At 71.6% G+C, this 111,684-nt stretch carries 104 protein-coding genes, 1 other RNA gene and 10 pseudogenes (2 of these 115 only partly in view); 61 read left to right on the top strand and 54 right to left on the bottom strand.

What is annotated here, in order from left to right; all coding sequences use genetic code 11:
• Positions 1-615, top strand: the 3' portion of a protein-coding gene (locus tag OHS82_RS30335; RefSeq protein ID WP_057583250.1) for a hypothetical protein. It extends 408 nt beyond the left edge of the window; only the last 615 of its 1,023 coding nucleotides appear in the window; the start codon falls outside the window, past its left edge; it ends in the stop codon at positions 613-615.
• Positions 616-684: 69 nt separating this feature from the next.
• Here OHS82_RS30335 and OHS82_RS30330 read toward each other — a convergent pair whose 3' ends face one another.
• The 3 genes from OHS82_RS30330 to OHS82_RS30320 form a co-directional block, all read right to left on the bottom strand.
• A complete protein-coding gene (locus OHS82_RS30330; protein ID WP_057583249.1) occupies positions 685-1,422 on the bottom strand; it encodes a bifunctional DNA primase/polymerase in 738 nt (245 codons plus the stop codon).
• 130 nt (positions 1,423-1,552) lie between these two features.
• Positions 1,553-2,185, bottom strand: coding sequence for a TetR/AcrR family transcriptional regulator (locus OHS82_RS30325; protein ID WP_057583246.1), 633 nt, complete (start codon positions 2,183-2,185; stop codon positions 1,553-1,555).
• A 65-nt stretch (positions 2,186-2,250) separates the two neighbouring features.
• Entirely contained in the window at positions 2,251-3,252 is a 1,002-nt protein-coding gene (locus tag OHS82_RS30320; protein WP_057583244.1) for a Gfo/Idh/MocA family protein, read from the bottom strand.
• A gap of 87 nt (positions 3,253-3,339) precedes the next feature.
• Here OHS82_RS30320 and OHS82_RS30315 point away from each other — a divergent pair, with 87 nt between their 5' ends.
• The 4 genes from OHS82_RS30315 (at position 3,340) to OHS82_RS30300 (ending at position 7,780) form a co-directional block, all read left to right on the top strand.
• Positions 3,340-4,614, top strand: coding sequence for a multidrug effflux MFS transporter (locus tag OHS82_RS30315; RefSeq protein WP_328434985.1), 1,275 nt, complete (start codon positions 3,340-3,342; stop codon positions 4,612-4,614).
• Positions 4,575-5,735: a serine hydrolase domain-containing protein gene (locus OHS82_RS30310; protein WP_057583240.1), complete on the top strand. Its 1,161-nt coding sequence runs from the start codon at positions 4,575-4,577 to the stop codon at positions 5,733-5,735. Before OHS82_RS30315 ends, OHS82_RS30310 begins: the two co-directional genes overlap by 40 nt.
• Positions 5,736-5,879: 144 nt before the next feature.
• Positions 5,880-6,869, top strand: coding sequence for a small ribosomal subunit Rsm22 family protein (locus tag OHS82_RS30305; RefSeq protein WP_328434984.1), 990 nt, complete (start codon positions 5,880-5,882; stop codon positions 6,867-6,869).
• A 149-nt stretch (positions 6,870-7,018) separates the two neighbouring features.
• The gene (locus OHS82_RS30300; protein WP_328434983.1) at positions 7,019-7,780 is read left to right on the top strand and encodes an SDR family oxidoreductase; all 762 of its coding nucleotides are present in this window, start codon (positions 7,019-7,021) and stop codon (positions 7,778-7,780) included.
• A gap of 264 nt (positions 7,781-8,044) precedes the next feature.
• On the opposite strand, the gene OHS82_RS30295 is transcribed toward OHS82_RS30300, so the two are convergent.
• Positions 8,045-9,301, bottom strand: a complete 1,257-nt coding sequence (locus OHS82_RS30295) for a D-alanyl-D-alanine carboxypeptidase family protein (RefSeq protein WP_443061811.1) — start codon at positions 9,299-9,301, stop codon at positions 8,045-8,047.
• A 245-nt stretch (positions 9,302-9,546) separates the two neighbouring features.
• Between OHS82_RS30295 and OHS82_RS30290 the strand changes: the two genes are divergently transcribed.
• The 5 genes from OHS82_RS30290 to OHS82_RS30270 all read left to right on the top strand — a co-directional run bounded on the left by OHS82_RS30290 (position 9,547) and on the right by OHS82_RS30270 (position 16,500).
• Entirely contained in the window at positions 9,547-10,092 is a 546-nt protein-coding gene (locus OHS82_RS30290; RefSeq protein WP_328434982.1) for a DoxX family membrane protein, read from the top strand.
• A 150-nt stretch (positions 10,093-10,242) separates the two neighbouring features.
• Complete coding sequence (locus OHS82_RS30285; RefSeq protein ID WP_328436128.1) at positions 10,243-10,614, top strand: MazG-like family protein; 372 nt, start codon at positions 10,243-10,245, stop codon at positions 10,612-10,614.
• Positions 10,615-10,958: 344 nt separating this feature from the next.
• Positions 10,959-11,819: a hypothetical protein gene (locus OHS82_RS30280; RefSeq protein WP_328434981.1), complete on the top strand. Its 861-nt coding sequence runs from the start codon at positions 10,959-10,961 to the stop codon at positions 11,817-11,819.
• The gene (locus OHS82_RS30275; protein WP_328434980.1) at positions 11,819-14,296 is read left to right on the top strand and encodes a bifunctional serine/threonine-protein kinase/ABC transporter substrate-binding protein; all 2,478 of its coding nucleotides are present in this window, start codon (positions 11,819-11,821) and stop codon (positions 14,294-14,296) included. Before OHS82_RS30280 ends, OHS82_RS30275 begins: the two co-directional genes overlap by 1 nt.
• Entirely contained in the window at positions 14,296-16,500 is a 2,205-nt protein-coding gene (locus tag OHS82_RS30270; RefSeq protein WP_328434979.1) for a bifunctional serine/threonine-protein kinase/ABC transporter substrate-binding protein, read from the top strand. Before OHS82_RS30275 ends, OHS82_RS30270 begins: the two co-directional genes overlap by 1 nt.
• A 67-nt stretch (positions 16,501-16,567) precedes the next feature.
• On the opposite strand, the gene OHS82_RS30265 is transcribed toward OHS82_RS30270, so the two are convergent.
• Positions 16,568-18,040 carry an APC family permease gene (locus OHS82_RS30265; protein ID WP_328434978.1) on the bottom strand — a complete coding sequence of 491 codons (1,473 nt, stop codon included), beginning with the start codon at positions 18,038-18,040 and terminating at the stop codon, positions 16,568-16,570.
• 110 nt (positions 18,041-18,150) lie between these two features.
• Positions 18,151-18,921, bottom strand: coding sequence for a FadR/GntR family transcriptional regulator (locus OHS82_RS30260; protein WP_242433400.1), 771 nt, complete (start codon positions 18,919-18,921; stop codon positions 18,151-18,153).
• Between the two features lie 198 nt (positions 18,922-19,119).
• Between OHS82_RS30260 and OHS82_RS30255 the strand changes: the two genes are divergently transcribed.
• From OHS82_RS30255 to OHS82_RS30230, 6 genes are all read left to right on the top strand, one after another.
• Complete coding sequence (locus tag OHS82_RS30255) at positions 19,120-20,586, top strand: amino acid permease (protein ID WP_328434977.1); 1,467 nt, start codon at positions 19,120-19,122, stop codon at positions 20,584-20,586.
• A 230-nt stretch (positions 20,587-20,816) separates the two neighbouring features.
• Positions 20,817-21,278: a hypothetical protein gene (locus tag OHS82_RS30250; protein ID WP_242433399.1), complete on the top strand. Its 462-nt coding sequence runs from the start codon at positions 20,817-20,819 to the stop codon at positions 21,276-21,278.
• Complete coding sequence (locus tag OHS82_RS30245) at positions 21,275-22,669, top strand: hypothetical protein (RefSeq protein ID WP_328434976.1); 1,395 nt, start codon at positions 21,275-21,277, stop codon at positions 22,667-22,669. Before OHS82_RS30250 ends, OHS82_RS30245 begins: the two co-directional genes overlap by 4 nt.
• Entirely contained in the window at positions 22,669-22,980 is a 312-nt protein-coding gene (locus OHS82_RS30240) for a hypothetical protein (RefSeq protein ID WP_328434975.1), read from the top strand. The genes OHS82_RS30245 and OHS82_RS30240 overlap by 1 nt, the downstream gene beginning before the upstream one ends.
• 219 nt (positions 22,981-23,199) lie before the next feature.
• Positions 23,200-23,550: a type II toxin-antitoxin system Phd/YefM family antitoxin gene (locus tag OHS82_RS30235; protein ID WP_319169663.1), complete on the top strand. Its 351-nt coding sequence runs from the start codon at positions 23,200-23,202 to the stop codon at positions 23,548-23,550.
• A complete protein-coding gene (locus OHS82_RS30230; protein ID WP_328434974.1) occupies positions 23,547-24,116 on the top strand; it encodes a Fic/DOC family protein in 570 nt (189 codons plus the stop codon). The genes OHS82_RS30235 and OHS82_RS30230 overlap by 4 nt, the downstream gene beginning before the upstream one ends.
• 98 nt (positions 24,117-24,214) lie before the next feature.
• On the opposite strand, the gene rnpB is transcribed toward OHS82_RS30230, so the two are convergent.
• From rnpB to OHS82_RS30200, 6 genes and pseudogenes are all read right to left on the bottom strand, one after another.
• An RNA gene (gene rnpB, locus OHS82_RS30225) (RNase P RNA component class A) lies at positions 24,215-24,617 on the bottom strand.
• 187 nt (positions 24,618-24,804) lie between these two features.
• A pseudogene (locus OHS82_RS43585) lies at positions 24,805-25,551 on the bottom strand (DMT family transporter); the annotation flags it as partial.
• A gap of 58 nt (positions 25,552-25,609) precedes the next feature.
• Positions 25,610-26,431: a helix-turn-helix domain-containing protein gene (locus OHS82_RS30215; protein WP_057583175.1), complete on the bottom strand. Its 822-nt coding sequence runs from the start codon at positions 26,429-26,431 to the stop codon at positions 25,610-25,612.
• A 91-nt stretch (positions 26,432-26,522) separates the two neighbouring features.
• Entirely contained in the window at positions 26,523-27,044 is a 522-nt protein-coding gene (locus OHS82_RS30210) for a TetR/AcrR family transcriptional regulator (RefSeq protein WP_057583173.1), read from the bottom strand.
• The gene (locus tag OHS82_RS30205) at positions 27,037-27,486 is read right to left on the bottom strand and encodes a DUF4260 family protein (protein ID WP_057583171.1); all 450 of its coding nucleotides are present in this window, start codon (positions 27,484-27,486) and stop codon (positions 27,037-27,039) included. Before OHS82_RS30205 ends, OHS82_RS30210 begins: the two co-directional genes overlap by 8 nt.
• Before the next feature lie 236 nt (positions 27,487-27,722).
• Positions 27,723-29,165 (bottom strand): RNB domain-containing ribonuclease, encoded by a 1,443-nt coding sequence (locus OHS82_RS30200; protein WP_057583169.1) that lies wholly within the window; start codon positions 29,163-29,165, stop codon positions 27,723-27,725.
• Between the two features lie 135 nt (positions 29,166-29,300).
• On the opposite strand from OHS82_RS30200, the gene yaaA reads away from it, so the two are divergent.
• Both yaaA and eda read left to right on the top strand, forming a co-directional pair.
• Complete coding sequence (gene yaaA, locus OHS82_RS30195; RefSeq protein WP_057583167.1) at positions 29,301-30,083, top strand: peroxide stress protein YaaA; 783 nt, start codon at positions 29,301-29,303, stop codon at positions 30,081-30,083.
• A 296-nt stretch (positions 30,084-30,379) separates the two neighbouring features.
• On the top strand, positions 30,380-31,054 hold the full coding sequence (gene eda, locus OHS82_RS30190; RefSeq protein ID WP_057583166.1) for a bifunctional 4-hydroxy-2-oxoglutarate aldolase/2-dehydro-3-deoxy-phosphogluconate aldolase: 675 nt from the start codon (positions 30,380-30,382) through the stop codon (positions 31,052-31,054).
• Between the two features lie 81 nt (positions 31,055-31,135).
• Here eda and OHS82_RS30185 read toward each other — a convergent pair whose 3' ends face one another.
• Genes OHS82_RS30185 through OHS82_RS30175 form a run of 3 tightly spaced genes read right to left on the bottom strand, consistent with a single transcriptional unit; the run spans position 31,136 to position 34,462 of the window.
• Positions 31,136-32,845: a bifunctional RNase H/acid phosphatase gene (locus OHS82_RS30185; protein ID WP_057583164.1), complete on the bottom strand. Its 1,710-nt coding sequence runs from the start codon at positions 32,843-32,845 to the stop codon at positions 31,136-31,138.
• 19 nt (positions 32,846-32,864) lie between these two features.
• On the bottom strand, positions 32,865-33,608 hold the full coding sequence (locus OHS82_RS30180) for a zinc ribbon domain-containing protein (protein ID WP_079041566.1): 744 nt from the start codon (positions 33,606-33,608) through the stop codon (positions 32,865-32,867).
• On the bottom strand, positions 33,605-34,462 hold the full coding sequence (locus OHS82_RS30175; RefSeq protein ID WP_057583160.1) for a Nif3-like dinuclear metal center hexameric protein: 858 nt from the start codon (positions 34,460-34,462) through the stop codon (positions 33,605-33,607). Before OHS82_RS30175 ends, OHS82_RS30180 begins: the two co-directional genes overlap by 4 nt.
• Before the next feature lie 653 nt (positions 34,463-35,115).
• On the opposite strand from OHS82_RS30175, the gene OHS82_RS30170 reads away from it, so the two are divergent.
• Entirely contained in the window at positions 35,116-36,303 is a 1,188-nt protein-coding gene (locus OHS82_RS30170; RefSeq protein WP_328436126.1) for a hypothetical protein, read from the top strand.
• Between the two features lie 97 nt (positions 36,304-36,400).
• Positions 36,401-36,571 (top strand): hypothetical protein, encoded by a 171-nt coding sequence (locus tag OHS82_RS30165; protein WP_328434973.1) that lies wholly within the window; start codon positions 36,401-36,403, stop codon positions 36,569-36,571.
• 106 nt (positions 36,572-36,677) lie between these two features.
• Here OHS82_RS30165 and OHS82_RS30160 read toward each other — a convergent pair whose 3' ends face one another.
• The 3 genes from OHS82_RS30160 to OHS82_RS30150 all read right to left on the bottom strand — a co-directional run bounded on the left by OHS82_RS30160 (position 36,678) and on the right by OHS82_RS30150 (position 39,708).
• Entirely contained in the window at positions 36,678-37,634 is a 957-nt protein-coding gene (locus OHS82_RS30160; RefSeq protein WP_057583158.1) for a 3-oxoacyl-ACP reductase, read from the bottom strand.
• A gap of 15 nt (positions 37,635-37,649) precedes the next feature.
• The gene (locus tag OHS82_RS30155) at positions 37,650-38,726 is read right to left on the bottom strand and encodes a Zn-dependent alcohol dehydrogenase (protein ID WP_328434972.1); all 1,077 of its coding nucleotides are present in this window, start codon (positions 38,724-38,726) and stop codon (positions 37,650-37,652) included.
• Between the two features lie 124 nt (positions 38,727-38,850).
• A complete protein-coding gene (locus OHS82_RS30150) occupies positions 38,851-39,708 on the bottom strand; it encodes a MaoC/PaaZ C-terminal domain-containing protein (RefSeq protein ID WP_057583155.1) in 858 nt (285 codons plus the stop codon).
• A gap of 486 nt (positions 39,709-40,194) precedes the next feature.
• Between OHS82_RS30150 and OHS82_RS30145 the strand changes: the two are divergent.
• The 3 genes and pseudogenes from OHS82_RS30145 to OHS82_RS30135 form a co-directional block, all read left to right on the top strand.
• Positions 40,195-41,466, top strand: a pseudogene (locus tag OHS82_RS30145) (sensor histidine kinase); the annotation flags it as partial.
• A 374-nt stretch (positions 41,467-41,840) separates the two neighbouring features.
• On the top strand, positions 41,841-42,473 hold the full coding sequence (locus OHS82_RS30140; RefSeq protein WP_057583440.1) for a response regulator transcription factor: 633 nt from the start codon (positions 41,841-41,843) through the stop codon (positions 42,471-42,473).
• A 31-nt stretch (positions 42,474-42,504) separates the two neighbouring features.
• Positions 42,505-44,055, top strand: a complete 1,551-nt coding sequence (locus OHS82_RS30135) for a hypothetical protein (protein WP_328434971.1) — start codon at positions 42,505-42,507, stop codon at positions 44,053-44,055.
• 47 nt (positions 44,056-44,102) lie between these two features.
• Here OHS82_RS30135 and OHS82_RS30130 read toward each other — a convergent pair whose 3' ends face one another.
• Both OHS82_RS30130 and OHS82_RS30125 read right to left on the bottom strand, forming a co-directional pair.
• Entirely contained in the window at positions 44,103-44,762 is a 660-nt protein-coding gene (locus tag OHS82_RS30130; protein ID WP_057583153.1) for a class I SAM-dependent methyltransferase, read from the bottom strand.
• Between the two features lie 342 nt (positions 44,763-45,104).
• Entirely contained in the window at positions 45,105-46,847 is a 1,743-nt protein-coding gene (locus OHS82_RS30125) for an MFS transporter (RefSeq protein ID WP_328434970.1), read from the bottom strand.
• A gap of 241 nt (positions 46,848-47,088) precedes the next feature.
• Here OHS82_RS30125 and OHS82_RS30120 point away from each other — a divergent pair, with 241 nt between their 5' ends.
• The 7 genes from OHS82_RS30120 to OHS82_RS30090 all read left to right on the top strand — a co-directional run bounded on the left by OHS82_RS30120 (position 47,089) and on the right by OHS82_RS30090 (position 53,484).
• A complete protein-coding gene (locus OHS82_RS30120) occupies positions 47,089-48,522 on the top strand; it encodes an MFS transporter (protein ID WP_443061810.1) in 1,434 nt (477 codons plus the stop codon).
• A 51-nt stretch (positions 48,523-48,573) separates the two neighbouring features.
• Entirely contained in the window at positions 48,574-49,116 is a 543-nt protein-coding gene (locus OHS82_RS30115; RefSeq protein ID WP_328434968.1) for a SigE family RNA polymerase sigma factor, read from the top strand.
• Positions 49,116-49,940 carry a hypothetical protein gene (locus OHS82_RS30110; protein ID WP_328434967.1) on the top strand — a complete coding sequence of 275 codons (825 nt, stop codon included), beginning with the start codon at positions 49,116-49,118 and terminating at the stop codon, positions 49,938-49,940. The genes OHS82_RS30115 and OHS82_RS30110 overlap by 1 nt, the downstream gene beginning before the upstream one ends.
• Positions 49,941-50,029: 89 nt before the next feature.
• Positions 50,030-51,010: an N-acetylmuramoyl-L-alanine amidase gene (locus tag OHS82_RS30105; protein ID WP_443061809.1), complete on the top strand. Its 981-nt coding sequence runs from the start codon at positions 50,030-50,032 to the stop codon at positions 51,008-51,010.
• A gap of 178 nt (positions 51,011-51,188) precedes the next feature.
• A complete protein-coding gene (locus OHS82_RS30100) occupies positions 51,189-52,016 on the top strand; it encodes a DUF5336 domain-containing protein (RefSeq protein WP_328434966.1) in 828 nt (275 codons plus the stop codon).
• 102 nt (positions 52,017-52,118) lie between these two features.
• Positions 52,119-53,129 carry an LLM class F420-dependent oxidoreductase gene (locus OHS82_RS30095; protein ID WP_328434965.1) on the top strand — a complete coding sequence of 337 codons (1,011 nt, stop codon included), beginning with the start codon at positions 52,119-52,121 and terminating at the stop codon, positions 53,127-53,129.
• Between the two features lie 64 nt (positions 53,130-53,193).
• The gene (locus tag OHS82_RS30090; RefSeq protein ID WP_057583141.1) at positions 53,194-53,484 is read left to right on the top strand and encodes a hypothetical protein; all 291 of its coding nucleotides are present in this window, start codon (positions 53,194-53,196) and stop codon (positions 53,482-53,484) included.
• Between the two features lie 97 nt (positions 53,485-53,581).
• On the opposite strand, the gene OHS82_RS30085 is transcribed toward OHS82_RS30090, so the two are convergent.
• From OHS82_RS30085 to OHS82_RS30075, 3 genes are read right to left on the bottom strand one after another with little or no spacing between them, the layout of a single operon-like run.
• Complete coding sequence (locus tag OHS82_RS30085; RefSeq protein WP_328434964.1) at positions 53,582-54,652, bottom strand: prenyltransferase/squalene oxidase repeat-containing protein; 1,071 nt, start codon at positions 54,650-54,652, stop codon at positions 53,582-53,584.
• Positions 54,649-55,383 (bottom strand): class I SAM-dependent methyltransferase, encoded by a 735-nt coding sequence (locus OHS82_RS30080; protein WP_266728385.1) that lies wholly within the window; start codon positions 55,381-55,383, stop codon positions 54,649-54,651. The genes OHS82_RS30085 and OHS82_RS30080 overlap by 4 nt, the downstream gene beginning before the upstream one ends.
• Complete coding sequence (locus OHS82_RS30075; protein ID WP_328434963.1) at positions 55,377-56,861, bottom strand: glycosyltransferase family 4 protein; 1,485 nt, start codon at positions 56,859-56,861, stop codon at positions 55,377-55,379. The genes OHS82_RS30080 and OHS82_RS30075 overlap by 7 nt, the downstream gene beginning before the upstream one ends.
• Before the next feature lie 242 nt (positions 56,862-57,103).
• Here OHS82_RS30075 and OHS82_RS30070 point away from each other — a divergent pair, with 242 nt between their 5' ends.
• The gene (locus OHS82_RS30070; RefSeq protein WP_057583434.1) at positions 57,104-57,733 is read left to right on the top strand and encodes a TetR family transcriptional regulator; all 630 of its coding nucleotides are present in this window, start codon (positions 57,104-57,106) and stop codon (positions 57,731-57,733) included.
• Between the two features lie 255 nt (positions 57,734-57,988).
• On the opposite strand, the gene OHS82_RS30065 is transcribed toward OHS82_RS30070, so the two are convergent.
• The 4 genes and pseudogenes from OHS82_RS30065 to OHS82_RS43575 all read right to left on the bottom strand — a co-directional run.
• Positions 57,989-58,222: a ferredoxin gene (locus tag OHS82_RS30065; protein ID WP_057583134.1), complete on the bottom strand. Its 234-nt coding sequence runs from the start codon at positions 58,220-58,222 to the stop codon at positions 57,989-57,991.
• Positions 58,223-58,228: 6 nt separating this feature from the next.
• The gene (locus OHS82_RS30060; RefSeq protein WP_328434962.1) at positions 58,229-59,686 is read right to left on the bottom strand and encodes an aldehyde dehydrogenase; all 1,458 of its coding nucleotides are present in this window, start codon (positions 59,684-59,686) and stop codon (positions 58,229-58,231) included.
• Positions 59,687-60,035: 349 nt separating this feature from the next.
• Positions 60,036-60,608 carry a tyrosine-type recombinase/integrase gene (locus OHS82_RS43580; protein WP_443061845.1) on the bottom strand — a complete coding sequence of 191 codons (573 nt, stop codon included), beginning with the start codon at positions 60,606-60,608 and terminating at the stop codon, positions 60,036-60,038.
• Between the two features lie 219 nt (positions 60,609-60,827).
• A pseudogene (locus tag OHS82_RS43575) lies at positions 60,828-61,259 on the bottom strand (phage integrase central domain-containing protein); the annotation flags it as partial.
• 297 nt (positions 61,260-61,556) lie between these two features.
• On the opposite strand from OHS82_RS43575, the gene OHS82_RS30050 reads away from it, so the two are divergent.
• From OHS82_RS30050 to OHS82_RS30035, 4 genes are all read left to right on the top strand, one after another.
• Positions 61,557-62,771 (top strand): IS110 family transposase, encoded by a 1,215-nt coding sequence (locus OHS82_RS30050; protein ID WP_328434960.1) that lies wholly within the window; start codon positions 61,557-61,559, stop codon positions 62,769-62,771.
• Between the two features lie 17 nt (positions 62,772-62,788).
• Positions 62,789-64,039 (top strand): DUF4231 domain-containing protein, encoded by a 1,251-nt coding sequence (locus OHS82_RS30045; RefSeq protein ID WP_328434959.1) that lies wholly within the window; start codon positions 62,789-62,791, stop codon positions 64,037-64,039.
• Positions 64,036-64,659 (top strand): TIR domain-containing protein, encoded by a 624-nt coding sequence (locus OHS82_RS30040; RefSeq protein WP_328434958.1) that lies wholly within the window; start codon positions 64,036-64,038, stop codon positions 64,657-64,659. Before OHS82_RS30045 ends, OHS82_RS30040 begins: the two co-directional genes overlap by 4 nt.
• 131 nt (positions 64,660-64,790) lie before the next feature.
• On the top strand, positions 64,791-65,537 hold the full coding sequence (locus OHS82_RS30035; RefSeq protein ID WP_328434957.1) for a hypothetical protein: 747 nt from the start codon (positions 64,791-64,793) through the stop codon (positions 65,535-65,537).
• 48 nt (positions 65,538-65,585) lie between these two features.
• Here the strand turns inward: OHS82_RS30035 and OHS82_RS30030 are convergent.
• Together OHS82_RS30030 and OHS82_RS30025 are read right to left on the bottom strand one after the other, a co-directional pair.
• A pseudogene (locus tag OHS82_RS30030) lies at positions 65,586-66,363 on the bottom strand (transposase family protein).
• Between the two features lie 96 nt (positions 66,364-66,459).
• A pseudogene (locus OHS82_RS30025) lies at positions 66,460-66,953 on the bottom strand (transposase family protein); the annotation flags it as partial.
• 204 nt (positions 66,954-67,157) lie between these two features.
• Here OHS82_RS30025 and OHS82_RS30020 point away from each other — a divergent pair.
• A complete protein-coding gene (locus OHS82_RS30020; RefSeq protein ID WP_328434956.1) occupies positions 67,158-68,393 on the top strand; it encodes a hypothetical protein in 1,236 nt (411 codons plus the stop codon).
• Positions 68,394-68,780: 387 nt separating this feature from the next.
• On the opposite strand, the pseudogene OHS82_RS30015 reads toward OHS82_RS30020, so the two are convergent.
• Positions 68,781-69,558, bottom strand: a pseudogene (locus OHS82_RS30015) (transposase family protein).
• A 485-nt stretch (positions 69,559-70,043) separates the two neighbouring features.
• Positions 70,044-70,628: a hypothetical protein gene (locus OHS82_RS30010; protein WP_328434955.1), complete on the bottom strand. Its 585-nt coding sequence runs from the start codon at positions 70,626-70,628 to the stop codon at positions 70,044-70,046.
• A gap of 361 nt (positions 70,629-70,989) precedes the next feature.
• On the opposite strand from OHS82_RS30010, the gene OHS82_RS30005 reads away from it, so the two are divergent.
• Together OHS82_RS30005 and OHS82_RS30000 are read left to right on the top strand one after the other, a co-directional pair.
• Positions 70,990-72,039, top strand: a complete 1,050-nt coding sequence (locus tag OHS82_RS30005; RefSeq protein ID WP_328434954.1) for an MBL fold metallo-hydrolase — start codon at positions 70,990-70,992, stop codon at positions 72,037-72,039.
• Positions 72,040-72,120: 81 nt separating this feature from the next.
• On the top strand, positions 72,121-72,579 hold the full coding sequence (locus tag OHS82_RS30000; protein WP_057583128.1) for a nuclear transport factor 2 family protein: 459 nt from the start codon (positions 72,121-72,123) through the stop codon (positions 72,577-72,579).
• Here the strand turns inward: OHS82_RS30000 and OHS82_RS29995 are convergent.
• Positions 72,560-73,249, bottom strand: coding sequence for a phosphotransferase (locus tag OHS82_RS29995; protein ID WP_328434953.1), 690 nt, complete (start codon positions 73,247-73,249; stop codon positions 72,560-72,562). The genes OHS82_RS30000 and OHS82_RS29995 overlap by 20 nt on opposite strands.
• Before the next feature lie 301 nt (positions 73,250-73,550).
• On the opposite strand from OHS82_RS29995, the gene OHS82_RS29990 reads away from it, so the two are divergent.
• From OHS82_RS29990 to OHS82_RS29960, 7 genes are all read left to right on the top strand, one after another.
• Complete coding sequence (locus OHS82_RS29990) at positions 73,551-74,795, top strand: prenyltransferase/squalene oxidase repeat-containing protein (protein ID WP_328434952.1); 1,245 nt, start codon at positions 73,551-73,553, stop codon at positions 74,793-74,795.
• The gene (locus OHS82_RS29985) at positions 74,792-75,517 is read left to right on the top strand and encodes an SCO2322 family protein (protein WP_443061808.1); all 726 of its coding nucleotides are present in this window, start codon (positions 74,792-74,794) and stop codon (positions 75,515-75,517) included. The genes OHS82_RS29990 and OHS82_RS29985 overlap by 4 nt, the downstream gene beginning before the upstream one ends.
• The gene (locus OHS82_RS29980; protein WP_057583119.1) at positions 75,510-76,583 is read left to right on the top strand and encodes an energy-coupling factor transporter transmembrane component T; all 1,074 of its coding nucleotides are present in this window, start codon (positions 75,510-75,512) and stop codon (positions 76,581-76,583) included. The genes OHS82_RS29985 and OHS82_RS29980 overlap by 8 nt, the downstream gene beginning before the upstream one ends.
• The gene (locus OHS82_RS29975; protein WP_328434951.1) at positions 76,580-78,421 is read left to right on the top strand and encodes an ABC transporter ATP-binding protein; all 1,842 of its coding nucleotides are present in this window, start codon (positions 76,580-76,582) and stop codon (positions 78,419-78,421) included. Before OHS82_RS29980 ends, OHS82_RS29975 begins: the two co-directional genes overlap by 4 nt.
• On the top strand, positions 78,418-79,263 hold the full coding sequence (locus OHS82_RS29970; RefSeq protein ID WP_328434950.1) for an ECF transporter S component: 846 nt from the start codon (positions 78,418-78,420) through the stop codon (positions 79,261-79,263). The genes OHS82_RS29975 and OHS82_RS29970 overlap by 4 nt, the downstream gene beginning before the upstream one ends.
• Before the next feature lie 336 nt (positions 79,264-79,599).
• Positions 79,600-80,022 (top strand): transglycosylase SLT domain-containing protein, encoded by a 423-nt coding sequence (locus OHS82_RS29965; protein WP_328434949.1) that lies wholly within the window; start codon positions 79,600-79,602, stop codon positions 80,020-80,022.
• A gap of 188 nt (positions 80,023-80,210) precedes the next feature.
• The gene (locus OHS82_RS29960; protein ID WP_328434948.1) at positions 80,211-80,987 is read left to right on the top strand and encodes a YoaK family protein; all 777 of its coding nucleotides are present in this window, start codon (positions 80,211-80,213) and stop codon (positions 80,985-80,987) included.
• 31 nt (positions 80,988-81,018) lie between these two features.
• Here OHS82_RS29960 and OHS82_RS29955 read toward each other — a convergent pair whose 3' ends face one another.
• Positions 81,019-82,257: a cytochrome P450 gene (locus tag OHS82_RS29955; RefSeq protein WP_328434947.1), complete on the bottom strand. Its 1,239-nt coding sequence runs from the start codon at positions 82,255-82,257 to the stop codon at positions 81,019-81,021.
• Between the two features lie 193 nt (positions 82,258-82,450).
• Here OHS82_RS29955 and OHS82_RS29950 point away from each other — a divergent pair, with 193 nt between their 5' ends.
• Positions 82,451-83,620, top strand: a complete 1,170-nt coding sequence (locus OHS82_RS29950) for a steroid 3-ketoacyl-CoA thiolase (RefSeq protein ID WP_328434946.1) — start codon at positions 82,451-82,453, stop codon at positions 83,618-83,620.
• Here OHS82_RS29950 and OHS82_RS29945 read toward each other — a convergent pair.
• Together OHS82_RS29945 and OHS82_RS29940 are read right to left on the bottom strand one after the other, a co-directional pair.
• Positions 83,604-83,798, bottom strand: a complete 195-nt coding sequence (locus OHS82_RS29945; protein WP_328434945.1) for a DUF397 domain-containing protein — start codon at positions 83,796-83,798, stop codon at positions 83,604-83,606. The genes OHS82_RS29950 and OHS82_RS29945 overlap by 17 nt on opposite strands.
• A complete protein-coding gene (locus tag OHS82_RS29940) occupies positions 83,776-84,606 on the bottom strand; it encodes a helix-turn-helix domain-containing protein (protein WP_328434944.1) in 831 nt (276 codons plus the stop codon). Before OHS82_RS29940 ends, OHS82_RS29945 begins: the two co-directional genes overlap by 23 nt.
• A 133-nt stretch (positions 84,607-84,739) precedes the next feature.
• On the opposite strand from OHS82_RS29940, the gene OHS82_RS29935 reads away from it, so the two are divergent.
• Entirely contained in the window at positions 84,740-85,102 is a 363-nt protein-coding gene (locus tag OHS82_RS29935) for an ATP-binding protein (protein ID WP_079041579.1), read from the top strand.
• On the opposite strand, the gene OHS82_RS29930 is transcribed toward OHS82_RS29935, so the two are convergent.
• From OHS82_RS29930 to OHS82_RS29915, 4 genes and pseudogenes are all read right to left on the bottom strand, one after another.
• Entirely contained in the window at positions 85,001-85,234 is a 234-nt protein-coding gene (locus OHS82_RS29930) for a hypothetical protein (protein ID WP_063894330.1), read from the bottom strand. The two genes, OHS82_RS29935 and OHS82_RS29930, sit on opposite strands and share 102 nt — an antisense overlap.
• Before the next feature lie 460 nt (positions 85,235-85,694).
• Positions 85,695-85,910, bottom strand: a pseudogene (locus OHS82_RS29925) (helix-turn-helix domain-containing protein); the annotation flags it as partial.
• A gap of 35 nt (positions 85,911-85,945) precedes the next feature.
• Positions 85,946-86,284 carry a helix-turn-helix domain-containing protein gene (locus OHS82_RS29920; protein ID WP_328434943.1) on the bottom strand — a complete coding sequence of 113 codons (339 nt, stop codon included), beginning with the start codon at positions 86,282-86,284 and terminating at the stop codon, positions 85,946-85,948.
• A pseudogene (locus OHS82_RS29915) lies at positions 86,281-86,481 on the bottom strand (type II toxin-antitoxin system RelE/ParE family toxin); the annotation flags it as partial. The pseudogene OHS82_RS29915 and the gene OHS82_RS29920, both read right to left, overlap by 4 nt.
• Positions 86,482-86,569: 88 nt before the next feature.
• Between OHS82_RS29915 and OHS82_RS29910 the strand changes: the two are divergent.
• Positions 86,570-86,815: pseudogene (locus OHS82_RS29910) on the top strand (tyrosine-type recombinase/integrase); the annotation flags it as partial.
• A gap of 201 nt (positions 86,816-87,016) precedes the next feature.
• Here the strand turns inward: OHS82_RS29910 and OHS82_RS29905 are convergent.
• From OHS82_RS29905 to OHS82_RS43565, 5 genes and pseudogenes are all read right to left on the bottom strand, one after another.
• Positions 87,017-87,466, bottom strand: coding sequence for a hypothetical protein (locus tag OHS82_RS29905; RefSeq protein ID WP_157876445.1), 450 nt, complete (start codon positions 87,464-87,466; stop codon positions 87,017-87,019).
• Between the two features lie 11 nt (positions 87,467-87,477).
• Entirely contained in the window at positions 87,478-87,720 is a 243-nt protein-coding gene (locus OHS82_RS29900; RefSeq protein ID WP_328434942.1) for a hypothetical protein, read from the bottom strand.
• A gap of 145 nt (positions 87,721-87,865) precedes the next feature.
• A complete protein-coding gene (locus OHS82_RS29895; RefSeq protein WP_328434941.1) occupies positions 87,866-88,153 on the bottom strand; it encodes a DUF3027 domain-containing protein in 288 nt (95 codons plus the stop codon).
• A 2-nt stretch (positions 88,154-88,155) separates the two neighbouring features.
• Entirely contained in the window at positions 88,156-88,458 is a 303-nt protein-coding gene (locus OHS82_RS43570; protein WP_443061837.1) for a DUF5615 family PIN-like protein, read from the bottom strand.
• Positions 88,459-88,488: 30 nt separating this feature from the next.
• Positions 88,489-88,581: pseudogene (locus tag OHS82_RS43565) on the bottom strand (hypothetical protein); the annotation flags it as partial.
• Between the two features lie 494 nt (positions 88,582-89,075).
• On the opposite strand from OHS82_RS43565, the gene OHS82_RS29885 reads away from it, so the two are divergent.
• Entirely contained in the window at positions 89,076-90,248 is a 1,173-nt protein-coding gene (locus OHS82_RS29885; protein ID WP_328434939.1) for an acyltransferase family protein, read from the top strand.
• A gap of 6 nt (positions 90,249-90,254) precedes the next feature.
• Here the strand turns inward: OHS82_RS29885 and OHS82_RS29880 are convergent, their stop codons facing one another.
• Positions 90,255-90,689, bottom strand: a complete 435-nt coding sequence (locus OHS82_RS29880) for a hypothetical protein (protein ID WP_328434938.1) — start codon at positions 90,687-90,689, stop codon at positions 90,255-90,257.
• 118 nt (positions 90,690-90,807) lie between these two features.
• Between OHS82_RS29880 and OHS82_RS29875 the strand changes: the two genes are divergently transcribed.
• Positions 90,808-91,263 carry a hypothetical protein gene (locus OHS82_RS29875; RefSeq protein ID WP_328434937.1) on the top strand — a complete coding sequence of 152 codons (456 nt, stop codon included), beginning with the start codon at positions 90,808-90,810 and terminating at the stop codon, positions 91,261-91,263.
• Positions 91,260-93,416 (top strand): hypothetical protein, encoded by a 2,157-nt coding sequence (locus tag OHS82_RS29870; RefSeq protein ID WP_328434936.1) that lies wholly within the window; start codon positions 91,260-91,262, stop codon positions 93,414-93,416. Before OHS82_RS29875 ends, OHS82_RS29870 begins: the two co-directional genes overlap by 4 nt.
• On the opposite strand, the gene OHS82_RS29865 is transcribed toward OHS82_RS29870, so the two are convergent.
• Entirely contained in the window at positions 93,417-95,627 is a 2,211-nt protein-coding gene (locus tag OHS82_RS29865) for a bifunctional glycosyltransferase 87/phosphatase PAP2 family protein (RefSeq protein ID WP_328434935.1), read from the bottom strand.
• Between the two features lie 582 nt (positions 95,628-96,209).
• On the opposite strand from OHS82_RS29865, the gene OHS82_RS29860 reads away from it, so the two are divergent.
• Positions 96,210-96,881, top strand: coding sequence for an O-methyltransferase (locus tag OHS82_RS29860; protein ID WP_328434934.1), 672 nt, complete (start codon positions 96,210-96,212; stop codon positions 96,879-96,881).
• 49 nt (positions 96,882-96,930) lie between these two features.
• On the opposite strand, the gene OHS82_RS29855 is transcribed toward OHS82_RS29860, so the two are convergent.
• A complete protein-coding gene (locus OHS82_RS29855; RefSeq protein WP_057583091.1) occupies positions 96,931-97,323 on the bottom strand; it encodes a hypothetical protein in 393 nt (130 codons plus the stop codon).
• A gap of 117 nt (positions 97,324-97,440) precedes the next feature.
• On the opposite strand from OHS82_RS29855, the gene OHS82_RS29850 reads away from it, so the two are divergent.
• Positions 97,441-97,866: a J-domain-containing protein gene (locus OHS82_RS29850; RefSeq protein ID WP_328434933.1), complete on the top strand. Its 426-nt coding sequence runs from the start codon at positions 97,441-97,443 to the stop codon at positions 97,864-97,866.
• A gap of 30 nt (positions 97,867-97,896) precedes the next feature.
• Here OHS82_RS29850 and OHS82_RS29845 read toward each other — a convergent pair whose 3' ends face one another.
• Together OHS82_RS29845 and OHS82_RS29840 are read right to left on the bottom strand one after the other, a co-directional pair.
• On the bottom strand, positions 97,897-98,769 hold the full coding sequence (locus OHS82_RS29845; protein WP_328434932.1) for a hypothetical protein: 873 nt from the start codon (positions 98,767-98,769) through the stop codon (positions 97,897-97,899).
• Between the two features lie 5 nt (positions 98,770-98,774).
• Positions 98,775-99,485 (bottom strand): hypothetical protein, encoded by a 711-nt coding sequence (locus OHS82_RS29840; protein WP_328434931.1) that lies wholly within the window; start codon positions 99,483-99,485, stop codon positions 98,775-98,777.
• A gap of 219 nt (positions 99,486-99,704) precedes the next feature.
• Between OHS82_RS29840 and OHS82_RS29835 the strand changes: the two genes are divergently transcribed.
• Complete coding sequence (locus OHS82_RS29835; RefSeq protein ID WP_328434930.1) at positions 99,705-100,310, top strand: GNAT family N-acetyltransferase; 606 nt, start codon at positions 99,705-99,707, stop codon at positions 100,308-100,310.
• On the opposite strand, the gene OHS82_RS29830 is transcribed toward OHS82_RS29835, so the two are convergent.
• Positions 100,303-102,342, bottom strand: coding sequence for an MDR family MFS transporter (locus tag OHS82_RS29830; RefSeq protein WP_328434929.1), 2,040 nt, complete (start codon positions 102,340-102,342; stop codon positions 100,303-100,305). The genes OHS82_RS29835 and OHS82_RS29830 overlap by 8 nt on opposite strands.
• 170 nt (positions 102,343-102,512) lie before the next feature.
• Between OHS82_RS29830 and OHS82_RS29825 the strand changes: the two genes are divergently transcribed.
• A complete protein-coding gene (locus tag OHS82_RS29825; protein ID WP_328434928.1) occupies positions 102,513-103,619 on the top strand; it encodes a peptidoglycan-binding domain-containing protein in 1,107 nt (368 codons plus the stop codon).
• 40 nt (positions 103,620-103,659) lie between these two features.
• Here OHS82_RS29825 and OHS82_RS29820 read toward each other — a convergent pair whose 3' ends face one another.
• Both OHS82_RS29820 and OHS82_RS29815 read right to left on the bottom strand, forming a co-directional pair.
• A complete protein-coding gene (locus OHS82_RS29820; RefSeq protein WP_266718327.1) occupies positions 103,660-104,334 on the bottom strand; it encodes an HAD-IA family hydrolase in 675 nt (224 codons plus the stop codon).
• 171 nt (positions 104,335-104,505) lie between these two features.
• Positions 104,506-105,087, bottom strand: a complete 582-nt coding sequence (locus OHS82_RS29815) for a TMEM165/GDT1 family protein (RefSeq protein ID WP_266717176.1) — start codon at positions 105,085-105,087, stop codon at positions 104,506-104,508.
• 384 nt (positions 105,088-105,471) lie between these two features.
• Between OHS82_RS29815 and OHS82_RS29810 the strand changes: the two genes are divergently transcribed.
• The 4 genes from OHS82_RS29810 (at position 105,472) to OHS82_RS29795 (ending at position 109,450) form a co-directional block, all read left to right on the top strand.
• Positions 105,472-106,116 (top strand): HNH endonuclease family protein, encoded by a 645-nt coding sequence (locus tag OHS82_RS29810; RefSeq protein WP_057583078.1) that lies wholly within the window; start codon positions 105,472-105,474, stop codon positions 106,114-106,116.
• A 78-nt stretch (positions 106,117-106,194) separates the two neighbouring features.
• Positions 106,195-107,892: an alkaline phosphatase D family protein gene (locus OHS82_RS29805; RefSeq protein WP_057583075.1), complete on the top strand. Its 1,698-nt coding sequence runs from the start codon at positions 106,195-106,197 to the stop codon at positions 107,890-107,892.
• A 256-nt stretch (positions 107,893-108,148) separates the two neighbouring features.
• Positions 108,149-108,598: a DoxX family protein gene (locus tag OHS82_RS29800; protein ID WP_057583073.1), complete on the top strand. Its 450-nt coding sequence runs from the start codon at positions 108,149-108,151 to the stop codon at positions 108,596-108,598.
• Positions 108,599-108,838: 240 nt separating this feature from the next.
• Positions 108,839-109,450, top strand: coding sequence for a DedA family protein (locus OHS82_RS29795; protein ID WP_057583071.1), 612 nt, complete (start codon positions 108,839-108,841; stop codon positions 109,448-109,450).
• A 132-nt stretch (positions 109,451-109,582) separates the two neighbouring features.
• Here OHS82_RS29795 and OHS82_RS29790 read toward each other — a convergent pair whose 3' ends face one another.
• Complete coding sequence (locus OHS82_RS29790; protein ID WP_057583068.1) at positions 109,583-109,822, bottom strand: DUF2277 domain-containing protein; 240 nt, start codon at positions 109,820-109,822, stop codon at positions 109,583-109,585.
• A 97-nt stretch (positions 109,823-109,919) separates the two neighbouring features.
• Here OHS82_RS29790 and OHS82_RS29785 point away from each other — a divergent pair, with 97 nt between their 5' ends.
• Positions 109,920-110,870, top strand: coding sequence for a ketopantoate reductase family protein (locus tag OHS82_RS29785; RefSeq protein ID WP_328434927.1), 951 nt, complete (start codon positions 109,920-109,922; stop codon positions 110,868-110,870).
• On the opposite strand, the gene OHS82_RS29780 is transcribed toward OHS82_RS29785, so the two are convergent.
• Positions 110,845-111,387: a GNAT family N-acetyltransferase gene (locus tag OHS82_RS29780; protein WP_057583066.1), complete on the bottom strand. Its 543-nt coding sequence runs from the start codon at positions 111,385-111,387 to the stop codon at positions 110,845-110,847. The genes OHS82_RS29785 and OHS82_RS29780 overlap by 26 nt on opposite strands.
• 125 nt (positions 111,388-111,512) lie before the next feature.
• On the opposite strand from OHS82_RS29780, the gene OHS82_RS29775 reads away from it, so the two are divergent.
• Positions 111,513-111,684, top strand: partial view of a serine hydrolase domain-containing protein gene (locus OHS82_RS29775; protein ID WP_328434926.1) — the start only. 716 nt of this gene lie beyond the right edge of the window; the window shows 172 of its 888 coding nt (coding positions 1-172); it begins with the start codon at positions 111,513-111,515; its stop codon lies beyond the right edge, outside the window.

Here is a 111,684-nt window from a genome sequence, read left to right as displayed (position 1 = left end):
GCCAAGGGCAACAAGGGCGGCGACGCGCGCTGGCTGCTGGTGTTCACCCGCGACGCGCTGTCGCAGCCGTGGCAGGCGACGTACCTGACGCTGGTGGCGCCGGGCTCGCTGCCGAAGTTCGCGAAGGACGAGGACGGCTGGGCGCAGGCGGTGCCGGCCGACACCTCCCGGCTGGCGCTCGCGCCCGGGGAACTGAGCCAGGACTACACGGCGTTCCTGCAGAACGGCGGGGGCCCGTTCGCGGACGGCGCGTACACCAGCGCGCTGCGCGCCACCCGCGCGAAGAACGCCAGCCGACCCGGGCTCGCGACGCAGTACATCGACGAGCAGCTCACCGAGGGCGACTACGCGCCGCTGGCGCTGCGCACCACGGACGGCGGGGCGGTGGTGTTCTTCACCACGCACCACTACGTGAAGCAGACGGCCGCGGCGGGCGCCGCCGTGCCCACTCCGAACCAGAGCGTGCGGGCGCTGACGACGGGTGAGATCAAGCAGTCGCTGACGATGGAGTTCGTCGCCAACGAGGTCGCGCTGGCTCCCGCGAAGGGCTCCGCCGGGGGAAAGGTGTCGCTGCTCAGCCGGCTCGAGGGGCTGACGGCCGCGAAGGGCGAGTGACGCGCCGACGCGCGGCGCGGACGGGTGGGACAGGACGCCGGCCCGGCGACGGGCCCGGGGCCCGGGCGGTCAGCGGTGGACGGGCCAGGCGCCGGCGCTGTGGTCCGGGGTCTCGCCGCCGTGACGGGCGCACGCGTCGGTGAGGATCTCCAGAAGCGTCAGCGGGTCGGGCAGCGGGTGCTCGGGGCCGCGCAGCCAGTGCACGCTCAGGCCGTCGTCGCCGGGGAGCCGGGCGGGCGGCACGAGGACGTAGGAGCCCCGGCAGTGCCAGCGCAGGCCGGGGTGCTCGTCCATGGTCTCGGGGTGGCAGTCGAGCTCGCAGGGCCACCACTCGTCCTCGTCCTCGGGGGTGCCGCGGGTGAGGGTGAAGAAGAGCAGCCGTCCGTCGTCGCTGACGGCGACCGGGCCGACGTCGACGCCGGCGGCCAGCAGCCGCTCGAGGGCCGCACGGCCGGCGTCCAGGGGCACGTCGAGGACGTCGTGCGTCATGCCGGTGGCGGTGATGAAGTTGGCCTGCGGCTGGTGCCGGGCCCAGCGCTCGATCTGGGCGCGGTCGGTGGTGGACTGCGTCTGCCAGGCGAACGACACCGGGTGCCGGGCGGGGGTCGGACAGCCGACCCGGTCGCAGGAGCAGCCGTAGCCGGGGGCCGGATGCGCGGCGGGCGCGAGCGGGAGACCCGCTCCGGCGGCGGCCAGCAGCAGGGCCTCACGGCCGCCTTCTCCTGCGGCTTCCGTCGGGCCGCTGGTGCGCAGCCACTCCGACAGTTTGCCCCACAGGCCGGTCCGGCCGCCGAACTCCGCGCTCATCTGTCCCCTCGCCTCGCTGTGGTGCGGACAGCATGCCTCATGGTCCCACCATCCTGCGCATCGGGGGGCCGGAGCCGTGAATCGGGGCAGGTGGGACGGGTGGGGCCAGAGTGACCCATGTGGTGCTCGCTCACCGTGGAGCGAGGCCGTGCAGGGCGTAGTCGACGAGGGTGTCGGTGTACTCGTAGGAGATCGGGCCGGTGTACTGCAGCCAGCGCTGGGCGAGCGGCGAGACGAAGAACTCGAGGGCGATGCGCAGGTCGAGGTCGGCACGGACCTGACCGGCCTCCTGGGCGGCGCGCAGCCGGTCCGCGTAGAGCTGGAGGGACGGCTCCAGGAGCTTCGCCGTGAACTCGCGGCCGACCTGTTCGTCGACCACTCCCTCGGCGGCCAGGGCCCGGGAGGGCGCCTCGAACCTGGGGTCCGTGAGCTGGTCGACGGTGGCCCGCAGCACGGCCTTGAGGTCGGCGGCGAGGTCGCCGGTGTCGGGGATGGCGTACGGCTCGTGCTCCGCCGCCCCCGCGTCCCGCGCGGCCTGTTCGCCGAGGTCGAGGAACGCCTCCAGCAGGACGTCGGCCTTCGATCCCCACCAGCGGTAGATGGTCTGCTTGCCGACGCCGGCCCGGGCGGCGATGCCCTCGATGGTGGTCTTCGGATAGCCGGTCTCCACGACGAGGGCGAGGGCGGCTTCGTAGATCGCGCGCCGTGACCGTTCGCTGCGGCGGGCGGTGTCGGGGGCCGGCTTTCCGGGTTGGGTGACCATGCTCCGACGGTACCAAGCGGGTGAGACGGTCCGTCTCGGGAGCGGGCGGGCGGGTTCGGGAGCCGTCAGGCGTCCTCGCCGGGGTAGCGCACCCCGATCTGCTCCCGGACGGCGTCCAGGGTCCGCATGACGGCGAGGCTGCCGTCGAGCGGGACGAGCGGGGACTCGGTCTCGCCGGCCCGCAGGGCGCGCATGACCTCGCGGGCCTCGTGCCGGAACGTGGTGCGGGGCCCGTCGGCCGGGTCGGCGGCGAACTCCTCGGGGTCGTGCCCGGCGCGGTGCAGGACGATCCGGTCGGGGTGGAAGAAACCGGCCGGGACGTCGATACGGCCGCGCGAGCCCGTCACGGAGGCGGTGGTGCCGGTGCCGCCGGAGACGGAACAGTGCAGTGCGGCGAGCGCACCGGAGTCCCAGGACAGGGCCAGCGCCGTCTGGAGGTCGACGCCCTCCGCGGACAGGACGGCCCGGGCGGCGATGCCCGACGGCTCGCCGAGCAGCAGGTGGGCGAAGGAGACCGGGTAGACGCCGAGGTCGAGGAGCGCGCCGCCGCCCTGGGCGGGGTCGCGCAGCCGGTGCGCGGGCGGGAAGGGCCCCTCGAGGCCGAAGTCTGCCTGCACGGTGCGGACGTCGCCGATCGCGCCGTCGTCCACAAGGGCCTTGAGGCGGCGGATGACCGGGTTGCAGTACATCCACATGGCCTCCATGAGGAAGCGGCCGCCCGAGCGGGCAAGCCCCACGAGTTCCTCGGCCTCGCGCACGTTCAGCGTGAACGCCTTCTCGCACAGCACGTTCCGCCCCGCCTCGAGGCAGAGCCCGGCGGCGACGCGGTGGGCGGCGTGCGGGGTGGCGACGTACACGACGTCGATGTCCTCGTCGGCTGCGAGGGCGGACCAGTCGCCGTAGGCGCGCGGGATGCCGAAGCGGTCGGCGAACGCCTTCGCGGAGGTCTCGGTGCGTGAGGCGACGGCCACGACCTCGGCGTCGGGCAGGTCGATCAGGTCCGCCGTGAACGCGGCGGCGATCCCGCCGGTCGCCAGGATGCCCCACCGCACCGTGTCCGTCGTCATACCCCGCCCCGCCCTCGTGCCGTCCCAGCAGTGTGTTCGAGCTGAGAGCATAGGTGGCCGAGACGTCGGAGAGGGAGGGGCGACCGTATGCCGGAGGGTGGGGCCTTGCACCGGGCGCCGGACACGGCCGTCGCGCCGTCGGTGCGGGAGCGACGCCGGACCGGACTGCTCGTCACTCTCGTCCTCGGCGGTCTGACGGCCACTCCGCCGCTGTCGATGGACATGTACCTCCCGGCACTGCCGGGGGTCACCCGCTCGCTGCACGCGTCCGCCTCGACCGTGCAGCTCACGCTGACGGCGTGCCTGGCCGGCATGGCGCTGGGGCAGCTGGTGGTGGGGCCGATGAGCGACCGGTGGGGGCGCCGGCGTCCGCTGCTCGCCGGGCTCGCGGTGTACGTCGTGGCGACCGTGCTGTGCGCGCTGGCGCCGACGGTGGAGGCCCTGGTCGGCTTCCGGCTGGTGCAGGGGCTCGCGGGCGCGGCCGGGATCGTGATCGCGCGGGCCGTGGTGCGCGATCTGTACGACGGCGTGGCGATGGCCCGCTTCTTCTCCACCCTGATGCTGATCTCCGGGGTCGCCCCGGTGGTGGCGCCGCTGATCGGCGCGCAGATCCTGCGGGGCACGGACTGGCGTGGAGTGTTCGTGCTGCTCGCGGCGGTGGGGCTGCTGCTGGCCACGCTGGTGTGGACCAGGCTGCCGGAGACGCTGCCCGCCGCCGAGCGGCACGTGGGCGGGGTCGGCGAGGCGCTGCGCTCGATGCGCCGGCTGCTGTCCGACCCACCCTTCACGGGCTACCTGCTCACCGGCGGTTTCACCTTCGCCGCGCTGTTCGCGTACATCTCCGCCTCGCCGTTCGTGATCCAGGAGATCTACGGCGCCTCCCCGCAGACGTTCGGTCTGCTGTTCGGCGTGAACTCGGTAGGGCTGGTGCTGATCGGCCAGGTCAACGGCAAGGTGCTGGTGGGCCGGGTGCGGCTGGACCGGGTGCTGGCCGCCGGGCTGGCGACGGTGACGGTGGCCGCGACCGCCCTGCTGCTCCTGACGACCGGTGTCTTCGGCGAGGTCGGGCTGGCCCCGGTGGCCGTCGCACTGTTCGTGCTGATGTCCGCGATGGGCGTCACCCTGCCCAACGCCCAGACGCTCGCCCTGATGCGCGTGCGGCACTCCGCCGGTTCCGCGTCGGCGCTGCTGGGCACGTCGTCCTTCCTCATCGGCGCGATCGCGTCCCCGCTCGTCGGCATCGCCGGCGAGCACACCGCCGTCCCGATGGCCGTCGTCCAGCTGACGGCCGTGCTGGTGGCGGCGGCCTGTTTCGTGCTGATGTGCCGCCCCTGGCATGCACGAGCGGAGGAGGAGAACTGAGCACACCGAGACTGCGCGTCGACACACCGGAACGGGCCGGGCTCGACCCCGAGGAGACACGGCTGCTCGTCCGCGACGTCGTGGACCTCACCGCCGGGGACCACCCGTGGGCGGCCGGCGCCGTGGTGGTCGCCGGGCGCGGCCCGGTGGTCGCGGTACGGGAGGCCGTGGGCTGGGCGGTGCGGTACTCGGCGTACGATCCGGCCGCCGACACGGGCGTGGAACTGCCCGCCGGGGAGCGGGTGCCGATGACCGTGGACACGCCCTTCGACCTCGCGTCCCTCACCAAACTGTTCACGGCGGTCGCGGCGGTACAGCAGATCGAGCGCGGCACCCTCGGCATCGACGCCCTCGTCGGCGCCTATCTGCCGGACTTCCGCGGGGCCGCCGAGCACGGTGTCACCGTCCGCCGGCTGCTCACCCACACCTCCGGGCTGCGGCCCGAACTGCCCCTGTACGACTGCGCGGGCGACGCGGAGCGGATGGCGATGCTGCGCGCGGAGGCCCCGGCCGGCGAACCGGGCGAGTACCTGTACTCCGACCTGAACATGCTGGTGCTCCAGCAGCTCCTGGAGCGGCTGACCGGCCGCACGCTCGACGTCCTCGTGCACGAGGGGATCACCCGTCCGCTGGGGATGACGGCCACCGGGTTCGGCCCCCGCCCCGGCGCGGCGGCCACCGAGGACCAGCGACGGCCGTGGGCGAAGGCGGACCGGGGGATGCTGCGGGGCGTGGTGCACGACGAGAACGCGTGGGCGCTGGGCGGGGTGGCCGGTCACGCGGGGCTGTTCTCCACCGGCGACGACCTGGCGGTGTTCTGCCGGACGCTGCTCGCGGGCGGCTCGTACGGCACCGCCCGCATCCTCGGCCCCGACTTCGTGGAGCTGCTGCTGACGCCGCCGGGGCTGGGGTTCGCGGTGGACCAGCCGTGGTTCATGGGGGAACTGGCGGGCGAGGGCGCGGCCGGGCACACCGGGTTCACGGGGACGTCGCTGGTGCTGGACCCGGCGACGGACACGTTCGTGGTGCTGCTGGCGAACACGGTGCACCCGGTGCGCCGGACGCCGGACAGCTCGCCGCGCGCGCTGGCGGGGACGCGGATGGCGATGGCGGTGCGGTAGGAGCGCCTGCGGACATGGGCGGCGCCGGGCGAGGTAAGCCCGTCCGGCGTTTGAGGACGAGGCCCCTTCAGGGCCGAAGCGGGGGTCCGGGGGCGGCAGCCCCAGGGAGGGCGGCGCTGACACCGGGTGCCTCATAATCGCCGGGTGAACGTCTCCGTATCCGCCGCCGAAGCCCTCCGCACCGCCCTCGGGGAACTCCTCGACGGGCTGCCGCCCCGGCAGGCCGCGCAGGCCGTCGAGCGGCTCATCGCCAGCTACCGGGGCGCCACCCCCACCGACGCGCCCATCCTGCGCGACCGCGCGGACGTGGCGGCCTACGCCGCGTACCGGATGCCGGCGACCTTCGAGGCGGTGCGCTCGGCGCTGGAGGCGTTCGCGGACGCGGTCCCCCGGTGGACGCCGGGCAGCCAGGTGGACGTCGGCGGCGGCACCGGCGCCGCGACGTGGGCGGCGAGCGCGGTCTGGGAGGGCACGCGCCCGGTGACCGTCCTCGACTGGGCGGAGCCTGCGCTCGCCCTCGGCCGTGAGATCGCCGCCGCCAACCCGGCGCTGTCGGAAACCCGTTGGCAGCGCGCCCGGATCGGCTCGGCGCTCGCCCTGGACCCGGCGGACCTGGTCACCGTCTCCTACGTCCTCAACGAGCTGCCCGCCGCCGACCGCGCCGCGCTCGTGGACGCCGCCGCGTCGGCCGCGCAGGCCGTGGTGATCGTCGAACCCGGCACCCCCGACGGATACGCCCGGGTGATCGAGGCCCGTGACCGGCTGATCGCCGCCGGTCTCCGGGTGGCGGCGCCGTGCCCGCACAGCGCGTCCTGCCCGATCGTCCCCGGCACGGACTGGTGCCACTTCTCGGCGCGGGTCAGCCGCTCCTCCCTGCACCGCCAGGTCAAGGGCGGCTCACTGCCGTACGAGGACGAGAAGTTCAGCTATGTGGCGGCCGCGCGCTTCCCCGTCTCGCCGGTCCCCTCCCGCGTCGTCCGCCGTCCTCAGATCCGCAAGGGCCAGGTACTCCTCGACCTGTGCGAGACCGAGGAACGGCTGAGCCGCACGACGGTGACGAAGAGGCACGGGGACCTCTACCGGGCGGCCCGGGACGCCGACTGGGGGGACGCCTGGCCGCCGGCCGGCGAGTGAGTCCGGGTCGGCCGGCGTCCGGAAGCCCCGGACGCCGGGGTGTCGGGGTGTCGGGGTGTCGGACGTCGGGGCGCCGGGGCGCCGGGGCGCCGGGGCCGCCTCTCGGCGTCGCGGGGCGGTTCCGGGCGTCTCCCGTACGCTGCGGGGCCATGGACGGGAAGAACACGAGGATCGCGGTGGTGACCGGCGCCGGCTCCGGCATCGGGCGGGCGGTGGCCGGCGAACTGCTGCGGGCGGGCTGGTCGGTGGCGCTGGCGGGACGGCGGGCCGAAGCCCTGGAGGAGACGGCCGCGCTGACGCCGCCGCAGGGCACGAGTCTCGCCGTACGGACGGACGTCTCGCGCCCGCAGGACGTGACCGACCTCTTCGCCGCCGTGCGCGAGCGGTTCGGGCGGCTGGACCTGCTGTTCAACAACGCGGGCACGTTCGGCCCGGGCGGTGTGCCGTTCGAGGACCTGCCCTACGAGGCCTGGCGGCACGTCGTGGACACCAACCTCAACGGGGCGTTCCTGTGCGCGCAGGCGGCGTACCGGCAGATGAAGGAGCAGCGTCCGCAGGGCGGCCGGATCATCAACAACGGCTCGGTCTCGGCGCACACGCCGCGTCCGCTGTCCGCGCCCTACACGGCGACCAAGCACGCCCTGACCGGCCTGACGAAGTCCCTCTCGCTGGACGGCCGGGCGTACGGCATCGCCGTCGGGCAGATCGACATCGGCAACGCGGCGACGGAGATGACGGCGCGGATGGGGACGGGCGCGTTGCAGGCGAACGGCGAGATCGCGCCTGAGCCGGTGATGGACGTCGCCGACGTGGCCCGCACGGTGCGGCACATGGCGGAGCTGCCGCTGGAGGCCAACGTGCAGTTCGCGACGGTGCTCGCGACGGCGATGCCCTACGTGGGACGAGGCTGAGCGGCGCCGGACGCCGCCCCACGGATCGTCAACTCCTCAACCTGCACAATCGGAATTCCTCGGTCCGCACCATTGCGGCCGGTGGCGGACCTATGCTCAACTCTTCTGCACGGAAACTTCACACTTGGTGCACCAGAGTTCCGCACCGCAGGACCGAAGAGCCATCCCGAGGGGGGAGGGCAGCCGTCCCATGGCACCGGGTGGGGGTGGACCTCGCCGGGACCGCGAGGTGCGCACCGGCGCCGTGGGACGGCTGCCGCACCGTCAACTGTCCTGCGCGGCCTGCCGGGTGCGGCGTCTGCGCAGCGCGTAGGCCCCGCCCACCGCGAGCGTCACCACTCCCCCGGCCCCGCCGAGCATCTCCCAGCCGTCCGGCCCACCGCCCGCAGACGAGGCCTGCCGCACCCCCGGATAAGGCGGCGCCGCCGCGGCCGGCGCCTTCTTCCCGCCCTCGCTCGAACCGTCGGCCAGCCTCCCCACGGACCGCGCCGAACTCCCCTGCGCTAAGCCCCAGTCGAGCAGCGCGGCCGTCTCCTCGTAGACGGCGTTGTGGCCGCTCCTCGGATGCAGCACGGTGACGATCAGCGTGCGGCCGGCCCGGGTCGCGGCGCCGGCGAAAGTGTTGCCCGCGTTGCTGGTGAAGCCGTTCTTGACACCGATCAGACCCGGGTACGGCGTCACCCCCGAGGCCCCCGACAGCAGCCGGTCGGTGTTCTCGATCACGCGGGTCCGCCCGTCGCCGGCCGGGAAGCGGGCGCTCCGGGTGGCGCAGTAGGCGCGGAAGTCGGCGTCGCGCAGGCCGTGCCGGGCGAACAGGGCGAGGTCGTGGGCGGAGGACAGCTGGCCCGCGTGGTCGTACCCGTCGGGGCTGACGACGTGGGTGTCCAGCGCCTGGAGGTCGGCCGCCCTCGCCTGCATCTCGGCGACCGTCTTCGCGACCCCGCCGTTCATCCGGGCGAGCACCTGCACGGCGTCGTTGCCCGAGCGCAGGAAGACGCCCAGCCACAGCTGTTCGACGGTGTACGTGACGCCGGCCCGGAGGCCGACGAGGCTGGAGCCGGACGGGACGCCGGCCAGGTCCGCGTCGGTCACGGTGCTCCGCTCGGTGCGCGGGAACCGGTCCAGCAGGGTGTCCGCGAACAGCATCTTCAGCGTGGACGCGGGCGCGAGAGGCAGGTGCGCGCGGTACGCGGCGAGCACCTCGCCGCTGTCGTGGTCGGCGACCAGCCAGGCGCGGGCGGTCAGCTTCCTCGGCAGTGCGGCGGCGCCCGCGCCGACCAGGACGCCGTCGGCGGTCGGCCGGGCCCCGGCGGCGACTCCGCGCGTCGCCGCGGCGGCGGGCGCGGCGGAGAGCGATGCGGCGGCGAGGGGTGCAGCGGCGGCGACCGCCAGCAGGGAGCGCCGGGAGACGGGCGCGGCCGACGGCGAGGCTGACGGCTGGTGCGCAAGCTTGTGCGGGGACCGCTGCGAAGGCTGGTGCTGCGGAGGCTGGTGCGGGGAGGGGCCCGAGAATGCGTGCACTGCGGGACCGTACACGCATTCTCGGGCCGTGTTCGTCCTTCGGGTCCTTCGGGTCCTTCGCCCGGAGTGACGCGAGGACTTCCGCGTCCTACGCCTGGCCGTTCTCCGGGCCAGCCTCACACCGCGGCCCGGGCCCCGCCACCCGAACGGCGTGCAGGACGGGCCGGACGGGTGTGAGAGGTGCGACGGTGGAAACGCGTGTGGGTGTTCCTGTCGTTGTTCCCGCTTCCCTTCAGGGAGTCACCGTGACCTGTTACGACCGACGTGACCTCGGCCTGCTGCTGCTCCGGCTGGGCACCGGCGGAGTCCTGGCGGCGCACGGCGCGCAGAAGCTGTTCGGCTGGTTCGGCGGACACGGCCTGGAAGGGACCGGCCAGTTCATGGAGTCCGTCGGCTACGCGCCCGGCAAGGCGAGCGCCACCGCGGCGGGCCTCGCGGAGGCCGGCGGCGGCACGCTGCTGGCGCTGGGCCTCGCCACCCCGGCGGCGGGCGCCGCGGCCGCGGGCGCTATGGCGGGCGCGTCCGCCGTCCACACGCCCAACGGCTTCTTCGCGGCGAGCGGCGGCTACGAGCACGCCGCCTCCCTGGGCCTGGCCGCCGCGGGCCTCGCCGTCGCCGGCCCGGGCCGCCTCTCCCTCGACCACGCCCTCGGGCACACCGTCGACCGCAGCTGGATGGTCCCGGCCGCGCTCGGCGTGACGGCGGCGGTCACGGCGGTGGTCGTGGGCCTGCGCAACCAGCGGCTGCGCAAGCGGGAGGAGGGTGAGCAGGAGGCGCTGTTCGAGGATTAGGGCGCCCCGGCCCGGGCGGCGGCCGCAGCTTGAGAAGCTGCGCCCATGAGCACCGATCCGCTGCCCCGGACCCAGCCCGGTTCCACGTCCCCGCTCACCCCCGCCTCCCCGCCCGACCCCGGGTCCTCGTCCCCGACCGATCCCGCCTCCCTGCCCGAACCCGGTTCCTCGTCCCCGCCGACCGGTGACCCCGCCGAGCTCTGGGCCACCGTCGACGCCCTCCGTGACTGGCTCGACGCCGGGCGCGTACACGACGGCCTCGACGGACTGCTGCTGCGCGTGCTGAAGCTGTCGGAGGAGGTCGGCGAGGTCGCCCAGGCGGTCATCGGCGCGACGGGGCAGAACCCGCGCAAGGGCGTCACCCACACCTGGGACGACGTCCAGAGCGAGCTGTGCGATGTGATCATCACGGCGCTGGTCGCGCTGCGCACCCTGACACCTCACGCGCAGGAGGTGTTCGCGGCACATCTGGCGCGGGTGGCGGAGCGGTCCCTCGGCGGCGCGGGCGGTCGGTCGGCGTGACCGACGCGACGACCGCGCGCAGACCGACGACGTCCCGGCCTCCGCGACGCTGACGACGCGTCTGACGGTCCTCGGGCCACGCCCCCCACACAATGCAACGGCAACGGCCGGGGCGACGGCCACGGCGGGAGTCACGCCGAACGCGTCGTCGTTCTGCTCCCTGTTGTTCTCCGTCGAAACCGGCCGACCGAGGCGTCACGCCGCATGGCGGCTGTCCCACCGCCGTCACAGGCGAGTACCGGAACGAAGGCCGAACTCCGTTCACGGAACCGACCGCCCGCAGATCGCGTACCTCTGTACGATCACCGCACGCGAAGCGGGGGCGCTGAGGCGGAGGGGCGGGCATGGACGACAACACAGGCAGACACAGGTCGACTTGGCTGAGAGCCACGGCGTCGGCGGCCGCGGCGGCCGCGTTGCTCGGCGGCTGCGGCGCCGGGGACGACAACAAGGCGGCCGAGCCGAGCCCTTCGGCGTCCGCCGGGTCCACGGCGCCGACCGCGTCCGGCTCGCCCACTCCCACCGCGTCCGCCGCCTCGACGGGCGGCGGCACGGCCGCCGCGCTGACGCCGTTCGAGGCGGACCCCGCCGAGGTGCCCCGGACGAGGCGTCAGGCCGAGCGACTGGCGCAGGCGGTCGTGTTGCAGCCGCAGGCCTGGGGCGACGGCTTCCGGGCCCAGCAGCCCGCCGCGAGCACCCCCCGCACGGTCGCCGTGCTGGACACGCAGTGCCGCTGGCAGCGTCGGCCTCTCCCGAAGACCGTCCTGGCCTCGCTGTCCCGCTACAGCGAACTGCCGGGCGCCGGCGGCAAGGGAACGTTGAAGGTGACCGCGGCGATCACCGTGCACGCCACGGTCCGCGACGCCGACCAGCAGTTGTCCACCACCCTGGAAGAGCCGTTGCGCTGCCCGGTGCAACAGGTCCGCACCGACGAGCAGATATCCGGGCTCCTGTCGAACGCCAGCCCCTACGGCCAGGGCAACAACACCTACTCCGACGACCAGGTGGTCGAAATCGGCTCCTACGTCACGGGAGCGAGCGCGCAGACGTACCGCTGGTTCGTCACCCGGCTCGGCACGGTCACCGTGGCTGTGTCGGTGATGGGCGCCACGGGATACAAGCCCGACGAGTTGGTGCAGTACGCGTCGCACGGCACCACCACGATGCTCAGCCGCGTGGAGTCCGAGCTCGGAGGAAAGAGCTGATGGAACCGCTGCGTTCTTCCGACCCCGCGCACGTCGCGGACCACCGTCTGCTCGGCCGGCTCGGCGCCGGCGGCATGGGCGTGGTGTACCTGGCGCGCACGCCGGGCGGCGCGCTGGTCGCGCTGAAGGTCCTGCTCGCCGAGTACGCCGAGGAGCCGGGCTTCAAGGAGCGGTTCCGCCGCGAGGTGGAGGTCGCCCGGCGGGTCGACAGTCCCTGGGCGGTGCCGCTGGTGGACGCCGACGCGGACGCCGAGGCGCCCTGGCTGGCGACGGCGTTCGTGCCGGGTCCGTCGCTGGGCGAGGCGGTGGCCGGGTACGGGCCGCTGCCGGAGCACGGGGTGCGGCTGCTCGGCGCGCGGCTGGCCGAGGCGCTGGGCGAGGTGCACCGGGCCGGACTGGTCCACCGGGACCTGAAGCCGGGCAATGTGCTGATCGCCCACGACGGGCCCCGGCTCATCGACTTCGGCATCGCCCGCGCCCCGGAGGACACGGCGCTCACCGCGACCGGCATGGTGGTCGGCACCCCCGGCTATCTCTCGCCCGAGCAGGCCACGGGCCCCGGTGGCGATGCCATCGGTCCGGCGAGCGACGTGTTCTCCCTCGGCTGCGTCCTGGTGTTCGCGGCGACCGGCCGTGCGCCGTTCGGCAGCGGAGCGGTGGACGCGCTGCTGTACCGGGCGGCGCACGATCCGGCGGACCTGGACGGGATCCCGGCGGCGCTGCGCGAAGTGGTGGAAGCCTGCCTGGAGAAGGACCCGGCCCGGCGTCCGGACGCCGCGGAGCTGGTGCGGCGGTTGACGGCCGAGGGCGAGCCGCAGACCGGGCCTCAGAGCGAGCCGCAGGACGAATCCGCCGACGATCCGCGGGACGAATCGGACGGCGACCCGCAGGACCGACCCCCGGGCGACCCTCGGATCGCCCTACAGGGAGCATCGCAGGGAGAACAGCGGAGCGAGCCGCAGACTGAGCGGCAGAGCGAACCGCAGGATGGACAGCGTAGCGAGCCGCAGGACGAGCGGGCGTCCGGATGGCTGCCCGAGCCGGTCACCCGGCTGATCGCCGAGCGGTCGGCCGCCGCGCTCGCCCTGCCGGACATCGAGCACACCCAGGTCACCGCGTCCTCCCCGGCACGGTCCGGCGCGGGATCGGAAACCCCGCCGGACACCGCTTCCGACGTGCAGGACACACCCCCGGACCAGGCCTCCGACGGGCAGGCGGCCGGGCAGCCCGACCCGCAGGACGCCCGCCCGCCCGGCCGACGCCGCTTCCTGCTGCTCGCCGGCACTGCCGCGGCGGTCGCGGCGGGCGCCGGCGGCACGGCCTGGTGGGCGGCCACCCGGGACGACGACGCGAAGAGCGCCACGCCCGCCGCCGCACGGCGGCCCGTGCACACCCTCGCGCTGCACGGCGACCTCAGCGGCCCGCAGCAGGCGACAGGCCGGGCGCAGGAGCGCGGACTGCGGCTGGCCGTCGCGGAGTTCAACGCGCGCGGCGACGCCCCGTTCACCGTGAAGGTCAGGGCCGTCGACGACAAGGGCGACCCGGCGACCTCGACCCGGCTCGCCGCGGAACTCGCGGCCGACCCGTCGGTCCTCGCCGTGGTCGGTCCCACCACCGACGCCACGGCGCAGGCGGCGCTCGGGAAGTACGCCGCCCGGGGGCTGCCTGCCGTCGCCGTGTCCCCCGGCAGCATGAGCCTGCTCGTCCAGGGTTTCAGCTCGTTCCTGCTCGGTCGGCTGCCCGACTCGGTGCTCGCCCTGTACATGAGCAACTACCTCCGCGGCACCGGTCGTTCGCGCAAGGTCGGCCTCGTCGTCGACCGTCCGGCCGGTGACTACGGGACGACCCTCGCCACGTCCCTCAGCACGCAGCTCAACAACGCGCGGCAGCCCGCCGTGCCGGAGGTGGTCAGCGCGATGCGCGACGACTTCGGCAACGTGGTGGACGCGGTGCTCTCGGCCGGCGCCGACTCCGTGTTCTTCGCCGGACTGCCCGACAGGGGGGCACTGATCGCCGCGGCTTTGCGGCAACGGTCCTTCCAGGGTGCGCGGGTGTCCGGCCCGGCGCTGCTCGACGCCCGGTTCCTGACCGCGGCTCAGCAGGACGCCGAGGGCTGGGCGATGGTGGCTCCGGTCATCGACGCGACCCGCAAGCCCGAGGCGGCGAAGTTCGCGGCCGCCTACCGCACGCGCTTCAAGGAGGCGCCGCCCCGGTACGCGGCGGAGTCCTACGACGTGACCGGGATGCTGCTGAAGGCCCTGTCCGGGCTGCCGGCGAAGAGCCGCACCCGGGAGAACCTCCATGAAGCCGTGCTGACGGGGAAGTACCAGGGCATCACCAAGCAGTTCGGCTTCGATCTGTCCACCCCCCAGTTGGCCAGGTCCGGCCTGATGGCCGTCGACGGCACCGGCGGCTTCCTCTGGCGGGTCGAGAAGGGCGGCTTCGTGTACGACGGCCCCGCGCCGCTCACCGTCTGATGGAGCCGCTGCGCGCCGGCGACCCGTCCCGGCTCGGCCGCTACCGGCTGCTGCGGCGGCTGGGCGTCGGCGGCATGGGCGTCGTCTTCCTGGCCCGCGCACCGGGCGGGGCGGTCGCCGCGGTCAAGACGGTGCGTGCCGCGTACGCGGAGGAGCCCGGCTTCCGGGCCCGGTTCCGCCGCGAGGCGCAGGCCGCCCGGCAGGTCCACAGCCCCTGGGTGGTGCCGCTGCTGGACGCCGACGCCGACGCGGAGACGCCGTGGCTGGCGACGTCGTACGTGCCGGGCCCGTCGCTCTCCGAGACGGTGGAGGTCTTCGGGCCGCTGTCCGTCACCTCCGTGCGGGTCCTGGGGATCCGGCTCGCCGAAGCCCTCGAAGCGGTCCACGCGGCGGGGCTCGTGCACCGTGACGTGAAGCCGGGCAACGTCCTGCTGGCCCCGGACGGGCCACGGCTCATCGACTTCGGCATCGCCCGCGCCCCGGAGGCCACGGCGCTCACCTCCAGCGGCGTCATCGTCGGCTCGCCCGGCTTCCTCTCACCCGAGCAGGCGCGGGCGCGCGGCGGGGAGATCGGGCCGCCCAGCGACGTGTTCTCGCTGGCTTGCGTGCTCGCGTTCGCCGCGACCGGGGTACGGCCCTTCGGCGACGGCGGGGCTGCGGGCGTCCTGCTGCGCACGGTCTACGAGGAGCCGGACCCGGCCGCGTTCCCGGACGCCCTGGCGCCTCTGCTGACATCCTGCCTGCACAAGGACCCGGCCGACCGCCCCGACCTCGCCCGCCTGCGAGCGGAACTCGAGGCGGGCGTCGGACCCGGCCCGGGCGGGAAGGCGGGGTGGCTGCCCGAGCCGGTCGCCCGTCTGATCAGCGACCGGTCCGCCGCCGTGCTCGCCCTCGACGCCGTCGAGCCGACCCAGGTGTCCGCGCCGGCGAGCACGGTGTCCCCGGACGCCGCGACGATGACAGCCGTCAGGACAGCACCGTCCGTCGCGCCCGGAATCCGCCGTCGCAGCTTCCTGCGCCTCGGATCGACGGCCGGGGTCCTCGCGGCCGGTGGCGGCGGAGCCTGGTGGTGGAGCACCCGCCGCGGTACGCCGACGCCGCCTGTGGCGAGCCCGCGTCCCGAACTGGTCGTCGCGTTCCAGGGCGACCTGACCGGACCCGCGAAGGACAGCGGGAACGCCCAGCTCAACGGGGCCCGGCTGGCCGTCGAGCAGGTCAACGCCCAGAGCGCCCGTCCCCTTCGCCTGAAGCTGGTCCCGTACGACGACGGCGGCGACCCGGCCCGGGCCGCGAGCCTGGCCGGGCGGCTGGTGAAGGACACCGGCGTCCTCGCGGTTCTGGGGCCCACCAGTGACGCGTGCTTCCTGAGCACCGAGGCCGCGTACACCAAGGCGACGATGCCGGTGGTCACCGTCTCGGTGGACGTCGGTCTCGACGGCAGGTCGATCGGCTACAGCCAGTTCCGCTCCCACGCGGCGCTGCACGTCGAAAGGACGCTCCTCGCCGCCCCCTGCGTCCGCTACCTCAGCAACCACGTCGACGCGCGCAAGGTGTTCCTGGTGGACGACCGGGCGCAGGGCGACACCGCCTGGAAGTTGTGCGACCTGACCCAGAAGGGACTGCGGAGCGCGCGCCGGCAGGCGACGCTGACCAGCGTCCCCGCCGGGAGGATCGACTACAAGGCGCTGGCCGCGTCGGTGCTGGCCGCGGGGGCGGACGCGGTCGTGTGCACGGGCGACGCGGCGCGGACCGCGGGACTGGCCTCCGCCCTGAAGGCGGCCGGGTTCACCGGCGCCCGCATGGCGACGGAACAGGCCTTCGGCCCCGGATTCCTCGCCGCCGCCGGGGCGGCCGCGGCCGGCTGGGTCTTCGCGACCTCGTTCACCGACCCCACCGTCCGCCCGTCCGCCCGCGCCTTCTCCGCCGCCTACCGCACCCGGTTCGGCGCCGCCCCGGGCTGGTACGCGGCCGAGGCCTACGACGCCGTGATGTTCCTGGCGGCGTCCTGCGCGCAGGACGGCGCAGCCCTGCGGGAGCGTGTCGCGATCGCCCACCGCCTGCAAGAGGTCAAGCACACCGGGATCACCCGTACCGTCGCGTACCGCCCGTCGCACGGCTACAACGACGACGCGATGTTCCTCTACGAGGTCGCCGACGGCGCGTTCCACTACCTCGGGCAGTACAAGGAGGCGGCGGTGTCGTGAACGGGGGCGCCCCTCACCCTCCCGCCGGACCGGACGAGGGGACAGGGGGCGGCCGTGGACGGGCCGGTCACTCCGCGTCGGCGACGACCGAGCCGACCCGGTCGGCCAGGCCCGGGTCGCGTCGGACCAGGAGCGTCGCGTAGCAGACGGCCGCGACGAGGGTGGCCAGGGCCGCGTACGGGAACCAGCTGTACGGGGCGGGCTGTCCCGGCTTGGCGAGGTAGTACAGCGGGACCAGCACGGCGAGGGCTCCTGCCGCGGGCAGCACCACGTGCCGCACGATCCGGAACTCCTGCGGACGGTACCTGCGGTAGTACAGCGGCAGCGCGATGTTGGACGCGAGGTAGACCAGCAGGATCAGGATGGCGCCCAGGCTCGACGACTCGGCGAAGAACACCACCGGGTTCATCTGACCGCCGTCCGCTCCGAGCACATGCCCCAGACCCCAGCCGACGATGATCAGCAGCGCGGTCGCGGCGAAGGTGACGATCGCGTTGTTCGGCGTGCGGCGCGTGGGGTGCACATAGCCGAAGAAGGACGGCAGCAGCCCCTCGCGTCCGGCGTTGAACACCAGCCTGGCCTGGGAGTTGATGCCCGCGATCAGCACGCCGAGGGTGGAGGTCAAACCGCCGACGTAGGCGAGGAGGGCGAGCGCCCCCAGCGTGTGCTGGGCGACGTCGATGAAGGGGATGCGGGAGTCTCCGAGCCGCTGCACGTCGTAGCCGAAGCCGGTGACCGTGGCGTAGGAGAAGAGGATGTAGCTCACCGTCATGATCGCGACGGACGAGAACACGGCGCGGCCGACGTTGCGCCGCGGGTTCTCCGTCTCCTCGGCCAGCGCCGCCGAGTTCTCCCAGCCGATGAACAGGTACACCGCCAGCGGGAAGCCCGCCGCGAGCCCCTTGACGCCGTGGGTGAGGTGGGAGGGCAGGAACGGGGCGGCGGAGAGGTCGCCGCGGTGCTCGACGAGCGCGGCGACCGAGACGACGACCAGGACGAGCATCTCGACGACGAAGAAGTAGCCGGCCCACTTGGTGGAGACCACGATCCCGCGCAGCATCAGCACCACCGACAGGCCGGTCAGCAGCACCGTCCAGATGATCCACGGCAGGTCGACGCCGGTGTAGTGGTTCAGGGTGATCTGCATGAACCCGCCGGAGATCGCGATGACGGAGGCCATCGCGATGATGTAGCCGAGTCCGGCGAGCAGCGCCGTGGTCACGGCGCTGACCGGCCCGAAGGTCTTGCCCACGAAGGTGGTGAAGCTGCCCGCCGAGGGGTGCGCCCGGGAGAACTCGGCCAGCGTGTTGCCGAACAGCGCGACCGCCGCGCCCGCCGCCATGATGGTCAGCGGGGAGGCCACGCCCGCCGTGGTGGCGAGGAAGGCGAAGCCGAAGAAGAAGCTCATGGCCGGGCCGACGTTGGCCATCGTGGCCGCGGCGATGTCCGCCATGCCGAGGACGCCGCCGCGCAGCCGCTGGGGCGTGCCGTCGGCGGGGCCCGACGTCGGCGACGGCCCGGCTGATCCGGACTCGGTCATGGCGGCAACTCCCTTCCGAGAGGTCGGTTCGGTTCGGCTCTGCGGGGCCGGTTCAGCTCGGTTCGGCTCTGCGGGGCCGGTTCAGCTCGGTTCGGCCCGGCGGAGTCGGTTCAGCTCGGTTCGGCCGGGCGGAGTCGGTTCGGTTCGGCGCTGCGGGGCGGGGTCGGTTCGGCTGGGGGAGGCGGGTCCGGTTCGGCGTGCCGATGTGCCTTCACGGCTCGCACCGCGAGGTCCATCGCGCCGCGGCCGAGTTCGTCGAGCAGGTCGAGGTGGCAGCGGTTGCGGGCCCGTACGACCGCGGGGTCCGGCGCGGGCCCCAGCAGGCACTGTTTGCCCAGCAGGTCGGCGGCGAACTCCCTGATCCCGGCGCCGCCGAGGGTCTCCGCGAGGTCGAGGTGGAAGCGGGTCTCCAGCTCGAGCAGCCGGGCCGGGTCGCCGGGCGCGTCCATCTCCTCGACCAACGCCTGCAGCCCGTCGAGCCGGCCGTCGGGCAGCTCGCCCGCGGTGTGCGCGACGAGCCCGCACTCGAGCAGCAGATGGAAGGAGTCCAGCGCGGCCGCCTCGTCGGCGTCGTACATCACGGCGACGACCGCGTCCCACTCGGCCGCGACGAAGGTGCCGCCGGCCCGGCCACGACGGCGGTCGAGCAGGCCGTCCTGGCACATGACCTCCAGCGCGCGGCGCACGGTGATCTCACTGATCCCGAGCTCCTCGGCGAGGACACCCGCGTCCGGCAGCCGGTCCCCCGGAGAGACGGACCGCAGCCGCACCCGCAGGGCGATCCGGGACCGGACGAGCTCCGCTCCTGTGGGGCCCCGGCCGGCCAGGACGCGTGTGTCCCAGCCGCTGTAGGGGCCGAACTTGCCCGGTGCATTCACCACGGCGCCACCTTAACGGCCTGGCGAGCGGGGTCACGGTGTGGTCCACAGAGGGCTCCCGGAAGAGAGGGTTCCGCGCTGCACGAAAAATAGAGCAAGGTGAACAGTTAAACAAGTCTTGTTTTTTTCGATCGTACTGAACTAATTTCCAGACGCTCCTGGTCCGTCCTCCCTGTCCGTACTCCCTCCATGGATGTCGAGATGACCACAACCGTCCCCAAAACCCCTCCCACCGAGTCCGGCGAGCCCGGCGGCTCCGGCGGCTCCGGCGGCCTTCAGGCCGGTCTCAAGAACCGCCATCTGTCGATGATCGCGATCGGCGGCGTCATCGGCGCCGGTCTGTTCGTCGGCTCCGGCTCCGGCATCGCCGCCGCCGGCCCCGGCATCCTCGTCTCGTACGCGCTCGTCGGCGTCCTCGTCGTCCTCGTGATGCGCATGCTCGGCGAGATGGCCGCGGCCAACCCCACCTCGGGTTCGTTCTCCGCCTACGCGGACCGCGCGCTGGGCCGCTGGGCCGGCTTCACCATCGGCTGGCTGTACTGGTTCTTCTGGGTCGTGGTGCTCGCCGTCGAGGCGACGGCGGGGGCGAAGATCCTGGCCGGCTGGGTGCCCGCGGTGCCGCAGTGGGGCTGGGCCCTGATCGTCATGATCGTCCTGACGGCCACCAACCTGGTCTCGGTCAGCTCCTACGGCGAGTTCGAGTTCTGGTTCGCCGGCATCAAGGTCGTCGCCATCGCCGCGTTCATCGTGCTCGGCGGCCTGGCGATCTTCGGACTGCTGCCCGGCTCCGACCACCCGGCGAGCGGCTTCTCCAACCTCACCGCACACGGCGGCTTCCTCCCCAACGGCCCCGGCGCGATCCTCACCGGCGTCCTGATGGTCGTCTTCTCCTTCATGGGCAGCGAGATCGTCACCCTGGCCGCGGGCGAGACCGCCGACCCGCGGGCCGCCGTCACCAAGGCCACCAACAGCGTGATCTGGCGGATCGCGGTGTTCTACCTGGGCTCGATCCTGATCGTGGTGTCGCTGCTGCGCTGGAACGACCCGGCCATCCTCAAGGACGGCTCGTACGTCGCCGCCCTCAGCTCCATCGGCATCCCGCACGCCGCGCAGATCATGAACACCATCGTGCTGACCTCGGTGCTGTCCTGCCTCAACTCGGGCCTGTACACCGCCTCGCGCATGGCCTTCTCGCTCGGTCGCCGAAGCGACGCGCCGGCCGCCTTCGGACGGACCACGGACCGCGGCGTGCCCCGTGCGGCCATCCTCGCCTCGGTGGTCTTCGGCTTCGTCGCCGTCGCCTTCAACTACCTCTGGCCCGACACGGTCTTCCAGTTCCTGCTCAACGCCTCCGGCGCGATCGCCCTGTTCGTCTGGCTGGTGATCTGCTTCTCCCAGCTGCGGATGCGGAAGATCATCGAGCGGGAGTCCCCGGAGAAGCTGGTCGTCCGGATGTGGCTCTACCCCTACCTCACCTGGGCGACCATCGCCCTGATCACCTTCGTCCTCGGCTACATGCTCACCGACACGGCCGACGGCGGCGGCCGCGACCAGGTGGTCCTGTCCACGGCGGTGGCCGCGGGCGTGGTGCTCTTCGCGGTGGTACGCGCACGCCTGTCGGGAACGACCAAGACCCGGGACACCGCTGACACGGCCCCCCTGTCCTGACTCACCGGACACCGAACACCAGACACCAGACACCAGACGCCAGACACCGGACAGGGGGACTCCTCCCGTCCGGTTCAGGCCCCCGGCCGGACTGCCGTCCCGCCGGGGGCCTGCTCCGTCTGCGGCCGTGTGTGAACCGGCCCACGGGAGGAGCGGCGAGGTTTCGACGCCCGGCCCACCAGTGGCATGATCGACTGGCTGTTCGAGATGACGGACCGAGGGGGAACAGGTTGTCTTTCGAAGAGGAATGGGCCCAGTTGAAGGCCGACGCCCTGGCACGCCGGCAGACGGAAGCGCACACGGGCATGCAGATAGACCAGGTGCCGGCGGACGGTGGCGGCGGAGTCACCGCCCCGACCACCGGCTCCCTGGTCGCCAAGGCCGAGTCGATCAACGGCAACGCGAATCTGCTGATCGAGATCGCCGGCTTTCTCCACGAGGGCCGGCCCGACGCCGAACTGACCACCATGGCCCGGCAACCCCGGACGCCCGAGGACGTGGCCGCGCAGGTGGCACGGTTCGCGGGATTCGCCGACGACCAGTATCTCGACGCGGTCGCCCTGTTCGCGGCGCTGTCCACGCGCCTGAGGACGACCGGCAGCGGCTTCGTGAAGATCGAGGACGACACGGCCCGGCACTTCCTCGACAGCGTCCTCGAATACGGGCAGTACGTCGCCCCGGAGGCGCGATGAGCGGCGGCAGCGGCATCAGTCACCGCAAGGACGTCGAGTTCCTGGAGGACTGCAACCCGCCCCTCGTCGAACGGAACGCGGACGAATTCAAGCGCCTCCACGACATGCTGGTGGCGGTCGACCCTTCCGCCGAGCGCGCCGAGAAGCACACCCGGTGGAAGAGCGAGGGCAGTCAGCACTACGAAGCCCGGCTCACCGAGGGACGCAAGCTGATCGCGCAGCTCGCGGAGGGCTACGACAAGGCCGCCGGCGCTCTGCGCAGTTACGCGTTCGCGCTCCAGGTCGCCAAGGCCCACTACTCCAACGGCAAGGCGAACGAGCAGTCCCTCGCCGACCTGATCCACACCAAGGGCACGGCGATCACCCGGGACGCCCAGGAGGCGGAGCCGATGCGCCAGTGGGAGGACATGCGGGCCACCACCGGCGTCATGGACTTCTTCGCCGAGCTGACCATGGACGTCGACGACATCCGCGACGACGCGAACCGGCTGCACGACGCCGCGGGCGGGGACTTCCACCTGGCGAAGACCACGGAGCACGAGGCGCGGGAGATCTGCGTGCACGAGCTCAAGCAGGCCTACGACCTGCTGCCGGACTTCCGGATGGGTTTCGTCCAACGCGTCGACGTCGCCTCGGCGATCTCGGAGCTGCGACGGGAGGCGGCCGAGGCGAGCGCCAACCCGCTGACGCGGCTGCCCGGCAGCGGACCCAAGCAGGACTTCTACCCCCTCGCCGGCGACGACATCGTCTCGCCGGCCCTGCGGGACATCCGCCTCCAGGTCGCCAACCTCCCCGGTGCGACCGACAGTTACTGGAGTCCGCCGTCCACGGCGCAGGATCGGACCGACTGGATCGCGGCGAACAAGGAGATCATCAAGGCGGCGGCACGGAATTCGGGGCTGCCGCCGGACATGGTCGCCGGTATCGCATGGCAGGAGATCGGCGGACAGCCCGGCATCCTGGACGACATCACCGACACCCTCCGGGAGCAGGCGGACTCCCCCCTGAGCCCGATCGCTCCCGAGAGCCTGCCGTGGCGGCTCGGCGGTGACCCCGACAACACGTCCATGGGGCCCATCGCCATCCAGGTGCGACGCGGTGCCGAGGTCCTCGGCTACGACCCCGAGCACCTGACCGACCAGCAACGCGGCATGGTGGAAGCGGCTCTGCAGGACCCCGGGCAGAACATCTTCATCGCCTCGGAGTACCTGGCCCAGCTCAAGGCGGAGAGCGAGTTCGCCGACGTGCCGGCCGAGGAGATGACACCGGCCCATTACCAGGAACTCGCCGCGCGGTACAACGGCGGACCGTACTGGCAGACCGAGGACGCCCAGGCCTACGGGCGCGGATTCGCGAACGACCTGACCGACGCAAGGAACGCACTGCGCTGATGACCACCCCTCCCCCCGTGGACGACGACCGCGGCTGCCTCCGTCCGGTCCTCGCCGTCCCCCTCACCCTGCTCACCCTCGTCGCCGCCTACTTCTGCTGGACGGCGCTGACCATCACCCCGTCCGGCCCCTGGGACGACGACGCCTACGCCGGAATCGTCCTGTCGTGCGTCCTCACCCTCACGGCAGCCGGCTCCGCGGCAGCCCTGTGGCTGATCCCGTCGATCCGAAGAGCCACGCCATGGTGGTGGCTGCTCCCGGCCCTCCTCCTGGGCGTGGTCGCGGGGGCGCGGTGGGCGGTGGGCGGCTAGGGGCCGCTTGCGGGTCGGCAGCGAGGTCAGCTTGTGGCTGGTGGCCGTCCGGCCGAGGCACGGTGGGGAGCTGCCGGCGGGTCGAACGAGCGGCCGAGCACCGATTCCGGAACGGCAACCGTGAGCCGGCCGAGCCGGGGTCGCCCAGGGCGGGACACTCCCTGGATTCCGTACTAGAATCTGTACAGAATCAAGACTTCATACGGGTACGGAGACAGCATGGAGATCCCTGAGGTCGTGACCGTCAGCGACGCGCGCGCACAGCTTTCGAGGATCCTGACCGACCTGTCGGAGTCCGGCGCGGCTGCCGACCCGGTCCTGATCGGAGCCCACCGCAAACCCCAGGGCGTCCTCCTCTCCGTCGAGGCGTTCGAGGCGCTGACCGGCCGTGCGGCACGACGTGCGGCCGTCGCCTCGGCCACCGGCTCCATCGAGGCGGAGGGGCTCCACGCCTCTGAGGCGTCCGACCGCGACACCGAGGCGTACGTGAAGGGCGACCTCGACGCGGACACCCTTGTCGCCCGCGCGATCGCCCGCCACCGACAGACCGCGGAGCGCCGGGCAGGGTGAACGATCCGTACACCATGCCGAACGGCGTGCTGCGCAACGAGCTCGGCATCACCGACCACCAGCAGCTCGCGGCAGCGGAGGCCGACATCACCCGGGCGCGCCTGGTCATGCTCACCGAACGCCCCCTACCCGGCGCGTACGACCTCGGCCATCTCCAGGCGTTCCACGCCGCGGTCTTCGGGGACATATATGCGTGGGCAGGCGAGTTACGCACCGTGAACATCGCCAAGCGCACCCCGTTCTGCCCCGCGAGGAACCTCGTGCCCTACGCCGGCGAGATCTTCGACCGTCTCGCCGTCTCCGGCCGACTGCGCAATCTCCCCCGGCGGGAATTCGTCGTCCGACTGGCCGAGCTGTACGGCGACATGAACGTCCTCCACCCGTTTCGCGAGGGCAACGGCCGTGCCCAACGGGCGTTCCTGACCCAGCTCAGCGCCGACGCGGGATACGCCCTGAACTGGTCGGGCACGGACGCACAACGCAACGAGGACGCCTCGGTGAAGAGCTTCCTCGGCGACAACACCCTGTTGGAGCAGCTGCTCGACGAGCTGGTCGCGACGAGCTGACTCCCCGCATGCCGAGTCACGACGAACACACCGGCGCGCGCCTTCCAAGGCAAAGCCGCAGGCAGCGGCAGGCAGGCAGGCAGGCAGGCAGGCAGCGGCAGACGAGTCGGGCTGTACGCCGGGTTCTGTGCCGAGGGGTCTCGCGACGTCCTCGGTGACGGCCATCCATCTAGGGCCGGCGTTGCCGCCGGCCTCGTGCGGTCTACCCGCGGACTCGGGCGGGCAGCCCTCGAACGTCCGCGCAGAGCGCTTTTCACGGCGCTCCTTTTGACCTTGCTCCGGGTGGGGTTTACCTAGCTGCCCAGGTCGCCCTGGGCACTGGTGGTCTCTTACACCACCGTTTCACCCTTACCGAGGACCGAGGTCCCCGGCGGTCTGTTTTCTGTGGCACTGTCCCGCGGGTCACCCCGGGTGGCCGTTAGCCATCACCCTGCCCTGTGGAGCCCGGACGTTCCTCGGGAAGTCCCGTGAGGGACTCCACGCGGCCGCCCGCCCGGCTCGTCTGCCGTGTCGACCATGGTACCGGGCGACGGCCGCCCTTCGGGCCGGAGACCGCGTCGCGCACCTCGCCCGTGGCCACGGCCTGCCTCGGTCCTGGGGACGCGTCGCGCTTCGGGCTCGACGCCGTCGCCAGGACGGAGCCGGTCAGGATCAGCGCGAAGGCCGCGAGGATGCCGGCCGTCAGGGGCTCGTCCAGGAACAGGGCGCCTGCCGCCACCGCTACGGCCGGGTTCACGTAGGTGATGACCGTCGAGCGGGTGGGGCCCACCTCCCTGATCAGTTCCAGGAAGCCGACGAAGGCCACCGCCGTGCACAGGACGCCGAGGCCCCCGAGCGCCGCCAGCACCGAGGTGGAAGGGAGCTCGGCCGGCCAGGAGGCGGCCGCTGCCGGGGCGTAGACCAGAGCCGCAAGGGTCAGGCAGGGGACGATGAGCTGGAGGGTGGGGACTTCCTTCAGGCGGCGGGCCGCGATCAGGGGCGCCGTGGCGTAGCCCAGCACCGTCAGCAGGACCTCGCCGAGCGAGCGAGCGTCACCGCCCGTCAGGTGCGGGACCGTGAGGACCCCGACGCCGGCCAGCCCCAGGGCGAGGCCCGCGACACGGCGCACGCCCAGCACCTCCGCGTCACCGAGGAAGCGCGCGGCCAGCACGCCGACGATCGGGACGCCCGCGATCAGCAGACCGGCGGTGGAGCTCGACAGGTGCCGCTCGGCATCGGTCAGGGTGAACCACGGGCCGATGATCTCGATGCACGCGAAGGCCAGCATGGGCGCCCAGTGGCTCCGCACGGTGCGGATCAGACCGCCCTGGCGCAGCGCGAAGGGGAGCAGGAGAAGGGCGCCGAGCGCGCAGCGCACGAACACCACCATGGACGGGGAGAGGTCCTCCACCGCGATCTTGATCAGCAGGTAGGGGATGCCCCAGATCACTCCCATCAGGGAGAACAGGAACCAGCCGCGTGCAGTCATGCCCGCAGTGTCGGCCCGACCCGGGTCAAGTGTCTTGAACGCTGTTGCGGTACGCCGCCGGAGTGACGCCCAGGACACGGCGGAACCAGCGGGTGAGGTGGGCCTGGTCCGCGAAACCGACCAGGCCGGCGACCTCCGCGGGCCGCAGCCCCGACTCGAGCAGGCCGCGGGCCCGGGCGACCCGGTGCTGGGCGAGCCAGGCATAGGGCGGCATGCCGGTCGTCGTGCGGAAGGCGCGCAGGAGCTGGTAGCGGGACAGGCCCAGGTCCGTCGCCAGGTCGGCCAGTGAGGGCGGGGCGAGGAGTTCGTCGGCGAGGCGGGTCCGCACGGCGCGGGCGATGTGCTCGGCGCCGGGGATCGTGTCGCACACCGGACGGGCCGTGGAGTGGCGTCGGGCAAGGGCCGTCAGCAGCCATGGAAGGCGCGACTCGGCCTCCAGGGGGTCGGGGCAGGCGGACAGTTCCGTGTGCGCCCGGCGCAGGGCGGCGGCCAGTTCGGGGTCGTCGAGGAGGGGCTCACGGAAGTGCGGCACACCGCCGAGGGTGCCGTCGGTGAGGAGGGCCGGGCCGGCGTACAGCGCTCGGTAGGCGTAGCCGTCGGTGTCGCCGCCCGGGCCGCCGGTGTGCGGTTCGTCCGGTGCGAGGACGACGATGGAACCGGGACCGGTGCGGATGCGGCCGCCGCGGTAGTCGATGATCTCCGAGCCGTCCACGCAGACGCCGACCGTGAACTCCGCGTGCGCGTGCGGGGCGTAGACGTGCCGGTCGAAGCGGGCGGTGAGCAGGTCCAGGTGCGGGCCGCAGCGGCCCAGCCGGGCCCTGGTCCACGACGCCTCTTCACGACTCATCCGACGCCCCCAGCGTATCCATCGCGACCCGCGCCTCGCGCCTTCGCACCCAGGGCTCCCGGGTGCACGGGGTGCGAGGGCGCACGGGCTCTCAGCGCTGCAACGCCTTCAGGCCGCGTTTCCATGCCGCCGGGAGGTCGGCGTCGTCCGGAAACCGGCCGTGGATCTCCAGGACCACCATGCCGTGGGCGAAGGACCAGATCGCGCGGGCCAGGTCCAGGTCGCCGTCGCAGGCCAGCAGCAGGGGCATCGCGGCCCGGTCCTCCAGGCCTGCGGGCAGGGCCGCTCGCGGCAGGGGGCGTTCCGTGGCCAGGCAGTAGAGGTGGGGGTGGGCGAGGGCGTAGGTGCGGTACGCCTGGGCCAGCGCGGGCAGGGAGCCCGGCTCACGCGCCTGGGCAGCCTCCAGCGCCGCCGCCGACTCCTGCAGCAGCTGCGCGACCAGTTCGACCTCGACGGCGTGCTTGTCGGGGAAGTGCTTGTAGAGCGAGGGCGCCTTGATGCCGAGGTGGTCGGCGAGGGCGCGCATGGTGAGCGCGGCGGGCCCGGCCTCCTCCAGGAGGTTCCGGGCGGCCGCCGCGATCTCGCGGGCGCGGGGCGTGAGCCGCTCAGTCACGCTGGAAGCCCTCCTTGGTGCGCAGTCCGTATCCGAAGGCGCGATCGTACGAGATGTGCGCGAGCCAGCCGCACAGTGCCGCGAACAGCGGAGGCCAGGCGGCGAACGGCCCGAACGTGTAGAGGGTCATGAGGGCGAGCGGGACGACGGCGCGGTGCATCGCGTTGTAGTACGGCACCGCCCGGGGCGCGAGCTGCCCCTTCGCCATGCGGGGCGCCTCGTCGAGGGCGACCAGGAACGTCAGGTCCGGCAGGATCAGGAAGACGAGGGCGAGGCCGCCCGCGAGCCAGCCGTGGTTGACGGACTCCAGTACCGCGAACGCCGACCAGAACACCGCGTTCGCCAGCCAGGCCGCGCGGCGGACGCGACGGGAGACGGAGCCGGAACCTGAGCCGGAGCCGGAGCCGGAGCCGGTTCGCGTACTGGTGGTGATCGTGCTCATCACTGCCCCCTGGATGTCGACTGCGTTTCGCCGTCTCGCCGTGCTGCCATCAATTGACGGCTAACACCGTTAGCCGGACACCAGGACCGTACGGCTAACTGTGTTAGCCGTCAAGGGGCCGAGGGTTCCGGGAGACGACACCGGGCCGGTGCACCCTCCGCTCCGCACCCTCGGCCCCTCCACCCTCGGCCCCGCACCCTCCGCTCCGCGCGCTCCACCCTCCGCTCCGCGCCCTCTCACGCCGGCGCGAAGCGGACCGTCCGGGTCGCCGGGTCGGCTCGGGTGAGGCGGACGCGCAGTCGCTCGCCGAGGGGAAGGGGTGCGCCGTCCGCGCCGTCGAGGCGGCCGATCACCGCCGGCGCTTCCAGCTGCACGGTTCCGACGGCCGGCCGGCGCTCGTCCACGTCCACCACGTATCCGTCGAACACCTCGCCGACCCGGCCGCCGAGCAGCGCGGCCTCGACGATGTCGACGCAGCCGCGCTCGACGGCCCCGGACCGGCGACCGCCCTGGGCCATCTCCTGCGGGAGGGCGTCGAGGGCGGCGAGCACCCACTCGGGCGGGGGCCCGCCCGCGACGGCGGCGAGGCAGAGCTCGGCGGCATAGCGGTCGGCGAGGCGGCGCAGCGGGGCCGTGCAGTGGGTGTACGGGGCGGCGACGGCGGCATGCGTGGTGATGGCGGGAAGGACGCCGTCGCGGAAGACGGTGTAGCCGGCGCCCCGCAGCAGGGTCGTGCACTCCTGGAGGAACGCGGCGTGCCGCGGATCGTGCGGGTCGAGGGAGCGGACCAGCTGTGCGTAGGAGACATGGTGCGGCCAGTCGACGCGCAGGGCGTGCGCGGTGCGGCGCAGTCGGCCCACCGCACCGTCCGGGGCGGCGGGCAGCGTGCGCAGGACGCCTGCGCCGGACGCCAGCATCAGGTCGGCCGCGGCCATCCCCGTGAGGAGGGAGAGCTGCGCGTTCCAGCCCTCGGCGGGCAGCGGGGCGCGATAGGTCAGCTCGTAGGCGTGGTCGTGCTCGACGATCTCCTGTTCGGGCACGTCCAGGGAGATCCCGCCCCGCTCGCTCTCCAGCCGCTCCCGCAGGCGTCCGACGACGGCCAGCAGCCGGAGCGGCTCCTCGGCGCTCCCCGCGTCGATCTGCCGCTGCACGCCCGCGTAGTCGAGCCGGGCGCGGCTGCGGACGAGGGCGCGCCGGACGTCGACGGCGACCGTACGGCCGTCCGCGTCGAGGTCGACGGTCCACAGCGCGGCCGGGCGGACCTCGCCGGGCAGCAGACTGGCGGCGCCCTCGCTCAACACGGCCGGGTGCAGCGGGACCTTCCCGTCGGGGAAGTACAGGGTGTTCACCCGGCGGTGCGCCTCGGCGTCCAGCGGTCCGCCGGGGACGACGAACGCGGCGACGTCGGCGATGGCGTACCGGACGCGGTAGCCGGCGCCCCGCGCAGCGAGGTGCAGCGCCTGGTCGAGGTCGGTGGAGCCGGGAGGGTCGATGGTGAGGAACGGGACGTCGGTCGCGTCCAGTGAGGGCAGGACGGGTTCGCGCGCGGCACGGTCCGCCTCGGCCAGCACCTCGGGCGAGAATCCGTCGGACGCTCCCGACTCGGCGCGCAGTGCGGCGAAGGCTTGCCGGAGCGGGGCCTCGGGGGCGCCGGTCACCCGGATGCGGCGGCGGGGCATGCGTCGAGCCTAGGACGCGGGCCGCCCCACGGCACGCCGTGGACGGTGGCCGTCTCACAGCCCGTCGCGGGGCGGAGGGTGCTGTGCGGCACACCGTACGCTGGCGCGGCAGAGCTCTATCGAAGGAGATGTCCCGTGCTGGTCCTGCTGCCGCCCTCCGAAGGCAAGGCGTCCTCCGGACGCGGCGCCCCGCTCAAGCCGGAGGCCCTGTCGCTGCCGGGGCTGAGCGCGGCCCGTGAGGCCGTCCTCGACGAGCTGGTCGAACTGTGCGCTGCCGACGAGGAGAAGGCGCGCGAGGTGCTCGGACTGAGCGAGGGGCTGCGCGGCGAGATCGCGAAGAACACACGGCTGCGGACGGCGGGTGCGCGCCCGGCAGGGGAGATCTACACCGGCGTCCTGTACGACTCCCTCGGGCTGGCCTCCCTCGACGCGGCGGCGAAGCGGCGCGCGGCCAGGTCGCTCCTCGTCTTCTCCGGACTCTGGGGCGCCGTCCGCGTGACGGACCGGATCCCCTCCTACCGCTGCTCGATGGGGGTACGGCTGCCGGGACTCGGAGCGCTGGGCGCGCACTGGCGCACGCCGATGGAGTCCGCCCTGACCGAGGCCGCCGACAGCGGACTGGTCCTGGACCTGCGGTCGGCGGCGTACGCGGCGGCGTGGAAACCGAAGGGCGAGGTCGCGGCGCGGACGGCGAGCGTGCGGGTGCTGCACGCGCCGACACGGAAGGTCGTCAGCCACTTCAACAAGGCGACGAAGGGGCGGATCGTGCGGAGCCTGCTGACGGCGGGGATCGCCCCGAAGGGCCCGGCGGAGCTGGTGGAGGCCCTGCGGGACCTCGGATACGTGGTGGAGGAGCAGGCCCCGGCCCGGGCGGGCGCGGCCCGGACACTGGACGTCCTGGTGGACGAGGTGCACTGAGGACAGGACACGACAGTGCAGGGCAGGGCAGGACACGACGGGGCAGGGCAGGGCAGGGCAGGACACGACAGGGCAGGGCAGGGCAGGGCAGGACGGGCTGCGTGCCGCAAGGGACCGGGTCGGGCACTCCTGCCCGTCCGCCCGCCCCGCCCGATCGCCCGGCCCCCCGCCCAACACCCGGCCGCCCCGGCCCGCCACCCGTCCGCCCGCCGTCCAGCGGCACCGCCCGAACCGGTGCGTTGCAGCATGCGCAATGACCTTTGCGCATGCTGCATGCCGGGAGCACGATGAGGCGCATGACCTCACCTGCGCCCTCCGCCGCGCCCTCCGCCGGGGCTGCCTCGGTACTGGACCTGGCCCCGGCCCCCGTCGTACCCGTCGTGGTGGTCGAGGACGCCGCCGACGCGGTCCCGATGGCCCGGGCGCTGGTGGCCGGTGGGCTGCCCGCCATCGAGGTGACGCTGCGGACGCCGGCCGCGCTCGACGCGATCAGGGAGATCTCCGGGGCGGTGCCGGAGGCCGTCGTCGGGGCCGGCACGGTGATCACCCCGGAGCAGGTGACGGCGTGCGCGGCGGCCGGGGCCCGGTTCCTGGTGAGCCCCGGCTGGACGGACGCCCTGCTGACGGCGTTGCTGGCGTCAGGGCTGCCCTTCCTGCCCGGGGTGTCGACGACGTCGGAGGTCGTGGCGCTGCTCGAGCGGGGCGTGCGGGAGATGAAGTTCTTCCCGGCGCAGGCGGCGGGCGGCACGGCCTATCTGCGCTCGCTCGCCGGACCCCTGCCGCAGGCCCGTTTCTGCCCGACCGGCGGCATCGACGCGACGAACGCAGCCGAATACCTGGCGCTGCCCAACGTCGGCTGTGTGGGCGGGAGTTGGATGGTCCCGGCGGACGCGGTCGCGGCCCGGGACTGGCCGCGGATCGAGGCCCTCGCCCGCGCCGCGTCAGCCCTCAGGACTGTGGGCGCCCTCTGAGCCGGCACCTCCGCCCCGGAACCGCGCCCGCAGCTGCGGCCGCCGCCGGAACCGCGTCCACTCCCGCAACCGCGTCCGCCCTCAGGACCGCAGGTGGGACGTGTCGTTGAAGAGCCGGACGCTCGCGTTCCCGTCCGCGTAGTAGGCCACGGCCGACAGCGAGGCCGCCGACAGTTCCATGCGGAAGAGGGACTCCGGCGGTGCGCCCAGGGCAAGCCGCACGAGCGTCTTGATCGGGGTCACATGGGTGACCAGCAGAACCGTGCGGCCCGCGTACGCGGCGACCAGCCGGTCGCGGGCGGCAGCGATCCGGACCGCGGTGGCCGCGAAGCTCTCGCCCCCTCCGGTCGGCTCGGCCTCAGGGTCGGCCAGCCAGGCGTTGAGGTCGTCCGGGTGACGTTCGCGGACCTCGCCGAAGGTCAACCCCTCCCAGGCGCCGAAGTCCGTCTCGATCAGCCCGTCCTCGACGGTGACCTCCAGACCGAGGCGCGCTGCCACGATGCCGGCCGTCTCACGGGTACGGGCCAGCGGGGAGGCGAGGATGTGCTGCACGGTGCCTCGCCGGGCGAGCGCGGCGGCGACCCGCTCGGCCTGCCCCCTGCCGACGTCCGAGAGCGAGGGATCGGTGCCGCCGCTGCCGGAGAACCGCTTCTGCGGAGTCAGCGGCGTTTCACCGTGCCGCAGCAGCACGAAGGTCGCGGGCGCCCCGAGATCGGGAGCGGCGCCCCAGCCGACGGTCGGGGCGGCGGCGAGGCCGGCGGCCGCCGGCCCAGCCGCCGCTGTGGCGTCTGCGGCGGACAGAGCGACCGTGCGGGCGGCCCGCACATCGTCGCCGGTCTTGGCGCGGGGCTCCGAAACGGCTTCCGCAACGGTTCTCCGCACATCTTCCGCAACGGGTTCCGCACGAGTTCCCGGCGCAGTGGTCGCTCGGCCTTCCGCAACCGCTTCCGAACCCGTTGTCTCAGCGGCTCCAGAACCGCTTTGCGCAACCGCTTCCGAACCTGTTTCCCCGACGGCTGCAGAAGGGCGTTCCGTAACCGCTTGCGAACTCGCTTCCCCAACGGCTCCAGAACGGCCTTCCGTAACCGCTTCCACGCGATTTCCCGCGGCCGTGCCCGCAACGCCGCAGGCAACGCCTTCCGCAACTGATTCCGCTCCAGCGCCGCGCAGCGCCGCGTCCGCAGCCGCGTCCACGTCCACAGCCGCTTCCGCCACTCTTTCCGCCGTCGCGCGGGACCGAGGCGCACGGGCCAGGGCCTCGCGGGCCTTCGCCGCGCCCGCGACTGCGTCACCGGGCGGGCCGGACGGCTCGGGGGCGACCGGGGCGGGGGCGGACCGGGCGTCGAGCGCGGCGCGTGAGGCGCCCTCGTCCCACTGTTCGCCCCGCTTGCCCGCGTCCATCGCCTCGTTCGCGAGGCGGTCTGCGTGCTTGTTCTGCTCGCGCGGGATCCACTCGTAGGAGACCTGCCCGGGCGGGAGCACCCGGGCCGCCTCCGCCGCGAGCGGCTTCATGTCGGGATGCTTGATCTTCCAGCGGCCCGACATCTGCTCGACGACCAGCTTGGAGTCCATGCGGACGCGCACCCGAGCCGAGGGGTCGAGTTCGCGGGCGGCGCGCAGTCCGGCCACCAGCCCCCGGTACTCGGCCACGTTGTTGGTGGCGACGCCGATGAACTCGGCCCGCTCGACGAGCGTCTCCCCCGTCGTCGCGTCGATCACCACGCTGCCGTAGCCCGCGGGCCCCGGGTTGCCCCGCGACCCCCCGTCGGCCTCGACGATGAACTCCCGCACGATGCAGGCCCCTTACCGGTTACAGCCCCGACTCGGACGTGCGCACGAGGATGCGGCGACAGTTCTCGCACCGTACGACCGTGTCGGGCGCGGCCGAGCGGATCTCGTTGATGTCGGTGATGGCCAGTTCCTGGCGGCAGCCCTGGCAGGTGCGGTGCTGGAGCTTGGCCGCGCCGATGCCGCCCTGCTGCTCGCGCAGCTTGTCGTAGAGCTTGAGCAGGTCGGCCGGCAGGGAGGCGGCGACGACCTCGCGCTCCTTGGTGACGGTGGCGGCCTCGCCGTCGAGCTCCTCGAAGGAGGCGTCGCGGCGCGCGGTGGCGTCGTCGATCTTCCCCTGCACGGAGCCGACCCGCTCGGTCAGCTCGGCGACCCGCTCCTGGGCGCTCTCGCGGCGCTCCATGACCTCCAGTACGACGTCCTCGAGGTCGCCCTGGCGCTTGGCGAGGGAGACGATCTCCCGCTGCAGGTTCTCGAGGTCCTTCGGGGAGGTGACGGCGCCGGAGTCCAGTCGCTGCTGGTCGCGGGTGGCGCGCTGGCGGACCTGGTCGACGTCCTGCTCGGCCTTGGTCTGCTCGCGGGCGGTGTCGCTCTCCTCGGTCTGGGCGGCCACGAGGAGGTCGCGCAGCTGGGTGAGGTCCTTGGTCAGCGACTCGATCTCGGCGTGCTCGGGCAGGGACCTGCGCTTGTGCGCGAGTTGCTGCAGTCGGACGTCGAGGCCCTGGACGTCGAGGAGTCGGATCTGGTCGGCGGGCGCGGCGTTCAGTTGGGGGCTCCCATTGAGCTAGAGGTGGCGGTGGACGCCGCGTGGGCGGTCCAGGGGTCGGTGACCGTGCGGGAGACGTGGACCCGCAGGTCCCATCCTCTCCGGTCGGAGATCTCGTCGAGCTGGGCGGCGGCCAGCTCGCACCAGGGCCACTCGGTGGCCCAGTGCGCCGCGTCGAGCAGCGCGAGAGGACTGTGGGCGCGGGCCTCGGAGACGGGGTGGTGGCGCAGGTCCGCGGTGAGGAAGGCGTCGACGCCGGCGGCCCGGACCTGCTCGAAGAGGCTGTCCCCGGAGCCGCCGCTGACGGCGACGGTCCGCACGAGCGCCTCCGGGTCGCCCGCCACCCGGATGCCCTGCGCGGTGGCGGGCAGCCGTTCCGCGGCGCGGGCGGCGAGTTCGCGGACGGTGAGCGGGTGGTCGAGCTCGCACACGCGGCCGAGGCCGCGCCGCCCCGCGGGGTCGCCGGCGTCGGGCACGAGGGGCCCTGTGACCCGCAGGCCGAGCGCGCCGGCGAGGGCGTCGCTCACCCCGGGATCGGCGCTGTCGGCATTGGTGTGCGCGACGTGCAGGGCGATGTCGTTCTTGATGAGGGTGTGCACGACGCGGCCCTTGAACGTGGAGGCCGCGACGGTGGTCGTACCGCGCAGATACAGCGGGTGGTGGGTGACGAGCAGGTCGGCGCCGAGCTTCACGGCCTCGTCGACGATCTCCTGGACGGGATCGACGGCGAAGAGAACCCGGGAGACCTCCTGGTCGGGATCGCCCACGACGGTGCCGACCGCGTCCCAGGACTCGGCCCGCTCGGAGGGCCACAGATCGTCCAGCGCGGCGATGACTTCAGACAGACGGGGCACGAACCAAAGGCTACCTGGCCGTTCTGCGGGGAGGTACCGCCGCCTCGGCATGCACACGCCTTCCGCGACCCTCAGGCGAATCGCTTCTGCACCACTCTTACGAGGGAAGAAGACCGCCCGTGGGTCCCACGCCCGTGCGTGCGAAAACTAGCTTCGTCGCCGGAGGTGGCAGAACGATGACGATGCCGGCCTGTGCGATCGAGCCCACCGCGGCGGACGGGGAGGACCGGGAGGACCGGGAGGACCCGAGAAACGGGGCGGCCCCGGAAGACGGGGCGGACCCGGAAGACCCGGAAGACGGGGCGGACCCCGAGTACCGGGAGGGTGCGGAGTTTCTGCGGGCTCCGGACCTGTTGCGCTCCTCGGAGCTGTTGCGCTCCTCGGAGGTGTTGCAGTCCTCGGAGGTGTTGCGGCCCTCGGAACTGTTACGTCCCCCGGGGCTGCCGGCGATTCCGGAGCTCCTGGAGGCTCCAGAGCTGTCGGCGACGCCAGAGCTCCTGGAGGCTCCGGAGGACCGTGTCGCCGACCGCCCGCCATATGCCTCCCAGGCCTCCCAGGCCTCCCAGGCCTCCGGGGCAACGGAGCCCGCCGAGCCCCCGGGTCGGCGCGTGACGCCGTCCCTCGACGCGGCATGGGCGACGCCCGTGCGGCACGTGACGCCGCGGACACCGGGCGGCGCTTACGGCGCCACGACCCCCGCGCCCTGTGTGCTGACCGCGAACGGCGCCTACGCCGCACGCCTCGCCCGGAACGGCGACTCGCTGTTCCCCGAGCGCTGGACCCTGGACGGCCCCGAGCCGTACGCCGTGCCGCTGCCCGGCAACCAGCCGGAGGAGCCCGGCACGGAGGTCCAGCCGATGGCCGACGGCCGGGTCCTGATCCGGCGGGCGACCGACGGACGGCACGCGTTCTCCCTGCTGTACCCGACCGGACCCGGCACCGGGGAGCTGCCTCTGGGCGCCGTCGAGTGCCCGGACGACGGCGTCGAGCTGCGCCTGCTCCCGCCGGCCCCCTGCGGCGAGCGCGCGTACGCCCTCGCCGTCGGCCCCTGGACGACGACCGTGTGGCTGGTCGCGGGCGGCGCCTTCGGCCCCGAGTACGTCGCCGAGATCCCCGGCCGGTGCTCCGGCGGGGTGTGGCTGGACCGCACCGGCCGCATGCTCGCGCTGGACCGTGAGGTCGGCGGGCGGACCAAGGCGGTCGTGGTGGACCTGGAGCGCGGCGGTGAGGTGTCGCCGCTGCTGCAGATCTCCGCCGACAGCGACGACCGTCTGCTGCTCGCCGACGCGGACAGTGGACTGCTGCTGATCAGCTCGGACGCCGCTTCGCCGGGAGAGGCCCGGTTGGGCTGGGGCGTCGTGGGCAGCATGCTGCCGGTCCGCTTCCCGGAGGCCCTGCGGCTGCCCGGCCTCGCGCTGACGCCCTTCGCGATCCAGCCGGGTCAGGTCCTTCTGCCGGAGGCGTGCGCGGTGGCGCTGCGTATCGACGGCCCCTTCGGCGCCTGGGTGGGCGTGTGGCGTCCCATGGAGCGTCGGCTGCATCAACTGGCCGCGCCCGAGGGCTGGCTGACGGGCAGTGGGGTGTGGACGCCGGACGGCGTGCTGCGGCTGCCTTACACCACGGCGGCGGAACCCTGCGGGGTGGCGCCGCTGACGGCTCCCGCCGTGGGCTCGCCCGCCGCCACAACAGAGACCGAGACCGCGGCCGCGACCTCGACCGCCGAGGACGCCGCACCCTCCTCCCTCCGACACCCCGGTGAGGCGACGCCGTACGGGGCGACGCCTTGCGCCCGTCCCGTGCCCCTGCAACAGGCCCCGCTCGGCCGACTTGTAACGAAGTAGCGGCGGTTGGCGTGGCCGCCTGGATTCGCCCCGCGGTGTGCCGGATAAAATCGCCCGGCTGTAAAGAAAGATCATGTTGACGGGGTGAATTCTTCCGATGAGCGACACACGCACCATGCAGGCGCCGTCCGCCGACTTCCAGGAGACGGCCGGCCACGGCCGCCACCGGGGCCCGGTCTCGGCACACGAGGCCGATTCGGCCCCTCACGGCCGGCATCGCAGGCCGGCCGAGAACAGGGTCGACGACACGGCCGAAGCGACTGCCTGACAGTACGCCGTGGGGGCCCGGACGTCCATGGACGTCCGGGCCCCCACGCATGTCGTGCCCGTGTCCGGGCCCCCTGCGCACGCGCACCGCTTCTCGACGAGGCCCGCTAACCGCGTCGCAGGCCCAGTACCTCGGCCGCCGCGAACGTCTCACCGTCCGGCCGGTCCGCGTAGTACCCGCCGAGGACGGCGTCCAGCTCGTCGAAGCTGAACGCGTCCTGCTTGCTGTCGAACTTCGCCGCCACCCGGGGCCGTTCGACGACAGCGACGACGCCCCCGTGCACGACGAGCAGCTGCCCGTTGATCCGCGCGGCGGCCGGTGACGCCAGGTATCCGACGAGCGGCGCGACATGCTCGGGGGCGAGCGGGTCGAGCCCGTCCGCGGGCTGCTCGAACCCGGCGAAGACGTCCGCCGTCATCCGGGTGCGGGCCCGCGGGCAGATCGCGTTGGCGGTCACGCCGTACTTGGCGAGCGCGAGGGCCGTGGAGGTCGTCAGGCCGACGATTCCGCCTTTCGCCGCCGCGTAGTTGGGCTGCCCCGCGGAGCCGGCGAGGAACGCCTCCGACGAGGTGTTCACGATCCGCCCGTACACCGGGGCGCCGGCCGCCTTGGAACGCTCACGCCAGTGCGCGGCGGCGAAACGGGTGGTGTTGAAGTGGCCTTTGAGATGGACCCGGATCACCGAGTCCCACTCCTCCTCCGCCATGGAGAAGACCATGCGGTCGCGCAGGATGCCCGCGTTGTTGACGACGACGTCCAGCGTGCCGAACTCGGCGATCGCCGCGCCGACGAGTTCGCGGGCCTGCCGGAAGTCGGACACGTCCCCGGTGTGGGCGAGCGCGGCGCCGCCCGCGGCCCGGATCTCCGCCGCGACCTCCTGCGCCGGCCCCGCCGATGCCTCGCCGGAGCCGTCACGGCCGGGCTGTCCGTAGTCGTTGACGACGACGGCCGCGCCCAGCCGGGCCAGTTCCAGCGCCTCGGCGCGTCCGAGCCCGCGCCCGGCGCCCGTGACGATCGCGGTCAGCCCGTCGAGAGGCCGTGACAGTGGCGATGACAGTGACATCCGGACGGCCGCCTCTCAGATCTCTATGCACGTACGGAGCGCCGCACCGGTGCGCATCTGGTCCAGCGCCTCGTTGATCTCGGTGAGCGCCACGCGGTGGGTGATCAGGCCCTCGAGGTCGATGCGGTCGGCCCGCCACAGGGCGATCGTCCGCTCGTAGGAGCGCAGGACGTCTCCGCCGCCGTACATCGAGGGCAGGATCCGCTTCTCGTCGAAGAACAGCTCGAACATGTTGAGCTGGAGGAAGTCGTCCAGGGCGCCCGCGCCGACGACGACGAGGGTGCCGCCGCGCCGGGTGTTCTCGTAGGCGGTGCGGGCGGTGGCGGAGCGGCCGACGACCTCGAAGACGTAGTCGAACCCCTCCCCGCCGGTGACCAGTTGCTTCGTCCCGGGCAGCTCGTCCGGTGAGACGGCCTTCGTGGCGCCGAACCGCAGGGCGGCCTCCCGGCGCGAGGCGACCGGGTCGACTGCGACGATCTCGGCGGCGCCCTTGAGCCGCGCGCCCTGGATCGCGGAGACGCCGACGCCTCCGCAGCCGATGACGGCGACCGACGAACCGGCTTCCACGTCCGCCGTGTTGAGGGCGGCACCCAGTCCCGTGGTGACTCCGCAGCCGATGAGGGCGGCGATGTCGAAGGGGACGTCGTCGGGGATCGGGACGGCGCAGCCGGCGTCGACCACGACCTCCTCGGCGAAGGTCCCGGTGCCGGCGAAGCCGAACACGTCGCCGCCCGGGCGGCGGAAGTTGGGGGTGCCCGCGTTCATGAAGCCGGCCAGGCACAGCTCGGTCTGGCCGCGTTTGCACGCGGGGCAGGCGCCGCAGGCCGGCAGCCAGCAGACCACGACCCGGTCCCCGGGCTTCACCCGGGTGACGCCCTCGCCGACCTCGATGATCTCGCCCGCTCCCTCGTGGCCGGGCACGAAGGGCGCGGGCTGGGGCAGCACCCCGCCCATCGCGGACAGGTCCGAGTGGCACAGCCCGGTGGCCCGTACCCGGATCCTGACCCGTCCGGGGCCGAAGCCCACCGCCTCGACGTCGTCGTGGACCTCCAGTTTCTCCTGGCCGATCTCGTGCAGTACGGCTGCGCGCATGGTGCGGCTCCCCTCGGACCCCTGACGGGCGGTGTGACGGGCGGTGGGACTGGCGGTGGGACTGGCGGTCTTCTGGCGGGCGGTTCCCCGCCGTGCGGTGGGCGGGTCCTCTGCCGGACGGGGGCTAGGAGTGCTGGACGACGGTGTCGGCGAGGACCGCCGCGTCATCGCGCTCGACCGCGCTCACGGCCGCCCGCACCTCGCCCGCCCCGCGCCACATCCGGATGCGCAGGGTCTCGCCGGGGTACACCACTCCGGCGAACCGTGTGGCGTAGGAGCGGACCCGGCCGACGTCGCCGTCGAGCAGGGTGTCGACGACGGCCTTCAGCGTGACGCCGTAGGTGCACAGGCCGTGCAGGATGGGCCGGTCGAACCCGGCGAGCTTCGCGAACTCGGGGTCGGCGTGCAGCGGGTTGTAGTCGCCGGAGAGGCGGTAGAGGAGCGCCTGGTCCTCGCGCAGGGCCCGCTCGATCGTCCTGTCGGGCTCGCCGGCGGGCGGCTCGAGCCGGGCGGACGGGCCGCGGTCCCCGCCCCAGCCGCCCTCGCCGCGGACGAAGATCTGGGCGTCGTTGGTCCACAGGGGTCCGTCCGCGTCGGCGACCTCGGTGCGCATGACGAGGACGGCGGCGCTTCCCTTGTCGTACACGCCGGCGATGCGTCCGGTGGCGGTGGCCCGGCCCTCGGCCGGGATGGCCCGGTGGATCTCCAGGCGCTGGCCGCCGTGCAGGACGCGGGCGAGGTCGACCTCGATGCCGGGCATGGACAGCGAGCTGATCACACCGGGTGAGCCGGAGCCCGCGACGGTGGCGAAGCTCGGCAGGACGTGCAGCCGGGACTCCAGCGTGTAGCGCAGTTCGTCGGCGTCGGTGGCCGGGACGCCCGCGCCGATGCCGAGGTGGTACAGCTGGACGTCCCGGCGGTCCCAGGCGATCTCGCCGGTCCGGGGTTCGGCGGCGAGCGCCTTGGCTGCGTCGATGGGCATGGAGCTCCTGATCGTTCGGATCCGCCGCGATCAACGGACCGCATCGGATCACATCGGATCGGTCCTGATCGATCGGATCGATCGGATCGGCTGGTGCGATCGCGTCGTTCGGAGACCTCGGCACGGCCGTCCGCACCGATCGGCCGCACCGAGGTCGTCACGGGGCCGCGGAACCCGCCCGAGCGAGCAGATCTAGAACGCGTTCCAGCGCGGCGATCCCTTGTATAGCCCAGGCCTCCAAAGTTGTGAAGACGCCTGACGGTATGTCAGATGCAGATGTCGGACGCTGCGGCCGACGCTCCGGACGCAGGCTCCGGCATGAAGAACGCAGCATGAAGGACACGGGCAGGGCGACCGATGACATTTGTCCCGCACGGCTCCGTACATCCGGCTCTGCCGCGGACGGCCCCGGAAACGTAGCGTCGGAGACACGCCGCCCCGGCATGACGGGCGGCCCACGGAAACGACGGACCGGGGGACACCACCATGACGGGATCACCGGCGCAGTGGCGGAGCACACTCGCCTGCCGGACGGCGGCCTGGCGCTCGGAGCTGCGGACGGGACGCGAGCGGCAACAGCGCTGGAAGGAGGACAAGAACCGCCGCAGGGCCGAGCTGAAGGCCGCCGGCAAGTCCGGGCGGGTCTCGGTCCCCGAGGACCCCGGTCCGCCGGCCAACGGCTTCTCCCTGCTGCCCTGGCTGCTGATGGGGATGGGCGCGCTCTCCCATCTCTTCCAGGGCGAGACGCCCAATCCGTGGATCGGCGGCCTCGGGCTGCTGACGTTCAACTCGCTCTACATCTACGTCGCTTTCCGCGCCTTCGCGAAGGAGACCCGCGACGCGCTGTCCACGCGGGTGGCGCTGGTCCTGCTGGGCCTCGTGACCTGCGCACTCGCCCTCGGCTACGGCGGCAACTGGCTCCTGTTCTTCCCGCTGCTGGGCCTCGCGACGGGCGCGGTCCTGCGAGGACCCCGGCTGCGCGGGCTCGGCACCGCCGTGGCCGTCCTGGCGGGTGCGGTCTCCGTCGTCCACGACAGCTGGGGCGGCGCTCTGACCATCGCCTACGCCACCTGGCTCTCGACGATGGTCACGGCCGCGATCCTCTCCCTCTCCGAGGCGGTGCGGGAACTGCGCGCCGCCCGCGAGGAACTGGCCAGGCGGGCGGTGGAGGAGGAACGGCTGCGCTTCTCCCGTGACCTGCACGACCTGCTCGGCCACACCCTCTCGGTGATCGTGGTGAAGTCGGAGGCTGCCCGACGGCTGGCGCCGCGCGACATGGACGCGGCGCTCTCCCAGGTAACCGACATCGAGGCGGTCGGCCGTCAGGCGCTGACCGAGATCCGCGAGGCGGTCACCGGCTACCGCGAGGGCAGCCTGGCCAGCGAGCTGGAGCGGGCCCGCTCGGCCCTGTCCGCGGCGGGCGTCGAACCGACGGTGAACCGCTCCGGGCCGCCGCTGGAGCCGCAGACCGCCGCTCTGCTGGGCTGGGTGGTGCGCGAGGCGGTCACCAACGTCGTCCGGCACAGCGCGGCCACCCGGTGTGCGATCACGGTGTCCGGCACCCCGGACCGGGTCCGACTGACGGTGACGGACGACGGGATCGGCCTCGGCGAGGACGAGGACGTCGAGGACTGCTGCGCACGCGGCGGCACCGGGCTGACCGGTCTGCGCGAGCGGCTGGCGGCGGCGGGCGGCTCACTGAAGGCGGACCGGGGACCGGGCGGCGGCTTCCGGGTCACGGCGGAACTGCCGGCGGACACCAGGGTGGACGCGGACACCGGCACTCACGCCGACAGCACCCTGAGGGACGGACACGGACACGGACACGACGACGGAGACGGGGACGGAGGCCAGGAGGGGGACTCCGGCGGGCGCGCGGCGGGGACGGTGTCCGACAAGGGCGCGAGGGCCGTCGAGGGCGCGAGGGGCAATGAGGGCGCGAGGGGCTGCCAGGGCGCGAGGGCCGACGAAAACGCCAGAGCCGGCCAGGGCGCGAGGGGCGGCCAGGGCGCCCAGCGCGTCGAGGGCGCCCGGTCCTCCGTCACGCCGGAGTCCCCGCACGGAGCGCGGTCCGTGGTCGGCGGCCCTAATCTTGGGCCGTGACCGAGATGCCGGGTGGGCCCGTGAACGAGATGCCCCGTGACCGACGCCCCGCCAAGTGCATTCGGGTGCTGCTCGCCGAGGACCAGGGAATGATGCGCGGGGCGCTGGCGCTGCTGCTGGGTCTGGAGGCCGACATCGAGGTGGTCGCACAGGTCGGCGCGGGCGACCGGATCGTGGAGTCGGCCCTGCTCCACCGCCCGGACGTGGCGCTCCTCGACATCGAGCTGCCCGGCATCAGCGGCCTGGACGCCGCCGCCGAGCTGCGCGAGCAGGCGCCCGACTGCCGGGTGCTGATCCTGACCACGTTCGGCCGGCCCGGCTATCTGCGCCGCGCCATGGAGGCCGGAGCCGCCGGGTTCCTGGTCAAGGACGGCCCGGTGGAGGAGCTGGCGGAGGCGATCCGCCGGGTGCTGGCCGGTGAGACGGTGGTGGACCCGGCGCTCGCCGCGGCCGCGCTCGGCGCCGGCCCGAACCCGCTCACCGCCCGCGAGCGGGACGTCCTGAACGCCTCCGTCGACGGTGCGACGGTCGCCGACATCGCGGCAAGGCTGCACCTGTCGGAGTCCACGGTCCGCAACTACCTCTCCTCCGCCATCGGCAAGACGGGCGGCCGCAACCGCATGGAGGCCATGCGCGAGGCCCGGCAACAGGGTTGGCTGTAGCGGTCCGGGCCGCCGCTGGCATAGTGCCCGCATGTCCTTACCGATACGGGTCCTCGGGCGGGCGACCGGACCGGCGGCGTTGCTCAAAGCGGTTTTCACCACCGCCGTTTTCAGCACCGTCGTGTTCACCACCGCTCTGTTCGCCGCCGCCGTGTTCGCCCCCGCCGTGTTCACGACCGCCGTCACCCCGGCCGTCGTACCGGTGGCGGTCGCGGCCGAAGGGTCCGGCCGGGTCACGCTGCGGTTCGAAACCGTGGGGACGTACGTCATGTACAGCGCCGACGAAGGGGCCGGTGCCACGAACGACGGCTTCGTCGTCCCGGTCCACGTCCAGCCGAGCAAGGGCGGCGAACCGGCCCGCAACGTCAGGGTCGTCGTCGACGCGTCGGGGCTGGCGGGCGTCGCCCGGGTCGGTGACACGACGATGTGCGAGGCCGAGGGCCCGGTCTTCACGTGCGAGTACGGCGACCTGCAGAACGGCGACGGCGAGAGCTACTCCCCTCTCTCCCTCCGCGGCGTGGACGGCGTCGAGCCGGGCGACAGCGGGACGGTCACGTACACCGCGACCGCCGACAACGCGCCCGCCGTCACCGGCACCACCCGGATGACCGTCGGCGGTCCGAGGCTCTCCGCGCCCGGGCAGGAGAAGGACGTGCGGGGACTGGCGCCGGGTAAGTCCGCGAACGTGACGGCACGCCTGGCCAACCACTCCCGTTTCCCGGCGAGTCAGGGCGTCGCCCTCCAGGTCGACGTGTCGGAGGGACTGACGCTCACCGCGCTGCACAGCAACTGTTTCTACGCGGGGCCCGCGCCCGCCTCGGCATGGTGCATGTTCCCCACGAAGGCCGCTGCTGGCGCCGCCTACGCCGCCGACGCCCCGCTGGTCTACACGGTCACCGGTCCCAGGACGCTGACCGGAGAGGTGACGTACGCCTGGTCGTCGGCGCCGTCCCGGCCCGCCGGGCACACGGTGCGGGGCGTCGGCCCCCCGCTCGGCCTGGTCCGCACCTCCGCCCGGGACATCGGCGACAGTGAGGGCAAGGTCGCCGTGTCCACCACCGTGCAGGTCGACTACCGTCCGGTGACGGCGACCGTCCGGGGCCGCGTCGGCGACACGGTGCACGTACGACTCGGGCTGGAGGACCTCGGCCCCGGCCGGATGACGGGCGACGAGGAGCCGGGCCGTTTCGAGGTGGTCCCACCCGAGGGCACCACGGTCACCTCGGTCCCGTACCGCTTCGAGGAGGACGGCGGGAAGTGGGCCTGCGAGCGGCCGGAGAAACCCGGCGGGGCGTTCGTCTGCGACATCGGCCGCGACCAGTTCTTCGAGGTGCGGCACGAAGGGGGCACGACCGCCATCGACTTCCACATCCGTATCGACCGGCAGGTCGCGGGGGCGCAGGGCACCGTCCGCACCGTCAACGCGTACGACCGCACCCCGGCCAACGACGTCGCCGTCATCCCGCTCGACGCCTCGCCCGCCCCGCCGTACCGGTACGCCTGGGCCTGGGCCACGGGCGCCCTGGCCGTCGTCCTCCTGGCACTTGTGTACCGCCGTCGGCGGAGGCGGTCGGCGGTCTAGCCAGTGCCGTGACGGGAGAGGTTCACCGGCGCGCCAAGCCTTTCCGGTCACGGCACCTGGACGCCCGCGCCGGTGCGTCGCAGCACCCGCAGCGAGCCGGTGTCCGAGACCTCCGTGAAGGCCCCCGAAGCCAGGGCGCGGAGGTAGACGCGGTAGGGGGCCTGGCCGGTGAACTCGTCGACCGGGTCGGGGAAGACGTCGTGGATGACGAGGAGCCCGCCCTCGGCGACGTGCGGCGCCCAGCCCTCGTAGTCCGAGCCGGCGTGCTCGTCGGTGTGACCGCCGTCGACGAAGACCAGGCCGAGGGGCGTGTTCCAGAACGCGGCGATCTGCGGCGACCGTCCGACCAGGGCGACGACGTGGTCCTCCAGACCCGCCCGGTGCAGGGTGCGGCGGAAGGAGGGCAGGGTGTCCATGAGACCGATCTCGGGGTCGACGGTCTCCGGGTCGTGGTACTCCCAGCCGGGCTGCTGCTCCTCGCTGCCCCGGTGGTGGTCGAGGGTGAGGGCGCTGACCCCGGACCGGCGGGCCGCGTCCGCGAGCAGGATCGCGGAGCGCCCGCAGTACGTGCCGATCTCCAGCAGCGGCATCCCGAGTGTCCCCGCCTCGACGGCGGCGGCGTACAGCGCGAGCCCCTCGTCGAGCGGCATGAACCCCTTCGCCGCCTCGAACGCGGCCAGGATCTCGGGCTGGGGCACCGCGGGCATGGGGGTCCTTCCGACGGACGAACGAATGAGCGCGCCCATGCTGCCCCACCCCGGGCGACGCGGGTGACGGGGGGTGCGGAAACGGCGCGGGGGCTCCACGACCGCACCCCCCGTCGGCTGCGCGACAGGGGGTGCGTGTGCGAGAGCGCCGAACGCCGAGCGCCGCAGCCCGAGCAGGGGCGTGACGGTCAGACCATGGCGATCAGGCCGTGACGTTCAGGTCGTGACTCTCTCGCCGCGACGGTCAGGCCGTGCCGGTCAGGTCGTGACTCTTTCCCCGTGGCGATCGGGCCGCGACGGTCAGGCCGTGACCGTCGCGCCATGAGGGTCTCGCCAGGGCGCTCAGGCCGTGACGGTCTCGCCCGGCAGGGCCAGGTCCAGGTCCACCGGGCGGGCGTCGCCCGCGTGGGTCGCGGAGCTCGCCAGGGGGCCGTGGCCCGGGGCCTTCGCGGCGAGGACGTAGGGCCCCTGGGCCGGGACGGCGAGGGCGTAGCTGCCGTCCGGCTCCGAGAGGGTCGCGCCGGCCTGACGGCCGCGGCGGTCGATGAGGGTGACCCTGGCGCGGGCGACCGGGACGCCGTGGGCGTCCAGCACCCGGCCGCGGAAGCCGCGAAGGGCTTCCTCGGCGCGCGCCAGCACGGCGTCCTCCTCGCTGCTGGCGCGCAGCTGCGAGGTCTCGGACGGGCGCTGCTGCCGGGGCAGGAACAGTGCGAGGACCAGGCCGATCGCGACGGCGGCGGTGGCGATCAGGAAGGAGACGCGGAAGCCGTGCATGGTCGGCACGGCGACGCCGCCGACGTCGTTCGCGGTGTTGGCGAGCACCATGCCGATGACGGCGCTGGACACCGACGTCCCGATGGACCGCATGAGGGTGTTGAGGCCGTTGGCCGCGCCGGTCTCGGAGGCCGGGACCGCGCCGACGATCAGCGCGGGCAGCGAGGAGTAGGCGAGGCCGATGCCCGCGCCGAGGACGACCGCGATGACGAGGCTCTGCCAGGCGGCGCTCATCAGTCCGAGGCCGGCGCCGTAGCCGATCGCGATGATCAGCATGCCGAGGATCAGGGTGACCTTGGGGCCGTACTTGGCGGACAGCCGGGCGTAGACGGGCGCGGTGACCATCATCGTCAGGCCGAGCGGTGCGACGAGCAGGCCGGCGACGACCATCGACTGGCCGAGGCCGTAGCCGGTGGCCTTCGGCAGCTGGAGCAGCTGGGGCAGGACCAGGGAGACGACGTAGAACGAGACGCCGACCATGATCGAGGCCAGGTTGGTGAAGAGGACGGCCGGGCGGGCCGTGGTGCGCAGGTCGACCAGCGGCGCCTTCACACGCAGTTCCATGACGCCCCACAGGACGAGGACGACGGCCGCGGCGGCGAACAGGCCGAGGGTGGTGCCGGAGGTCCAGCCCCAGTCGCTGCCCTTGGTGATGGGCAGCAGGAACAGGACGAGGCCGGCGGAGAGGCCGATCGCGCCGAGGACGTCGAAGGTGCCTTCCGCGCGCGCGGGGGACTCGGGGACGACGAGGAGGGTGAGGACGATGGCGAGCGCGCCGAGGCCCGCGGCGCCGTAGAAGAGGGCGTGCCAGTCGGCGTGCTGGGCGATCAGGGCCGCGAGGGGCAGCGCGAGGCCGCCGCCGACGCCGATCGAGGAGCTCATCAGGGCCATCGCCGAGCCGAGCTTCTCGCGGGGCAGCATGTCCCGCATCAGGCCGATGCCGAGCGGGATCGCGCCCATGGCGAAGCCCTGGAGGGTGCGGCCGGCGATCATGGTGATCAGGTCGCTGGTGAGCGCGCTGACCAGGGCGCCGACGACCATGACGGCGAGGCTGGCGATGAGCAGGCGGCGCTTGCCGTACAGGTCGCCGAGGCGGCCCATGATCGGGGTGGCCACGGCGCCGGAGAGCAGGGTCGAGGTGAGGACCCAGGTGGCGTTGCTGGGCGAGGTGCCCAGCAACTGGGGCAGGTCCTTGATGACCGGGACGAGCAGGGTCTGCATCACCGCGACCACGATGCCCGCGAAGGCGAGGACCGGGACCACGGCTCCGCTCGCCTCGCGGGTGGGCCGGTCGGTGGTCGTGTGCGTCATGAGGGGGTGCCTCCGGGCGGTGGTTCGGCGCTTACATGGAAGCCGAACCTGTATGCATGGGCAACTATTCCGATGCTTCGACGTACTAACGATTTTTTATCTTCTCTTGACTCCGATGGTCCGCCCTTGACTCCGACCGGCGTCCGTTCTCGAATCCGACCGGCGTCCGCTCTCGACTCCGACTCGCGTCCGCGGACCTGGGTCGAAAAACCGATGCAAGGGGCACAACCCGGTTGAGACCATGACGCCCATGCTGGAGACCGCTGCCACCACCCGCGCCCGGAGATCCCCCCGCACCGCTCCCCCCGCCTGGCTGCTCGTGGCGCTCGCCTGCGCCGGGCAGTTCCTCGTCGTGCTCGACGTCTCCGTGGTCAACGTGGCCCTGCCGTCGATGCGGACGGACCTCGGCATGACCCCCTCCGGGCTGCAGTGGGTGGTGAACGCCTACTCCATGGCCTTCGCCGGTTTCATGCTGCTCGGCGGCCGGGCAGGCGACCTGTACGGGCGCAAGCGGATGTTCCTCACCGGGCTCGCCCTGTTCACCCTGGCCTCGCTGGCCGGCGGCCTGGCGCAGAGCGGCTGGCAGCTGCTGCTCGCCAGGGCCGTCCAGGGGCTCGGCGCCGCGGTGCTGGCCCCGGCCACCCTGACGATCGTCACCGCAGCCGTGCCCGAGGGCGCCGCGCGGGCGCGGGCCATCGCGACCTGGACGGCGGTCGGCGCGGGCGGCGGGGCCGCGGGCGGACTCGTCGGCGGGGGGCTCGTCGACCTGCTGTCCTGGCGCTGGGTACTGCTGATCAACGTGCCGGTCGGCGTGCTGGTGCTGGCCGGCTCGCTGCGCTGGCTCGCCGAGAGCCGGGCCGGGGACGGACGGCGCCTGGACCTGCCGGGCGCGCTGCTGGTCACGGCGGGCCTCGCCACCCTGGCGTACGGCATCTCGCAGACCGAGTCCGAGGGGTGGGCGGCGCCGGCCGCCCTCGTGCCGCTGGCCGCCGGACTCGCGCTGGTCGCGCTGTTCCTCGTGGTGGAGGCCAGGACGGCGGCCCCGCTGATGCCGCTCGGCCTGTTCCGGCTGCGCACGGTGTCCGCGGCGAACGCGGCCATGTTCGTGAGCGGCTCGGCCATGTTCTCGATGTGGTTCTTCCTGACCCTCTACCTGCAGAACGCGCTGGGCTACAGCCCGCTGGAGGCGGGTCTGGCGCTGGTGCCCAGCTCCCTGGCCATCGTCGTCGGCTCCAAGGTCGCCCCCCGGCTGATGCGCGCCACCGGCGCCCGCACGGTGGCCGTGCTGGGCACGCTGCTGGCGGCGACCGGGTTCGGCTGGCAGTCGACGATGCGGGTGGACGACGGGTACGTCACCGGGATCATGCTGCCGGGCGTGCTGATGATGCTGGGCGGCGGCCTGGGCTCGACCCCGCTCGCCTCGCTGGCCACGTCCGGCGCCGAGCCGGGCGAGGCCGGGCTGGTGTCCGGCCTGGTCAACACCGCCCGCACGATGGGCGGCTCGCTGGGTCTGGCGGTGCTGTCGGCGCTGGCCGCCTCCCGCACCGCGGGCCGCGGCACCCCGGAGGCGCTGACCGAGGGGTACGCCCTGGCGTTCCGCACGGGCACGGGGGTGCTGCTGGCGGGGGCGGTGCTGATGGTGTTGTGGCTGCCGCGGAGAATCCCGGCCCGCTGAGGCAACGATCCGGGCCTCTCATGGCCTCCTTTGAACATCTAGGAGGTGCTCATGGGGGATCGGGAGCAGGACAGGGACACGGAGTTCCAGGCTTTCGTCGTCGGCCGCTGGGCTCGGCTGATGCGCACGGCATTTCTCCTCACGGGGGAACAGCACGCCGCGGAGGACCTGGTCCAGTCGACGCTGGAACAGGTCTACGTCGCCTGGCGCAGAGTCGGCGCGGCGGACGAGCCGGAGGCGTACGTACGGCGCGTGATGATCAACGCCCACGCCCGCAGGCACCGCAGGAAGCTCCGCGAGCTGCTCGCCCCGAGGGACGACGGGCCGGGTCTCGCCCATGAGACCCCGGCCCCCGGTGACCTGATCGCGCGGGCCGACGACCGGCAGACCCTGTTGCGGGCGCTGGCCGCGCTGCCGCCGCGGCAGCGGGCGGCGGTGGTACTGCGCTACTGGGAGGACCTGACGGAGACGCAGACGGCCGAGGCGATGGGCTGTTCCGTGGGCACGGTGAAGAGCAACGCGGCGAAGGGGATCGCGAAGCTCCGCGCCATACCGGAACTGGCGGACGGCGTGATGTACGGAGGGCGGAAGTGATGGACGCGGACCGGGAGACGAACCACGACATGGCGGCACACGACATCGCGTTCCTGCTGGCCGACGCCGCCGACGAGGTGGAGATCGGCATAGCCCCCACCCAGGCCCTGATCCGCGGCGGCCGCCGGCGCAGAGCCCGGCGCTGGGCGGTCGCGGCGGCCACCGCCCTGGTGGTCGTCGGCTCGACGGGGGCGCTGGCGGTCACCGGGCTGCCGGGCGGCGGGGACCGGGCGACGCCCGCGGCGACGGAGCGGGTCACCGAGACGCCGACGCCGTTCCAGCCCGACAACCGGGTCACCCTGGCGAGCGGCACGGACGGGGGCCAGGAGTGGCGGGTCACCCTCGACGTCTGGCCGGCGCCGATCGACGTCCAGGACGCCAGGGCCACGATGAACGCGATGGCGGACTACGACGAGTTTCCCGCGGGCGTGGGCAAGCCCGCCGATCTGGTCGGCAAGAGCGCCTACTTCGTGCACCGCAGCATCGGGGAGGAGGCGACGGCCCGCCCGATGATGACCCTGCACGGTCTGACGGGGAAGGGCGACGACCTCTCGGGCAAGGAGATCTACGCCTCCGCGTACCGGCTCGGCGCATACGGCGGACAGGCCGAACGGCTGGTGATCGGCCAGGTCGCCAAGACCGCCCGACAGGTCACGTGCACCTGGAAGGACGGCACGAAGACCACGATCAGCAGGGTGCCCGCGACCACCGGCGTCCACGCGGACGCCCCGACCGTCCGCACGATCGACGACTCCCCGTACAACTGGTTCGTCTGCCTGGCGCCCCGGGGCACCGCGTACGCGTCGGCGGAGGTGACCCACTAGGTGCATTGAGCCGCAGCGTCGTCTGCCCGAAGGCCCGGCAGACGGGACTTTCGAAACACGCCCCAGGAGCGCCCGCTAGGGTGGCGGGCGTGTCCTACCCAGGCCCGCACTCCGACCCCTCCGGCCCCGCCGACCCCTTCGGGCCGTCCGGCTCCTTCGGCTCCCCGCAGCCGCGCCGTTCCCGCCTGCGGCGTCCGATGACGGTGGCACTGACGTTGCTGGTGCCCGGGGCGCTTCTGGGCTGGCTGGCGTACGAGGCGCTGGGCGCCTCGGGAGGCGGGGGCACGGGAGACGGGGCGGCCGGGGCGGACGCCTCCTCGAGCAACCGCGCCACGGTCCCGGCCGGCGGGGACGCCAAGCCGAACACGCTCGCCGCGTCGCCGAGCCGGGCGGTCGCTCCCCTCCAGGGCAAGGTCGTCGTCATCGACCCCGGCCACAACCCCGCCAACGTCGACCACACCTCCGAGATCAACCGCAAGGTGGACATCGGCACCAACTGGAAGGAGTGCGACACCACGGGCACGTCCACGAACGCCGGTTACAGCGAGGCGAGGTTCACGCTGGACGTGGCGCACCGGCTGCGCACGCTGCTCCAGGAGCAGGGCGCCACGGTCAGGCTGACGCAGGACGCGGACCGGCCGTTCGGCCCCTGCGTCGACGAGCGTGCCCGGATCGGCAACGCGGCGCACGCCGACGCGGTCGTGTCGATCCACGCGGACGGCGCCGGGGCGGGGCAGCGCGGCTTCCATGTGATCCTGCCGGGCGCGGTGCACGAGGGGCTGGCGGACACCCGGGCCGTCGTCGTTCCGTCGAAGGAGCTGGGAAAGCTGATCGCCGGCGACTTCGCCCGCTCCACGGGCACTTCGCCGTCCAACTACGTCGGCGACGGCACCGGTCTCGTCACGCGTGAGGACCTGGGCGGTCTCAATCTGTCAACGGTTCCCAAGGTGTTCATCGAGTGCGGCAACATGCGCGATACCAAGGACGCAGCGCTGCTGACCAGCGGCGCCTGGCGGCAGAAGGCGGCGCAGGGGATCTCTGAGGGAATCGTGAGTTTCCTGCGCGGGTAGTGATCAGGGCGCTGATCCCGGCGGACAGGGCGATCGTGCGGACGATAGTGTCGTTCTTACGATGAGGGGCCACCCCCGCGCTTCACACCGGGGCCTGACGGCGACATGGTGACAGCGACGCCTCTACCGCTATGTGCATGCGTGTACCGACGACGAGACGACTGACGAAGGACCTGAAGTGAATATCCGCTCCCTCACTCGAGGCGACGGCGTGGTGATCGGAGCAGCGGTATTGCTGTTCATCGCGTCGTTCCTGGACAACTACTCGATCGACGGGATCCCCGACAGCTACGATCTGCCGAACCTCTGGGGCAGCGGGCCTGTCCTGTTCAGCGTCGTTCTCGCGGGCATCATCGGCGCCGCACTCGTGGTCGTCAGCCGGGCGCTTCCGCAGCCGCCGAAGGTCGTCGGTCTGGAACTCCGCCAGTTCGGCGTGGCCTTCACGGTCTTCGCCGCCTGGAGCGCGCTCGGCAACATCTTCGACCCGTCCGGTGGTTACGACAACGTCGGTGACAGCTCGAGGAGCCCCGACGCCGGCGCCGGCCTGATCCTGGCCCTGGTCGCCACCCTGCTGCTCGCCGCGGCCGCTGTCGCCACCCCGCTCGTCCCGGCCCTGCAGGCCGCTCTCGTCCCGGCGCCCAGGCCGCAGGCCCCGCAGCCGTACGGCGCGCAGCCGCCCGCCGGTTACGGCTACCCGGGCGCCCCGCAGCCGTCGGCGTTCGGCGGTCAGCCGCAGGGTCAGCCCGGCCAGCCGGGTCCGCAGTCGTTCGGCGGCGGACAGCCGACTCCGGCGCAGCCGTCCGGCGGGGACTTCTCGCCGTTCTGGTTCGCCGTGCCGGTGCCGCGTCCGCTGTACGCGGAGGACGGCGCGCCGACGCCGATCGCCGAGCTGGCCCCCGGCACCTGGTACCTGGCCGTCGAGCAGGGCGCCCAGGGCCTCGTCGCCCAGACGCAGGACGGCCGGCGCGGCGTTCTGCGGGACGCCTCCGGCATCCAGCGCGGCTGAGTCCCGCTCCGCACCACGGTGCGACGGCCCCTCGCCCTTCCGGGCGGGGGGCCGTTGTCGTACAGTCGCCCTCTTGGTCTGACACACCGTCAGGAGGCGGGCATGCGGCTCGGTCTGGCCCTCGGCTACTGGGGGCGCGGCCCCTCCCCCGACCATGTGGAGCTGGCCCGCGAGGCGGAACGGCTCGGTTACGACTCCGTGTGGACGGCGGAGTCGTGGGGGTCGGACGTCTTCACCCCCCTCACCTGGATCGCGGCGCGGACGTCGACGATCAGGCTGGGCACCGCGGTCGCGCAGATGGCGGCCCGCTCCCCCACCACGACGGCGATGCACGCGCTGACCCTGGACCACCTCTCCGGGGGCCGGATGATGCTCGGGCTGGGGCTGTCCGGCCCGCAGGTCGTCGAGGGCTGGTACGGCCGGCCGTTCCCGAAGTCGCCCCTGACGGCGACCCGGGAGTACGTGGACGTCGTGCGGCAGGTGCTGCGGCGCCAGGCGCCGGTGGAACTCGACGGCCGCTTCCACACGCACCCCTACCGCGGCGCCGACGCGACGGGCCTCGGGCGGCCGTTGAAGTCCATCACCCATCCCCTCCGCGCCGACCTGCCGGTGCTGCTGGGCGCGGAGGGGCCGAAGAACGTCGCCCAGACGATCCGTATCGCCGACGGCTGGCTGCCGCTGTACTGGTCGCCGAACCGGCCGGACGCGTACGGCCCGGCGGTGGCGGAGCTGCCGGAGGGCTTCCGGGTCGCCCCGCTGGCCCGGGTCAAGGTCTGCGACGACGTCGCCGAAGGCCTGTTGGGCGTGAAGACCATGCTCGGCTTCTACATCGGCGGCATGGGGCACGCCACCCGCAACTTCCACGCCGACCTGATGGCGCGCATGGGCTACGAGGAGGAGGCCCGGCGGGTGCAGGACCTGTTCCTGGCCGGCCGCCGCGAGGAGGCCGTGCTCGCCGTGCCGGACGCCTTCGCCGACGAGATCTCCCTCGTCGGCCCCCGCGAACGCATCGCCGAGCGGCTGGAGTCGTGGCGCAAGGGCCCGGTGACGGATCTGCTGGCGGTCGCACCGGACCCGACGACCCTGCGGGTGCTGGCGGAACTCAACTCCTGACGCGGCCGGTTGCGCGCCGACCGGCCCGAGGTTTCATCCGGAATCGAACGGCAATCCGGAGAACATGTCTCGATATCGCAGTGGTTCCAACTCCGCCGGAACGGTCATCGCGGTGGTAGCGGACGTCATGGCTGTCATCCTCGGCCTGTGGATCCTGATGTACCTGCTGGACGCCAACCGGGGCAACGACCTCGTCCAGTTCGTGCATCACGCCGCCAACTGGCTGGCCGGCTGGTCCCGTGACCTCTTCACGTTCGACGAGGCGTGGGCGAGGGTCGTGGCCGGCTACGGTCTGGCGGCGGTGGTGTACCTGTTCGTCGGCCACGCCATCGCCAACCGCGTCCACCGCCACTGACGTCCCCGAGCGCGGTCCGCGCTCCCGATCCCTCAGGTGCGGCAGTCCGCGCCCGAGGTGCAGCAGTGCTCCCCCTCAGGTCCAGCGGTGCGCCCCCTCAGACGCAGCAGTCCGCTTCCAGTCCTGAGGGAAGCTGCTCACCGCCGAACACGGCGCAGGTGGCCTCGTGGCCGCCGAGGGCCGCGACCGCGAGCAGCAACGACCCCGCGGTCCAGGTGGTGAGTTCCACGGGCCAGATCGCCTCGTCGTCGAAGACGAACCCGGTCCAGTACAGCCCCGAGTCAGCGTCCCGCAGGTGCTGAATGGACTGCAGGATCTCCAGCGCCCGGTCGGACTCGCCCATCGCCCACAGGGCGAGGGCGAGTTCGGCCGATTCTCCGCCCGTCACCCACGGGTTGGGCACGACGCACCGCACGCCGAGGCCCGGCACCACGAACCGCTCCCACTCGGCCTCGATGCGGGACTTGGCCTCCGCGCCGGTCAACGCGCCGCCCAGCACCGGGTAGTACCAGTCCATCGAGTAGCGGTCCTTGTCGAGGAACCGCTCCGGGTGCCGTCGTATCGCGTGCCGCAGCGCACCGGCCGCCAACTCCCAGTCGGGCTGGGCCTCTTCACGCTGTTCGGCGATGGCGAGCGCGCAGCGCAGCGCCTGGTGGATCGAGGAGGAGCCGGTGAGCAGCGCGTCGGCCGTGGGCGTGCCGTCGTCGTCGCGCCGCCAGCCGATCTGTCCGCCCGGCTGTTGGAGCCGCAGCACGTACTCGATCGCCGCGTACACGCTCGGCCACATGCGGTCGAGGAAGGTGTCGTCCCCGGTGGAGAGGTAGTGGTGCCAGACGCCGACCGCTATGTAGGCGACGAAGTTCGTCTCGCGCCCCCGGTCGGTGACGTCGTCGTGTGCGCCGTCGGCGTAGGCGGCGTACCAGGAGCCGTCGTCGTTCTGGTGCCGGGCCAGCCAGGCGTAGGCGCGGTCGGCGGCCTCGTGCTCGCCCGCGGCGTCCAGGGCCATCGCGGCCTCGGTGTGGTCCCAGGGGTCGAGGTGGTGGCCCCTGAACCACGGGATGGCGCCGTCCTCCCGCTGCACGGCGAGGATGCCGGCGACGGTCGCGGCGGCCTGCCCCGCGGTGAGGACCCCGGGCAGGACCAGGTGTTCTGTCCGGGGAGTGGTCACCGCGCGTCCACCGCGGGCAGGTGCGGCTTGGTCGCGTAGGCCACGAAGCTCTTGCCGATCAGCGGGTTGAGTGCCTGCTCGGCGACCCGGGTGGCCAGCGGCTTCTTCATGATGTCCCAGACCAGCAGCTTGTGGTACGCCCGCACCGGCAGCGCCTTGTCGTTGTCGACGCCGAACGCGCACTTCAGCCACCAGTACGGGGAGTGCAGCGCGTGGGCGTGGTGGGTGCCGTAGGGCTTGAGGCCGGCCTCGCGGATCTTCTCGAGGAGTTCGTCCGCCCGGTAGATGCGGATGTGGCCGCCCTCGACCTCGTGGTAGGCGTCGGAGAGGGTCCAGCAGACCTTCTCGGGGCCGTAGCGCGGGACGGTGATCGCGATGCGTCCGCCGGGCTTGAGGACCCGCACCATCTCGGCGAGGACGCCCTTGTCGTCGGGGATGTGCTCCATGACCTCGGAGATGATCACGACGTCGAAGGACTCGTCGGGGAAGGGCAGCGCGAGCGCGTCGCCCTCCATGGCGGTCGCGGTGGCGCCCTCGGGGGCCTCGCCGGCCTCCTTCATCGCCGCGAACCACTTGGCGACCTCGCGGATCTCCTCGGCGTTCTGGTCGAGGGCCACGACCTGCGCACCGCGCCGGTAGCACTCGAAGGCGTGCCGCCCGGCCCCGCAGCCGAGGTCCAGGACTCGGTCGCCCGGGGCGAGCGGGAACCGGGAGAAGTCGACGGTCAGCACGTGGCCCTGCTTTCGCGATCGGATGCTTCGGATACGACGTCGGCCGTCGCCACGGCCTCGACGGTCCCGGCGGCCTCGGGGGAGCCGGCGGCGAGCGGGGCCGCGGACGTCCGGGGGGTGTCGGGGGCTTCGGCGGCGCCGTGGGCGTCGGAGGCCGGGGCGACCCGTGCGCGGCCGCCCTCGGCTATCGCCTCGCGGTACCGGGCGACGGTCCCCTCGGCGGCCCGCGCCCAGGTGAACCGCTCCAGCACGCGTTGCCGGCCGGCCGCGCCGAGCCGGGCCCGCAGGGCGGGGTCGCCCAGCAGCCGGCCGAGGCCCGCGGCGAGTGCGCCCGCGTCGCCCGGCGGCACGGCCAGGCAGGTGTCCCCGTCGCGCCCGGCGACCTCGGGGATCGCCCCGCCGGTCGTGGCGAGCAGCGGCGTGCCGGTGGCCATGGCCTCGGCGGCCGGCAGGGAGAAGCCCTCGTACAGCGACGGCACGCAGGCGACCTCGGCCGAACGCACCAGGTCGACGAGTTCGGCGTCGGAGATGCCCTTGACGAACTCGACGGACCCTTCGAGGCCGTACCGCTCGATCGCCTGGGCGACCGGCCCCTCCTGGGGGCGCTTGCCGACGACGACGAGGTGGGCGTGCGGGTGCTCGGTGCGCACCTTCGCCAGCGCCTCGACGAGGAAGACCAGGCCCTTGAGCGGGACGTCCGCGCTGGACGTCGTCACGATCCGGCCCGGCACGACGGTCACGGACGGGTTCGGCGAGAACAGGTCGGCGTCGGCGCCGATGTGGACGACGTGGATGCGGTCGTCGCGGACGCCGAGGTGGTCGGCGATCTCCTGCCGGGAGGTGCCGGAGACGGTGAGCACGGACGGCAGCCGGCGCGCCACGCGCTTCTGCATCCGGGTGAACGCGTACCAGCGGCGCACCGAGAGGCGTCGCCGTCGTCCCTCGGCGGCGTCCAGCTCCAACTGCCGGTCGACGGTGATGGGGTGGTGGATGGTGGTGACCAGCGGTGCGCCGACGTCGCCCAGCAGTCCGTAGCCCAGGGTCTGGTTGTCGTGCACGACGTCGAACTCCCCGCGGCGGGCACGCAGATGGCGGCGGGCGCGCAGGGAGAACGTCAGCGGTTCGGGGAAGCCGCCGGTCCACATCGTCGCCACTTCGAGGGCGTCGATCCAGTCCCGGTACTCGCCCCGTCCGGGCGTGCGGAAGGGGTCCGGCTGGCGGTAGAGGTCGAGGCTGGGCAGTTCGGTGAGGGTGAGCCGGTCCTCGCACCCCGGGTCGAGCACGGGGTAGGGCTGGGAGCCGATCACCTCGACGCTGTGCCCGAGGCGGGCGAGCTCCCTCGACAGATGCCGTACGTAGACGCCCTGCCCCCCGCAGAACGGGTTCCCCTTATAGGTGAGGAGTGCGATCTTGAGCGGTCGCTCGCCGTCGGAAGCACGGTCACGCCGGGACCCCGCCTGACTGGCCTCAGCGGTCACTCCGGGCCCCCTTCTGCCTGCATTGTCCCGCGAGACTACGACGGGACGCTAATCTAGAACAAGTTTCAGACTTGATCGTTCGGGAGGCTCTGAATCTACCGGCAGGTAGGAGCGCTGAGCGCAGTGGATCAGGTGATTCACGCCACGACCGGCAGGGGCCGGCCGCTCTGCCGAGCCGCATGATCACCGCCCCCTCACCGACGGTCGTCACGACCGTCACGGAACGGACCGGAGCGGGACCCATGTCTGCGGATGCCACCCCACAGCGCCCGGCGCACTCACCTCTCACCGAACGTCAGGAGGCGCGCCGTCGCCGCATCCTGCACGCGAGTGCGCAATTGGCCAGCCGGGGCGGCTTCGACGCGGTGCAGATGCGGGAGGTCGCCGAGTCCTCGCAGGTCGCCCTCGGCACGCTCTACCGCTACTTCCCCTCCAAGGTGCACCTGCTGGTAGCCACGATGCAGGACCAGTTGGAGCACATGCACGGCACGCTGCGCAAGAAGCCCCCGACCGGCGAGAGCGCCGCGGACCGCGTCGCGGAGACCCTGATGCGCGCCTTCCGCGCCCTGCAGCGCGAGCCGCACCTGGCGGACGCGATGGTGCGCGCGCTGACCTTCGCCGACCGCAGCGTCTCGCCGGAGGTGGACCAGGTGTCCCGTCAGACGACGGCGATCATCCTGGACTCGATGGGACTGACCGACCCCACACCCGAGCAGCTCTCCGCGGTCCGCGTCATCGAGCACACCTGGCACTCGGCGCTGATCACCTGGCTGTCCGGTCGCGCGTCCATCGCGCAGGTGCGCATCGACATCGAGACGGTGTGCCGGCTGATCGACGTGACCGACCCGAAGACCCCCGGGACGCGGGCGTAGGGCACGTGGTGCGCGTAGCGCGGTCGCGGTCGGCGCACACGGAGACCTACGAGGCGACCGGGGTTCTCCGTCCGGCCCTGGCCTGCGGCCGTCCGGTCCCTCAGTCCGTCCGTCGACGTCGGCCCCGGCGGATGCCCTGTCGTGCGGCGTCGCGCCCGAGTCGGCTACTCCGGTCGAACTCCCTCACTCGCCTCGTAGGCCTCTACCAGAATAGAACACGCGAACCCGAATAAAACCCCCTAAATCGAATATTTCTCACTCATCGGGCGGGAAGACCGCCTCGCCGTTCCCCACCAGCGTGATCATGATCGCCTCCACCGGACAGCTCTCCGCCGCGGCGAGCACCCGCTCGTTGGCGTCCATGTCCGGATCGGCCGGATGGGACTGCCGCGCCGTGTCCAGCCGGAAGCCGCCGGGTGCGTGGTGGACGCACTGGGCGGAACCGATGCACAGGGAGCGGTCCACCTCGACGTGCCAGCGGTCTCCCATCGCAGCTCAGCCCTCCCAGCCCGCCGGCAGGTGGATCATCTTGTGCTCCAGGTACTCGCCGAACCCCTCCGGCCCGAACTCCCGCCCCAGTCCGGAGTTCTTGTAGCCGCCGAACGGGCCGAGCATGTCGAGGCTGAAGGTGTTCACGGAGTACGTCCCGGTGCGGACCTCGCGCGCGATCTCGATGCCGTGCTGGACGTCGGCCGTCCACACGCTGCCGCTGAGCCCGTAGTCGGAGTCGTTGGCGATCTTGAGGGCCTCGGACTCGTCGCCGTAGGGCAGCAGGCAGATCACCGGGCCGAAGATCTCCTCGCGGGCGATCCGCATGGAGTTGTCGACGTCGCCGAAGAGGGTCGGCTCGACGTACCAGCCGCGCTCCAGGCCCGGCGGCCGTCCTCCGCCCGTGAGGATCTTCGCGCCCTCCTCCTGGCCGATGCGGATGTAGTCGAGGTTGCGGCGCTGCTGGCGCTCGGCCACCAGCGGGCCGACCTGGGTCTCCGGGTCCAGCGGGTCGCCCACGACCAGCGCGGCCGCCGCGGCGGCGAAGGCGTCGGCGAACTCGTCGTAGCGCGAGCGCGGCAGCAGGATGCGGGTCTGGGCGACACAGGCCTGGCCGTTGTTCATCCAGGCGGCCGAGACGATCCCGGGGACGGCGGTGGCGATGTCCGCGTCCGGCAGGACGACGGCCGCCGACTTCCCGCCCAGTTCGAGGGTGACCCGGGTGAGGTTGCGGGAGGCCACCTCCATGACCCGCTTCCCGGCCGCGACCGAACCCGTGAAGGAGACCTTGTCGACGCCGGGATGCCCGACCAGGTACTCGCTCACCTCGCGGTCCGCCGGGAGGATCGACAGCACGCCCTCCGGCAGCCCCGCGTCCCGCGCGATGTCCGCGAGGACGTACGCGTCCAGCGGCGTCTCCGGCGACGGCTTGAGGATCACCGTGCAGCCGGTGAGCAGCGCGGGCGCGAGTTTGGCCGCGGCGACGAACTGCGGGACGTTCCAGGGGACGACGGCGGCGACCACGCCGACCGGCTCGCGCCGCACGAGGATCCTGCCGAGCACGCCGTCACGCCGCTCCTCGTAGGTGAAGTCGCCGGCGACCTTGATCGCCGAGTCCCACACCATCATCGCGCCGAGTGCCTGCGCGAGGACGCTCCAGGAGTAGGGCGAGCCGTTCTCGGCGGAGATCACCCGGGCGAGCTCCTCGTGGCGCGCGAGGATGCCGTCCTTGATCCGGGTGACGACCGCGATCCGTTCGTCGAGCGGGAGCCGGGGCCAGGGCCCCTCGTCGAAGGCCTGCCGGGCGACCGCGACGGCACGGTCCACATCGGCCCGCGAGGCGTGCGGCACCCGCCCGATGACCTCCTCGGTGTGCGGCGAGATCACCTCGATGACGGCATCGCCCAGGGGGTCCGTCAACGTGCCGCCGATGAACAGCTGTCCGTGTTCCACGAGCTCGGCCATGGCCACTGCCTTCGTTTCTGACGGTATTTCAGAAACTGATACCAGTTCCGGTCACACTAAGCCAGTGCCACCACCGACCCCGCCCCCACCAGCAGCTTCTCCACCAAGAGGTATCACCGGGAGAGTCGGGCGGCACCGGGCCGTCCGGCGGTGGCCATGTCGACAAGCGACAGCAGTCGGCGACAGGCGGCGCGCGCATCGGCGCAGGTCAGCTCAACGCCCCACCATATCCGGTGACTTGAGCATCCATTGGAACCAGTTCTAATTAAAGTGGTCCACGGACAGGACGAGAATGCCCCTGACCAGCGGTTTCCCGATGATCAGGGGCGAGGGCGGAACCCGTGGGCCGTCAGAGGGCCGTCGGGGGCCTGCGGGCCGTCCGGTACATCTCGTCGACGGCCTTCCGCGTACGCGTCTCACTGCTCGGCATGAGATGGGTGTACGTGCGGAGCGTGAACCCGGCGTCGGCATGACCGAGGTAGACGCTCAGGGCCTTGATGCTCTCCCCGGAGTCGAGGAGTACCGAGGCGTAGAAGTGCCGCAACGCGTGCATGCCGTCCTCGCGGGCTTCCTTGTACCTCTCCCCCGGCCCGAGCTTGGGGATCACTCCTGCCGCGGCAAGCGCGGGCTTCCAGGCGTGCACGTTGAAGGCGTTGCGCCAGACCTCTCCGCCCTCGGTACCCGTGAAGTACAAGAGCCTGGTCACCGGCTCTCCGTCGGGGAGCATCCAGGGCAGCGTGACTTCGGCCGGCGGGAAGGCCGTCATGTGCTCGGCGAGCGCCAGGGCGATCGACTCGGGCAGCGGCACGTCACGGAGCTTGCCGTTCCTCGGAGGAGCGAAGACCAGCGTCCGTTCCACGACCTTGACCTGCTGGGTGACGCGCAGAACGCCGGACAGCGGATCCACCTCGTCGACGGCCAATCCGAAGATCTCACCTTGCCGAAGTCCGCATCCGGCTCCGACGTCGACCATGGCGCGGAACCACTCGGGCAGTCCCCGCCGCACGGAGAACACACGGTCTGCGGACCACGGCGCGACACGACCAGGGGCGGGCTTCGGGCGCCGGACCGAGCGCACCCCGCAGGGATTGCGCGCCAGGCGGCCGTCATCGACTGCGGCAACGAGTAGCGCCGACACGTTCCCGAAGATCACGCGGCGGGATGATCCGGCGCTTCCCGTGTCCTCCAGCTTGCGTATCCAGGCTCGGATGTCGGAGGGCTGCAGCGAGGAGAGCGGACGGCTTTTGAGGTACGGGAAGGCATGGAGCCGAAGGCGGCGCTCTGTGTTCTCCCGAGTCGTGGGGTCGGTCGTCTGCCCGGCCAGCCACTTGGTGGCGTACTGCTGGAAGGTGATCTTCCCAGCCTCGGGGTCAAGAGCCCGCGCACGGCGCGGGCGCGCGCCGCCTCTGCGGCGCGGCCGCCGCTCCCTAATGGCGCCGTAAGACGTTGGTCTTGATCCCCGCTGGCGAACGTCTTGCGCGAGCCGGCGTGCGGTGATCCGTAGCCGCTCCTGAGGCCTGACCTCCCGAGACAGAGTCGGCCCCGCATGCCGGCTCACTCGTTCGTTCCTCATCATGCGGGGGTGGCGGGGACGGCCCGCGCTCTGGCCTTCGTCCCGCGCGGACCGCCCCCGCCACCCCCGCCGAAGGACACAACAGCGGCATCGTTGGCTCGTGGTCCAAGCCGCCGCCAGGGAACACCTCTCACCGCTCGGCGAACACTCAGTTCCACAGCTGACCGAGACCCCTGACGACCGCTGGGATTGCGAACGACCGATCGGATGACGGGCCCCTGAGCCCTGCCATTAGGAAGACGCGCAACCCCTGCCCGGCGAGGACCCACACACCACCGCCAACCAGAGGACACCCCTATGACCAGCGTGTTCTGCGGTATCGACTGGGCCACCGACCACCACGACATCGCCCTTTTGGACGAGACCGGCACCCTCCTCGCCAAGCTCCGCATCGACGACAACACCGCGGGCCTCACCCAGCTCCTCGACCTCCTGGCCCGCCACGGCGACAACCCCGACAACCCGATCCCCGTCGCCATCGAGACCTCCCACGGACTCCTGGTCGCCTGCCTGCGCGCCACCGGCCGACCCGTCTACGTCATCAACCCGCTCACCGCCGCCCGCTACCGCTACGCACTCAGCCGCGAAAAGTCCGACCACCTCGACGCCAAAGTCCTCGCCCACATCCTGCGCACCGACCCCGCCGAACACCGCCCCCTGCCCGCCGACAGCCACCTCGCCCAGGCCATCACCGTCCTGGCCCGAGCCCAGCAGGACGCCGTCTGGGACCGCGTCCAGAACAGCAACCGGCTCCGCTCCCACCTGCGCGAGCACTTCCCCGCCTTTCTCACCGTCTTCAGGCACTTCCGCGAAGGCCTCGCCTCACCCGCCTGCCGCGCCCTGCTGGCCGCAGCTCCCACACCCACCCAGGCCGCCCAGCTCACCCGCCCCCAACTGCAGGCCATCCTCAAAAAGGCCGGCCGCCAACGCGAGATCACCAGCGAGGTCGAACGCCTCCACGCATTACTGCGCGAGCCCCAGATGCGTCAGCCGCCCCTTGTCGAGCAGGCGATGGGCATCAAGACCCTCGCCCTGCTCCGGCAGTTCAACGCCGCCTGCACCAGTGCCGACGAGCTGGAGGCCGCAGTCGTCGACGCCTTCACCGCCCACCAGGACGCCGAGATCATCACCAGCTTCCCCGGCCTCGGCAACCTCACCGGCGCCCGCGTCCTGGCCGAACTCGGCGACGACCACACCCGCTTCGCCACCGCCCGCGCACTCAAGGCCTACGCCGGATCCGCCCCCATCACCAGATCCTCCGGACGAAAGACCACCGTCCTGGCCAGGCACATCAAGAACCAGCGCCTCGCCTCAGCCGGCTACAACTGGGCCTTCGCAGCCCTCACCGCATCCCCAGGTGCCCGAGCCCACTACGACCACCGCCGAGCGGCCGAAGAACGCCACGTCGCAGCACAACGCAACCTCTTCAACCGCCTACTCGGTTGCCTCCACCACTGCCTCACCCACCACATCCCCTACGACGAACAGACCGCCTTCCCCGACACCACTTGACTGATCAACCGCATCGGATGTCTGCCTCCGCCCCGGCTGGCCGCGCCCGGCGGCGCGCTCGCGGCTGCGGGCATGAAGTGGGAGACACCCTGTGTGGCTGGGGCGGTCGGCTCCACGGCTTTAGGCAGCCACTTTGGGGGGAGCCTCGAAGATCATGGCCCCAACGTCGTGCTTTACGGGCAGGTCCACTGACTGCCCGACTCACCATCAGCTTACGGGGCCATGATCACTCCCCTCAAAGCCGCTCCGCCGACCTTTGCATGTTCAGTGACGAGAGGCCCCAGCACGGCACAGGAAGCGCTAATCTAACAACCCGCGAACTCAAAGAACGAGAGGTGCCGGTGACTACGCCACTGGTTGACGATGACTTCCCCGGGGTATATCAGTCAGCCGATAGAATTTCTAAAAGTGCCCAAAAGAGTCACTTGAGGTGGACGCGCGGTCGTCTACAACTTGCAGTACTAGCAGCAGCGGCTGGCATTTTTTCGGTGAGCAGCAAGGACGGCACATGGCCTGAGAAGGCAGCGACTGGTGTCGCCCTGGCTTCATTTACGGTAGCACTCCTGCTGGAAATCCATTTGCTGCGTAATAAGCCAGAGGATCGCTGGTATCACGGTAGAGCTTTGGCGGAATCGGCGAAAACATTGGCGTGGCGCTACATGACGGGCGCAGCCCCTTTCCCCTCCGACCTTCGCATGAATGAAGCTCGTGACATTCTATACGCCCGCATCCAGGACCTGGTGACAGAATCATTGCAGTTCCTGCCGGGAATTTCGATCGGCACGACACAGCTAACCCCAAGGATGGAGCAAATAAGAGAGCAGGGAACTGAAGTCAGGAAGCAACTTTATCTCGAACTGCGAGTCAAGGATCAAGAAGTCTGGTATACGACCAAAGCCAATCTCAACGAGCGAAATGGGCGCAAATGGAGATCTCTGCTGATCTCTTTCGAAGCTCTAGGCGCGGCCGCAAGTATTTCCATTCTCCTCGACATGACGGTAGTTGACATCGGAGCCGCCATCGCTGCGGCCATCGCGGCAGCAGGAGCATGGCTGGAGCTGAAACAGTACGACAACCTCGCCTCAGCGTATTCGCTAACGGCTATCGAGCTTGCCTTCGTGAGAGCCGCAGGAGAAAATACAAGCGCATCAGACGAGGCGGCATGGTCAAAATATGTCCTATCCGCAGAGCAAGCCATCAGTAGGGAGCACACCATGTGGCTCGCCCGCAGAGTGGGAATGCGTGCAATTAGGAGGAATTTCGAATGAGTAGCAGCAATCGCAGGATTCAGGCAGCGCTGGCGCAAAATCAACTGACAGCGATCTCGCGACAGTTGGAATATAAGGCGGACAGTGCCACTCGCCACAAGTGCTTCCTTAGCTATCATGCAGTCGATGCGATGGAAGTGCTGGATTTCGTAAATACCTTTGGCGACTTCTTCACCCCCAGGGCAATCGGAGTTTCTGAAGACGATCCGGTGATTCAGAGTGAAAATAATGACTACATTATGGATCGAATCCGAGAGAAATACCTCGCCGATACCACCGTTACCATCGTCATGATAGGAAAGTGCACTTGGGCCAGGAAGTTTGTTGATTGGGAGGTCTACAGCACGCTCCGCAAGGATAAGGTGAATCGCCTTAGCGGCCTGATGGCGGTGCAACTTCCAAGTGGTCGTGCTAGTGGCGCACCTTTGCCTGCTCGCGTAAACGAGAATGTCATACGCGAAAACGGCGAGGACGTCGGATACGCACGGTACTATTCCTATCCTGCCAGCGACGCTTCTCTCCGAAACTGGATTCATGATGCCTATTTGGCGCGCCAGAGCAGAAGTCGTTTGATTCTGAACGGACGCGCTCGCAAGATTAATAACTCTGCCTGTTCGTGATCTTCGGCCATACCGGAAATGTGTGAGGTGGGAAGTTGGACGGGTCTGTTCTGCCAGGGATGGACGAGGAGTGTTTCTTTATCGCTCCGATTGGAAGCGAGGGTTCCGACACGAGGAATCGCTCTGACGGAGTGCTTGATTTCATCGTCAAAAGAGCCGCCCAAGAGCTGAACCTGACTGCCGTACGCGGCGATCAGATTGCGGAACCTGGGCAAATCAACCTTCAGGTACTCGATCATATTTTGCGCGCCAAGGCTGCCGTGGCGGACCTTACGGGCCTTAATCCGAACGTGTTCTACGAGCTCGCTGTGCGGCATACGGCTAAGCTTCCCGTCGTACTCATCGCAGATAAGGAATGTGACGTCCCATTCGATATCGCGCAAATGCGAATCATCTCATTTGATTACACTGACCTCAGAAGCGCCGACAGTTGTCGAGCACAAATCGTAACTCACTTGCGGCAGGCTCTCACGAGCGGAAACGCAGAGAGCCCTATCTCTACTACGTTGGATGTCCTGTCTATGCAAGTCGGAAACCCCGTAGAAAGAACTGTGGCCGAGATCGTGACGAGCGTAGAAGAGGTGGCACGCACTCAACGCGAAATGTTGACGCAAATGGACCGTATGGCAATTAGCGCTAGAGGGCGTCGCAGTGATTCCGCTATTGAGCACGCATTGAATCGCGCGATCAAGATTAGGAGGGCGGGTGAGCTGCCGCCAGAGCAGATGAAGCGTGAGCTTGATGAAATCGTGGACGCTTTGGAATTTTCGCTAAATGGTCGAAGTTCTCTACTTCGTTCTCGGGCTGCCAGGCCCCCTTCGAAAGTAAATGCGGCAGACATCGATACCGATTCCGAAGAAGTCATCGGAGATATTTGAAATAGGTGCATATGCAAGACGGTAATTGGTGGCAGTAATGAACCTCTTTCATCCTGAATAGTCGCAGGTCAGTAGTACGTGGATGGCTTGGACGGTGCGGCTGATGCGGCGGGTGGAGGAGCGTGCTCTGCGCATGATGCGCCAGGATTTGAGCTGGGCGAAGGCGCGTTCGCCGGGGGCTCGGAGTCGGGCGTGGCCGCGGTTGAACTGCTCGTAGTGCTCGGGGTGTTCGCTGTGGTGGTAGGACGGGGTGCGGAAGGTGGCGCCGGCGCCCTGGCAGGCGCGGTCCGCGAGCACGAGGATCTGCCGGGTCAGGCAGGCTTGGACGATGCCGTGGGCGCGGGCCGAGGTCAGGTCATGCGTGCGGCCGGGTGTCGCGCGGGAGAACCACAGTGGTGTGCCGTCAGTGCGGGCGATGACCTGCACGTTCATGCCGTGCTTCTTGTGTTTCTGCGAGTAGTGCGGCTGATCGGCGCGGACGCGGTCGGTGGTCGCCCTCACCGAGGCCGGTGAGGGCTTCATGGAGGCCTGGGGCCCAGGAGGCCAGCGCCTCCAGGGCCTCGTCCACGTAGCGCCAGGCGGTGGCCTGCGATATCGCGAACCCGGCGCCGAGCTGGGCGAACGTCTCGTTCTTACGCAGGTGGACAAGCGTGAGCAGCGCCTGGTCGAAGCAGCCGAGCTTCCGCCAGCGGGTGTTACGCGCGCGGCGGTGCTCGTACAGCAGCCAGGCAACGTGCTCAACGAGCTCATGCGGGACGTCGAGAGTGGCAGGATACGGAACCAACAGGGTCCCTTCGGTCGCCGGTGTGCTGAGTGGAATCACCACGCCAACGACGAGGGGCCCTGCCTCATCACCACACCCACTGACCAGCCCTTTTCACCCGCCAGCACAGGATGAAAGAGGTTCACTGTCTGCTCAGCACTTGATGTCATCGGCGGCGAGAGCGGCGGGAATGCCGTGGGCCCGGGCCGCCGTCAGATCGTGGACGGCCCCGGGCAGGACATCGGAGGTCCAGATCAGACGGTCGGCTGGATCCGCGAGGACCTGCACGTCCATCCCGTACTGCTTCTTCCCGGAGTAGTACGGTCGATCGGCAGCACGGTGCCGTCGAGGATCACGTACGCCTTCTTCCGCACGGTCTCCATGGCCTGTTCCAGCGTGGGCGGGAGGCTGGCCAGGAGGTCGACGGCCCCGTGTATGTAGCGGTAGGCCGTGGCGGTCCCGATGCGGAGACCTGCTGCGAGGCGGGCGTCGGTGTCGCCGCAGCGCAGGTGGGCCAGGACGAGCAGGGCCTGTCGGCCGTAGGTCAAGCGACGCCACCGAGAGCCGATGCGGCGGCGGTGACCTGCGAGAAAACCAGAGAGGTGGCGCAGGGTGCAGCTGGACGAACCGATGGCGGACGGGTAGAGAGGCACACGAAAGCTCCTGGTGGACTGGTGATCTTGGTTATGGACCCGCCTACCAGGAGCGCCTCCATGTCTGCGGCCAAGGCCACCGTCCAACCTCCCGTCAGGTTGGAAACGGCTCAGCATCTGTCAACTATTGCTTCAAAATGCTACGAAACGATCAGATACCGAAAAATGAGGCCAGGGCGGCACGCCCTCTGTAGAGTCACCTGCATGACTCAGCAGTCTCAAGAGATGCCGACATGTTTCGTGGTATCCCCCATTGGGAGCGAAGATTCCGATGTGCGGATGGCTGCGGATGACTTCCTGGAGTTGCTTCTTGAACCGGTATTATCGAGCTATCGCTTCAAGGTAGTACGCGCCGATCGGATGGCGACGCCGACTGCCATCACGACGGACGTCATCCGCCTTGTTCAAGAGGCTGAACTTTGCATCATCGATCTGACCGGCCATAATGCGAATGTATTCTATGAGTGCGGCCGCAGGCATGAGACTGGTCGGCCGTTCATTCAAATGGTGTCGAAGAGTTGGGAAGAGCGACTTCCTTTCGATGTCGCCGGAATTCGCACGCTGACATACGATTTAAGTAATGCGCGGGCCGTTCTGGCATCTCAGAATGCACTTCGCGTATTCATTGATGCTATTGCGAGCGGGGAGGTGGATCAAAGGTCTACGGGGGCGTCCATGTCCACGGTCTCACAGAGCCTTCAAAGAATTGAGCGGAAACTCGACACGCTAACCTCGAATCGTGGCCGAGCCCTTAGCGCAGTAGGTGCCAGGGATAATCTTGACCTACTGATCATGTCGCCCCGCGATGCCTGGTTTAGCTGCATGCGATCGGGGGACCTTGCTGGTGCCATGGCGCAGATGGATCGACTCAAGCGAGCGGTCCCGTTGAAAGAATATTTAGGGGCCGTCTGCATTTTGCTCGCCGCGGGTCACGAGGAGACCTTTCCGCGTTTGGAAAACGAGATCAACAAATTGGTGGATAGTGCCAATGCTGGTGAGCTCGATGATCAGGGGTGGGGCGCCCTCGCTTCCGCAGCGGCTGGGCTTCGGCAATTTTTTGTAAATTACGGTCGCGCACGGGAAGGTGTTACATATGTCAGAGAATTAGTGTCGCGGCTCCCTGATGATGCAAATCGTTCTGATGAATTTGCAAAACTCTATAACGTTGTTGGCATGTTGGCGTGGGCCTGTCAGGATTTCGATGTTGTTATCGAATACACGCTGCGAGCCTACGGAAAATTTGACGGAGAGCCAGCATACGTCTATAACTTGCTCCTGGTGTATAAGGAGACGCGCGGGCAGGATGATCCCACTTTTCAGCAGTGGCTGGACCGACTTGCCGCATTCAATCGACTTCCTTTACGCCACCAGGAATACCTTGCGCAGCACGGGCGGGACTATTCTGGCGAAACGATCCCGGAGGGCGAGGGAGACGACTAAGCTTGGAGTCCCCAACACGTTCATGTTGCGATTTTCTGGTCGGGTGTGACCGGTCTGGCGATTCGGAGGACTGTGTCGGAAAACTGCACTACGTGGTGGATTAGGCTTTCGCCCTACTCCACCAGTTCAAGCGTCTTGCCGTCCGCTGGGCACGCCGTAAGGCCGCACTGGCAGCGCTATCGCCACTCGAAATGTATCCGTAACGAAAATGGCTCTTTGACTATTCCTGCAGAACTCGCGCAGCAGTGGGAACTGCAAATGAATGCGCCACACATCGAGCTGTCGGACGTGATCGCGAGCAGCTCCACCGCTATTTGCCTGCAATAGTTGGAATTTTTCAACCTCCACCTGATGAGTGAAGGGTTGGAGGGGCTCAGTGAACCTCTTTCATCCTGAATAGTCGCAGGTCAGTAGTACGTGGATGGCTTGGACGGTGCGGCTGATGCGGCGGGTGGAGGAGCGTGCTCTGCGCATGATGCGCCAGGATTTGAGCTGGGCGAAGGCGCGTTCGCCGGGGGCTCGGAGTCGGGCGTGGCCGCGGTTGAACTGCTCGTAGTGCTCGGGGTGTTCGCTGTGGTGGTAGGACGGGGTGCGGAAGGTGGCGCCGGCGCCCTGGCAGGCGCGGTCCGCGAGCACGAGGATCTGCCGGGTCAGGCAGGCTTGGACGATGCCGTGGGCGCGGGCCGAGGTCAGGTCATGCGTGCGGCCGGGTGTCGCGCGGGAGAACCACAGTGGTGTGCCGTCAGTGCGGGCGATGACCTGCACGTTCATGCCGTGCTTCTTGTGTTTCTGCGAGTAGTGCGGCTGATCGGCGCGGACGCGGTCGGTGGTCGCCCTCACCGAGGCCGGTGAGGGCTTCATGGAGGCCTGGGGCCCAGGAGGCCAGCGCCTCCAGGGCCTCGTCCACGTAGCGCCAGGCGGTGGCCTGCGATATCGCGAACCCGGCGCCGAGCTGGGCGAACGTCTCGTTCTTACGCAGGTGGACAAGCGTGAGCAGCGCCTGGTCGAAGCAGCCGAGCTTCCGCCAGCGGGTGTTACGCGCGCGGCGGTGCTCGTACAGCAGCCAGGCAACGTGCTCAACGAGCTCATGCGGGACGTCGAGAGTGGCAGGATACGGAACCAACAGGGTCCCTTCGGTCGCCGGTGTGCTGAGTGGAATCACCACGCCAACGACGAGGGGCCCTGCCTCATCACCACACCCACTGACCAGCCCTTTTCACCCGCCAGCACAGGATGAAAGAGGTTCAATGACTACTATCACCGGCGGCGAGAGACTGCATGCGCCAGACTGGGCGCTCTTCGAGCTGCTTCCCAGTGAACAGATAGCGCGGCAGTGAGTGAGGGCCAACCAAAGTCGACGACGAGCCCAGCGTGGGAAAGCCCATGTGGCCCGGGTGGCTCACGTTGGCAAGATTGCCCGCCGCGTACTGTCTGGTGGGCCTTTTGCTCATCAGGATCGCGGCCACCCAGCCCCCTGGGCCGTGCGAGGTCGGCCAACGCTGACAGAGGACGCCCCCGGGTGACCACCTCCACCCCTCTCTGGCCTGGGGCCCCGCAGATGATCTGCCACACTGGACGTGTTAGGCCTGCAGCCGGAGAACTAGCAGAGTGGGTCCGTGACGCCCGTACCCAACTGACCGCGGCTACAGGTCAATCGCTGATTGGCAGCGGCTCGTGACGGTGCCAAATCAGGTACCGGTCCTCACGGCGCAACTCCGCGGAACCCCACTCGATGCGCATGACGCCCTTGTCCATGGAGCAGGCGTAGGCGACCAGGACGAGCTGCACGTCTTCAGGAAGCAGCTCCAGGTCTGGATGCACCTCGGATTCGTCGAGTTCGCCCCAGTCCAGGTCGAATGCCGGCTGCCTGGGAGACGGGCCATGCCGCCGGATCAGGTCTGCTCGAAAGCCTGTGGCCCGACGGAGGCGTGCAGCCGTGACGAGCACGTCTTTCTTCGCGTAGCGGAGGGGGTGGATCAGGTGGCCGCGGACGAGCATCATCGTTCGTCCTTGCAGGCGCACAGCTTCCCCGAGCCCGGAGATGCCAGCGACAAGTTCCTCGTATTGCACCGCGTAGAGGCCGTGTCCGTACGCTTCGAGCGTCTGAGTGTGGACGCCCTCGTGCCCGGTCCGAGCACGGTCATGAGCCCGGAGGAGGCAGGCCGGGATGATGTCCGCCAGTTCACCGGCTATGTCCCCGAAGGTCTCACGGGCCCATTGACTGGCTGAACCCACGACGTACCGCCCTCCCCTGGTAGTCCTGCAGCACAGCACCAAGCAGCATCAACCTGAACCGTGCTGCCTCCAGGTGGGTCACACAAGGTGGCACCAGCGCACAAAGGGAGCGCACGCCACCCGAGCAGGCTCCCTGCACGTACCGCTCTCGCGGAGAAGTCCGGGCCTCCACCAGGAGCACCGGGCTGTGAGAGCTGAGCCGTCTCTTGGCCGTCCGGCAGTGACCAACGTCGACAAGCGGCGACAGGCGGCGCGCGCATCGGCGCAGGTCAGCTCAACGCCCCACCATATCCGGTGACTTGAGCATCCATTGGAACCAGTTCTAGTTATAGTGGGCCGATGGTCGGGTGACGGAGGGCAGATGAAGAGCAGTCCGGGCGGACCCAGCACGTTCGACCATGGCGGCGGAGTCCGCTCCTTGCGGGTGCCGATCCCCGACAACCCCCTCGGCCACACCCTCGTGTACGTCGTCGACACCGACCGCGGGCCGGTGCTGATCGACACCGGCTGGGACGACCCGTCCGCCTGGGAGGCCCTGACCTCGGGACTGACCGCCTGCGGCACGTCCGTCGAGGCCCTGCACGGGGTCGTCGTCACCCACCACCACCCCGACCACCACGGGCTGTCCGGGAAGGCGCGGGAGGCCTCCGGGGCGTGGGTGGCGATGCACGCGGCGGACGCCGCGATCGTGCGGCGGACCCGGGGGACGAAACCCGAGCGCTGGTACACGTACATGGCGGACAAGCTCACGGCCGCCGGCGCCCCCGAGGAGCACATCGCGCCCCTGCGCACGACTCCGGCCCGCCGCCGCACCCTGCCCGGCCTGGCTCCCGCCCTCCCCGACCGGGAGATCGTCCCCGGCGAGTTCCTCGACCTCCCCGGCCGCCGGCTGCGCGCGATCTGGACCCCGGGCCACACCCCGGGCCATGTCTGCCTGCACCTGGAGGAGGAACACCCCGCCCGGCTCGGCGGTCAAGGCCGACTGTTCTCCGGCGACCACCTGCTCCCGGAGATCACCCCGCACATCGGCCTCTACGAGGACCCGGACGACGACACCGTCACCGACCCCCTCGGCGACTACCTGGACTCCCTCGAACGCGTCGGCCGCCTCGGCGCCGCCGAGATCCTCCCGGCCCACCAGCACCCCTTCACCGACGCCCCCTCCCGCGTACGGGAGTTGCTCGCCCACCACGAGGACCGCCTCACCGGCCTCCTGGCCCTCCTCTCGGTCCCCCTCACCGCCTGGCAGGTCGCCGAACGCATGGAGTGGAACCGCCCCTGGGACCAGATCCCCTACGGCTCCCGCAACATCGCGGTCTCCGAGGCGGAGGCGCACCTGCGCAGGCTCGTGAAACAGGGCCGGGCGGAGGCGGTGACGGGGAGCGATCCGGTGACGTACGTAGCGGTGTGACGTCGTCAAACGATCGCCGTCGGCGGGTGTGACGCCGGTAAAGCGATCGCCGCGTCGCGGCCGCGCCTGTTAGACAGACGTATGGACCCTCTGGAGCGCCTCCTCGCCGAACGCGCCTGCGAGCGCCTCGTCGTCGACTTCGTCCACCGCCTGGACCTCGGCGAACCCTCCACCGTGGCGGAGCTGTTCACCGAGGACGGCAGCTGGGAGTGGCCGGCCGGCGAGCGGCTGGTCGTGGGGCGCGCGGCCCTGCGGGAGTACTTCGGCTCGCGGCCCGCCGACCGGCTGTCCCGCCGTCTGATGGCGAACATCCTCGTCACGGCCACCGGACCGGACTCCGCGCACGCGGTCTCGTACTTCTCGACGCACCGGGTCGACGGTTACGAGGGCGGCGTCGTCCCCGCCGGCCCGCCCGTCCAGGTCGGCCACTACGAAGATGCGTTCCGGCGCGTCGACGGCGGGTGGCTGCTGGCGCGGCGGGTGCTGTTCCTCCCGTTCGGAGGGCCGACACCGCACGCCGCTACGCCGTCAGCGACCTGACCAACTCAGCTGCCGGCGCGAGGATTTCCGTCTCCTGCGGGCTCATCGTCGGGTTGCCGGCCCGTCGCCGCAGCGCCTCCGCCAGCCCCTCCCCGGTGAGGCCGGACGGGTCGGCGAGAAGCGCCGTCAGCATCGCGCGGGCCGACGCCGCGACCGGCTCGGCGGACACCGCGACCTGGGCGAGGATCACCGCCGACGTCCCCCAGTCCAGGCCGGGGTCGCCCTCCTCCGCGTTCGCCCAGTCGATGACCCTCGGGCCTTCGGGGACGAGGATGACGTTGTCGGGGTGCAGGTCGAGGTGCAGGACGCGGGTGCCGTCCGAGCCTCGTCCCGGCACCGCGTGCAGAGCGCGCAGCAGCCCGGCGAGCATCCGCCCCGCCTCCCCCGCGTCCAGCGTGCCCGCCGTGAACGCCTGGAGCATCGTCGGCCCGTCCAGCCGTTCCATCACCAGGTCGGCGCGCGAGACGGGGGGCCGGACGGCCGGCGCCGGGTAGCCGTGCGCGCGCACATGCGCCATCACCGCCGCCTCGGCGACCGCGTCGCCCCACCCATTCCGGTCCCGGCGCAGCACCCAGGCCTCGTCGATCTCGTAGAGGTCGGCCGTGCGGCCCGAGCCGAGCAGTCTCCCCGTGGCCGACGCGAGCGGCCTCCCCATCGCTGGCATGAGCATGAACCTACGGTCTCCGGGGGCCCCTCGGGCCGATTCCTACCTGCCGGTAGAGTGGCCGCGTCGTCCACGCCCGTACAGGGGGAAGCCGGTGCAATTCCGGCGCTGCCCCTTCCCGAGCCCCGGCATCGCTCGCCCCGGGGAGGCCCCTGTCCGTAGAGCCGGATCGCCCGGTACGGGACGTGACCGGCTCGCGTGCGTCGGCAGTCCCGCCGTCGCACGGCACCGTCGAGGCATACGGAGCCGAGCCGCCGGGGTGTCCCGTGCTGCCCGGCTCCCCGACCGGGAGAGGCACCCGCCGATCATGAACGTCCGCCGTAGCGCCGCGGCACTCGCCGCCGCCACCGTCGTGCTGGGCGCAGCAGTCCCCGCCGTGGCCGCCACTCCGTCCCCCGTCCCGTCCACGGCGAAGCCCGCCGGGCTGTACGGGACCTCCGACCCGACCTACGACGGCGTCTGGCGTCAGTCGCTGGCCCTGCTCGCGCAGCACACCGTGGGCGTCACCCCCGCCGACGAGGCGGTGGCGTGGCTGTCCGGGCAGCAGTGCGCGAACGGCGCCTTCGCCGCGTTCCGCGCCGATCCCGCGGGGCCCTGCGACGCGAAACTGATGACGGACACCAACAGCACGGCCGCGGCCGTCCAGGCGCTGACCGCCCTCGGCGGTCACCGGGCAGCGGCGGACAAGGCGGTCGGCTGGCTGAAGTCCGTCCAGAACGCCGACGGCGGCTGGGGCTACTCCGCGGGCGGGGCGAGCGACGCGAACTCGACGTCCGTCGTGGCGGGGGCGCTGGCGGCGGCCGGGCAGCAGCCCGCGCAGGTGCGGAAGGCCGGGAAGTCGCCGCTCGACGCGCTCGGGAAGCTCTCCCTTCCGTGCGGCGGGGACGGCGGCGGCGCGTTCGCCTACCAGCCGGACAAGAAGGGCGCCCTCGTGGCCAACGCGGACGCGACGGCGGCGGGCGTGCTCGGCGCCCTCGGCGAGGGCTTCGCGGCGACGGCCGCAAAGACCTCGGCGGTCCCCGTGTGCGGCGGCACGCCCGGCGCGCTCACCCCGGCCGACCTCGCCCGCAACGGCGCCGCCCACCTCGCCGCGGCGGTCACCGCGACCGGCCACCTCACGTCGGCCCTGCCCGGCGCCGAGGACCAGCCCGACTACGGCAACACCGCGGACGCGGTCGTCGCGCTCGCCGCCCAGGGCGCGGCCGAGCAGGCGGCGAAGCCCCTCGCCTGGCTGCGGCAGAACGCGGCGGCCTGGGCGAAGCAGAGCGGCCCGGCCGCCTACGCCCAGCTGGTCTTCGCGGCCCGCGCCACGGGCGCCGACCCGCGCGCCTTCGGCGGCACGGACCTGGTCGCACAGCTGAATGCGACGGGCCCGACCCCGCAGGCCACCTCGCCGGCCGGCGACGCCCGTAAGAAGACCGACGCCGACACCGACAAGAAGAGCGACTCGGGTTCCGGCTACAGCGTCTGGCTGATCGTCGGCGTCTTCCTCGTCGCCGGCATCGGCATCGGGTTCCTGATCAGCGCACGCGGCCGGAAGCGGCAGCCGTGACAGGCCGTCGTGTCGCCCTCCTCCTCGCCGCGCTGTCGCTCCTCCTGACCGGCGCGGCCGGCGTGGTCGGCGCCGCCGGCCCGGCCCGGGCTGCGGGCTACCGCTACTGGTCGTTCTGGGACCGCGCCGGCGACCGGTGGACGTACGCGACCCAGGGGCCGTCCACCGCCCGCCCGGCCGACGGCGACGTGCAGGGCTTCCGGTTCGCCGTGAGCGCGGACTCCCAGGACGCGTCGCAGCCGCGCGGCGCTGCCTCGTTCGCGGCGATCTGCGCCCGGACGCCCGCGGAGGACGGCGCCAAGCGCGTTGCCCTGGTCCTCGACTTCGGCACGGCGGCGGACGCCCCCGGCGGCGAGACGCCTCCGGCGCCCTCCCCACGCACGGCGTGTGCCCGGGTGTCCTCCGACGCGACGACGGCCGAGGCGCTCGCCGCCGTCGCGAAGCCCCTGCGCTACGACGCGAACGCCCTGCTGTGCGCGATCGCCGGCTACCCGGAGACGGGCTGCGGGGAGCAGGTGGCGACGGACGGATCGACGGACGGATCGACGAGCGGGACGCAGCCGCCCGCGCCGCAGCCGAAGGCCGGCGGCGACGGCAGCAGCGGCGGCAGCGGCGGCAGCGGTCCGTCGCTCGGCGTGTACGGCGGCGCGGCGGCCGTGGCCGTACTCGCTGCGGCAGCGGTGTGGCAGGCACGACGGCGGGGTTCGCGCCGGAATGGCTGACCGCCGCTCCCGCCCGCAACTCCACCCCGCCGCCTGGTGGCTCTGGGCCCTCGGTCTGGGCACCGCCGCCACGCGTACCTCCAACCCGCTCCTCCTCGGCCTGCTCCTCGCGGTGTCCGCCTACGTCGTCGCCGTGTGCCGCCCGGACACGCCCTGGGCCCGCTCCTACGCGGCGTTCCTCAGGCTCGCCCTCGCCGTGCTGGTCGTCCGGATCGTCTTCGTCGTCGTGCTTGGCTCCCCGATCCCGGGCACGCACGTCCTCGTCACGCTCCCCGAAGTCCCGCTTCCGCACTGGGCGCAGGGCATCCGGCTGGGCGGCGCCGTCACGGCCGAGGGCCTGCTCTTCGCCCTCTACGACGCCCTGCGCCTGGCGACCCTGCTGGTGTGCGTGGGCGCGGCGAACGCTTTGGCCAGTCCCTCCCGCCTGCTGAAGACCCTGCCCGGAGCGCTCTACGAGACGGGCGTGGCGGTGGTGGTGGCCATGACGTTCGCCCCGAACCTCATCGCGGACGTCCACCGGCTGCGCGCCGCACGCCGGCTGCGGGGCCGCCCGGACCGGGGTGTGCGCGGCCTGCTCCAGGTGGGCCTGCCGGTCCTCGAGGGCGCGCTGGAACGCTCGGTGGCCCTGGCCGCAGCCATGGACGCCCGCGGCTACGGCCGCACCGCCGACGTCCCCGCCCCCGTCCGCCGGACGACCGCCGCCCTCACCCTGGGCGGTCTGCTCGGCGTCTGCGCGGGAACGTACGGCCTGCTCACCGCGGCCGGCGGCGCCTACGGACTGCCGGTGCTGCTCACCGGGGTCGTCGCCGCCCTCGCCGGGCTGCGCCTGGGGGGCCGCCGTTCCCCGCGCACCCGGTACCGTCCGGACCGCTGGACGCCGCGGGCCTGTCTGGTCGCCGCCTCCGGCGTCACCGTCGCGGCCCTCCTCGTCGCCGCCGCGTCCGCCGACCCGGCGGCCCTGCACCCCGGTGTGGTGCCGCTGACCGCGCCCGCCCTTCCGCTCTGGCCGGCGGCGGCCGTCCTGATCGGCCTGCTGCCCGCGTTCGTGTCCGAGGAGCCGTCGTGATCCGTTTCGAGAACGTCTCCGTGACGTACGCCGGCGTCGCCGAACCCGCCGTCGCCGGCGTCGACTTCGAGATTCCCGAGGGTGAACTCGTGCTGCTGGCGGGCCCGTCGGGGGTGGGCAAGTCGACGCTCCTGGGCGCGGTCAGCGGCCTCGTCCCGCACTTCACCGGCGGCACCCTGCGGGGCCGGGTCACGGTCGCCGGCCGTGACACCCGCACCCACAGACCGCGTGAACTCGCCGACGTCGTCGGCACCGTGGGCCAGGACCCGCTCTCGCACTTCGTGACGGACACGGTCGAGGAGGAACTCGCCTACGGCATGGAGTCGTTGGGCCTCCCGCCGGAGGTGATGCGCCGGCGCGTCGAGGAGACCCTGGACCTGCTCGGCCTGGCCGGCCTGCGCGACCGCCCCATCGCCACCCTCTCCGGCGGCCAGCAGCAGCGTGTCGCGATCGGCTCGGTGCTCACCCCGCACCCCCGGGTGCTCGTCCTGGACGAACCGACGTCCGCGCTCGACCCGGCCGCCGCCGAGGAGGTCCTCGCGGTCCTGCTCCGGCTGGTCCACGACCTCGGGACGACCGTGCTGCTGGCGGAGCACCGGCTGGAGCGCGTCCTGCAGTACGCCGACCAGGTCGCCCTGCTGCCCGCCCCCGGCGCGGCCCCCGTACTCGGCGCACCGGCGGACGTCATGGCCGTGTCCCCGGTGTTCCCGCCGGTCGTCGCCCTGGGCCGGCTGACGGACTGGTCGCCGCTGCCGCTGACCGTGCGCGACGCCCGCCGAAGGGCCGCCGGCCTGCGGGAACGCCTCGCCGCACGGGAAGCCCCCCGAGACACCGGCAACGCGCCCGTCGTCACACACGGCGACATACACGGCGGGTCGGCGGCAGCGACGGCGGAACCTGTGCCTGCGTCGGTCGTCGAATCGCCGGCGCAGAAGTCAGCACCGGCACCGGCACCGGTCGCCGAACCCCCGGCACAGACGCCGTCCGCGAGGCTCCGGGCCCGTCGCCTCCTGCGCCGCGCCCCTGCCCCTTTCCTTTCCCGTTCCCGTTCGTCTTCCCGTTCCCCGGAGGCGCCCACCGCTCCCGCGCCCCCCGCCGAGGCCCGTGCCCTGGGCGTCCGCCGGGCCGGCGTCCAGGCGTTGCGCGGCGTCGATCTCTCCGTCGCGCCCGGCGAGACCGTCGCCCTCATGGGCCGCAACGGCGCCGGCAAGTCGACGCTGCTCAACACGTTCGTCGGCCTGGTCGAGCCGTCCGCCGGAACGGTCCGCGTGTCGGGTGCCGTCCCGCACCGCGCCTCGCCCCGCGATCTGGTCCGCCGCGTCGGACTGGTCCCGCAGGAGCCGCGCGACCTGCTGTACGCCGACACGGTCGCCGCCGAATGCGCGGCCGCCGACCGGGACGCAGGGGCCGAGCCCGGCTCCTGCCGCGCCCTGGTCTCGGAGCTGCTGCCCGATATCGGGGACGGCGTCCACCCCCGCGACCTCTCCGAGGGCCAGCGCCTCACCCTCGCGCTGGCCGTCGTCCTCACCGCGCGCCCGCCGCTCCTCCTCCTCGACGAGCCGACCCGCGGCCTGGACTACGCGGCGAAGGCCCGCCTGGTCGCCGTCCTGCGCGGGCTGGCCGCGGCCGGTCACGCGATCGTGCTGGCCACGCACGACGTGGAACTCGCCGCGGAACTGGCCCACCGGGTGGTGCTGCTCGCCGAGGGCGAGGTCATCGCGGACGGCCCGACGGCCGAGGTCGTGGTCTCCTCGCCGTCCTTCGCCCCGCAGGTGACGAAGATCCTGGCCCCGCAGCGGTGGCTCACGGTCACGCAGGTGAGGGAGGCGCTGCGATGACGGCCCGACCCGGACGGCGTCCCCGTCCCGTCCGGCTGGGACCGCGCTCCCTGGCCGCGCTGACGCTGGTCGGCGCGGTGGGCGTGGTCGCCTTCGGCTGGCCCTTCCTGGCCCCGCCCGCCTCCGCGCTGAACGCCCACGCGCAGGACGCCCCCTGGCTCTTCGCGGGCCTGCTGGTGCTGCTGGTGGGGGTGGTCGCGGCGACGATCTCGGAGTCCGGGCTGGGCGCGAAGGCGGTGGCGATGCTCGGCGTCCTGGCGGCGACGGGCGCGGCGCTGCGTCCGCTCGGCGCGGGGACGGCGGGCATCGAGCCGATGTTCTTCCTGATGGTGCTGAGCGGGCGGGTCCTCGGTCCGGGCTTCGGCTTCGTCCTCGGCTCGGTGACCATGTTCGCGTCCGCGCTGCTCACCGGCGGGGTGGGCCCGTGGATGCCGTTCCAGATGCTGGCGATGGGCTGGTTCACGATGGGCGCGGGCCTGCTGCCGGGCGGCGACCGGCTGCGCGGCCGTGCGGAACTGCTGCTGCTGTCCGCCTACGGCTTCCTGGCCGCCTTCGCCTACGGCACGGCGATGAACCTGGCCGGCTGGCCCTTCATGGGCACGCTGGCCTCGGGCGTCGCCTTCGATCCGGACGGGACGGTCCCGGCGAACCTGGCCCGCTTCGTGGCGTACTGCGTGGCGACGTCGCTGGGCTGGGACCTGGGGCGGGCGCTGGTCACGGTGCTGCTGACGTGCACGCTCGGTCCGGCGGTGCTGAAGGCGCTACGCAGAGCCACCCGCCGGGCCGCCTTCGAGACCGCGGTCACATTCGAGGCCCCTCGGACGCCCTCCGAGCACCGTTGACCGGTGAACCACCCCACATGACCCACATCACCTACTAACTTCCCTAGTCGGCCGAATCGGATGCCATGGGCATGCCATCAGCGGGTCTGACCTGCACATTGAGAGCCAGGTCACATCGGCACCCCACCCCCGACATACGACGTCCACTAGCAAAAGGGGTCTTTGCGGACAGCGGCCGATCCTGTTTCTGTGGATGACGTCGCACGGCGCCGACAAGCCCACGGGCCTCGGCGCCGCGGCATGCAGCCACCCACCGCACACCACGCGGTGCGGCCACGCACCGCGTGACTCCGGCATGCAGGCGACCGCCACCGTCCCCGAAAGAAAAGGTTCTTCGTGTCCGTCTCCGTCATCCGTCGCATCGCTTCCCCGAAGAAGGCCCTCACCGGCATCGCCGTGGCCACCGCCGCCGCGGGCATGGCGCTGTCCGCGGCACCGGCCCACGCCGCGACGTCGTCCGCGCCCTCCGCCGCCAAGGCCCAGGCGATCGCGCACAAGATGATCCCGGACGCCGCGCAGTACAAGGCCTTCTCCAACATCGTCAAGCACGAGAGCGGCTGGGACGTCGACGCCACCAACGCCTCCTCCGGCGCCTACGGCCTCGTCCAGGCCCTGCCCGGCTCCAAGATGGCCTCGGCCGGCTCCGACTGGAAGACCAACGCCAAGACCCAGATCAAGTGGGGTCTGGACTACATGAACTCCCGCTACGGCAGCCCGGTCGGCGCCTGGACCTTCTGGCAGGCCAACGGCTGGTACTGAGCCACGCCCACCGCACCGCTCGCACCGCTCGCACTGCCTGCACCACCTGCACCGCCCGCTCCACCCGCTTGAGCCCCACCGTGTGACCCGCGCTTCGCGCGCCCCGATACGCGTCGAAGGCGGCGGCCCCCGATCCCCCGGGCCGTCGCCTTCGGCGTTTTCTCACCTCACCGTGCTCCACTGAGCGGATGACCGGCACCGAGCCCCCGGCCGAACCCCCGGAGCCCCCACAACCCGCGCAGCCCCCACGACCCGAGCAGCCCGAGCAGCCCGAGCAGCCCGCACAGCCCGAGCAGGAAACGGAAGGGCGCGGCGGCGTCCGTCTGGTCCCCGTCCTCCTCGTCCTGACCGCCATGAGCGGACTCATCGACGCGGTGACCTATCTCGGTCTGGGGCATGTCTTCACCGCAAACATGACCGGCAACGTCGTGGTGCTGGGTTTCGCCGCCGCCGGCGCCCCGGGCTTCTCGGTCCCGCACACCGCCACGTCGCTCGCCTTCTTCCTGGCGGGCGCCGCGACCGGCGGGCGGATCGCCCGGCGGCTGGGCGACGGGTCCCGCCGCGCACCGGCGCGGGCGATGCTGATCACCGAGGCGCTGCTCCTCGCGGTCTCGGCGGCCGTGGCGGCCGCCACCTCGGACGACGCCCCGGTCACCGTCTACACGGTCATCACGCTGACCGCGTTCGCCATGGGCCTGCGCAACGCGACGGTCCGCAAACTGCAGGTGCCCGGCATCACCACGACCACCGTCGTGACGATGACCCTCACCGGCCTGGCCGCCGACTCCTGGGCGGGCGACGGCTCGGGCCGGCGGTCACCGCGCCGCACGGCGGCCGTGGCCGCGATGTTCTCGGGCGCGGTGCTCGGCGCGGGCCTGGTGCTCCACGCCGACCTGGCGATTCCGCTGCTGCTGGCCGCCACGACGTCGGCGGCCCTGGCCTTCACGGTGTCCGACAGGGACTGACCCCGCCCCGACGCGTGGTGACGCCGGTCGGTCACCCCGGACTGACCCTCAGCTCCTTCACCCCGTTGATCCAGGCGGACCGCAGCCGTCGCGGGTCGCCCACCAGCGTCATGCCGGGCATGGCGTCGGCGATGGCGTTGAAGATGAGGTTGATCTCGAGGACGGCGAGCGACTTGCCGAGGCAGAAGTGCGGTCCGCCGCCGCCGAACCCGAGATGCGGATTGGGATCGCGGGTGACGTCGAAGGAGTCCGGGTTCTCGAACACCTCGGGGTCGCGGTTGGCGGAGGCGTAGAAGATCCCGACCCGGTCGCCCTTCCTGATCTGCTTGCCGCCGAGTTCGGTGTCCTGGGTGGCGGTCCGCTGGAAGGCGACGACGGGGGTGGCCCACCGCACGATCTCCTCGGCGGCGGTGTCGGGCCGTTCGCGCTTGTAGAACTCCCACTGCTCGGGATGGGTGAGGAAGGCGTGCATCCCGTGGGTGGTGGCGTTGCGGGTCGTCTCGTTTCCGGCCACCGCGAGCATGAGGACGAAGAACCCGAACTCGTCGGAGTTCAGGTTGCCCTCGTTCTCGGCGGCCACCAGCGTGGAGACGATGTCGTGGGCGGGGCACTGCTTGCGCTCGGCGGCCATGTTCATGGCGTACGCGATCACCTCGGCGGCCGACTGCTGGCCCACCTCGGCGGTGATGGCGTACTCGGGGTCGTCGTACGCGATCATCTTGTTGGACCACTCGAAGATCTTCGCGCGGTCGTCCTGGGGTATGCCGATCAGCTCGGCGATGGCCTGCAGCGGCAGCTCCGAGGCGACGGAGGTGACGAAGTCGAAGGAACCGCCGCCCTGTTCACGCGCCCGCTCGACGATGTCGACGGCCCGCGCACGCAACCGCTCCTCGAGCCCCCGGATGGCCCGTGGCGTGAACCCCCGCTGCACGATCTGCCGCACGCGGGTGTGCTCGGGCGGGTCCATGTTCAGCAGGATGAACCGCTGGGCGTCGATGGAGGAGCGCTCGATGCGCTCGTTGAACCGGATGATGGCGGTGTTGAGGTAGGAGGAGAAGATCTCGGGATGCGTGGACACGTATTTCACGTCCGCGTGCCGGGTGACCGCCCAGTACCCCTCGTCCTGGAAGCCGGCGACGTTGCCCGACTGCGGGATCCAGCGGACCGGTTCGACCTGTCGAAGCGCGGCGAACTCGGGCAGGGGCACGTGGTGTTGCAGCAGGTCGGGGTCGGTGAAGTCGAACCCGTCGGGAAGCGCTGGACAGTGCATCGGCGGCTCCAGCCATCTGACGACGCCGGCTACGTCGGCATCCGCAGAATCTGACGTGTCATCAGAAACAGATTGCCGAGAAGGTAGTTCAGGAGCCTCGAGGCTGCAAGACCCTTGCGGTGACGCACGTCACGTCAGCAGACTGCACAGAGCAGAACTAGAACACGTACTAGTTCCGAAGGGATCCGCACCCATGGCCGCCGAACCCGTGATCGTGGAAGCAGTCCGCACTCCCATCGGCAAGCGCGGCGGCGCGCTCGCCAACCTGCACCCCGCCTATCTCCTGGGCGAGACCTACCGCGAGCTCCTCGGCCGCACCGGCATCCCCGCCGACGCCGTGGAACAGATCGTCGGCGGCACGGTGACCCACGCCGGCGAACAGTCCATGAACCCCGCCCGCACCGCCTGGCTGACCATGGGCCTCCCCTACGAGACGGCGGCGACCACCGTCGACTGCCAGTGTGGCTCCTCGCAGCAGGCTTCGCACATGACCGCGAACATGATCGCGGCAGGCGTGATCGACGTCGGCATCAGCTGCGGCGTCGAGGCGATGAGCCGCGTCCCGCTCGGCTCGGGCTCCAAGCACGGCCCGGGAAAGCCGTTCCCGGACGAGTGGAACGTCGACCTCCCGAACCAGTTCGAGGCGGCGGAACGCATCGCGCGACACCGCGGCCTGACGCGTGCGGACGTGGACGAGCTGGGCGTCCTCTCGCAGAACCGGGCGGCGACGGCATGGTCGGAGGAACGCTTCAAGCGCGAGACGTTCGCCGTGCAGGTCCCCACGACGGAGGACGAACAGGCGGCGGGCCAGGGCATGTGGCGCCTGGTGGACCGCGACGAGGGCCTGCGCGACACGTCCCCGGAAGCCCTGGCGGGCCTCAAACCCGTGATGCCGACGGCGATCCACACGGCTGGCAACTCGTCCCAGATCAGCGACGGCGCGGCGGCGATCATGTGGGCGTCGAAACGGATGGCACGCGCCCTGAAGCTGAAGCCGAGGGCGCGGATCGTCGCCCAGGCCCTGGTGGGCGCGAACCCGCACTTCCACCTGGACGGCCCGATCGACGCGACGCGTGCGGTGCTCGGCAAGGCGGGCATGACACTGAAGGACATCGACCTGGTCGAGATCAACGAGGCGTTCGCGTCGGTGGTGCTGAGCTGGACGAAGGTCTTCGACGCCGACCTGTCCAAGGTCAACGTCAACGGCGGCGCGATCGCCCTCGGCCACCCGGTCGGCGCGACGGGCGCCCGCCTGATCGCCACGGCCCTGCACGAACTGGAGCGCACCGACAAGGAGTTCGCCCTGATCACCATGTGCGCAGGCGGCGCCCTGGCCACAGGCACCATCATCCAACGGCTGTAACCCACCCCAGGAATCGCGAGAACCCGGCGGGCCCGACAGTCAACACCGGACCCGCCGGCGTCTTGGAATCACGAACAGCAACGACGTCCGCCGCGCCGCCGAGAGTCTGGGCAACCTCAACACAGTTCCCGCCCTGGTCGCCGCTGTAGCTGGACTTACGCCAGATGCTGCTCTCCATAGCGGTCCTCCATCACTCGCCGGATCAGAGCCGCCGAGTCCCTCAAGGAGAGCGCGGCAGCTTGAAGATGATCGTAACGGAGTGAGCAGTCCTGAACCGTGTCCGGGTTGGCGGTCGGATGCCCAGTGTTGTAGCCCTCGGTATAGACGATGGGAGCGTCACCCACGAAGCGATAGAGGTCAAAGGCGCCTTGCAGCCCCGCGTGCACACCAGCCGAGAAGGGCAGCACCTGAACGTTGATCCGCGGATTGCCCTCGAAGGACAACAGGTGGGCCAGTTGCTCCTGCATGACTGCTCGACCACCGATCTCCTGACACAGCGCCCCCTCACTCAGCACCAGCCAGTAGCTGGGTGGTTGGTCCTTCTGAAAAATGCGCTGTCGACCCAGTCGCGCTGCGGTGCGGTCGTCGAGGTCGGCTTGGTCGAGCGCCCCGAGCACGACCCGCGCATACTCCCTGGTCTGGAGCAGACCGGGCACCATGTGCGTCTCGAAAGCGTAGATCTCGACAGCTCGCGACTGGAGCTCAGCCACCTGCTGGAACCAGCACGGAAGTTGGCTGCGCAGAACAAGGACGACAAGCCGCGAGAACAACCCGCCGGTTCCCAGAGCCGCGTCCACCCGCTCACTGAACTCAGGAGTGGGAACCTTCCGTGCCGTCTCGATCTGCCCAACCAGGGAGCCGGTGTAATTGAGGACGTCCCCCATCTGCTGTTGCGTAAGGCCAGCCGCCTCCCGCAGCCGCCGCAGCTCGAACCCGTAGTAGTCGAGCGGCGAAGCTCCGGGATCAAGAACGTTCACATGGGTCACACAGGGCCCCTCTCTCACACGACCACGGGTTGCATTCAACCTGTAGCTCAGAGTAGTCGCGCGGGGCCACCCTCGTAGCGTGAACGGATACTTCCCCTCGATCTACGCACCCCCGGTCCCCACCCAGTACCGCATGACCCTCACGGCCGACGCCCACTCGGCCCACCACATCCGCAGAATCGCCCGCGGGCTCCTGACGGACTGGAACATGGAGCCGCTGACGGACACGGTGGAACTGGCGCTGACAGAACTGATCGTCAACGTCGTCCGCCACGTCCCGGACCGCCGCTGCACCTTGCTGCTACAGAGGCAAGCAACAGGAGTCCGTGCAGAAGTAACAGACACTTACGGCCAACGCCTCCCGACCCTCACGGAGTCACTACCGGACCCGGACTCAGAAAGCGGCCGAGGCCTGTTCCTCCTGAACGCCCTGGTGGACAGGTGGGGCGTGACACCGACCCCCGAAGGCGGAAAAACGGTGTGGTTCGAGTGCTGAACCGGCGTCGAGGGGCGCGGGGCCGTCGTAGTCGTTGAGGGCGAGCATGGCCAGCGGCAGGTCGTAGGTGAGGACACAGGCCGCGATCCACATGCCGTTGATCGAGCGTGGGCGTCCGCGCTGGATGCCCACGGCTGACAGGCGGCCCCAGGTCGCGGCGACGGCTTCGTCGCCGGGCAGGATCGGGATGCCGGAGAGCCAGTCGGAGAGTTCCTGTCGGCTGCGGGTGCCCCAGTGGCGGACCTCGGTCTACTTGGTCAGTTCACCGAACGTCACGAAGGTGATCAGCCGATTGCGGCCAATGAGCCGGGTTGAGACCTGCCCAGTGAGCTTGCGCCTGTGGGACAGAAACGTCGCCCGCAGCGTCCGCACGCAAGCCCACATCGGCGTCACCGCCCCGGTGTACGCCCACGTCCGGCTCCGGCGAGATGCCATCGACTGCCTCAGCACCGCGCTCGGCAGCCCGGAGACCGCCGAGACATCCCGCCCCGGCGACGACGAACCGCCACCCGGCACCGCCCTCATCCGCCGATGTCGCCGCAGCGTCAGCGATATACACCGCCTGGGGAATTCCAGGAATTCCGAATGCGTGTCAAGCGGCTTTGTCGTGCGGGGCGAGGCTGATGGTCAGGTCGGCGCCGAGAGCCTGAGCCAGGCGGCGCAGGAGGGGAAGCGTGGGCACGGTCCCGCCGGCTTCGAAGCGGGAGATCTGCGGCTGCTTCATCCCGCACCGCTCGGCCAGCTCGGCCTGGGACAGCCCGAGCTCGATGCGTCGGTCGTGGACGAGTTGCCCGAGCTCACGGGCGAGCGCGGAGGGCGGGTCCTGCATGGTTCCTCCCCGCGTCAGGCCGCTGGGGCGACGATGGTGACGGTGGGCTCGTCTCCACCGGCGAGGTGCACGTCCACTGTGAGGTCCAGTACGCGGGCCAGGCGCATGATGACCGCGATGGGCGGCAGCTCGGTGGCCGTCTCGATGCCTTCGATTTCATCGACGTCGACGTGCATGCGCTCGGCGAGATCGGCCTCGCTCAGGCCCAGCTGCTTACGCCGGTCGTAGACGGCCTTACCCAACGTCATGGCGAGGCCGGCCTCTTCGTAGACCCGGTCGTACTCGGGGTCGGCGTCAAGGCGTTCACCAAGCAGCTGGCGGTGGCGGCGGGTCCTCCATTCGCTGTGCTTCATCGGTTCTCCCTGAGGTCGCGGCTGTAGAGGTCGTGCTCGGCGGCAGCTTCATGCTCTGCCTCGCACAATCGCTGTGCGTCGTGGGCGCGGTCCACTTCGGCCTGCTCGCGCATCTTGGTCTTGCGGAACACGGTGAGCAGCACGACACGTCGGCCGGGCGCCAGCCAGTAGGTGATTCGCTGATGGGCATCGCCCAGGACACGACAGCCCTGTGCTGTGCGTCCTTCTGCTCCGCCGCGTGCGGCCCATTCAGCGTCGGTGTCTGCCTTCGTTCAATCGGTCGTGCAGGGCGGACCGATCGATCCGGCCAACCTCACCCGCTCCTTCACCACGCGCCTCCGCAAGGCCAGCCTCCGTTCGCATCCGCTTCCACGACCTCCGCCACTCCACCGCCACCCTGCCCCTGGAACAGGAGTCGAACTCGTCGCAATCAAGGAACTCCCCGGCCATGCCCTCCGCAACCCCGCCGAGAGTGCTGGCCAGCCCGACGGCGACGACGACCGACCGCTCTGCGCAGTCCCCGCCCGCTGACGTTGCCGTCAACTTCTGCCGTCAGACACCTCTGAAGCCCCATCAGCCACAACCAATGAGGCTTCATAGTTGGGCTTGGAAATTCATACCGCTCGAATGAAGATCCCATTTTCGATAGGACCAGGCTACCGGATCGCTCAGCAGGAGAATCTACCCGCCCCAGCAATCTGGCACTGAATCCTTTCCACGGCAATCAGCGAATCACGAAATGGAGGAACTATTGACGCTCGACCAATAACTGCGAGCTGCCTCGACAATCGGATCATACTCGACAGATGCCACGACGGCTATCAGCGTAGGACCCATCAACGATCCATCCTCATCACCTCGCGCCACCATTACTACGTTCCCCTGGTATACGTACCCGTGGATCAACCAGTCGTCCAACGACTCGGCGATAGACAGGGTTGTGCGGTCATGGAGCCCCTCCTCGGTCAGCAATGCCGAGAGTACGGTATCCCTGTCCGAGAACAAGAGACTAAGCCGATCGTCGTCCAGATGCGTCAGGCATCCCAGCCTGGCCATGGCTGTGCCCAGAATGCACGGTTCGGTGTCACCGATCAATTGACTGTCGATGATGAGTTGGAACCGGAACATTCCGCGACCCTTCAAAGGGGCGACAAGAAATCCGAATCGACCGTCGTCGGTCAAGAACCTCATTCCTAGCCTCTCTTAACCTGAATGGGAACACGACTCATCGGAATCGGAACCGGAGTACCCGACTTCGTCACACCGACGGTGCTGCCACTCCAGTGCCACTTACCGTTGCCGTCATCGAAGTAGCGGTAGTACACGGAGCTCTTGCCGGAACCGATCTTGGTCCACCTGGTCCCGTCGACGAGGACGCTCTTGCCGAATTGCTCCGCAGCGTCACCCGGCAGCACCGCGACGATCAACTCGGACAACGACCCGCCACCTTGCACAGGCCTCGTCCGCTGACGTTGCCGTCAAACGCCACTGAATCCCCACCAGCCACAGATGATGGGGATTCAGATTCACTCTGGCAACGATGGCTGCGGACTGCCGACAGGTCGTCAGCCGGGCAGCCTGTCACGCATCATCAGGCACAGCCCCTCGCCCAGACTCCTCGAATTCCTCACAGCCGTCATGCTCGAACCGGACAGTCCCGTCGAAAGGCGACGCCGAGTTCGCACATGCACCGTAATCCGACCCAAGCACTCCAGACAGCGGAATCCAGAAACAGCATTCGCCACACTGCTCGTCGTACCAGGATTCTTGATACGCCGGATCGTCGGTGCGTCGATTCCTTTTCTGGATCCATCGAGAATGGATCACATCGAGCTCGCCAGGCTTGCGCTTCACATGATCATTGCCCATCTCTAGCCACCGCCCAATATTCGCAGGACTCCATCGCTTGAAGCAACTCGGCGATCAATTGGAATGGCTCGGGATCCGAATCCTCCGTCCATCTGACGCCCGCGATCCATGGTCAGCACACGAGCATTCACATTCTCAGCAAATTTCATCAGCTGAGGATCCTTCGTTCCATTCAGGCCCATTTCGGAAACGCTGCGCGCGTCACATCCTGCACCCCGCAACTGTTCGGCAAACTTGGGAGACATGTTCTCGTCCACGATGATTCGCTGCCCATTTCCGGTGAACCCTGCCCTCTTGGCCGGCATTTCCTTCATCCCTGCGGCAGCGTCAGCAGCAGGGCAATTGCTGTTGTGAACGAGTACCGGTGTCTCGCCTGCCAGCACATAGTACGTGTGCAGGTCATCGACGGTCAGGTTGTACATGTCCGCGGAGCCGACTTGGTCGTTGACCGCAACGGCGTAGTTCTTCGACGTCGTTGCCCGTGCCGTCGACGCGGTCTCCTTCTGCGACAAAGCCCGCTGCACGTCGCCGACTCGTCGATGCTCCCTTTGAAGTAGTCGGTGTATGCATCGGCCCAGACAGCTCTGCCGATCGGCAGCGGACCCAAGCCCTTCCATGCCGTCCCTGCCTCGACAGTGATCTGCAGTGTGCCGTTCAAGTAGAGGCCAGTGCCGCGTTCTCGGCCTCGGTCAGGGGTGCGGAGTCCGGCTCGGCGGGCGAGGCCGCGGCCAGTTGACCTGGGAGTACAAGCACACCCGACAGCACGACCAACACGGCTGTGGCAGCTGACACACGCCTGCCCCGCTCCGGGCCAGGGCGTCCCGTTGGCTGGAAGCAGGTCAGGGCCCGCATGCGGCGGTCTCCGCGCGGGCGCGGTGTTAGCCTCTGCTCTTTGTGTCGGGGCGGAGGTGTGTCGTCCGAGGTGCCGCCTCGCGCCCGCGCCGCTGCCGTCGACGAAGGGCCGCCGTTGATCTCCATACCGGGAGCCGGACGCGATCGGCTGCCCTCGCTCACGGGGCTGCGGTTCTGGGCTGCTCTGCTCGTCGTGCTGTATCACCTGTCCCGGCAGGCGGGGAAGGTGCCGGGGCTGAGCGACGCCGTCTGGTACGGGCGCAGCGGCGTCACGTTCTTCTTCGTGCTGTCGGGTGTCGTCCTCGCCTGGACGTACGACGGCGCGAACGTGCCCGCCCGGGTCTTCTTCTGGCGGCGCTTCGCCCGGATCTGGCCACTGCTCGCGGTGGGCGTCGCGGCGTCCGTGGCCGCCTACATGTACATGGACCGCGCCGTGTCGGCCAAGGCCGTGGTCGCGAACCTGCTGCTGGTGCACGCGTGGTTCCCGCAGCGGATCATCAACGCGGGCGGCAACCCGGCGGCCTGGTCGCTCAGCGACGAGGCCTTCTTCTATCTGGCCTTCCCCGTTCTGCTGGCGCTCCTCGCGGGCCGGCGTGCCCGGGTGTGGGTGTGGACCGCGGTCGCCGTCACCTGCGCGGCCCTCGTGCTGTGGCCCGCGTTGTCCGGTCTGCCGCCGGCCACCCGGAGCTGGGCGCTCGACTACCTGCCGCTGACCCGCTTCCTGCAGTTCGTGCTGGGCGTGGTGGCCGGGCTGGCGCTCAAGCGCGGCTGGCGGCCTCCCGTGTCGTTGCCGGTGGCCGCCGCACTCGTCGTCGCCTGGCACCTCGCCCTGCTGCCCTGGTCCAAGGCCGTGCCGGACGCCCTCTGGTACAGCCCCTACTCCGCCTCCCAGCTGCTCGCCGCGCCCGTGTTCGCGGTCCTGATCTGCACCGCCGCGCGTGCCGACCTGGACGGCCGGCGCACGGGGCTGGGCGGGACCTGGATGATCAGGCTCGGGCACTGGTCGTTCGCCTGGTACCTCCTCCACGAGATCGTGCTCCGCCTGGCCGTCTTCCGCTGGGGCAAGCCCGCTCCCGGCAGCGACACGCTCGTGTTCTGGGCCGGTGTCCTGGTCGTCAGCCTCGCCCTCGCCGCCGTGGCCTACCACTGCGTCGAGCACCCCGCGGAACGCCGGCTGCGGCGTCTCGTGGGCCGGCCCTCCGCACCCGTCCGCCCGTCCTCGGACGTGACCGCCGCGCGGTGAGCGGCGTCAGCGGGCGGTGCGCCGCGCCCGCAAGAACCGCCGGGCCCGGACGTACGTCGTCCAGCAGGCGGCGAGGAGGCTGCCCGCGGCGACGAGGGAGAGGAGGACGAGCGCCGGGTTGATCCAGACCGGGACCAGGTCGTAGGACGCGTTGCACCTGTCGTGCAGGGGGAAGATCCGGCTCGGCTCGCGCCAGTGTTCGCTGCGGTAGGCGTCGTCGTAGGGCTGTCCCCGCAGGGCGCACGTCTCTCCCACGTCCAGACCGCCGGAGAAGATGCCGCAGAGCCAGACGAAGAACGTCACGGCGCCGGACAGGGCCGAGAGCAGGAACCACAGCACGGGGTGGTGACGGCCGAGGCGCGCACAGACGGCCGCGGCAACGGTGGCAGGGGTGCGGCCGGGGACGCCTGCGGCGGAGCCGGCCCTCTCGCCGTCGCTCATGCCGTCGCCCCCTCGAACTCCTCCCGCCCTCACCGCCCTCACCCCGGGCGAGGGTACATCCGTCCGAAGTCGACGCCCGCTCCAACTCGGCTCTGTAGCATGCCGTTTCACACGGACCATGGGGGGGACGGGAATGCTCGGCGAGGCGTTGACCGCGGCTGCGGCCGGTGGGGGGATGGCCGTGGTGCAGGCGGCCGGATCGGACAGTTGGGCCTGGTTCCGGACGCGGTGCGCCCGGCTCGTCGGGCGGGGGGACGGCGACGCCGAACGCGAGGCGCTCGATCGGCTCGACCGGACCGCCGCCGTCCTGGACGCCGTCGACGAAACGGACCGGGAGCGGGTACGGGCGGTGCACGCCGTGCTGTGGCAGGGCGAGTTCGCCTCGCTGCTCGAAGCGCCCGGCGAGGCGGAACGCGCGCGGATCCTCGATCAACTCGCCCGGCTCACCGCGGATTTCGGGGCCGCCGACGACGACGCGCGCGGCGCCGTCACCGGGAACACCTTCCACGGTCCCACCGCCGTGCAGACCGGCGATCACAACCGGCAGGAGAACCACTTCGGGCCGGGGAGATGACCGAACCCGGCGGCAGCGGGCCCGAGGTCTCCGGCAACGTCTTCCACGGGCCCGCCGCCTTCCAGGCAGGCGACCACAACGTCCAGGTCATCCATCATCACGCCGTCCTCACCGCCGGGGACGTCCTCGACACCGCCGCCGACGAACTCGCTCGCGTGGTCGGCGCGCAGTGGACGGAGGAGGCCGCGCTGCGGCGGCTGACAGATCCCTCACCGTTGCCCGTGCGGTGGCGGGTGAGTGAGCGCAAGGCCGTGGGACGGGTCGTGGCGGCCACCGGAGAGGGGGCGGCCCGAACGCGGTTCGGTCCCCTGCCCGGCATCGCGCCGACCACCCGCGCCGGGCTCCGCGCCGGCGGCGGGCTCACCGAACTGCACGCCGTCTACGGCGGCCTGGCCTCGGGACGGCTGCTGCTCCTCGGGCCGCCGGCCGCCGGCAAGACCGCCGCCGCCGTCCTTCTGCTGCTGGACGCCCTCGCGCACCGGGCGGCGCTGCCCTCGGCCGCCGACCGCGCCCGCGTCCCCGTCCCCGTTCTGCTGTCCCTCGACGGATGGGACCCCGCCGGGGAGAAGGCCGTCGACTGGGCCGCGGACCGGCTCAGCCGTCAGTACACCCTGTTCCACGGGCGGGGCGGCCGGGCCCGCGCCCGGCGGCTCCTCGAACAGGGACGCGTCGCCCTCTTCCTGGACGGACTCGACGAGGTCACCGGCAGACTGCGCGGGGCCATGGTCAGCGCGCTGGAGACGGCGCCCTTCCGGCTGGTGCTGGTGTCCCGGGCGAAGGAGGCCGTGCTCACCGCGAAGAAGGCGCGGCTGGGCGGCGCCCTCGCGCTGGAGATCCAGCCCGTGCGGCCGGCCGACGCCGCCGGGTACCTGCTCGACCGGCTGCCTGCCGCTCCCTCGCCCGCCTGGCGGGCGCTCACCGGGCGGCTTCTGTCGGAGACCGGTCCCGGCCCCGTCTCCGCGGGCCCGCTCGCCGACCCGCTCACCGCCCCCCTCGCCGACCCGCTCGCCGCCGCGCTCGCCGGGCCGCTCGCCATCGCCCTGCTGCGCGACGTGTACGGCGACGACGACCCCGTCGACGAACTCCTCGACACCGCCCGCTTCCCCACCGCTCGCGCCGTGGAGAACCATCTCCTCGACCATGCGGTGGCCGCCGCCTACACACGGCGTCCCGGGCACCCCCGTCCCCGCTACTCCGCGAGGACAGCCGAGCGCACGCTCCGGCACATCGCGGCCCGCCTCACCGAGGAGGGCACGCGTGATCTGCGCTGGTGGCATGTTCCCGGCTGGACGAGCCGGCGGCCCCGGACGATCGCCGTGTGGATCGTCTCCGCGGTGGTGTGCGGCACGCCCGGTGCGATCATGGCCTGGAACGTCAGCCCGACACCCCTGACAACCGTCGTCGGCGCTCTCGGGGCGGTCGCCGGCGGGCACGCGATCGCCCGGCGTCTCGCCCGGTTCGACGTCCCGCAGCCGCTGTCGAGCGCGGGATGGCGCGACATCTTCACCCGCAGGACGGTCGGCTCCGGCGTCGGGCAGTGGCTGTTCGTCGCCACCCTGCTCTGTCTCGTCGTGCCCGTCGTGCCGCTGATCGACGACGCTCCGCCGTGGTGGCTGTGGTATCTGGTCACGCTGCCGCTCGGCTTCAGCGAGGTGCTGGTCACCGGACGCGGGTACGAGATCGTCTCCGGCGCCCCGTTCCTCTCCTTGGGAACGGGCAGCCACTACGACCCGGTGCGCGAGAACCACTCCCGGCCCTCGGTGCTCGACACCCGGTCGGTGGGACCGCGTGACGTGTGGCGCCATCACCTCGGGCTGCGCCTCTTCCTGGGGCTGCTCACCGGCCTCGCCCTCGCGCTGTACGTCGGCCCGATCGTGGCCTGGGCCCAGTCCCCCCTGCAGGGAGTGATGTTCGGGGTGACGGCCCTGGTGTGGACCGGCGCCACCTGTGGCCTCGCCGGCAACCTCGCCGTCGCCACCACCCTCACGGCCGTGCAGCTCCACTACGAGGAGGGCACACCGGTACGACTGGTGCACTTCCTGGAGGACGCCCGCCGCCGCAACCTGCTGCGGGCGACGGGCCCCGTCTACCAGTTCCGCCACGCCCGTCTCCAGGAACGGCTGGCCCTCGGGGAGGGGGACGCGGCGGGGTGATCACCTCGGCGCCGGATCCTTCCGGGAGGCCGGCACCGGCTCGGCCGCCCTCCTCCCCCTCGCCGCCGCCTCCGCGTCAACCCTTGACCCGACCTCCGCCTCCGCCGCCGTGGTAGCCGCAGCCGACGTAGCCGCCGGCCACCCCGCCGGCCACGCCGCCGCTGCCCCCGCCGGCGCTGCCCCCGCTGCCGACCTCGCCTTCGCCCCCGCCGCCGTCACGGACTGCGCGCGGGGGCCCATCAGCAGGTAGGACAGGCCGAACCCGGCCAGCACCACCGCCGCGCCACCGGCCGCGTCCAGCACCCAGTGGTTGCCGGTGGCCACGATGGACGCGACGGTGAGGAGCGGGTGCAGCAGGCCGAGGGCCTTCACCCACCGTCTGCGGGCGACGATCGCGATGACCAGCCCGCACCACAGGGACCAGCCGAAGTGCAGGGACGGCATCGCCGCGTACTGGTTGGTCAGCGCGGTGAGGGTGCCGTAGTCCGGCTTGGAGAAGTCCTGGACGCCGTGCACCGTGTCGATGACGCCGAGGCCGGGCATCAGGCGGGGCGGGGCCAGCGGGTAGAGCCAGAAGCCGACCAGGGCCAGCAGGGTCGCGAAGCCGAGGGACGCGCGGGCCCAGCGGTAGTCGGCCGGACGGCGCACGTACAGCACCGCGAGGACCGTCAGCGGGACGGCGAAGTGGAAGGACGTGTAGTAGAAGTCGAAGAAGTCGCGCAGCCGGTCGACGCCCGTCACCCAGTGGTTGACCGTGCGCTCCACGTCGAGGTGCAGGAACCGCTCGATGTCGAGGATCTGCTGTGCGTGCGTCTCCGCGCGCGCCCGGCCGCCCGAGTTCGTGCCGCCGGTCGCCGCCAGCCGGACCTGCTGGTAGGCCGCGTACGTGACACGGATCAGCAGCAGCTCCAGCAGTAGGTTGGGGCGGGTCGGGAGGCGTCTGAGGAACGGCAGCAGCGGCACGTGCGCCCAGCGCGCGGGGACCGGCGGGACGTGCTCCGCCGGAATCGGCGCCCGGTAGCAGGGAGACGTCCGCGGCAGGAACGGGACGACCGTGGCGGCGGCGACCGCGGCCAGCAGCACCGCGTTGTCGCGCAGCGGGTGCAGGGCCGCCGTGTGGGGCAGCAGCATGTCCCCGGGGAGCGTCATGACCATGATGACCGCCACCGGCCAGACATGGCGGTCGCAGGCGCGTCTGCCGACCCTGCCGACCACCGCCGGCAGCACCCACAGCAGCTGGTGCTGCCAGGTGGCGGGCGAGACGGCGATCGCCGCACAGCCGGTCACGGCGACCGCGAGGAGCAGCTGGCCGTCGCGTGCGTAGCGGACCGCCCGGCGCAGGCCGAGGACGGCCACGGCCGCGCCGAGCGACAGGAACAGGCCGATCTCGAGCGGTCCGGAGAGGCCGAGACGCAGCAGTGCGCCGTGCAGGGACTGGTTGCCGAGGCCGTCCGCCTCGCCGCCGAGGCCGGTGCCCGCCATGTGGTGCACCCAGTAGACGTACGAGTCGTGCGGCATGGCCGCCCAGGTGAGCAGCGTGACGCCGGCGAAGACGGCCCCGGAGGCGGCCGCGGCGCGGCGGCGGCCGGTGAACCAGAGCAGGGCGGCGAAGAGCAGGATCGCGGGCTGGAGGGCGGCGGCCACGCCGATGAGGGCGCCGGTGGCCCGCCGGTCTCGTGCGACGAAGCAGCCGAGGACGACGAGCAGGGCCGGGATGATGCTGGTCTGGCCTAGCCAGAACGCGTTGCGCACGGGCAGCGACAGCATGAGCAGGCTGGTCGCGACCGGTGCGGCGAGCAGCGAGGTCCGTCTGCCGAGCGGCCGGGGCAGGTTGCGGGCGGCGATCACGCCGAGGGCGGCGACCAGCAGCAGCGTGCCGAAGGTCCAGCCCCAGCCGAGGGCCTGTTCGGCCGCCCGGGTGAGGGGTTTGAGGACCAGACCGCCGAAGGGGGTGCCGGTGAAGCGCGTGGAGCCGTAGAGCGAGCCGTTGACGTGCAGCACGCCGTCGGGTCCGACCCAGGCCTCCAGGTCCGTCAGCCGTTGTCCGCGCGGGGTGCCGAGGACGACGGCCACCTGGCGTACGGCGAGGAGGGCCGCCACCAGCCAGAGGCCGAGGCGGGCCGCGCGCAGCCGCGCCCCGGCCGGGTCGGTGCTGCCGGCCGCCGGTGCGAAGCGATCCGACGTCCGCCCGCTGTGTTCCGCATTCGCCACGCTCTGTGGCCTCCCGCCCGTTCGTCCACGCGCGCTGCGCGGGATCGTCCGGCGCCTCTCCTGAGGCGCACGTCTCCCCCCACACACACGAAGACGTCGGCCCCCTCTTCATCCGACGATTTCTCTCCTTTTGCCCGGTAGAGGATAGTGCGTCCAGCGGACCGGTCGCCTCCGCGAGGCGCGGGATCCGGATCGCCGCGCGAACGAGAAAGGGGCCTCACGCCGCACCTTCGTGGCACCCCATGGGGTGTGGGGGCTACGGAGAGTGCTGGGGTGATGCGGGGGGTGGTGTGTTTACAGCGGCACTTCCGCCGCCTCGCGCCACGACCGCACGCGGGCAGCACCCGAGGCGGCACCGCGGGCGATGCCTCGGGCGGCACCTCGTACAGTCCCCGGGGCAGCCCCTCGGACAGTCGGCCGCTCCCCCTGCTCCGAAAGGGTGAATTCAGCCGCGTGGAGCCGTGCGGCGCGGGCGGAAGGACGTCGTCCGCGGCGGGCGTCGTTGACACGGCTTATTAGCGCGTCTAACCATTTGTCACCGGCATGCCACCCGGCATGTCAGGCACACGAGAGGCTGAGCGCATGAGCGAGTCGCAGGTCTGGGACGCCGTGGACGCCTACTTCACCGGCCGTCTCGCCCCCGACGACGAGGTGATGGCGGCCGCGCTGCGGGACAGCGACGCCGCCGGGCTGCCGCACATCAGTGTGACGGCGAACCAGGGCAAACTTCTGCAGCTCCTGGCCGAGGTGCAGGGGGCCCGGCAGATCCTGGAGATCGGCACACTCGGCGGTTACAGCACGATCTGGCTGGCCCGCGCACTGCCCGCCGACGGCCGGCTGATCTCCCTGGAGTACGACCCCCAGCATGCGGAGGTCGCCGTCCGCAACATCGCCCGCGCGGGCCTCGACAAGGCGGTCGAGGTGCGGGTCGGCGCGGCGCTGGAGTTGCTGCCGCGGCTGGCGGACGAGAACCCGCCCCCGTTCGACCTGGTCTTCATCGACGCCGACAAGGCCAACAACGTGCACTATCTGGAGTGGGCGCTGAGACTCACGAGCGCGGGCAGTCTGATCGTCGTCGACAACGTCGTCCGCGGCGGCCGGGTAGCCGACGCGGACAGCGACGCCGAGGACGTGCGCGGCAGCCGCGGCGCGATCGAGCTGATCGGCTCGCATCCGAGGCTGAGCGGCACGGCGATCCAGACGGTGGGGGCCAAGGGGTACGACGGCTTCGCGCTGGCGCGCGTCCTGGCGTAGCCTGCCGCGCCCCCCCCTCCGCCGTCCTTCCAGCGGACCGGCGGAGGGCTCAACCCTCGTGGTAGAAGCCCACGTTGACGCTGCGCGGACCGGTGCGGTCGAGGACGACGATCTCACCGGAGCCGCCGCGGCCCAGCGGCACGGTCCCGCCGTACGCGAGGGGCTGGGTGTGCGGGCCGACCAGGAGCCGCACCTCGGAGGAGGGCTCGTCCTGCGAGCCGCGCAGCCACGACACCTGCCAGGTGCCGTCGGGGCCGCACAGGAACTCCAGGTGCACCCTGGAGACGAACAGCCAGTCGTCGGGGGTCGCGAGACGGCACAGGGACCTGTCCCGGCCCACCCGCAGCACGGCGCCAGGGTCGCTCGGCGAGTCGGCCATCAGCATGCCGGCCGTGGCGCCCTCTTCCGTCCCGGAGACGGTGGCCATGGTCAGTTCGAGCACGTGCGCTCCCCTTGAGATGTCTTCGGCATGCCTGTCGGCGTCCTGTGTCCTAAGTGTGCGTGTACAGCCGCCGCATGATAAATCGCCCGGGCCCACCACGTCCGGCACAATGGACGCATGACCGAGCGAAAGCCACCGGGTGTCCCGTTCGAGTCCTGGGTCGACAAGCAGATCCGCGACGCCGAGCGACGCGGCGAGTTCGACCGACTGCCGGGCGCGGGAAAGCCGTTGCCGGCCGTCACCGACACCTCGTACGACGAACTGTGGTGGATCAAACGGAAGATGGCCCGCGAGGGCCTCTCCGTGCTGCCGCCGACCCTCGCTCTGCGCAAGGAGGCGGAGGACGCGCTCGCGGCGGCGTACGCGGCGCCGTCGGAACGCCTCGTCCGGAAGATCGTCACGGACGTCAACGTGAAACTGCGCGACATGATGTTCAAGCCGCCGCCCGGCCCCCCGCTGGGCATGAAACCGTACGACGTCGAAGCGGTCGTACAGGAATGGCGGGAGCGCCGGGCGGCGGCCGGGGACGCGCCGCAGGACTGAGCGGCGGCGGAGGACGCTGCGGAGGAGCGGTCAGAGGTGCAGCAGCCGCTCCGTGAGTTCGCGGTAGTCCCGCAGGGCAAGCCTCAGCTGCTCGGTGTCGACGGCCGTGGCGGCCGCCGGCCCGCGCTCCTTGCCGCCGCCCGCCTTTCCGCCGCCCTCCTGCTGCCAGGAGCCGCGCAGGGTACGGCGGCGGCGGTCCACGGCCTCGGTGAGGCGTCCGGCGAGCTCCTCCAGCACCTCGTCGGCCTCCACCACGGCGTCCCGGGGGCCGTCGACGAACCCGACGACCGCGTGCCGCAGACGCGTGGCGATCCGGTCGCACTCCTCGTCCGGGAGAAGGGACGACACGGTGGGGCCGTCGCCGTGACCGGGGGCGGCCGTCCGCTCACCGGCCTCGGCCGCCGACCCGCCGATGCCCGTGCCGCCGGTCCCCGCACCGCGGGTGACGCTCGCTCCGCCCGCGCCGTTCGCGGACGTACCGGGCTCGGGGCGGAGCGGCTTCGGCTCCACGGCCGCACCCGCCGCCGCACCCGCTGCCGCGCCGGACGCGCCGGCGGTGCCGGCGGTACCCGGCGCGCTGGTGACGCCCGGCGAGGCGGGGGTGCCGGGCGAGGCGGGGGTGCTGGGCGAGGCGGGGGGTGCTGTCGTGTGGGGTGTGGCAGGGGCCGTCGGCGGCTGACCGCGGTCCTCACGGTCCTCCGTCGTCCTCCCCGGCAGCCGACCCGTCCCGCCCGGCAGGGCCGTCTCGTTCGGGGGCACGGCTCCGTCGAGCCGGTTCGTCGCGCCCGGCGGGACCGTCTCGGAGCTCGGCAGGGTGTCGCCGCGGCGGGCGGCGGACCGGCGGTCGTCGGCCGGTTCACGGTTCTCCGGACCGGTGCCCGTGCTCGGTGTGATGTCCGGCATGACGGTCAGCCCTCCTTGGTCTGGTGGCGGTGGAAGCCCCGCGGCAGGTGGTGGCCGGAGCCGGAGCGCTCCCGGGTCGCGGGCTGTGCCGCGCGGTCGTGGCCGGTGTGGTGGCGGGCCGGGCCGATCAGGTCGTCGAAGAGGGCGCGTGCCTCGACCATCGCGGTCCGCATGTCCTCGGTGCCGGGCGCGTGCCCGCCGGCCGTCCCCGGGACGTCGGCCGAGTCCGGGTGACGCGTGCCGTCGACGCCCGCGGTGGACCGGGCGACGCGGTGGACGCGGCGGTAGCCGTCGACGCGGTGCGCGTGGTGGACGGAGAGCGCGGCGAGCTGCTCCTCGTACTGGCCTGCGTCCGGGAAGCCCCGGGCGCCGGCGACCTCCGCGATCAGCCGGTCCGCCTCGGCGACCGCTTCCCGGGGCGAGTCGACGAACCGCTCCTGGGCGGTCGTCCAACGAGCCTCGAAGCGCTCGCGTTCGGCGGCCTCCAGCGGACGCTCGCGCAGCCCGCCGTGCCGCTCCACGAGAGCGTCGAGCTCCCGCTCCGCGGCCTTGACGTCTCCGTCGTGCCGGGCCACCGCCCGGTCGTACTCGGGCCCGAAGCGGTGCTTCAGGCTGCGTCCGCCGTGCGAGCCGCGGGCCCGCACGGCCAGGACGGCCGCGACGGCGACTACGGCCGCCACGACCACGATCAGAGCGATGATCACTCCTGTGGACATGCCTTGCCTTCCGGTGTGTCGGCCCCACGGGCCGGTTCCAGAACCGGGTTGCCCGGACGGCCCCTCCCAAACGACGCGGGACCGGGGAGCGGGCCGGGAACGGGCTCGGCGCGGGCCCCACGGCCTTCCGAGCGGACCTCCGACAGCCGGTCCGGTCCCCTGCCCGGGCCGGGTCAATTCGCTTGCGGAGAGGCAGGAACGCCACCCGACAATGTCCGCATGACGACCCCGACCCCCGCCCCGACCTCCACCCCCGGCCCGGCTCCGACCCCCACCCCAGCCCCAGCCCCATCCCCATCCCCATCCCTGACGCCGACGCCGAGACCGTGGACCATCGCCCCCGAGCCCTTCGACTCCCCCGACGCCGTGGCGCTCTGGCGGGCGTACTACACCGAAGTCAGCGACCGCTACTACCTGTTGCACAAGGGGCGCCGCACCGCGCTCGCCGAGCTGGACCGGGAGATCGCCGCCCACTCCGGTGCCGAACTCTCCCCGCCCGGCGGGCAGTTGCTGGTGGGCCGGTACGGGGGCGAACCGGCGGGCACCGCGGGCGTACGGCTGCTGGACGCGTCGACCGCCGAGCTCACCCGGGTCTACGTGCGGGAGGGGCTGCGCGGCAGGGGAGGGGCCCCGCTGCTCGTCCGGGCCGCCGAGGACGCCGCCCGCGCGCTCGGCGCCGACCGGGTGGTGCTCGACACCCGCGGCGACCTGGTCGAGGCCCGCGCCCTGTACGCCCGGCTGGGATACGCCGAGACCGAGCCGTACAACGACGGCCCCTACGCCGACCACTGGTTCGAGAAATCCCTTTCGCCGAAGCTCAGTTGAACCTGTTCGCCGGCCGTTCGTCGTGCGGCTGCTCCCGGTTCGAGCCGCACAGCTCGCCGGTCAGCTCCCTGACCAGCTGGACCAGGTCGGTGGGGCGGTCGGGTCCCCACCAGTCGCCGAGCAGCTCGGTCAGCGAATCCTCACGGGCCGCGGCGAGCCGTTCGGCGATCACCCGGCCCTCGTCCGTCAGCAGCATGTCCAGACCCCGGCGGACGACGAGACCCCGGCCCTCGATCTGCCGGGCCGCCTCGATGACCACCGACAGCGGGACGGAACCGCGTTCGGCCACCATCGACGGCTCGACGCTGCCGTACCGCTTGATGCGCAGCAGCAGCCAGCTGGCGGCGGGGAGGAGGTCGTAGCCGGCGCGTTCGGTGATCGTCCGGTAGATCTCGCGGCGGCCCTCGCGGGTGCCGAGGACGGACAGCGCCCGGCACACCTCGTCGTACGAGGAGCGTTCCACCGGGTTGCTGGCGAGGGTCTCGGTGACGTCGGGGGCGGTGACCGAGGCGCGCAGCGGGTCCTCCCGCAGGAACCAGGCCAGGACGAAGCCGACGACCGCGACGGGCGCGGCGTACAGGAAGACGTCGGTGATCGCGGAGGCGTACGCGTCCAGGACGCTCGGACGCAGGTCGGACGGCAGGCCGGCGATGCCGCGCGGGTCGGACTCCAGCGCGTCGGCCGACACCCCGGGCGGGAGCCGGACGCCCGCGAAGGCGTCCGCGAGCTTGTCGCCGAGGCGGGCCGCGAAGATCGTGCCGAAGATCGCGACGCCGAACGAGGCTCCGATGGAGCGGAAGAAGGTCGCGCCGGAGGTGGCGACGCCGAGATCCTCGTAGGGGACCGCGTTCTGCACGATCAGCACCAGCACCTGCATGACCAGGCCGAGGCCCAGGCCGAAGACGAAGAAGCAGACGCTCATCTCGAACGTGGAGCTGTGCTCGTCGAGCCGGTGCAGGAGGAGCAGGCCGATCGCCGTGACGGCGGTGCCGGCGACCGGGAACACCTTCCAGCGGCCGGTGCGGCTGACGATCTGGCCGGACCCCGTGGAGGAGAGCAGCATGCCGACCACCATCGGCAGCATGTGCACGCCCGACATGGTCGGCGAGACGCCGTGCACGACTTGCAGGAAGGTCGGCAGATAGGTCATCGCGCCGAACATCGCGAAGCCGATGATGAAGCTGATCACGGCGGAGAGGGTGAAGGTGCGGACGCGGAACAGCTTGAGCGGCAGCACCGGTTCGGCCGCCCGCCGCTCCACGGCCACGAACGCGACCGCCAGCAGGACCCCCAGCAGCGCCAGCGCGACGATCTGCGGCGAGCCCCAGTCCCAGGTGGTGCCGCCGAGCGAGGCAACCAGCACCAGACAGGTGGCGACGGAGGCGATGAGGAAGGTGCCCAGGTAGTCGATGACGTGTTTCGTCGACCTGCGCGGGATGTGCAGCACGGCCGCGATGACGGCGAGGGCCACGACGCCGACGGGCAGGTTGACGTAGAACACCCAGCGCCAGCTCAGGTGCTCGGTGAACAGGCCGCCCAGCAGCGGTCCGAGGACGCTCGTCGCGCCGAACACCGCGCCGAACAGGCCCTGGTAGCGGCCGCGGTCGCGCGGCGGCACGATGTCGCCGACGATCGCCATCGACAGCACCATCAAGCCGCCGCCGCCCAGGCCCTGGAGCGCACGGAAGGCGATCAACTGCGGCATGTTTTGCGCCATTCCGCACAGCGCCGAACCGATCAGGAAGAGGACGATCGCCGCCTCGAACAGCCGCTTGCGCCCGTACTGGTCGCCGAGTTTGCCCCACAGCGGGGTCGCGGCCGTCGACGCCAGCAGATACGCGGTGACCACCCAGGACAGATGCTCCATACCACCGAGGTCGCTGACGATCGTCGGCAGGGCGGTCGACACGATCGTCTGGTCGAGGGCGGCGAGGAGCATGCCGAGCAGCAGGGCGCCGATCGAGACGAGAACGTTTCCGGACACGTGTTCCTGACGCGGATCCGCCGTACGGCTGTGCGCGTCCAACGCCATGGATGCCTCCTGAGGCTCGGTGACCCCTTCCATCGTGATCGGTGTGACCCGTTATGGCCTCTTGAGTCCTCCCGAGTCCCAACGGAATTCGATGTTCCGGGGGCCGTGGACGACCGGTTGTGTGGAGGATCTGCATAATCTCTGGAGTTTGGAAGGGGAGGGCCGAACACGTGATCGATCCGACGGGGCGACAGAGGCGGCCGGGACGGTCGGGACTGCCGTGCCCGGAGTGCGGAGCGCTCCGCGCGCCCGACAACACCCCGTCCTGCGCCTGCGCCCGGCGGGCCTCCGACGCCCTGCGGGACACGCGCACGGCGGAGGCGGCCGCCGCGGAGGACTTCGATCCGTTGCGCATACGGCCATACGTGGAACTCGACGAAGCGGAACCGGACGGCACGAACGTGACGAACGCCCCGCGCACGACCGGTGCGACCCACGTGCCCCGTCCGACCGACGTGACGATGCCGATGGCGGCGGTTCCGGCCGACGCGACCATGCCCCTGCGCCGCGTGAACCCGGTCGGTCCGCCGCCGGACGCCGCGGCGGCGCTGCCCACTCCGCTCACACCCCCGGGCTCCGACCCCAGCACGACCGATCTACGGCTGTTCGAGACGGCGTACACCGGCGCGACCCACCCGGACGACGAGGAAGCGCGCCCCCGTACGCGCCGCCGCCGGGTCCTGCTGGTCGCGACGACCGGCGCCGTCGTCGCCGTGGTGACGGCGGCCGGGTTCGCCGCCGGGCTGTTCTCCTACGAGAAGCCGGCCCGCGAGAGCGCCGCCCCCGAGGACGTGCGGGCCGCCGTGCCCGTCCCGAGCGTCAGCACGGCCTCCGCGTCGCCGTCGGCGAGCCGTTCCGCGTCCCCTTCCGCCTCTTTCGAGGCCCCGCCGCCTCGCGAGAGCGAGCGCCCGTCGCCGTCCGCGACACCGGAGAGCGCCTCGCCGTCCGCGTCCCCGTCGGCCGAGGCGAGCCCGGCACTTGCGTCCGCCGACGCCTCCCGCGCCTCGGGCCCCGACAAGGGGGCCGACGCGGCCCAGAACGGTTCCGTCGGCGTCGTCTCCCTCCGGCGCGGCGACCAGGGCCCCGAGGTGACCGAACTGCAACTACGCCTGAAGGCGGCGTTCTTCTACAACGGCGAGACCGACGGCTCTTTCGGCGGCGAGGTCGAGGACGCCCTGCGCAACTACCAGTGGTCCCGGGGAACGACGGAGGACGGCCTGGGCGTGTACGGCCCGGCGACCCGGGCCCGCCTGGAATCGGAGACGAAGGAGCCCTAGCCGCCGGAGCCGTAGCCACCGCTCGGGGCGGAGAAGGGACTCAGCCGATCCGGATGCGCACCGCCGACCTCACGCCGCCCGCGCTTCCCGCGTCCCCCGCGGCCTCCACCCGCACCTCGCGGAGATCCCGTACGACCGCGTCCGGCCCGTGCGCCGCCGCTCGCGGCCCGACGCCGACGACCCGCATCCCGGCGGCGCGCCCCGCCGCGATGCCCGCCCCGGAGTCCTCGAAGACGACGCACTGCGCCGGGTCGACACCGAGCTCCGCCGCGCCCTTCAGGAAGCCTTCGGGGTCCGGCTTGCTCGCGCCCACCGACTCGGCGGTCACCCGCACCTCGGGGAGCTCCAGCCCCGCCGCGGCCATCCGGGCCGTCGACAGCGGGACGTCCGCCGAGGTGACCAGGGCGTGCGGGACGCCGCGCAGGGAGGCGAGGAACTCGGGCGCGCCGGGCACCGGGACGACGCCGTCCAGGTCGGCGGTCTCCGCCGCGAGCATCCGCGCGTTGTCCTCGAGGTTCAGACGCATGGGCCGGCCGGGCAGCAGCACGGCCATCGAGGCGTGCCCCTGCCGGCCGTGGACGACTTTCATGACCTCGTCGCCGTCGAGTCCGTGCGCGTCGGCCCAGCGCCGCCAGATCCGTTCCACGACGGCGTCGGAGTTCACGAGGGTGCCGTCCATGTCGAGCAGGAGGGCATGGGCGGTGAGGACCGGCATCGGCAGCTCCAGACGTAAGGACAAGGCGGCCCCGCCCGCCGGTCAGGGAAAACGAGCGGGAGCCACTTTGTTCCCCCACGGTACAAAACAATCGCCCCCCGGCGCCACCTCGCCCAGGGGGCCGGGCACACCCGCCGCCGCTCAGCTCGGCTCGACTCGGCCCGGCTCGGCTCAGCCGGTGATCGCCTCCCAGAGGCTCCACACGCCCAGCAGCAGCATCAGCAGGGCCGCGATCCGGGTGATCAGCGTCAGCGGCACCCGCTTCATCAGGGCCTTCCCGCCGACGATGCCGAGGCCGGCCACCGCCCACAGCGCGAGCACCGCCCCCAGGCCCACGGAGAGCGGGTCGTCGTAGCGGGCGGCCAGGTTGGCCGTCATGATCTGGGTGAGGTCGCCGAACTCGGCGACGAGGATCAGCATGAAGCCCGCGCCGGCGACCTTCCAGAAGGACTGATCCTCCGGCCGCCGGACCTCCTCGTCGTCCTCGTCCTTCTTCAGCAGCAGCACGGCCGCGCCGCCGAGGAAGAGGACGCCGGTCACCGCGTGCACGATCTGCTGCGGCAGCAGGGTGAGCACGCTGCCGGCCGCGACGGCGAGCGTGACATGCAGGGCGAAGGCGGCGGCGATGCCGGCGAACACGTACGAGGCGCGGTAGCGGGTGCCGAGGACGAGTCCGGCCAGGGCGGTCTTGTCCGGCAGCTCGGCCAGGAAGACGACGCCGAAGACGAGCGCCGTCACGGTGATGCTGATCAAGGTTCCTCTATCGGTCGGGGCCGCCCCGCCGAGAGTGCTGCAGTCCTTGCGAAGATCCTCACGAAGACGCCTCGGCACGGCAGCACACGTCATCCGTGCCGTGCGGCACGGATGGGCACTGCTTGCCGAAGGTCTCGCTGGCGGTCCGCCATCACGGACTCGCCTCCGGGCGCCGGCTCAGACGAGCTGAGCAGTATGTCGACGGTCCGGCGAAGAGCTACTCCCCTTCTGCGCCGTCCAGTCTACGAGATCGTTCCGCCGCAGACCTTGTCGTGTCATGCACTCGTCACTAGCTTCTCATCGAACGCACATCTCCCCGCAACGCGGCGGCGCGAGCATTCCCACGCCCGTGCTGCAACACCCCGCCTCCCCAACGGAGTTCGCATGTCGAAGTTCTACGCGCGTGGACGCCTGAGCGCAACGGCCGTCCTCACCGCCCTCATAGCCTCGGTCGGGCTGTTCCAGTCCCCGACCGCCTCCGCCGCCCTCCCCACCCCGGTCTCCGCCGCCACCGCGCGCACCTACCTCGCCTCGCTCACCGTGAAGGCCGAGGACCGCACCGGCTACGACCGCGACCTGTTCCCCACCTGGATCACCATCAGCGGCACCTGCAACACCCGTGAGTACATCCTCAAGCGGGACGGCACGAACGTCGTCACCAACTCCGCCTGCACCGCCACCAGCGGCAGCTGGTACTCCCCCTACGACGGCGCCACCTGGACCGCCGCCTCCGACCTCGACATCGACCACCTGGTCCCGCTCGCCGAGGCATGGGACTCCGGGGCGAGCGCCTGGACCACCGCCCGGCGCCAGTCCTTCGCCAACGACGTGACCCGGCCGCAGCTCATCGCCGTCACGGACAACGTGAACCAGTCCAAGAGCGACCAGGACCCGGCCGAGTGGATGCCGTCGGTCACCTCGTACCGCTGCACCTACGTCCGCGCCTGGGTGCAGGTGAAGTACTACTACGACCTCTCGGTGGACTCCGCCGAGAAGAGCGCGCTGACGAGCTACCTCGCCGGCTGCTGACCGGTCCGTGGCCGCCCGGCACTCCCCCAGGACCCTCGTCGTTCCGTACCGTACGGTGCGACGGAGGAGGGCGATCACGTGGCCGGACTGCGGCTGGGACCACTGCTGAGATACGCCGACGGCTCGTCCGCGACCGTATGGGTCGAGACGAGCCGTCCGTGCGCCGCCGAGGTGCGCTGCGCCGACGGTGCGGGCGGCGCCGCCCGCACCTTCCAGGTGGCGGGCCACCACTACGCGCTGGTCGAGGTGACCGGTCTGACGGCGGGCACCTCGACGGCCTACGAGGTCTTCCTCGACGGGTCACGCGTGTGGCCGCCGCCCGACTCCCCCTTCCCGCCCTCCGAGATCCACTCCCCCGCCGCCGAACGCGACGGGAGCGATGACGGGGACGGGGACGACGAGGGGAACGGGGACGCGGGCGGCGGCGCGCGGGGCGGCGACGCCGTCCGGGTGGCGTTCGGCTCGTGCCGCTGGGCGGCGCCCCCGGCCGGCGGGAACGACCCGGTCGGCCCCGACGCCCTGGACGGCCTCGCGGCGCGCCTCGCCGCCGACCCGACCGCCGAACGCCCGGACGTCCTGCTGCTGTTGGGCGACCAGGTGTACGCCGACGAGGTGTCCGACGCGACCCGGAAGCGGATCGAGGCCCGCCGCGGCCTGACCGATCCGCCGGGCGCCGAGGTCGCGGACTACGAGGAGTACACCTGGCTCTACTACGAGTCCTGGCGCGACCCCGGCGTGCGCTGGCTGCTGTCCACCGTGCCGACGTGCATGGTCTTCGACGACCACGACGTGATCGACGACTGGAACACCTCCGCGGCGTGGCTCGCCGACATGCGGGCCACCGCCTGGTGGCGCGAGCGGGTGCTGAGCGGGCTGATGTCGTACTGGGTGCACCAGCACCTCGGGAACCTGTCCCCGGCCGAGCTGGCCGCCGACCCGCTCTACGCGGCCGTACGCGACGCGCCCGACGGCACCGACGTGCTGCGCGCCTTCGCCGACCGGGCGGACAACGACCCGGCGTCCGTGCGGTGGAGCTACCGGCGCGACTTCGGGCGGGTACGGCTGCTGATCGTCGACAGCCGGGCGGCGCGGGTCCTCGACGAGGACCGGCGCGCCATGCTCGACGAGGGCGAGCGGGAGTGGCTGCGCGCCCAGGTCCTCGACCGTCCCGGCTCCTACGACCACCTCCTCGTCGGCTCCTCGCTGCCCTGGCTGCTGCCGCATCTGGTGCACGACGCCGAGGAGTGGGACGCAGCCCTGTGCCGGGGCGAGCGCGGTGCGCGCTGGGCCCGTTTCGGGGAGAGGCTGCGGCGCGGCGCGGACCTGGAGCACTGGGCGGCCTTCCCCGAGTCCTTCGCCGAGCTGGCGGAGCTGATCGCCGACACGGGGGCGGGAGCGGACGCGCCGGCGAGTGTGCTGGTGCTCTCCGGGGACGTGCACCACGCCTACGTGGCCGAGGCGCGCTGGCGTGACGCGCCCGGGCCGGACGCCCGGGTGCTGCAGCTCACCTGCTCACCCGTCCACAACTCCGTCCCCCTGTCGATCCGGGTGGGTTTCCGCTTCGGCTGGAGCGCCGTGGCCCGCGCGCTCGGCAGGCGTCTGCGCCGGCACGGCCGCTGCCCGCAGCTTCCCGTCAGCTGGCGCAAGAAGGGCGGGCCGTGGTTCGGCAACCAGCTCATGTCGCTGACCCTGCGCGGCCGTTCCGCTCGGTTGCGGCTGGAGCAGGCGCAGAAGGACGGGGCGCTCGCCACGGTGGAGGAATCGGACCTCACCTGAGGAGAGCGACCCACGACCCATGACGGACAGGCGTCTGATTACCCGTCAAAAAGGGTAATCCGTAAGGTGGTTGCCCTCTTATGCGTCAGTGATGGCTCAAGTTGAACTTGCAAGCATCCATGGGCTCCCCCTAGCGTTGACGGCTCGTTCGGTACCGCCGCCCCCCCCCCCCCCCCCCCCCCCCCCCCCGACGACGGGTCCGGTCCACTCCCCTTTCGGGGCCGGCCCGCCCGACACCGAAGGAGCACCCCCCACCATGTCCGCTCGTCTCGACACCGCTCAGCCGTACGCGGTCGGCCTCTACCGCATCGTCGTCGGCCTGCTCTTCACCTGCCACGGCGCGGCCTCGTTGTTCGGCGTCCTCGGCGCCGAGGCCGCCGGCCGCACCGTCGACGCCGGCGCCTGGCCCGGCTGGTACGCGGCCGTGATCCAGCTCGTCTGCGGCAGTCTGGTGCTGGTCGGATTCGGCACCCGGCCCGCCGCCTTACTCGCCTCGGGCTCCATGGCGTACGCGTACTTCAAGGTGCACCAGCCCAACGCCCTGTGGCCGATGGAGAACGGCGGCGAGGCGTCGGCGATGTTCTGCTGGGCCTTCCTGCTGCTGGTGTTCACCGGTTCCGGCGCCCTGGGCCTGGACCGCCTGGTCGCGGGCCGCACCGCCACGAAGCGGGAGCCCTCGACCCAGCAGGCCACGGTCTCCGTCTGACCCGACCGGCCCGACACGAACCAGGGCACACCGCCCCGCACACGACCGCCCGGCCGCACGTCCGCCGGGCGGTCATGTGCATCCCGCGGGTGAACGTGCTGTGCCGAACACACGAGCCCCCCGTGAATCCGCTGTCACACCCCCGGCGTACGCTGTATGGCTGTCATTGGCCGCATCTGCCGCTCCCCCGCGACACAGCGGCACGGTCGGTCGTCACGGGGGAGACACGGGGAGTTCGCGGTGTTGGAGAGTGTGGGGGCGTTGCTCGGCAGCCCCTGGATCTACGCGGTGGTCGGCCTGTCGGTCCTCCTCGACGTATTCCTGCCGGTGCTGCCCAGCGGGGTGCTCGTCATCACGGCGGCCACGGCCGCCGCGGCGGGCTCGGGCGCGGCGACCGGACAGGTCCCGCACGACGTGCCGGACATCATGGTCCTGATCCTGTCCGCGACGACCGCCTCGGTGCTGGGCGACCTGGTGGCCTACCGGCTCGCCTGGCGCGGCGGCGAGCGACTGGACCGGGCGATCTCCCGCTCCCGCCGGCTGACCACCGCGCAGGAACGTCTCGGCGCGGCACTGGCCCGGGGCGGCGGCGCGCTGGTGGTGCTGGCCCGGTTCGCCCCGGCCGGCCGCTCCGTCGTCTCGCTGATCGCGGGCGCCGCGCACCGCCGCCCGCGCGAGTTCCTCCCGTGGTCCGCGCTGGCCGGCCTGTCCTGGGCGGGCTACAGCGCGGCCCTCGGCTACTACGGCGCCCACTGGCTCGGCACGACCTGGCTGGCGACGGGGGTGTCGGTCCTCGCCCTGTTCGGCGCGGGCGCCGCCGCCGCCTTCGTCATGCGCCGCCAGCCGGCGTAACGGACCACGCAGACCGGCGCCGCGCACTCCCGCACCGCGCAAGCCCGCATCGCGCAGGCCGGCGCGGCGCGGGCCGTCCCGGCCGGGGCCCGACGGCCTGGGCGACGGGGTGGTCGGCGCTCCGGGGCCCGGCTACGCCCGCGCGGCGGCGGCGCCGCGGGACGCGCCGCGTACCTCGAGGCCGTCCAGGAGTTCCGCCGTGGCCGCGGCGACGGCCTCCACCGCCCGCTCGAACACCTCCCGGTTGTGCTCGGCCGGGGCCCGGAAACCGGACACCTTGCGGACGTACTGCAGGGCTGCTGCGCGCACCTCGTCCTCGGTCGCCTCCTCGGGCAACGCGGGCGGACGCAACGTCTTGATACTCCGGCACATGCTCACAGTCTGCCCCGCCTCCCCCTCCTGTGCCACGATCATCTCTGTGGCGGCCACCGTTCCCGCGGGGCCGACCGACGAGAGGAACGACAGCACCATGCCTCATGACGTACGCACCGTCGCCGTCCTCGGCCCCGGCGGGGTGGGCGGACTGCTCGCCGCCCTGCTGTCCCGCGCCGGGCTCCGGGTGACGTGTCTGGCCGGCGAGAACACCGCGAAGGTCCTCCGCACGCAGGGCATCCGCGTCCACAGCGCCACGTTCGGCGAGTTCACCGCCCCCGTCGAAGCGGACACCGAGCTGCGCGCCCCGGTCGACGCGGTCCTGATCGCCGTCAAGCACACGGCGCTCGACGCGGCCCTGGCCCGCGTCCCCGCCCCGGCGCTGGGCGACGGCACCCTGCTCGTGCCGTTGCTGAACGGCGTCGAGCACCCGGCCGCCCTGCGCGCGCACCACCGTCCGGACGGGGTCGCCCCCGCCGTCATCCGCGTCGAGTCCACCCGGGTCGCCCCGGGCGTGATCGAGCACGGGAGCTCGTTCGCGGAGATCGACCTGACCGGCGACGCCGTGCCGCGTCCACGCCTCGACGCGCTCGCGCGGACGCTGACGGCGGCCGGTCCGACGGTCCGCGTCCTGCCGGACGAGACCGCCGCCCTGTGGGCGAAGATGTCGTTCCTCGCGCCCTTCGCCCTGCTCACCACCCGCCACGGACTGCCCCTGGGCGAGGTGCGCACCCGGCATCGCGAGGAGCTCGCCGCGCTGGTCGAGGAGACCGCCGCCGTCAGCACCGCCTGCGGCGCGCCCGTGGACCCGGCCGCGGCCCTCGCACGCTACGACGCCTTCGCCCCCGCCATGAAGTCCTCCATGCAGCGCGACGCCGAAGCCGGCCGGCCTCTCGAACTCGACGCGATCGGCGGGGCGTTGCTGCGCGCGGCCGAGCGGCACAGGGTGCCGACGCCGGTGACGGCGCGCCTGGTGGAGGAGTTGACGGACGCGCACACGGCGGCCGCCGCCCGACCGGACGTCATCCGGCCCGGCGACCCCCGGTAGGAGCGGGGCGGCGAAGATCGACGTACCAGTCGTTGGACGTGATCCGGTTCCCCTTCGGGTACTCGAACTCGACCTCCCCGAGCAGCGTGAACCCGGCCCTGCGGCAGACCCCGTTGGACGCGGCATGGTCCGCGGAGGGATAGGCGTGCAGGGCCGGGCGGCCGCCGTCGGCCCGCCGCACGGCGTCCACCAGGGCCCGGGCGGCCTGGGCGGCTAGCCCTCTGCCCTGGAACTCGGGAAGAATCGCCCAGCCCGTCTCCCACACCGCTTCGCCCTGCCACTCGCGCGCCCAGTAGCCGATCGAGCCGACGGTCTCGCCGCCTGCCGCCGACACGACCCGGTACATGCGCCCGGCGGGCAGTTCGAGGTACCTCCGGTGCCGGTCGGCGAGCTGCTCCTCGCTCTCCGGCCCGCCCAGGTGGCCGGTCATCTCCGCGCTGTTGGTCCTCCGCAGCAGCCAGAGGTCGCCCTGCGACCAGGGCTCCAGCCGTACCGGTTCCGCCCGCGTGTCGTCCATGGCCGTCATCCTAGGACCGGGGTACGACACGGCCGGCGGACGGCGAAGCCGGACGTACGATCATGACGTCCCCGGGCGAACTCGGCCCCGCCATCGCCCCGTTCGCGACCGACGGAAGAGAATTCATGCCCGTTCCCGCCCTCGGCGTCGTGTCACGGGCGACGTCGCTCGTACGCCGCCGCGTCCCGACCTGTGTGCTCACCCACGACGGTCCGCCGCGCCTCGGCGACGGTCACGCCGTCGACCGCTTCGTGCCGATCGCCTCACTGACCAAGGTCGTCACCGGCACGGCGCTGA

The sequence above is a fragment of the Streptomyces sp. NBC_00425 genome (genome assembly GCF_036030735.1).
Classification (GTDB): domain Bacteria; phylum Actinomycetota; class Actinomycetes; order Streptomycetales; family Streptomycetaceae; genus Streptomyces.
This window is presented reverse-complemented; position numbering and strand designations above follow the sequence as displayed.

Excerpts from the sequence above, each read along its gene's own strand:
- OHS82_RS30330 (WP_057583249.1), bottom strand. The coding sequence starts at position 1,422 with ATGAGCGCGGAGTTCGGCGGCCGGACCGGCCTGTGGGGCAAACTGTCG.
- OHS82_RS30325 (WP_057583246.1), bottom strand. The coding sequence starts at position 2,185 with ATGGTCACCCAACCCGGAAAGCCGGCCCCCGACACCGCCCGCCGCAGC.
- OHS82_RS30320 (WP_057583244.1), bottom strand. The coding sequence starts at position 3,252 with ATGACGACGGACACGGTGCGGTGGGGCATCCTGGCGACCGGCGGGATC.
- OHS82_RS30315 (WP_328434985.1), top strand. The coding sequence starts at position 3,340 with ATGCCGGAGGGTGGGGCCTTGCACCGGGCGCCGGACACGGCCGTCGCG.
- OHS82_RS30300 (WP_328434983.1), top strand. The coding sequence starts at position 7,019 with ATGGACGGGAAGAACACGAGGATCGCGGTGGTGACCGGCGCCGGCTCC.
- OHS82_RS30280 (WP_328434981.1), top strand. The coding sequence starts at position 10,959 with ATGGACGACAACACAGGCAGACACAGGTCGACTTGGCTGAGAGCCACG.
- OHS82_RS30275 (WP_328434980.1), top strand. The coding sequence starts at position 11,819 with ATGGAACCGCTGCGTTCTTCCGACCCCGCGCACGTCGCGGACCACCGT.
- OHS82_RS30270 (WP_328434979.1), top strand. The coding sequence starts at position 14,296 with ATGGAGCCGCTGCGCGCCGGCGACCCGTCCCGGCTCGGCCGCTACCGG.
- OHS82_RS30265 (WP_328434978.1), bottom strand. The coding sequence starts at position 18,040 with ATGACCGAGTCCGGATCAGCCGGGCCGTCGCCGACGTCGGGCCCCGCC.
- OHS82_RS30255 (WP_328434977.1), top strand. The coding sequence starts at position 19,120 with ATGACCACAACCGTCCCCAAAACCCCTCCCACCGAGTCCGGCGAGCCC.
- OHS82_RS30245 (WP_328434976.1), top strand. The coding sequence starts at position 21,275 with ATGAGCGGCGGCAGCGGCATCAGTCACCGCAAGGACGTCGAGTTCCTG.
- OHS82_RS30240 (WP_328434975.1), top strand. The coding sequence starts at position 22,669 with ATGACCACCCCTCCCCCCGTGGACGACGACCGCGGCTGCCTCCGTCCG.
- OHS82_RS30235 (WP_319169663.1), top strand. The coding sequence starts at position 23,200 with ATGGAGATCCCTGAGGTCGTGACCGTCAGCGACGCGCGCGCACAGCTT.
- OHS82_RS30215 (WP_057583175.1), bottom strand. The coding sequence starts at position 26,431 with ATGAGTCGTGAAGAGGCGTCGTGGACCAGGGCCCGGCTGGGCCGCTGC.
- OHS82_RS30205 (WP_057583171.1), bottom strand. The coding sequence starts at position 27,486 with ATGAGCACGATCACCACCAGTACGCGAACCGGCTCCGGCTCCGGCTCC.
- OHS82_RS30200 (WP_057583169.1), bottom strand. The coding sequence starts at position 29,165 with ATGCCCCGCCGCCGCATCCGGGTGACCGGCGCCCCCGAGGCCCCGCTC.
- eda (WP_057583166.1), top strand. The coding sequence starts at position 30,380 with ATGACCTCACCTGCGCCCTCCGCCGCGCCCTCCGCCGGGGCTGCCTCG.
- OHS82_RS30165 (WP_328434973.1), top strand. The coding sequence starts at position 36,401 with ATGAGCGACACACGCACCATGCAGGCGCCGTCCGCCGACTTCCAGGAG.
- OHS82_RS30160 (WP_057583158.1), bottom strand. The coding sequence starts at position 37,634 with ATGTCACTGTCATCGCCACTGTCACGGCCTCTCGACGGGCTGACCGCG.
- OHS82_RS30155 (WP_328434972.1), bottom strand. The coding sequence starts at position 38,726 with ATGCGCGCAGCCGTACTGCACGAGATCGGCCAGGAGAAACTGGAGGTC.
- OHS82_RS30150 (WP_057583155.1), bottom strand. The coding sequence starts at position 39,708 with ATGCCCATCGACGCAGCCAAGGCGCTCGCCGCCGAACCCCGGACCGGC.
- OHS82_RS30140 (WP_057583440.1), top strand. The coding sequence starts at position 41,841 with ATGCCCCGTGACCGACGCCCCGCCAAGTGCATTCGGGTGCTGCTCGCC.
- OHS82_RS30135 (WP_328434971.1), top strand. The coding sequence starts at position 42,505 with ATGTCCTTACCGATACGGGTCCTCGGGCGGGCGACCGGACCGGCGGCG.
- OHS82_RS30130 (WP_057583153.1), bottom strand. The coding sequence starts at position 44,762 with ATGCCCGCGGTGCCCCAGCCCGAGATCCTGGCCGCGTTCGAGGCGGCG.
- OHS82_RS30125 (WP_328434970.1), bottom strand. The coding sequence starts at position 46,847 with ATGACGCACACGACCACCGACCGGCCCACCCGCGAGGCGAGCGGAGCC.
- OHS82_RS30120 (WP_443061810.1), top strand. The coding sequence starts at position 47,089 with ATGACGCCCATGCTGGAGACCGCTGCCACCACCCGCGCCCGGAGATCC.
- OHS82_RS30115 (WP_328434968.1), top strand. The coding sequence starts at position 48,574 with ATGGGGGATCGGGAGCAGGACAGGGACACGGAGTTCCAGGCTTTCGTC.
- OHS82_RS30110 (WP_328434967.1), top strand. The coding sequence starts at position 49,116 with ATGGACGCGGACCGGGAGACGAACCACGACATGGCGGCACACGACATC.
- OHS82_RS30095 (WP_328434965.1), top strand. The coding sequence starts at position 52,119 with ATGCGGCTCGGTCTGGCCCTCGGCTACTGGGGGCGCGGCCCCTCCCCC.
- OHS82_RS30090 (WP_057583141.1), top strand. The coding sequence starts at position 53,194 with ATGTCTCGATATCGCAGTGGTTCCAACTCCGCCGGAACGGTCATCGCG.
- OHS82_RS30070 (WP_057583434.1), top strand. The coding sequence starts at position 57,104 with ATGTCTGCGGATGCCACCCCACAGCGCCCGGCGCACTCACCTCTCACC.
- OHS82_RS30065 (WP_057583134.1), bottom strand. The coding sequence starts at position 58,222 with ATGGGAGACCGCTGGCACGTCGAGGTGGACCGCTCCCTGTGCATCGGT.
- OHS82_RS30060 (WP_328434962.1), bottom strand. The coding sequence starts at position 59,686 with ATGGCCGAGCTCGTGGAACACGGACAGCTGTTCATCGGCGGCACGTTG.
- OHS82_RS30050 (WP_328434960.1), top strand. The coding sequence starts at position 61,557 with ATGACCAGCGTGTTCTGCGGTATCGACTGGGCCACCGACCACCACGAC.
- OHS82_RS30045 (WP_328434959.1), top strand. The coding sequence starts at position 62,789 with ATGTCTGCCTCCGCCCCGGCTGGCCGCGCCCGGCGGCGCGCTCGCGGC.
- OHS82_RS30040 (WP_328434958.1), top strand. The coding sequence starts at position 64,036 with ATGAGTAGCAGCAATCGCAGGATTCAGGCAGCGCTGGCGCAAAATCAA.
- OHS82_RS30020 (WP_328434956.1), top strand. The coding sequence starts at position 67,158 with ATGACTCAGCAGTCTCAAGAGATGCCGACATGTTTCGTGGTATCCCCC.
- OHS82_RS30005 (WP_328434954.1), top strand. The coding sequence starts at position 70,990 with ATGAAGAGCAGTCCGGGCGGACCCAGCACGTTCGACCATGGCGGCGGA.
- OHS82_RS30000 (WP_057583128.1), top strand. The coding sequence starts at position 72,121 with ATGGACCCTCTGGAGCGCCTCCTCGCCGAACGCGCCTGCGAGCGCCTC.
- OHS82_RS29995 (WP_328434953.1), bottom strand. The coding sequence starts at position 73,249 with ATGCTCATGCCAGCGATGGGGAGGCCGCTCGCGTCGGCCACGGGGAGA.
- OHS82_RS29990 (WP_328434952.1), top strand. The coding sequence starts at position 73,551 with ATGAACGTCCGCCGTAGCGCCGCGGCACTCGCCGCCGCCACCGTCGTG.
- OHS82_RS29980 (WP_057583119.1), top strand. The coding sequence starts at position 75,510 with ATGGCTGACCGCCGCTCCCGCCCGCAACTCCACCCCGCCGCCTGGTGG.
- OHS82_RS29970 (WP_328434950.1), top strand. The coding sequence starts at position 78,418 with ATGACGGCCCGACCCGGACGGCGTCCCCGTCCCGTCCGGCTGGGACCG.
- OHS82_RS29960 (WP_328434948.1), top strand. The coding sequence starts at position 80,211 with ATGACCGGCACCGAGCCCCCGGCCGAACCCCCGGAGCCCCCACAACCC.
- OHS82_RS29955 (WP_328434947.1), bottom strand. The coding sequence starts at position 82,257 with ATGCACTGTCCAGCGCTTCCCGACGGGTTCGACTTCACCGACCCCGAC.
- OHS82_RS29950 (WP_328434946.1), top strand. The coding sequence starts at position 82,451 with ATGGCCGCCGAACCCGTGATCGTGGAAGCAGTCCGCACTCCCATCGGC.
- OHS82_RS29945 (WP_328434945.1), bottom strand. The coding sequence starts at position 83,798 with ATGGAGAGCAGCATCTGGCGTAAGTCCAGCTACAGCGGCGACCAGGGC.
- OHS82_RS29935 (WP_079041579.1), top strand. The coding sequence starts at position 84,740 with ATGACCCTCACGGCCGACGCCCACTCGGCCCACCACATCCGCAGAATC.
- OHS82_RS29920 (WP_328434943.1), bottom strand. The coding sequence starts at position 86,284 with ATGAAGCACAGCGAATGGAGGACCCGCCGCCACCGCCAGCTGCTTGGT.
- OHS82_RS29895 (WP_328434941.1), bottom strand. The coding sequence starts at position 88,153 with ATGGGCAATGATCATGTGAAGCGCAAGCCTGGCGAGCTCGATGTGATC.
- OHS82_RS43570 (WP_443061837.1), bottom strand. The coding sequence starts at position 88,458 with ATGCCGGCCAAGAGGGCAGGGTTCACCGGAAATGGGCAGCGAATCATC.
- OHS82_RS29880 (WP_328434938.1), bottom strand. The coding sequence starts at position 90,689 with ATGAGCGACGGCGAGAGGGCCGGCTCCGCCGCAGGCGTCCCCGGCCGC.
- OHS82_RS29875 (WP_328434937.1), top strand. The coding sequence starts at position 90,808 with ATGGGGGGGACGGGAATGCTCGGCGAGGCGTTGACCGCGGCTGCGGCC.
- OHS82_RS29870 (WP_328434936.1), top strand. The coding sequence starts at position 91,260 with ATGACCGAACCCGGCGGCAGCGGGCCCGAGGTCTCCGGCAACGTCTTC.
- OHS82_RS29860 (WP_328434934.1), top strand. The coding sequence starts at position 96,210 with ATGAGCGAGTCGCAGGTCTGGGACGCCGTGGACGCCTACTTCACCGGC.
- OHS82_RS29850 (WP_328434933.1), top strand. The coding sequence starts at position 97,441 with ATGACCGAGCGAAAGCCACCGGGTGTCCCGTTCGAGTCCTGGGTCGAC.
- OHS82_RS29845 (WP_328434932.1), bottom strand. The coding sequence starts at position 98,769 with ATGCCGGACATCACACCGAGCACGGGCACCGGTCCGGAGAACCGTGAA.
- OHS82_RS29840 (WP_328434931.1), bottom strand. The coding sequence starts at position 99,485 with ATGTCCACAGGAGTGATCATCGCTCTGATCGTGGTCGTGGCGGCCGTA.
- OHS82_RS29835 (WP_328434930.1), top strand. The coding sequence starts at position 99,705 with ATGACGACCCCGACCCCCGCCCCGACCTCCACCCCCGGCCCGGCTCCG.
- OHS82_RS29830 (WP_328434929.1), bottom strand. The coding sequence starts at position 102,342 with ATGGCGTTGGACGCGCACAGCCGTACGGCGGATCCGCGTCAGGAACAC.
- OHS82_RS29820 (WP_266718327.1), bottom strand. The coding sequence starts at position 104,334 with ATGCCGGTCCTCACCGCCCATGCCCTCCTGCTCGACATGGACGGCACC.
- OHS82_RS29810 (WP_057583078.1), top strand. The coding sequence starts at position 105,472 with ATGTCGAAGTTCTACGCGCGTGGACGCCTGAGCGCAACGGCCGTCCTC.
- OHS82_RS29800 (WP_057583073.1), top strand. The coding sequence starts at position 108,149 with ATGTCCGCTCGTCTCGACACCGCTCAGCCGTACGCGGTCGGCCTCTAC.
- OHS82_RS29790 (WP_057583068.1), bottom strand. The coding sequence starts at position 109,822 with ATGTGCCGGAGTATCAAGACGTTGCGTCCGCCCGCGTTGCCCGAGGAG.
- OHS82_RS29785 (WP_328434927.1), top strand. The coding sequence starts at position 109,920 with ATGCCTCATGACGTACGCACCGTCGCCGTCCTCGGCCCCGGCGGGGTG.
- OHS82_RS29780 (WP_057583066.1), bottom strand. The coding sequence starts at position 111,387 with ATGGACGACACGCGGGCGGAACCGGTACGGCTGGAGCCCTGGTCGCAG.